This window comes from Nonomuraea sp. CA-143628 (assembly GCF_050942315.1).
Taxonomy (GTDB): Bacteria; Actinomycetota; Actinomycetes; order Streptosporangiales; family Streptosporangiaceae; genus Nonomuraea.
Map to the genome: position 1 here is coordinate 3,670,046 of NZ_CP192072.1, position 114,293 is coordinate 3,784,338.

At 70.3% G+C, this 114,293-nt stretch carries 101 protein-coding genes (2 of these 101 running past the window's edge); 47 read left to right on the plus strand and 54 right to left on the minus strand.

The genetic code is table 11. The features are described from left to right. The 3 genes from ACQP2T_RS17115 to ACQP2T_RS17125 all read left to right on the plus strand — a co-directional run. Positions 1–1,501: the 3' portion of an FAD-dependent oxidoreductase gene (locus tag ACQP2T_RS17115; RefSeq protein ID WP_433517113.1), read on the plus strand. It extends 101 nt beyond the left edge of the window; only the last 1,501 of its 1,602 coding nucleotides appear in the window; the start codon falls outside the window, past its left edge; it ends in the stop codon at positions 1,499–1,501. A 122-nt stretch (positions 1,502–1,623) separates the two neighbouring features. Next, positions 1,624–2,217, plus strand: coding sequence for a restriction endonuclease (locus tag ACQP2T_RS17120; protein WP_433517114.1), 594 nt, complete (start codon positions 1,624–1,626; stop codon positions 2,215–2,217). Positions 2,218–2,390: 173 nt separating this feature from the next. Then, positions 2,391–3,407, plus strand: coding sequence for a M23 family metallopeptidase (locus ACQP2T_RS17125; protein WP_433517115.1), 1,017 nt, complete (start codon positions 2,391–2,393; stop codon positions 3,405–3,407). A gap of 60 nt (positions 3,408–3,467) precedes the next feature. Here ACQP2T_RS17125 and ACQP2T_RS17130 read toward each other — a convergent pair whose 3' ends face one another. The 8 genes from ACQP2T_RS17130 to ACQP2T_RS17165 form a co-directional block, all read right to left on the minus strand. Next, positions 3,468–4,142 (minus strand): LysR family substrate-binding domain-containing protein, encoded by a 675-nt coding sequence (locus ACQP2T_RS17130; RefSeq protein ID WP_433517116.1) that lies wholly within the window; start codon positions 4,140–4,142, stop codon positions 3,468–3,470. Between the two features lie 177 nt (positions 4,143–4,319). Continuing rightward, positions 4,320–4,652 carry a hypothetical protein gene (locus ACQP2T_RS17135; RefSeq protein WP_433517117.1) on the minus strand — a complete coding sequence of 111 codons (333 nt, stop codon included), beginning with the start codon at positions 4,650–4,652 and terminating at the stop codon, positions 4,320–4,322. Further along, on the minus strand, positions 4,649–5,176 hold the full coding sequence (locus ACQP2T_RS17140) for a hypothetical protein (RefSeq protein WP_433517118.1): 528 nt from the start codon (positions 5,174–5,176) through the stop codon (positions 4,649–4,651). Before ACQP2T_RS17140 ends, ACQP2T_RS17135 begins: the two co-directional genes overlap by 4 nt. Then, positions 5,176–5,691 (minus strand): DUF5666 domain-containing protein, encoded by a 516-nt coding sequence (locus ACQP2T_RS17145; RefSeq protein WP_433517119.1) that lies wholly within the window; start codon positions 5,689–5,691, stop codon positions 5,176–5,178. Before ACQP2T_RS17145 ends, ACQP2T_RS17140 begins: the two co-directional genes overlap by 1 nt. 39 nt (positions 5,692–5,730) lie before the next feature. Beyond that, positions 5,731–6,273 carry a hypothetical protein gene (locus ACQP2T_RS17150; RefSeq protein WP_433517120.1) on the minus strand — a complete coding sequence of 181 codons (543 nt, stop codon included), beginning with the start codon at positions 6,271–6,273 and terminating at the stop codon, positions 5,731–5,733. 18 nt (positions 6,274–6,291) lie between these two features. Further along, a complete protein-coding gene (locus tag ACQP2T_RS17155; RefSeq protein ID WP_433517121.1) occupies positions 6,292–6,453 on the minus strand; it encodes a hypothetical protein in 162 nt (53 codons plus the stop codon). A 7-nt stretch (positions 6,454–6,460) separates the two neighbouring features. After that, entirely contained in the window at positions 6,461–6,940 is a 480-nt protein-coding gene (locus tag ACQP2T_RS17160; protein WP_433517122.1) for a hypothetical protein, read from the minus strand. Positions 6,941–6,989: 49 nt separating this feature from the next. Then, positions 6,990–7,499 carry a MauE/DoxX family redox-associated membrane protein gene (locus tag ACQP2T_RS17165; protein ID WP_433517123.1) on the minus strand — a complete coding sequence of 170 codons (510 nt, stop codon included), beginning with the start codon at positions 7,497–7,499 and terminating at the stop codon, positions 6,990–6,992. Between the two features lie 173 nt (positions 7,500–7,672). Between ACQP2T_RS17165 and ACQP2T_RS17170 the strand changes: the two genes are divergently transcribed. Continuing rightward, entirely contained in the window at positions 7,673–8,059 is a 387-nt protein-coding gene (locus ACQP2T_RS17170) for a hypothetical protein (RefSeq protein WP_433517124.1), read from the plus strand. 136 nt (positions 8,060–8,195) lie between these two features. After that, positions 8,196–8,699 carry a sigma factor-like helix-turn-helix DNA-binding protein gene (locus tag ACQP2T_RS17175; RefSeq protein WP_433517125.1) on the plus strand — a complete coding sequence of 168 codons (504 nt, stop codon included), beginning with the start codon at positions 8,196–8,198 and terminating at the stop codon, positions 8,697–8,699. Positions 8,700–8,869: 170 nt separating this feature from the next. Here ACQP2T_RS17175 and ACQP2T_RS17180 read toward each other — a convergent pair whose 3' ends face one another. Further along, complete coding sequence (locus tag ACQP2T_RS17180) at positions 8,870–12,661, minus strand: S8 family serine peptidase (RefSeq protein WP_433517126.1); 3,792 nt, start codon at positions 12,659–12,661, stop codon at positions 8,870–8,872. Positions 12,662–12,858: 197 nt separating this feature from the next. Next, on the minus strand, positions 12,859–15,153 hold the full coding sequence (locus ACQP2T_RS17185) for a glycosyl hydrolase family 28 protein (protein ID WP_433517127.1): 2,295 nt from the start codon (positions 15,151–15,153) through the stop codon (positions 12,859–12,861). Between the two features lie 203 nt (positions 15,154–15,356). Here ACQP2T_RS17185 and ACQP2T_RS17190 point away from each other — a divergent pair, with 203 nt between their 5' ends. Then, on the plus strand, positions 15,357–15,842 hold the full coding sequence (locus ACQP2T_RS17190) for an N-acetyltransferase family protein (RefSeq protein WP_433517128.1): 486 nt from the start codon (positions 15,357–15,359) through the stop codon (positions 15,840–15,842). A gap of 234 nt (positions 15,843–16,076) precedes the next feature. Here the strand turns inward: ACQP2T_RS17190 and ACQP2T_RS17195 are convergent, their stop codons facing one another. Next, positions 16,077–16,388: a hypothetical protein gene (locus ACQP2T_RS17195; RefSeq protein ID WP_433517129.1), complete on the minus strand. Its 312-nt coding sequence runs from the start codon at positions 16,386–16,388 to the stop codon at positions 16,077–16,079. A gap of 138 nt (positions 16,389–16,526) precedes the next feature. On the opposite strand from ACQP2T_RS17195, the gene ACQP2T_RS17200 reads away from it, so the two are divergent. Further along, positions 16,527–16,736: a hypothetical protein gene (locus tag ACQP2T_RS17200; protein WP_357642111.1), complete on the plus strand. Its 210-nt coding sequence runs from the start codon at positions 16,527–16,529 to the stop codon at positions 16,734–16,736. A gap of 492 nt (positions 16,737–17,228) precedes the next feature. On the opposite strand, the gene ACQP2T_RS17205 is transcribed toward ACQP2T_RS17200, so the two are convergent. From ACQP2T_RS17205 to ACQP2T_RS17215, 3 genes are all read right to left on the minus strand, one after another. Further along, positions 17,229–18,512, minus strand: a complete 1,284-nt coding sequence (locus ACQP2T_RS17205; RefSeq protein ID WP_433517130.1) for an RNA polymerase sigma factor — start codon at positions 18,510–18,512, stop codon at positions 17,229–17,231. Between the two features lie 176 nt (positions 18,513–18,688). Further along, the gene (locus ACQP2T_RS17210) at positions 18,689–19,027 is read right to left on the minus strand and encodes a YciI family protein (RefSeq protein WP_433517131.1); all 339 of its coding nucleotides are present in this window, start codon (positions 19,025–19,027) and stop codon (positions 18,689–18,691) included. Then, complete coding sequence (locus ACQP2T_RS17215; protein ID WP_433517132.1) at positions 19,024–19,611, minus strand: dihydrofolate reductase family protein; 588 nt, start codon at positions 19,609–19,611, stop codon at positions 19,024–19,026. The genes ACQP2T_RS17210 and ACQP2T_RS17215 overlap by 4 nt, the downstream gene beginning before the upstream one ends. A 167-nt stretch (positions 19,612–19,778) precedes the next feature. Here ACQP2T_RS17215 and ACQP2T_RS17220 point away from each other — a divergent pair, with 167 nt between their 5' ends. The 18 genes from ACQP2T_RS17220 to ACQP2T_RS17305 all read left to right on the plus strand — a co-directional run bounded on the left by ACQP2T_RS17220 (position 19,779) and on the right by ACQP2T_RS17305 (position 41,515). Then, entirely contained in the window at positions 19,779–20,339 is a 561-nt protein-coding gene (locus tag ACQP2T_RS17220; RefSeq protein WP_433517133.1) for a winged helix-turn-helix domain-containing protein, read from the plus strand. Then, positions 20,336–21,631, plus strand: coding sequence for an MFS transporter (locus ACQP2T_RS17225; protein ID WP_433517134.1), 1,296 nt, complete (start codon positions 20,336–20,338; stop codon positions 21,629–21,631). The genes ACQP2T_RS17220 and ACQP2T_RS17225 overlap by 4 nt, the downstream gene beginning before the upstream one ends. 330 nt (positions 21,632–21,961) lie before the next feature. Further along, the gene (gene ligA, locus ACQP2T_RS17230; protein WP_433517135.1) at positions 21,962–24,046 is read left to right on the plus strand and encodes an NAD-dependent DNA ligase LigA; all 2,085 of its coding nucleotides are present in this window, start codon (positions 21,962–21,964) and stop codon (positions 24,044–24,046) included. Between the two features lie 181 nt (positions 24,047–24,227). Continuing rightward, positions 24,228–25,538, plus strand: coding sequence for an MFS transporter (locus ACQP2T_RS17235; protein ID WP_433517136.1), 1,311 nt, complete (start codon positions 24,228–24,230; stop codon positions 25,536–25,538). Between the two features lie 49 nt (positions 25,539–25,587). Continuing rightward, a complete protein-coding gene (locus tag ACQP2T_RS17240) occupies positions 25,588–27,567 on the plus strand; it encodes a molybdopterin oxidoreductase family protein (RefSeq protein ID WP_433517137.1) in 1,980 nt (659 codons plus the stop codon). Beyond that, positions 27,564–28,958, plus strand: a complete 1,395-nt coding sequence (locus ACQP2T_RS17245; RefSeq protein ID WP_433517138.1) for an FAD-dependent oxidoreductase — start codon at positions 27,564–27,566, stop codon at positions 28,956–28,958. Before ACQP2T_RS17240 ends, ACQP2T_RS17245 begins: the two co-directional genes overlap by 4 nt. Next, the gene (gene nirB, locus ACQP2T_RS17250) at positions 28,955–31,387 is read left to right on the plus strand and encodes a nitrite reductase large subunit NirB (RefSeq protein ID WP_433517139.1); all 2,433 of its coding nucleotides are present in this window, start codon (positions 28,955–28,957) and stop codon (positions 31,385–31,387) included. Before ACQP2T_RS17245 ends, nirB begins: the two co-directional genes overlap by 4 nt. After that, positions 31,384–31,713 carry a nitrite reductase small subunit NirD gene (nirD, locus tag ACQP2T_RS17255; protein ID WP_225289070.1) on the plus strand — a complete coding sequence of 110 codons (330 nt, stop codon included), beginning with the start codon at positions 31,384–31,386 and terminating at the stop codon, positions 31,711–31,713. The genes nirB and nirD overlap by 4 nt, the downstream gene beginning before the upstream one ends. A 395-nt stretch (positions 31,714–32,108) precedes the next feature. Further along, positions 32,109–32,687, plus strand: a complete 579-nt coding sequence (locus ACQP2T_RS17260; protein WP_433517140.1) for a DUF4440 domain-containing protein — start codon at positions 32,109–32,111, stop codon at positions 32,685–32,687. Positions 32,688–32,806: 119 nt separating this feature from the next. Further along, a complete protein-coding gene (locus ACQP2T_RS17265) occupies positions 32,807–33,445 on the plus strand; it encodes a class I SAM-dependent methyltransferase (RefSeq protein ID WP_433517141.1) in 639 nt (212 codons plus the stop codon). A 71-nt stretch (positions 33,446–33,516) separates the two neighbouring features. Next, positions 33,517–33,864 (plus strand): NADH-quinone oxidoreductase subunit A, encoded by a 348-nt coding sequence (locus tag ACQP2T_RS17270; protein WP_433517142.1) that lies wholly within the window; start codon positions 33,517–33,519, stop codon positions 33,862–33,864. A 35-nt stretch (positions 33,865–33,899) separates the two neighbouring features. Then, positions 33,900–35,168, plus strand: coding sequence for a hypothetical protein (locus ACQP2T_RS17275; protein ID WP_433517143.1), 1,269 nt, complete (start codon positions 33,900–33,902; stop codon positions 35,166–35,168). Beyond that, positions 35,158–36,066 (plus strand): NADH-quinone oxidoreductase subunit H, encoded by a 909-nt coding sequence (locus ACQP2T_RS17280; RefSeq protein ID WP_433517144.1) that lies wholly within the window; start codon positions 35,158–35,160, stop codon positions 36,064–36,066. The genes ACQP2T_RS17275 and ACQP2T_RS17280 overlap by 11 nt, the downstream gene beginning before the upstream one ends. Next, complete coding sequence (locus ACQP2T_RS17285; RefSeq protein WP_433517145.1) at positions 36,063–36,560, plus strand: NADH-quinone oxidoreductase subunit J; 498 nt, start codon at positions 36,063–36,065, stop codon at positions 36,558–36,560. The genes ACQP2T_RS17280 and ACQP2T_RS17285 overlap by 4 nt, the downstream gene beginning before the upstream one ends. Next, positions 36,557–36,862, plus strand: a complete 306-nt coding sequence (nuoK, locus tag ACQP2T_RS17290) for an NADH-quinone oxidoreductase subunit NuoK (RefSeq protein ID WP_433517146.1) — start codon at positions 36,557–36,559, stop codon at positions 36,860–36,862. The genes ACQP2T_RS17285 and nuoK overlap by 4 nt, the downstream gene beginning before the upstream one ends. Then, a complete protein-coding gene (locus ACQP2T_RS17295) occupies positions 36,859–38,742 on the plus strand; it encodes an NADH-quinone oxidoreductase subunit 5 family protein (protein WP_433517147.1) in 1,884 nt (627 codons plus the stop codon). Before nuoK ends, ACQP2T_RS17295 begins: the two co-directional genes overlap by 4 nt. Further along, complete coding sequence (locus ACQP2T_RS17300) at positions 38,739–40,187, plus strand: complex I subunit 4 family protein (RefSeq protein ID WP_433517148.1); 1,449 nt, start codon at positions 38,739–38,741, stop codon at positions 40,185–40,187. Before ACQP2T_RS17295 ends, ACQP2T_RS17300 begins: the two co-directional genes overlap by 4 nt. Then, complete coding sequence (locus ACQP2T_RS17305; protein WP_433517149.1) at positions 40,184–41,515, plus strand: NADH-quinone oxidoreductase subunit N; 1,332 nt, start codon at positions 40,184–40,186, stop codon at positions 41,513–41,515. Before ACQP2T_RS17300 ends, ACQP2T_RS17305 begins: the two co-directional genes overlap by 4 nt. 64 nt (positions 41,516–41,579) lie before the next feature. Here the strand turns inward: ACQP2T_RS17305 and ACQP2T_RS17310 are convergent, their stop codons facing one another. Further along, entirely contained in the window at positions 41,580–42,239 is a 660-nt protein-coding gene (locus ACQP2T_RS17310) for a FadR/GntR family transcriptional regulator (RefSeq protein ID WP_433517150.1), read from the minus strand. A gap of 81 nt (positions 42,240–42,320) precedes the next feature. Next, a complete protein-coding gene (locus tag ACQP2T_RS17315) occupies positions 42,321–42,962 on the minus strand; it encodes a thermonuclease family protein (RefSeq protein WP_433517151.1) in 642 nt (213 codons plus the stop codon). A gap of 186 nt (positions 42,963–43,148) precedes the next feature. On the opposite strand from ACQP2T_RS17315, the gene ACQP2T_RS17320 reads away from it, so the two are divergent. Further along, positions 43,149–45,065, plus strand: coding sequence for a Xaa-Pro dipeptidyl-peptidase (locus ACQP2T_RS17320; protein WP_433517152.1), 1,917 nt, complete (start codon positions 43,149–43,151; stop codon positions 45,063–45,065). A 43-nt stretch (positions 45,066–45,108) separates the two neighbouring features. Here ACQP2T_RS17320 and ACQP2T_RS17325 read toward each other — a convergent pair whose 3' ends face one another. From ACQP2T_RS17325 to ACQP2T_RS17370, 10 genes are read right to left on the minus strand one after another with little or no spacing between them, the layout of a single operon-like run. Continuing rightward, positions 45,109–48,099: a hypothetical protein gene (locus ACQP2T_RS17325; protein ID WP_433517153.1), complete on the minus strand. Its 2,991-nt coding sequence runs from the start codon at positions 48,097–48,099 to the stop codon at positions 45,109–45,111. Positions 48,100–48,141: 42 nt separating this feature from the next. Next, positions 48,142–49,119, minus strand: coding sequence for a porphobilinogen synthase (gene hemB, locus ACQP2T_RS17330; protein ID WP_433517154.1), 978 nt, complete (start codon positions 49,117–49,119; stop codon positions 48,142–48,144). Between the two features lie 5 nt (positions 49,120–49,124). After that, the gene (locus ACQP2T_RS17335; protein ID WP_433517155.1) at positions 49,125–49,934 is read right to left on the minus strand and encodes an aspartate/glutamate racemase family protein; all 810 of its coding nucleotides are present in this window, start codon (positions 49,932–49,934) and stop codon (positions 49,125–49,127) included. After that, positions 49,927–51,123, minus strand: a complete 1,197-nt coding sequence (locus ACQP2T_RS17340; protein WP_433517156.1) for an FAD-dependent oxidoreductase — start codon at positions 51,121–51,123, stop codon at positions 49,927–49,929. Before ACQP2T_RS17340 ends, ACQP2T_RS17335 begins: the two co-directional genes overlap by 8 nt. Further along, complete coding sequence (locus ACQP2T_RS17345) at positions 51,120–51,848, minus strand: maleate cis-trans isomerase family protein (RefSeq protein WP_364003933.1); 729 nt, start codon at positions 51,846–51,848, stop codon at positions 51,120–51,122. The genes ACQP2T_RS17340 and ACQP2T_RS17345 overlap by 4 nt, the downstream gene beginning before the upstream one ends. Next, positions 51,845–52,234, minus strand: a complete 390-nt coding sequence (locus ACQP2T_RS17350) for a hypothetical protein (RefSeq protein ID WP_433517157.1) — start codon at positions 52,232–52,234, stop codon at positions 51,845–51,847. The genes ACQP2T_RS17345 and ACQP2T_RS17350 overlap by 4 nt, the downstream gene beginning before the upstream one ends. Then, on the minus strand, positions 52,234–52,431 hold the full coding sequence (locus ACQP2T_RS17355; protein WP_357940570.1) for a hypothetical protein: 198 nt from the start codon (positions 52,429–52,431) through the stop codon (positions 52,234–52,236). Before ACQP2T_RS17355 ends, ACQP2T_RS17350 begins: the two co-directional genes overlap by 1 nt. Positions 52,432–52,461: 30 nt before the next feature. Then, the gene (locus tag ACQP2T_RS17360; RefSeq protein ID WP_433517158.1) at positions 52,462–52,776 is read right to left on the minus strand and encodes a hypothetical protein; all 315 of its coding nucleotides are present in this window, start codon (positions 52,774–52,776) and stop codon (positions 52,462–52,464) included. 11 nt (positions 52,777–52,787) lie between these two features. After that, a complete protein-coding gene (locus ACQP2T_RS17365; RefSeq protein WP_433517159.1) occupies positions 52,788–54,383 on the minus strand; it encodes an MFS transporter in 1,596 nt (531 codons plus the stop codon). After that, a complete protein-coding gene (locus ACQP2T_RS17370) occupies positions 54,380–55,039 on the minus strand; it encodes a hypothetical protein (RefSeq protein ID WP_433517160.1) in 660 nt (219 codons plus the stop codon). Before ACQP2T_RS17370 ends, ACQP2T_RS17365 begins: the two co-directional genes overlap by 4 nt. A gap of 368 nt (positions 55,040–55,407) precedes the next feature. Here ACQP2T_RS17370 and ACQP2T_RS17375 point away from each other — a divergent pair, with 368 nt between their 5' ends. Next, positions 55,408–56,622, plus strand: a complete 1,215-nt coding sequence (locus tag ACQP2T_RS17375; protein ID WP_433517161.1) for a Scr1 family TA system antitoxin-like transcriptional regulator — start codon at positions 55,408–55,410, stop codon at positions 56,620–56,622. Between the two features lie 174 nt (positions 56,623–56,796). After that, positions 56,797–57,627: an SAM-dependent methyltransferase gene (locus ACQP2T_RS17380; protein WP_433517162.1), complete on the plus strand. Its 831-nt coding sequence runs from the start codon at positions 56,797–56,799 to the stop codon at positions 57,625–57,627. A gap of 441 nt (positions 57,628–58,068) precedes the next feature. On the opposite strand, the gene ACQP2T_RS17385 is transcribed toward ACQP2T_RS17380, so the two are convergent. Beyond that, entirely contained in the window at positions 58,069–58,887 is an 819-nt protein-coding gene (locus tag ACQP2T_RS17385; RefSeq protein ID WP_433517163.1) for a DUF4253 domain-containing protein, read from the minus strand. A gap of 130 nt (positions 58,888–59,017) precedes the next feature. Between ACQP2T_RS17385 and ACQP2T_RS17390 the strand changes: the two genes are divergently transcribed. The 3 genes from ACQP2T_RS17390 to ACQP2T_RS17400 are packed head-to-tail and all read left to right on the plus strand — an operon-like array spanning position 59,018 to position 61,754. Next, positions 59,018–60,541 carry a carboxylesterase/lipase family protein gene (locus ACQP2T_RS17390; protein ID WP_433517164.1) on the plus strand — a complete coding sequence of 508 codons (1,524 nt, stop codon included), beginning with the start codon at positions 59,018–59,020 and terminating at the stop codon, positions 60,539–60,541. 20 nt (positions 60,542–60,561) lie between these two features. Next, positions 60,562–61,167, plus strand: coding sequence for a response regulator (locus tag ACQP2T_RS17395; protein WP_433517165.1), 606 nt, complete (start codon positions 60,562–60,564; stop codon positions 61,165–61,167). Further along, positions 61,164–61,754 carry an HAD family hydrolase gene (locus ACQP2T_RS17400; RefSeq protein ID WP_433517166.1) on the plus strand — a complete coding sequence of 197 codons (591 nt, stop codon included), beginning with the start codon at positions 61,164–61,166 and terminating at the stop codon, positions 61,752–61,754. Before ACQP2T_RS17395 ends, ACQP2T_RS17400 begins: the two co-directional genes overlap by 4 nt. A gap of 549 nt (positions 61,755–62,303) precedes the next feature. On the opposite strand, the gene ACQP2T_RS17405 is transcribed toward ACQP2T_RS17400, so the two are convergent. Next, positions 62,304–63,431, minus strand: coding sequence for a TIGR03118 family protein (locus ACQP2T_RS17405; protein WP_433517167.1), 1,128 nt, complete (start codon positions 63,429–63,431; stop codon positions 62,304–62,306). A gap of 121 nt (positions 63,432–63,552) precedes the next feature. Between ACQP2T_RS17405 and ppgK the strand changes: the two genes are divergently transcribed. Then, positions 63,553–64,266, plus strand: a complete 714-nt coding sequence (gene ppgK, locus ACQP2T_RS17410; protein WP_433517168.1) for a polyphosphate--glucose phosphotransferase — start codon at positions 63,553–63,555, stop codon at positions 64,264–64,266. A gap of 389 nt (positions 64,267–64,655) precedes the next feature. Further along, positions 64,656–68,525, plus strand: a complete 3,870-nt coding sequence (gene hrpA, locus ACQP2T_RS17415) for an ATP-dependent RNA helicase HrpA (RefSeq protein WP_433517169.1) — start codon at positions 64,656–64,658, stop codon at positions 68,523–68,525. 3 nt (positions 68,526–68,528) lie between these two features. Here the strand turns inward: hrpA and ACQP2T_RS17420 are convergent, their stop codons facing one another. The 3 genes from ACQP2T_RS17420 to ACQP2T_RS17430 form a co-directional block, all read right to left on the minus strand. Continuing rightward, positions 68,529–69,077, minus strand: a complete 549-nt coding sequence (locus tag ACQP2T_RS17420; protein ID WP_433517170.1) for a Uma2 family endonuclease — start codon at positions 69,075–69,077, stop codon at positions 68,529–68,531. A gap of 84 nt (positions 69,078–69,161) precedes the next feature. Next, positions 69,162–69,788, minus strand: a complete 627-nt coding sequence (locus ACQP2T_RS17425) for a Uma2 family endonuclease (RefSeq protein WP_433517171.1) — start codon at positions 69,786–69,788, stop codon at positions 69,162–69,164. Between the two features lie 39 nt (positions 69,789–69,827). Beyond that, entirely contained in the window at positions 69,828–70,460 is a 633-nt protein-coding gene (locus tag ACQP2T_RS17430; protein ID WP_433517172.1) for a Uma2 family endonuclease, read from the minus strand. 264 nt (positions 70,461–70,724) lie between these two features. Here ACQP2T_RS17430 and ACQP2T_RS17435 point away from each other — a divergent pair, with 264 nt between their 5' ends. Next, positions 70,725–71,378, plus strand: a complete 654-nt coding sequence (locus ACQP2T_RS17435; protein ID WP_433517173.1) for an HAD family hydrolase — start codon at positions 70,725–70,727, stop codon at positions 71,376–71,378. Between the two features lie 70 nt (positions 71,379–71,448). On the opposite strand, the gene ACQP2T_RS17440 is transcribed toward ACQP2T_RS17435, so the two are convergent. The 3 genes from ACQP2T_RS17440 to ACQP2T_RS17450 are packed head-to-tail and all read right to left on the minus strand — an operon-like array spanning position 71,449 to position 75,197. Further along, positions 71,449–71,772: a DUF5709 domain-containing protein gene (locus ACQP2T_RS17440; RefSeq protein WP_433517174.1), complete on the minus strand. Its 324-nt coding sequence runs from the start codon at positions 71,770–71,772 to the stop codon at positions 71,449–71,451. A gap of 52 nt (positions 71,773–71,824) precedes the next feature. After that, on the minus strand, positions 71,825–73,405 hold the full coding sequence (locus tag ACQP2T_RS17445; protein WP_433517175.1) for a gamma-glutamyltransferase family protein: 1,581 nt from the start codon (positions 73,403–73,405) through the stop codon (positions 71,825–71,827). Between the two features lie 58 nt (positions 73,406–73,463). Beyond that, positions 73,464–75,197 carry an ABC transporter ATP-binding protein gene (locus ACQP2T_RS17450; RefSeq protein ID WP_433517176.1) on the minus strand — a complete coding sequence of 578 codons (1,734 nt, stop codon included), beginning with the start codon at positions 75,195–75,197 and terminating at the stop codon, positions 73,464–73,466. Positions 75,198–75,267: 70 nt separating this feature from the next. On the opposite strand from ACQP2T_RS17450, the gene ACQP2T_RS17455 reads away from it, so the two are divergent. Beyond that, on the plus strand, positions 75,268–75,687 hold the full coding sequence (locus ACQP2T_RS17455; RefSeq protein ID WP_433517177.1) for a MarR family winged helix-turn-helix transcriptional regulator: 420 nt from the start codon (positions 75,268–75,270) through the stop codon (positions 75,685–75,687). 7 nt (positions 75,688–75,694) lie between these two features. On the opposite strand, the gene ACQP2T_RS17460 is transcribed toward ACQP2T_RS17455, so the two are convergent. Together ACQP2T_RS17460 and ACQP2T_RS17465 are read right to left on the minus strand one after the other, a co-directional pair. Then, the gene (locus ACQP2T_RS17460; protein ID WP_433517178.1) at positions 75,695–76,756 is read right to left on the minus strand and encodes an amidohydrolase family protein; all 1,062 of its coding nucleotides are present in this window, start codon (positions 76,754–76,756) and stop codon (positions 75,695–75,697) included. Positions 76,757–76,870: 114 nt separating this feature from the next. Then, positions 76,871–78,052, minus strand: a complete 1,182-nt coding sequence (locus ACQP2T_RS17465) for a PucR family transcriptional regulator (RefSeq protein ID WP_433517179.1) — start codon at positions 78,050–78,052, stop codon at positions 76,871–76,873. A gap of 76 nt (positions 78,053–78,128) precedes the next feature. Here ACQP2T_RS17465 and ACQP2T_RS17470 point away from each other — a divergent pair, with 76 nt between their 5' ends. Further along, positions 78,129–80,237, plus strand: coding sequence for a M6 family metalloprotease domain-containing protein (locus ACQP2T_RS17470; protein WP_433517180.1), 2,109 nt, complete (start codon positions 78,129–78,131; stop codon positions 80,235–80,237). Between the two features lie 68 nt (positions 80,238–80,305). Next, on the plus strand, positions 80,306–82,834 hold the full coding sequence (locus ACQP2T_RS17475) for an ATP-binding protein (protein ID WP_433517181.1): 2,529 nt from the start codon (positions 80,306–80,308) through the stop codon (positions 82,832–82,834). On the opposite strand, the gene ACQP2T_RS17480 is transcribed toward ACQP2T_RS17475, so the two are convergent. Further along, positions 82,815–83,687, minus strand: coding sequence for a hypothetical protein (locus tag ACQP2T_RS17480; protein WP_433517182.1), 873 nt, complete (start codon positions 83,685–83,687; stop codon positions 82,815–82,817). The two genes, ACQP2T_RS17475 and ACQP2T_RS17480, sit on opposite strands and share 20 nt — an antisense overlap. Positions 83,688–83,752: 65 nt before the next feature. Here ACQP2T_RS17480 and ACQP2T_RS17485 point away from each other — a divergent pair, with 65 nt between their 5' ends. Next, positions 83,753–84,544 (plus strand): tyrosine-protein phosphatase, encoded by a 792-nt coding sequence (locus ACQP2T_RS17485; protein WP_433517183.1) that lies wholly within the window; start codon positions 83,753–83,755, stop codon positions 84,542–84,544. A 279-nt stretch (positions 84,545–84,823) separates the two neighbouring features. Here ACQP2T_RS17485 and ACQP2T_RS17490 read toward each other — a convergent pair whose 3' ends face one another. Further along, positions 84,824–85,885, minus strand: coding sequence for a Gfo/Idh/MocA family oxidoreductase (locus ACQP2T_RS17490; protein WP_433517184.1), 1,062 nt, complete (start codon positions 85,883–85,885; stop codon positions 84,824–84,826). Positions 85,886–85,936: 51 nt separating this feature from the next. After that, positions 85,937–86,836, minus strand: a complete 900-nt coding sequence (locus tag ACQP2T_RS17495; RefSeq protein WP_357940625.1) for a proteasome assembly chaperone family protein — start codon at positions 86,834–86,836, stop codon at positions 85,937–85,939. A gap of 85 nt (positions 86,837–86,921) precedes the next feature. Here ACQP2T_RS17495 and ACQP2T_RS17500 point away from each other — a divergent pair, with 85 nt between their 5' ends. Both ACQP2T_RS17500 and ACQP2T_RS17505 read left to right on the plus strand, forming a co-directional pair. Next, positions 86,922–87,323, plus strand: a complete 402-nt coding sequence (locus ACQP2T_RS17500) for an ankyrin repeat domain-containing protein (protein WP_433517185.1) — start codon at positions 86,922–86,924, stop codon at positions 87,321–87,323. Between the two features lie 154 nt (positions 87,324–87,477). Beyond that, positions 87,478–88,398 carry a terpene synthase family protein gene (locus ACQP2T_RS17505; protein ID WP_433517186.1) on the plus strand — a complete coding sequence of 307 codons (921 nt, stop codon included), beginning with the start codon at positions 87,478–87,480 and terminating at the stop codon, positions 88,396–88,398. On the opposite strand, the gene ACQP2T_RS17510 is transcribed toward ACQP2T_RS17505, so the two are convergent. Then, positions 88,395–90,506, minus strand: a complete 2,112-nt coding sequence (locus ACQP2T_RS17510) for an ATP-binding protein (protein WP_433517187.1) — start codon at positions 90,504–90,506, stop codon at positions 88,395–88,397. The two genes, ACQP2T_RS17505 and ACQP2T_RS17510, sit on opposite strands and share 4 nt — an antisense overlap. Positions 90,507–90,627: 121 nt before the next feature. Here ACQP2T_RS17510 and ACQP2T_RS17515 point away from each other — a divergent pair, with 121 nt between their 5' ends. Then, complete coding sequence (locus ACQP2T_RS17515; RefSeq protein WP_358437978.1) at positions 90,628–90,753, plus strand: hypothetical protein; 126 nt, start codon at positions 90,628–90,630, stop codon at positions 90,751–90,753. Positions 90,754–91,201: 448 nt separating this feature from the next. On the opposite strand, the gene ACQP2T_RS17520 is transcribed toward ACQP2T_RS17515, so the two are convergent. From ACQP2T_RS17520 to ACQP2T_RS17530, 3 genes are all read right to left on the minus strand, one after another. After that, a complete protein-coding gene (locus tag ACQP2T_RS17520) occupies positions 91,202–92,008 on the minus strand; it encodes an ABC transporter permease (RefSeq protein ID WP_433517188.1) in 807 nt (268 codons plus the stop codon). Positions 92,009–92,235: 227 nt separating this feature from the next. Then, the gene (locus ACQP2T_RS17525) at positions 92,236–95,040 is read right to left on the minus strand and encodes a CocE/NonD family hydrolase (protein WP_433517189.1); all 2,805 of its coding nucleotides are present in this window, start codon (positions 95,038–95,040) and stop codon (positions 92,236–92,238) included. Positions 95,041–95,087: 47 nt separating this feature from the next. Then, the gene (locus ACQP2T_RS17530; RefSeq protein ID WP_433517190.1) at positions 95,088–95,495 is read right to left on the minus strand and encodes a PaaI family thioesterase; all 408 of its coding nucleotides are present in this window, start codon (positions 95,493–95,495) and stop codon (positions 95,088–95,090) included. A 25-nt stretch (positions 95,496–95,520) separates the two neighbouring features. Here ACQP2T_RS17530 and ACQP2T_RS17535 point away from each other — a divergent pair, with 25 nt between their 5' ends. Both ACQP2T_RS17535 and ACQP2T_RS17540 read left to right on the plus strand, forming a co-directional pair. Continuing rightward, positions 95,521–96,816: a cytochrome P450 gene (locus ACQP2T_RS17535; RefSeq protein WP_433517191.1), complete on the plus strand. Its 1,296-nt coding sequence runs from the start codon at positions 95,521–95,523 to the stop codon at positions 96,814–96,816. A 150-nt stretch (positions 96,817–96,966) separates the two neighbouring features. Then, positions 96,967–98,154 carry a hypothetical protein gene (locus tag ACQP2T_RS17540; protein WP_433517192.1) on the plus strand — a complete coding sequence of 396 codons (1,188 nt, stop codon included), beginning with the start codon at positions 96,967–96,969 and terminating at the stop codon, positions 98,152–98,154. On the opposite strand, the gene ACQP2T_RS17545 is transcribed toward ACQP2T_RS17540, so the two are convergent. Both ACQP2T_RS17545 and ACQP2T_RS17550 read right to left on the minus strand, forming a co-directional pair. Then, entirely contained in the window at positions 98,112–99,137 is a 1,026-nt protein-coding gene (locus ACQP2T_RS17545) for a copper resistance D family protein (protein WP_433517193.1), read from the minus strand. The genes ACQP2T_RS17540 and ACQP2T_RS17545 overlap by 43 nt on opposite strands. After that, positions 99,134–99,739, minus strand: a complete 606-nt coding sequence (locus ACQP2T_RS17550; RefSeq protein WP_433517194.1) for a copper resistance CopC family protein — start codon at positions 99,737–99,739, stop codon at positions 99,134–99,136. The genes ACQP2T_RS17545 and ACQP2T_RS17550 overlap by 4 nt, the downstream gene beginning before the upstream one ends. Before the next feature lie 118 nt (positions 99,740–99,857). Here ACQP2T_RS17550 and ACQP2T_RS17555 point away from each other — a divergent pair, with 118 nt between their 5' ends. Next, positions 99,858–100,616 carry a class I SAM-dependent methyltransferase gene (locus tag ACQP2T_RS17555; RefSeq protein ID WP_433517195.1) on the plus strand — a complete coding sequence of 253 codons (759 nt, stop codon included), beginning with the start codon at positions 99,858–99,860 and terminating at the stop codon, positions 100,614–100,616. A gap of 24 nt (positions 100,617–100,640) precedes the next feature. On the opposite strand, the gene ACQP2T_RS17560 is transcribed toward ACQP2T_RS17555, so the two are convergent. The 4 genes from ACQP2T_RS17560 to ACQP2T_RS17575 form a co-directional block, all read right to left on the minus strand. Then, positions 100,641–101,606, minus strand: coding sequence for an AurF N-oxygenase family protein (locus tag ACQP2T_RS17560; protein ID WP_433517196.1), 966 nt, complete (start codon positions 101,604–101,606; stop codon positions 100,641–100,643). A 66-nt stretch (positions 101,607–101,672) separates the two neighbouring features. Continuing rightward, positions 101,673–102,272: a TetR/AcrR family transcriptional regulator gene (locus tag ACQP2T_RS17565; RefSeq protein WP_433517197.1), complete on the minus strand. Its 600-nt coding sequence runs from the start codon at positions 102,270–102,272 to the stop codon at positions 101,673–101,675. Positions 102,273–102,283: 11 nt separating this feature from the next. Next, entirely contained in the window at positions 102,284–103,633 is a 1,350-nt protein-coding gene (locus ACQP2T_RS17570; RefSeq protein ID WP_433517198.1) for a sensor histidine kinase, read from the minus strand. Between the two features lie 3 nt (positions 103,634–103,636). Continuing rightward, a complete protein-coding gene (locus tag ACQP2T_RS17575; RefSeq protein WP_433517199.1) occupies positions 103,637–104,869 on the minus strand; it encodes a sensor histidine kinase in 1,233 nt (410 codons plus the stop codon). A gap of 158 nt (positions 104,870–105,027) precedes the next feature. On the opposite strand from ACQP2T_RS17575, the gene ACQP2T_RS17580 reads away from it, so the two are divergent. The 3 genes from ACQP2T_RS17580 to ACQP2T_RS17590 are packed head-to-tail and all read left to right on the plus strand — an operon-like array spanning position 105,028 to position 108,649. After that, the gene (locus ACQP2T_RS17580; RefSeq protein WP_433517200.1) at positions 105,028–106,194 is read left to right on the plus strand and encodes an acyl-CoA dehydrogenase family protein; all 1,167 of its coding nucleotides are present in this window, start codon (positions 105,028–105,030) and stop codon (positions 106,192–106,194) included. After that, complete coding sequence (locus ACQP2T_RS17585) at positions 106,191–107,165, plus strand: acyl-CoA dehydrogenase family protein (RefSeq protein WP_433517201.1); 975 nt, start codon at positions 106,191–106,193, stop codon at positions 107,163–107,165. Before ACQP2T_RS17580 ends, ACQP2T_RS17585 begins: the two co-directional genes overlap by 4 nt. Then, the gene (locus tag ACQP2T_RS17590) at positions 107,165–108,649 is read left to right on the plus strand and encodes an AMP-binding protein (protein WP_433517202.1); all 1,485 of its coding nucleotides are present in this window, start codon (positions 107,165–107,167) and stop codon (positions 108,647–108,649) included. The genes ACQP2T_RS17585 and ACQP2T_RS17590 overlap by 1 nt, the downstream gene beginning before the upstream one ends. Here ACQP2T_RS17590 and ACQP2T_RS17595 read toward each other — a convergent pair. The 5 genes from ACQP2T_RS17595 to ACQP2T_RS17615 form a co-directional block, all read right to left on the minus strand. After that, on the minus strand, positions 108,621–109,745 hold the full coding sequence (locus ACQP2T_RS17595) for a C45 family autoproteolytic acyltransferase/hydolase (RefSeq protein WP_433517203.1): 1,125 nt from the start codon (positions 109,743–109,745) through the stop codon (positions 108,621–108,623). The two genes, ACQP2T_RS17590 and ACQP2T_RS17595, sit on opposite strands and share 29 nt — an antisense overlap. 58 nt (positions 109,746–109,803) lie before the next feature. Continuing rightward, positions 109,804–110,760, minus strand: coding sequence for a helix-turn-helix transcriptional regulator (locus tag ACQP2T_RS17600; RefSeq protein ID WP_433519784.1), 957 nt, complete (start codon positions 110,758–110,760; stop codon positions 109,804–109,806). A gap of 51 nt (positions 110,761–110,811) precedes the next feature. Next, complete coding sequence (locus tag ACQP2T_RS17605) at positions 110,812–112,242, minus strand: Nramp family divalent metal transporter (RefSeq protein ID WP_433517204.1); 1,431 nt, start codon at positions 112,240–112,242, stop codon at positions 110,812–110,814. 69 nt (positions 112,243–112,311) lie between these two features. Then, entirely contained in the window at positions 112,312–113,094 is a 783-nt protein-coding gene (locus ACQP2T_RS17610) for a GNAT family N-acetyltransferase (RefSeq protein ID WP_433517205.1), read from the minus strand. A gap of 80 nt (positions 113,095–113,174) precedes the next feature. After that, a protein-coding gene (locus ACQP2T_RS17615; protein ID WP_433517206.1) for a flavin-containing monooxygenase crosses the window boundary here: on the minus strand, positions 113,175–114,293 show its 3' portion. 339 nt of this gene lie beyond the right edge of the window; 1,119 of the gene's 1,458 nt are visible here — the last part of the coding sequence; the start codon falls outside the window, past its right edge; the stop codon is at positions 113,175–113,177.

Below are 114,293 nucleotides of genomic sequence, written 5' to 3' on the forward strand. Positions count from 1 at the left end.
CTGGATCGGCGGCCAGCTCACCGCGCAGGCCGTACCCCCTGACGAGCACCCGTGGATCGAGAGCTACGGAGCCACCGCCACCTATCGTGAGGTGCGCGGCTCCATCCGCGACTACTACCGGCGCTGGTACCCCATGACCGGCGGCGCGCAGCGCTGGCGCGAGCTGAACCCCGGCGCCGGATATGTCAGCAAGTTGTGCCACGAACCACGCGTCTCTCTGGCGGTTCTGCAGGCCATGCTGGCTCCCCATGAGGCCGCCGGGCGCCTGCGCGTCCTCCTCGAACACCGCCCCGTCGACGTCGAGGTGGACCGTGACCGCGTCAGCGCCGTCACGCTGCTGGACCTCCGCTCCGGCGACTCGCGCACCATCGCCGCCGCCTACATCCTCGACGCGACGGAGACCGGCGAGCTGCTGCCGCTGGCCAAGACGGAGTACGTCACGGGCGCGGAGGCCCGCGGCGAGCACGACGAGCCGCACGCGCCGGACGAACACCAGCCGCTGAACATGCAGGGCATCACCTACTGCTTCGCCGTCTCCCACCACGACGGCGAGAACCACGTCATCGACCGGCCCGCGGACTACGGATTCTGGCGCGATTACCGGCCCGCCTTCTGGCCCGGCCCGCTGCTCGGCTTCAGCGCGCCGGACCCGCGCACCCTGGAGCCCGAGGCCCGCTGGTTCGACCCCAACCCGGCCGGTGACCCCCGCGCGGTGCTGGCCGACCAGAGCGCCCAATCAGGGGACAAGGACCTGTGGATGTTCCGCAGGATCCTCGCCCGCGACCTGTTCGAGCCTGGTTTCGCCGCTTCCGACATCACGTTGGTCAACTGGCCGCTCAACGACTACTGGCTGCGCCCGATCATCGAGGTGGACGCCGACACGGCGGCGCTGGCGCACAAGGAGGCCAAGCAACTGTCGTTGTCGGTGCTGTACTGGCTCCAGACCGAAGCGCCCCGCCCTGACGGCGGTACCGGTTTTCCCGGGCTCCGGCTCCGCCACGACGTGGTCGGCACCGCCGACGGCCTGGCGAAATCCGCATATGTCAGGGAATCGAGGCGCATCCGCGCGGTCACCACCGTCACCGAGCACCACGTCTCCAGGGCCGTCCTCGGCGACCGGGGCACGCTGCGGCACCATGACTCCGTCGGAGTCGGCGCGTACCGCATCGACCTGCACCCGTCGACCGGCGGGGACAACTACATCGACATCGCCAGCGTGCCCTTCGAGATCCCGCTCGGCGCGTTGCTGCCGGTCAGGATGCGCAACCTGCTGCCGGCAGGGAAGAACATCGGCACCACGCACATCTCCAACGGGTGTTTCCGCCTGCATCCGGTGGAGTGGAACGTGGGCGAGGCCGCGGGGCAACTGGCCGCGTACTGCCTGCGCCGTGGGGTGGAGCCGCAGGAGGTCAGGGAGAAGGAGACCTTGCTGGAGGAGTTCACCGGGGAGCTGGACAGGATCGGCGTCGAGCGCCGCTGGCCGGCACCTGCGGGCTACTGATCCTTCTGTTTTTGTCGGACCGGTGACTCACACTCGCCATGGACACCACCCAGCGAGGAGGGGGAGCCATGGCGAGGGGAAAGTCACGGAGAAGAAGACAGGACATATGGGTCCTGGGAGCTGTGGGTGTGGCCATCGCCGGGATGGTCGTGGTCTCGTTCGCCCGCGACCATCCGGTCTGGGCGGCGGCGATCGTCTGCCTGGTCCTGGCGGTGCTCGGCGGCGGGCTGCTCCTGCGCTACCAGGCCATCGAGGCACGCAGACGGCAGTTCCTGGCGGCCAACGTCGAGTTGGCGAAGATCGACCGGATGTCCGGACCGCAGTTCGAGCACCTGGTCGCCCAGCGGATGATCGCCGACGGCTTCCGGCAGGTCCGGGAACGCGGCGGTAGCGGCGACCGTGGGGTGGACATCACCGCCGTCGCTCCCGGCCACGGGAAGTACGCCATCCAGTGCAAGCGCTACAGCAAGACCGTCGGCGCGCCCGACGTCCGCAACTTCCTGGGAGCGCTCGCCAACACCTTCGCCGGGCACATCGGCGTCCTGGTCACCTCGGGGCAGCTGACCCGTCAGGCCCGGCTGGAGGCGCTCGGCGCCCGGGAGCCGCTGATCCTGGTCGAACGCGATCGGCTGGCGGACTGGCTGCTGGGCACGGTCTCGCTCCTGCCCGTACGACCGAAGGGGGTCCTGATCGAAGGGGAGGAGCCTGCAGGCTGAAACTGCAGGTCAAACTGTGCTTCCCGGCCGGCGTGTGCTCGGCGCGGATGGCTGTCTATGCGGCTTCTGGATGTTCTCTGTATGGCTCATCCGCACTCTTGATCTCCAGCAAGAGCGCTTGGAACGACCCCATAGACCCATGCGCGGCTCCGGCACGCGTTGAAAGGATTGGTATGCGACCCAGAGGTGTGCTTACGGCGGGGTTCGCCCTGTTCATCTGTCTCGCATCGGGCCAGGGCGCGTTAGCGAGCACGACGGGGGCCGAGGCCACTCCGACGCCGTCCGCTACGCCGACCGCCACCCCCACCCCCACCCCCACGCCGACCTCGGGTACGGACAACAACGACCCCCCGAACCAGGTGGAGGGGCCGCAGGTGTCGACCCTGGCCGCCCCGCGCTTCCAGCTCCCCTTCCCCTGCGGCCAGAAGTGGACCGGCAACTCCAGCGGCAGCAGCGCTCACAAGTCCTATGAGATCGACTTCAACCGGGGCAGCACGGCGAACGCCGACCTCGGCGACACCGTGGTCGCCGCCGCGGCGGGCACCGTGGTCATCTCGGCCCACCAGGGCTCGACCAACGGCTACGGGAACCTGGTCAAGATCGACCACGGCGGCGGCTACACGACCTTCTACGCGCACCTGAACTCGCGCGCCGTCGCCGCGGGCGCCAAGGTCACCCAGGGCCAGAAGATCGGCGCGGTCGGCAACACCAGCAAGCCGGGCAACGGCATATCGCCGCACCTGCACTTCGAGGTGCGCAAGGGCAGCAGCTACCCGTCGAACATCCAGAAGGCCGTCTTCAACGGGGCCACGTTCGGCTACCCGAACCAGACCCTCACCTCCAAGAACTGCGGAGGCGGCGGCGGCAACCCGAACACCCCCGAGACGGTGTGCGGCAGCGGCTACAAGGTGATCGACTCGGCTGCCCTGGGCTCCGCGGGCAAGGTCTACCTGCTGTTCAACTCGGCCAACGGCAAGAACTGCGTGGCCACGATCAAGGCGACCTCCCTCGGCAAGGCCACCGCCACCAGTGCCTTCCTGCAGGTCAAGGACAAGACGAAGGTCACCGACACCGGCAAGTTCACCTACTACGCGGGTCCGGTAACCGCCAGCGCGGCGGACAAGTGCGTCAAGTGGGGCGGCACGGCCGGTACGGCCACCTACACCAGCCCCTTCGAACACTGCGGCTGACGTGTGAACCATGAGCGCCGCCACCCACTGCGGGTGGCGGCGCTCTTCTGGGGCTGCGGGTCACCGAGGTCGGTTGCCCTTCCTTTTGCGGCTGGCTGGTACGGCCCGGCGGGCGGAGCCGTTCTTGGCGGTTTTTTGTGCTTGTCGCTGTGCTGGTTTCTCTGCGGGGGAGGCGGGGGTACGGCCTCGTGAGCTGTTCGCTGTGCGGCCGCGGACGATGCCGATGAAATCTTCCACCAGGTCGGTGGTCGCGTCCTTTGGCCAGGCCAGCGCTACTTGAGACTGCGGGGCGTCCGTCACTGGCCGGTAGGTGACGTCTCTGCGGTGGTGGAGGCGTGCCAGTGACTGGGGGACCAGGAGCAGCCCGGTGCCGGCCGCTACGAGCTCGACCGCGTTCGCCGTTGTGGGTGGGCGCGTGAAGGCGGGTTGCCCGGGCCGGGCCGTCCACTCGATGGTGTCGTCCAGAGGGTGCAACACCTCGTCGTCGGTCAGGTCGGCGAGGGATACCTCGTCGGCGGCGGTCACCGCGTGGTCCTTGGGCACCACGACCACGGTGGTCTCCACATAGAGGGGAATCACGCTGAGCCCGTCGCGGTCGATCGGCAGCCTGACGAATCCGGCGTCGGCGCCGCCGTCCCGCAGGAGTCCTACCACCACGTCGCCGGAGCCGACGCCGTAAGCCGATACGAGCTTGGGCTGCTCATCGCTCGCCGCGATGCCCTCGACACGCGCCACTTGCCGTCACGCTGGCGGGCGGACACCAGGCTGCCCGGCCCCATAGACGTGCGCTTGGACTGCGCCATGACCCAGCGGCGGCTTCGGACCGAGTTGCGCGGCGCGCGGCAATTCCTGGGTGACGGTCAGCGGTGATCATGATGCGGTGGGCCGGGCCCACCGCATCATGATCATTACTCAGGTGCAGGGTCGGTTGTTCACCCTGCAGATGCACCCGTTGCCGCCCTTGGAGTAATCGCAGCACTCGAACCGGTACAGTGTGCTCCCCAAGTAGGCGCATGTCGTCCAGCAGTGCTTGCCACCGCAGGCGTTGATGCTGGTGCAGCCGCTCGCGCAGCAGGTTGTGGCTGAGCAGCAGCTACAACCTGGCAAGCCGTAGCAGCCGTCCGGCGCCGCCTCGGCTCGTCCGGGGAACCACGCGTTGGTGGCCACCCCGACGATTGTCGCCCCGGCGACGGCGAGGAACTTGTTCCTCGTCAGCCGAGTCTTCTTCACGTGCTCGACGATCATGCTCTCATCCCCTCTGGTACGTCCACTCTCTGTTCCCACAGCACCTCGAGGTCCGCGGCGCTGTCGGCGTCGCTGCCCGTCGCGACAGCGACCATGAAGCCGTCCCGCTGCAGGACGACGGTGGGCCACAGCGCCATGGGCAGGTCGGCGTCGACCGCCTTGGACTGCTCGCCGTCGAAGGCATTGACGTGCGGTGGGAGCATTGCGAGCAACTCGGCGGTGGAGTCGCCGGCGATGATCGCCACCGTCTGACGGTCCGCGAACTTGTCCAGATCGGCCGCGAGGCCGTGACAAGTGCCGCAGGTGCTGGACATGAAGAGCAGCAACGCGTCCTGCGTCGCGTCGGGGATCAGCGAGACCAGGCTGTCCGGAAGTTTCCTGCCGATGATCAGCTGGGCGCTGGGATCCACGCCGCGCCCGGTGAGGCGCAGGCGCAGCTCCGCGATTCCCCGAAGACAGGCCAGGAAGGCCACCGTGAGGACGACGCACGCCGCCACCAGCACGACGGCGAGAACGCGTTCCATCAGGCAGCCTGCCTGATCCGCCGCATGAAGTGGACGGTCAGAGTGCCGTCCACGCGGTTGTCGAAGCACTCCAAGGCGACGGTGTCCCCGGGCTTCAGTGGCTGGGCCAGCGGTTTGGCGGCCGGTTCGCCCGACGTGCCCTCATAGTGCACCGTCCGCGGGTCGAGCAGGCAGACCTGGCCGTTCACTGAGATGCGATCGGCGGTGACCTCCGTCACGCTCCCGCTGACGTTGCGGTGCAGAGTGACCGCGACGCGCTGACCCGCGGTGGACTCGTCGAGCACGACGAGGTCGCCGGGCCTGAGCGTCCAGCCGTAGGGCAGTTCCTCAGCCTTGGCCGTGACGGGTTCGGCGGCCGTGAGGCCGGCCGAGCCGTAGCGGCGCACTGTCACGTTCTGGCCCGAACCGCTGACCAGGACGCCTGCAGAGGCGTCGGACGGGGGTAGTGGCGAGTTGCCGGCCGTGTCCCTGAAGACTCCGGCGAACAGCCCGCGTCTGGTCGTTTCCTCCTTCATTACTTCTTCCTCTCTGTTGGTGAAACAACGGTCTGTTGGTCACAGCAACGGCGTGAGAATGGGGTAGAGGGCGCCGAGCGCGGCGAGGGCCAACGGGTCGGCGATCATGCGGGCTCGAATGATCCCGTCGGAGATGTAGATATCCGCTGAGGTGAGCAGCGCGGACAGGCCCACCCGTGTCAGCGCGAAGACGGTGAAGCCGAGCGCTCCGAGGACCGGGTCGGCCGTGACGAAGGCGGTCAGCGGGACCAGGTACCAGAGCCAGAAACCGATGCGCGTGGTGAAGCCGACGCCGAGCGCCAAGCCGTTGTACGCGGCGGTGCGCCAGTCGTTGTACGTGAGCCAGCGGGTGTTGGTCTCACGGTCCAGTTGCCAGGGAACGGGCCTGAGCGCCGCTCCGACGATGACTGCCGACACTGCGGTCACAGCGAGCAGAGCCCGCATCGGGGGCTCCACAGCCGCGCCGAGGAGACCGGCGAATGCCCCGGTGAGCGCCGCTCCGGCCATTGCCGACAGTATGAGGACGGCACCAGCCACCACCGAGGAACCGAAGCACCCGGACACGCGGGCGCGCGTGATCATGATGATCACGTTGGGGCCTCAAGGGAGGGTCTGCTGCGCGATCGCCACTATCAGCGCGGCCATGACGAGCAGCGTCCAGGGCTGGAGGCCCAGGAGATGTCCGGCGAGCACACCGAGCGCGGCCAGTGGTATCGCCAGGGCCGGCCTGATCCGGGGGCTGGTCAGGATGCCACCCATCATGTCTCCTTCACCTGCCGACCGAGGCCGCGCCGTAGGCGGCATTATGGAGATGCTCCAGGTCGTTGGCATACCGCAGGATGCCCTTGGCCACCACCAGGCCATTGGACACCGCCACGCCGAAGGGGCCGGAGTGCACCTTGTACCGGTCTCTCACAGCACCGGCCTCATCGCCCGTGAGCACACGCGCGTCCTCGGGCAGGATCCGTCCGAAACCGGCCGATGACCCGGCCATGGTGCCGTCGCTGACCACACAGGCGAACCCGCCCGGATCGGCGGAGCGTGCCACCTCCGTCGCCACCTCGTGGCAGGGCTCGCAGTCGCCGAAGAAGAACAGGACCACGTCGTCAGACCGCATGCCGGGGAACTGCGGGGCAAGCGCGCCCACGGCGAGGCCGTCGGCGGGCGCGGCTCCGCTCACTGCCACACGGTCCTGAAGGATCGACAGTTCGCGGCGTACGACCAGCAGCCCGAGAGCGAGCAAAAGCAACCAGACGGTAGCCACGACAAATAGTGAGGTATAGCCCATGACGCCTCATTCACCCGTCGAGTCGGACGCTGAAAGGCTTGACCACGGCCAGCGTGGAAATTAGTAGATATCCGCAGGTGATTGCCGTACCAATGAGCAGTCCTGAAATGCGCTGGTCCAGGGTGGGCACCGCCGGTGCCGCGGCGACGAACGCCGCGACGCCGATCAGGACGAGGTTGCGCACCACGGTCGCCCACGAGGTCGTCTCGCCCGTGCCGAAGCAGGCGCACTCCACGCTCTGCCCCGCCATGACCGACCGTACGACCACCGCGGTGAAGGCGACCAGAAGCACAAGAGCGCAGGTCGCGGCCGGAAGCAGGGCCGGGCTCACCGCTACGGCGAGACCGACCGCGACCTCCAGGGCACCAAGAATCCGGCCCAAGCCGGGCCGTACCCGTTTGACGACACCGAAGCGGACCAGCGCGAGCGCGAGCGCGAAAGGTCGTCTGATTTTGGGAATGCCGCTGGCGACGAAGAGGGCGGCGAGAAGACCGCAGCCCACTCCCACTAATTCGGCCATGTCCATGGACGTGATCATAAATGCCCGCAATACTTTGATCAATGAGGAGATCAAAAATCTTGTCGTGCTCGGCGGCACTAATTCTGTTAAGCAGCCAAACGGCCTGTTCAGCTGGCACGGCGGAGATGAAACAGACATCGAGCACGCCGAGCACACTGGGCTGGACAACCCCCGTGTCATCGCCCGCGACCCCGCCTGGCGGCGTGCCGTGCATCGACGCCGACAAGGCCGGAGAGAAGGGTGCCTCCGTGGGCGGTGTGCGGGCAGGCCCATTCGGCGCGTACCTGCGCCAGCAACGTGGCGGCGTGGCCAAACTATGGGTCGCGCAGGATCCCGGCAAGGGCCCGGCGGACGCGCTGATCCGGGTCGAGCACGTCGAATCGGGCACCATCGCCTACTTCGTCCGCGACGCCGCGGCGACCGCCACCACGGTCAACGACGACGGCAAACCCTCCGGGGACACGATCTACCCCGGCGCGATCCTGCTGCCACGTGACGGGCACGTCCGCATCACCATCAGCATCGGCCGCGCCTCCGGCTGCTTCGCCTACACCCTGTAGGCCGCCACGACAGGTAGCGCGGTGGCGGGGCGTACCGTTCGCGAGCGGTCACGTTCTTGAGCCTGCTTCCAACCTCAGGCTCGAGCTGCCGGGAGCAGAGTTTCCGGAGGCCGGCCAGTCGCACGACGAGGCGACCGTGCGGCGGCTCGCCTTGCTTCACGCGCTCGCCCAGCTCACCCCGAAGCAGCGAACGGAGATCGTGCCGCGCTACTACGAAGATCGCACCGAACACGAGACCGCCAAGCTCATGGGCACGTCGCTAGGCACGGTCACGAGCCAGACGCATTACGCGCTGTCGAAGCCGCGCGCTCGCCCCCCAGGAGGTGGATCGACGAAGACGCTTCGCGAGGATCTGCACGAGCTGGCTGCCCACGCGCCCGCCGTCGACCTGGCCCACCTGGCGATCAGGGGAGCGCGTCGCAACCGTGCAGGCCGCCTGACGCTGGGCGCCGCCGCCGGTCGTTCTCACATCGCCGGAGGTCAGGGCGCTGCCGCTGCCAGAGAAGGGGGTCGCGCCGGTGGAGCAGGTCTATCGGCCGTTCTGCCGGGGCGGGTGCCGGGAGACCGGGTGGCGCATCCTGACCCGAAGCGGCAGTTCGCCGGCTTCGAACGGCTTATGCAAGCCCGACCCGTGTCTTGAAGAGTCAAACCGACACGAGGGCTCCGGGCTGCTCGGAGGATCGCAGCAGAGATGTGGACCGAGGAGTAGGTGCGTGCCGCACCCCGCAGATCCCCCGAAGCGGGTCCCAACGCCGGGATAACTGCGCTGTGGCGGCCACGGGGCGCGAGCGTTCCGTGGCCGCCATGGGCCTACTTCAGGCCGTACGCGCGGTCGACGGTCTGGGTGACCGTGCCGCCCTTCTTGTCCTCAGCGTTCACCCGCAGCGACACGAAGCCGCTGGTGGCGGCCAGTGCCGGGTGAAAGACACCGACCTTGAAGCGGCCGTCGCCGAGCTTGCGCACGTAGTCGGCCTGGCGCCAGGTGGCGCCGTCGTCGACCGAGTACTCCACGCGGGCTGAGCGCACCTGCGCAGCCGAGAGCGCCGCCGGGCGCGCGGTCAGATCGAAGGTGAACGGCTGCCGGGAAGGAGCTCGGTTGAGCAGGTCCAGCGGCAGGTCGTACCTGAGCACCAGGGCGGGCTGGAGTGAGCAGGCGGGACCGAAGCTGCACGTATGGCCGCGCGGCTTGCCGGACGGCTCTCCCGGCGAGGTGAACCGCCAGCCGGAGGTCACCTTGGGGGACAGCGGCCGGTAGGTGGTGTCCACTGTGTCCAGCCGGTAGGCGGAGGAGCCCGCGGGCACGGTGAATGAGCGGGGGCCCCAGCCCTGTACTGGGATCTCGGTGTTGCCCGCCACGAGACGGGGTGCGGAGGAGACCACGCTCAGGTCGCTGTAGTGGCGCGGGTCCGAGTCCAGCCACTGCTCGGCGGGCACGAAACGGTCTCCGTCCCGGCACAGCGCGCACGGCACCGGCACCCCCGACGGCTGCTCGGCGGCCGCGCCGGGTACCAGCGGAGCCTTGAACCAGTCCTCGTCCGTGCGGCCCGCCCGCCCGAACGTGTCCTGCGACCTGAGCTCCAGGCCCTGGTTGCCGATCGCGCGGGTCCACCGCACGTCGTCACGAACCGGGCCGTAGTACTCGGTACGTCCGAACGGCATCGTCACCCACTGGCCGAACGACAGCTCGGCGGCACCGGCGGACGTCGTCACCAGCAGGTGTCCCTGGGCGTTCGGCTGGTCGGCGTGGTAGCGGGTCTCGACGCGGGCCAGGCGGTCCCGGTCCAGCTTCTCCGGCTTGCGGGGGATCTTCCCCTTCGAGTCGTACCGCAGCCGGTAGAAAGAGGGCTCTCCGGAGTACGGCGTGAGCCGCAGCGAGGTCGCCCCACGCTGGACGACGGCCCGCAGCGCGCGACCCTGCGCCGCGTCCAGTCCGAACCGCAGGAACCTGGTGTCGGCGAAGCCCGGCAGCCGTGTCCCGGCCCCGTCGGCGTCGTAGAAGCCGATGAAACCGGCGGCGCCGCCCTGTTTGGCCAGCGCGGACGCCTCGTCCATCCTCGGGGTCGCGTCGCTGTACGGCGTCGGGCCGGCGCCCAGCGGCACCCCCACCAGGACCAGCTTGCCGGTGAGGTCCAGGCCCTCGAAGTCCGCCGGCCTGCCCTGACCGGCGTAGACCAGGGGATAGGCGGTGGGCTTGGTGATCAGCGAGCGGACCGTGTCGACCTCGTAGGACGGGTCGAGGGTGAGGCGGCCCGCGGTGGCGGTGGCCAGTACGCCGGGCTCCATCTGCCACATGTGCGACAGGCTCATCGTGCCCGCCTTGACCGACGACACCGGCGTGGCGTACAGGTCCACGTGCCTGCCGTTCTCCGTGCTCGCCGTGATCGTGACGGGGGAGGGGCGGTCGGTGAAGGTCCGGACGTACTGCACCTTGCCCTCGGCGTCCATGGCGGTGCGCGAGGTCGGCTTGAGCGGGACGGTGTCGCGGGCGTCCAGCTCGAGTGTCTGGTCGTCCTTCAGGGTCACGTCGCGGATGACCAGGGAGGTGCGGGTCCTCATGTAGGTCTCGTTCGCGACGGCGATCACCTCGTAGTCGCCGTCCGGGAGGTACTGCTCGCCGTTCCCGGTCAGGTCGAGGCGGCCGTAGTAGTACGCGTACGGATGGAAGGGGTCATCCGGGCTGTTGCTCCGCCGCAGCGGGACGATGTAGACCAGCGGCCCGAGACGCCCGCCCTGGCCGGGACGGGAGGAGAACTCCTTGGCGCCGTACGAGTTGGTCAGGGAGATCTTCAGCAGGTGCGTGTCCGGGCCGGTGTAGTAGCTGAAGGGCGTGTCCAGACGGGCGTCGCCCGCCGTCGCGGTGACCCAGCCGCCGTAGGCGCCCTCGGGGCCGAGAGCCGGGTTCACGGTGAGGTCGACGGCGGCGGTGCCGTTCGCCGGGACGGTGACGGTCTCCGCGCCCAGGCGGATCGCGCCCGCCGGGGTGGGGCCGCCGCTCCAGGCGCGGGTGTCGGCCTTCAGCGCGAGGGTGACGGGCGCGGCGCCGGTGTTGCGGTACGTGACCTTCTTGGTGACGCGGCCTTTGTCCCGTTCGAGGCGGAGGAAGTCGACGACCGGGTCGGCGAAGACGCTCTGGGTGACCGCGCGTCCGAGGTCCAGCCGTCCGCCGCCCTCCTCGAACCAGTTGTGCTCCGCGTTGCGCGCGGAGGTGGAGACGAGGGCGGCGCGCAGCTCGTCGGCGTCCCAGTCGGGATGCTGCTGGGCCAGCACCGCCGCGGCGCCCGCGACGTGCGGCGTGGCCATCGAGGTGCCGCTGAAGGAGGTGTAGCGGTCGTTGCCCGGAATGGACGGCTGGCCGGAGGTGCCGGACCGGGCGGCGACGATGTTGACGCCGGGGGCCACGATGTTCGGCTTGACCGCGGCGTCGTCCAGCCTCGGGCCGATGCTGGAGAAGGGGGCCAGGGTCGTGCCGGTGACCTTGTCCACCGCGCCGACCGCGAGCGCCTTGTCGGCGGCGGCGGGGACGCTCACCGTCTGGGGCTCGCCCTCGTTGCCCGCGGCGGCGACGAACAGCGTCCCGTACTTCTTCGTCAGCTCGTTGACCGCCTGGCTCGTCGGGTCCGTGCCGTCGCCGCAGCACACGCCGAGGCTCATGTTCACCACGTCGGCGCCCTGGGCCGAGGCCCATTCCATGCCCGCGATCAGCCAGGACAGCTCGCCGTAGCCGTCGTCGTCGAGCACCTTGCCGACGAGCAGCGACGCGGCGGGCGCGACTCCCCGGTACTTGCCGTCGGAGGCCGCGCCGGAGCCGGCGATGGTGGAGGCGACGTGGGTGCCGTGGCCGACCACGTCGGTGGTGTCCGGGGTGGTGGAGAAGTTCTCGGTGGCGAGGATGCGGCCGGCGAAGTCGGGGTGTCCGGCGTCGATGCCGGTGTCGAGGACCGCCACCTTGGTGCCGGCGCCGTCGAAGCCCTTCTGCCACGCGGTGGGGGCGCCGATGAGCGGGACGCTCTGGTCGAGGGACGCCTTGACGCGGCGGTCGAGCCAGACCTTGGAGATGCCGCTCTTGAGTGATGTACCTGGTTGGAGTGCCGACCACAGCTTGCCGGACTCGGTGGTCCGCACCGTCACGGCCGCGCCGTGGATGATGTCGAGGGTCCGGGTGCGCTCGGTGCCGGGCAGGGCTTCGGCGGTCTTCGCGCCGGGGTCGCCGCTGTAGGTGATGATCAGCGGGATCGACTTGGCGCGGTTCTCCCGTACGAGGGTCTCGACGTCGAACAGCTCCTCGTCGAGGGTGCCCGCGGCCACCAGGTCGGCGGCGTCGGACGGCATGACCAGGGTGCCTCCGTCGCGGTGGGGCAGCGTGGCGAACGTCACCGTCGAGCCGTCGGGCCTGGGCGCGGCCCGGGTGGCTAATTTCGGTGGCTCGCCGTTCTCGCCCGGCGTGAAGTCGACGACGTCGCCGGTGATCAGGGTGACGGTGCTGGGCTTGGTTGGTTTTTCCGGGTTGGTCGTGGTGGGCGGGGTCGCCGAGCTGGGTGTGGCGGTGGTGCAGAGCACGAGTGCCATACCGGTGAACACCGCGGCGATGCGGTTGTGGAACAAGGAAGAGGTCCTCTTGGTCTTTTGGGAGCGCTCCCAAGCGGCGCGCCCTGCTTGGTGATCTTTATATCGCGCGCGGCTTCCGCCGGGCTTCCGGGCTTCCGGGCTTCCGGGCTTCCGCACGAAGCCGCCGCCCCGCCGGTGGAGGCGGGGCGGCGGTTCGTTCCGCCCGCAGGAAGGCGGATGGGGGGAAGGTTCGCTCAGGCGACCGAGATCTTGTCCAGGTTGGGGCCGCCACCTGCCGTGGTCGAGGTCGCCCGGATCACGTTGGCACCCGCGTTGAGCGGGACGGTCACCGTGGCGGTGGTCCAGGTCGTCCAGGCGCCGGTGGCGGGGAAGGCCAGCTCGTCGGAGGTCAGGACGCCGTTGACCGTGATGTCCATCGGCCGGTTGGACGTGGTGCCGTTCGCGAAGCGCAGCACCACGGTGGCGTTGCCCGCCTGGGCGGCCGTCACCGGGAACTCGACGTAGCTGCCGACCAGGTTGTCATAGTTCACGAACCCGGTGCCGGTGAAGCCCGCGTGGTTGGACTCGACCACGCCCTGGGAGATCGTCGCGTTCTCCGCCTGGTACTCCGTGGGCGCCGGCCCGGCCACCTCGGTGTCGAGGTAGTCGAGGTTCGGTCCGCCGCCGGCCGTGGTGGAGGTGGCGCGTACGGCGTTCGCCCCCGCGTTGAACGGCGCGGTCACCGTCACGGACTGCCAGGTGGTCCAGGCCCCGGTCGGCGGGAACGGGAACTCGTCGGCGACCAGCACACCGTTGACCGTGATGTCCATCGGCCGGTTGGTCGTGGTGCCGTTGGCATAGCGGAAGGTCAGCGTGGTGTTGCCCGCCTGCGTCGCCGGCGCGCTCCACTCCACGTAGCTGCCGACCAGGTTGTCGCCGTTGACGAAGCCGGTGCCGCTGAAGCCCGCGTGGTTGGACTCCACGACGCCCTGGGAGATCGTGGCGTCCTCCGCCTCCAGGAACTCGGTGCCGGGGTTGCCCGGCGTGCAGGTGTCGGAAGAGCCGGTGGCGCTGACGCGCAGGGCCCCGCCGGAGGTGTTCTGGCTGTTCTGGACGCAATAACCGGTGATCGTCTGGAAGACCATGTCGTTCGGGCTGTTGCTGCCCCGCTCGGCCGTGAACCGGTCGAACGACACCGTGCTGCCCGTGTTCGCGATCACCGCGGGCCGGCAGTCGTTGGAGTTGAACTGGACCGAGCTGTCGACGAACTTGATGTCGTGCGCGTTGTGGATGTACCACCCGTACGCCGGCCTGGTGCCGATGCTGTTCGGGTTGTAGTTCGTCGCGTCGTTGCTCGGCACGCCGGTGCCCATGCAGCCGTTGCCGCCGGGGACGGTCAGGTCGACGTTGGTGAACGTGACGTTGCGGATCCGGTTGCTGGTGTTCGACTCGCCCCACAGGGTGGCGGTGAAGTTGTTGCCGCTCTGGCCGGAGGAGGTGACGTTCTCGTAGGTGATGTTCTCGATGCGGCCGACGCCGGGGCTGTTGCCGCATCGTCTGCGGGTGCCGATCTTCTCGGTGATCGCCGCCCGTACGTTGGTCATCGTGATGTCCTTGTAGTGGACGTCGGAGATGACCGTGCCGTCCATCGACACCATGCCGAGCCCTGACTTGTTCGAGCCGTTGATGGAGATGCGCTCGAAGTGGTAGCCGGTGAAGTTGCCGCAGGTCTCCGAGCCGAACATCAGCGCGTTGCAGCACACGGCCGAGAGCTGGGCGTCGGTGACGGTGACGTTCCCGTTCGCGTAGGTCTGTCCGAGTGCCCAGTCGCTCTTGAAGACGAGGGCGTCGTCGTTGGCCGCGATGTTCGGGCGGCGGATCGTGACGTTCTGGGCGCTGATGACGTTCCAGCCGTCACGGTCGCTGGCGGTGTCGATCCGCAGGTCGTCCGAGGTGATGTTGTTGCAGGCGTTGGTGAGCATCGCGAAGTGGCCGCCGCGCCGCAGACGGATGCCGCTGACCGTCAGCCCGTCGCACCGGGTGAGCGAAATGATCTTGTCTGCCTCGCCGGAGTCGGGGTTGCCGGTGATGAGGTTGCCGCCGCCGTCGATGGTGCCCGTCCCGACGAACCCGATGTTGGTGAGGCGGTCACCATAGATCATCGCGTTGTGGAAGTGGCTGTGCCCGTAGTCCTGGTAGTCGTCGTTCGGGTTCGACTCCGGCGCGTCGTAGTCGTCGTTGGAGGCGCCCATGATGGTGGAGCCGGCGTCGAGCTGGAGGGTGACGTTGCTCTTCATGTGGATGGTGTTGGCGGACTTGTAGGTGCCCGACGGGAACTGCACGGTCCCGCCGCCGGCGCTGTTGGCCGCCGTGATGGCCGAGTTGATGGCGGAGGTGTCGTTCGTGGAGCCGTTGCCGGTGGCTCCGTAGTCCTTGACGTTGAACACCGCCAGCGCCCCCGCGGGCTGAGCGGGGATGACGATCGAGAACATCGCCAGAACGACGGCGGCAACCCATGCGGCTGCTCTTGGTAAGGCGGATTCGCTCATGGGGGTGTGTGCTCCTGCCTGACAGTCGGTTGCAGACCTGACGCTCAAGCTAGGCTCAAAGGTCGGATGTGACAAGGGATAAGATTTGGAAACATCCAGATCGAGGGGTTATCGGACATAAAACATCGGGTCTATAAGCGCCGAAATCACTGCAACCGGTTCCGGTGTTCTGGCGTTTGCCTCCCCCTACTACTCTGAGGCCCATGATTCGCCGCGCCACTGTTGACGATGTCCCCGCGATGCTCCAGCTCGTGCATGAGCTGGCCACGTACGAGAAGGCCGCACATGAGGTGCGGGCGACAGAGGCGCAGTTGCGCGACGTGCTCTTCGGCGCTGAGCCCGCCGTGTTCGCGCATGTCGTCGAACACGAGGGTGAGGTGGCCGGGTTCGCGGTGTGGTTCCTCAGCTTCTCGACCTGGCGGGGGACGCACGGGATCTATCTGGAGGATCTGTACGTCCGGCCCGGGATGCGCGGGTACGGCTACGGCAAGGCGCTGCTGGCCGAGCTGGCCTGGATCTGCGCCGAACGCGGCTACCACCGGCTCGAATGGTCAGTGCTCGACTGGAACGAACCGGCCATCGGGTTCTACCGCAAGCTGGGCGCCGAACCGCTTGACGAGTGGACGATGTTCAGACTGACCGACGAACCACTCAAGCTCCTGGCCGCGCACACGGCCGAAGCGCGCTAGATCTTCTCGGACGCTGGGCTTCTCGCGGCTCGGGGCCGGCTGTCTCATGTGCCCTGAGCTTCTCACGGCGGCCGCCTTTCTCGCGTGCACTGGGCCTCTCACGTGCACGGGCTTTCCCTCGACAGCAGGCCGCAGGCCACTCCGTGAGAGGCGGCCTGCGGTCGGTTCGCTGTGTAATGGCTGTGTAATCAGCGCGCGGGTCGCTATGTGCCCGCGTGTGTCCGAGGCGCGCTGCTACGTGCCCGCGTGCGTCCGGGGGCGCACACCGCCGGACGCCCGGTCGAACATCTCCACCTTCGCCTCCTCGCCGACAGCCCCCTCGTCGACCTCCATGTGCGTCTCCTCGATGCGCAGCGCGACACCAAGGGCGAGGAACGTGGGCGCCCATTGGCCGACGAAGATCCCCCAGCGGTCCGCCCGGTCGAGGCCGGCCTTCTCCATGTTCCTCGACATCAGCCAGGACGCGATGGACGCACCGATCGACGCGACACCGGCCGCGTACATGTGGCTGGACCGGATGCCCATTTTGTGGAGCATTTTGATCATGATTCCCCCTTTGCTCTGGTCCTGTTACCCAAGGTCAGGAGGGGTAATCGCGCTCCTTCGGCGTCGGCCAGGCGTCACTCAGGTCTCGGTGAGACCAAGTCGCCGCGATCTGTCGGTGGCGGCTGCGATAGTGGGGTCGTGCTTCACTCCTCTCTCCTCCTGCCCTGCCATGTCCGCGAGCTACCCGGCGACGCCATCGAGCTGATGCCCATCGTGCTGCCCATGACCTTGACCAGCTCTCAGCGCCGTCAACTCGCCGCAATCCTGCTCGACGGGCTCGACGAGCCCGACGCGTGTCCCGCCGTCCTCCCCACCCGCCGCGGCCACTTCGTCCACGTGGCCACGTGATCTCCTCCCAGATGCTTTCGTCTCTTCTCTTACGGCGCCACCCGCCGCGGCCGCGTGATCTCCGTTCCAGACGCCTTTGACTTTCTTGTACGGCACAGCCGGGCTGGCGCCACCCGTCGTACAGGGTCGGTGGCCTCCAGGGAGACGCCCTCTGACCCGCACGGGGCCTGGCGCCGTTACGGCGCATCGCTGGCCGTGGCCTCCCTGAAAACACCCGCTGTGACGGATCGGACAGCGGCTGCCCGAGACTGACCGCACACGTCAGCCCGAGGCCGGATCCACCGGTAGAGCGGCATCAGTGGGGGAAGGCGCGTTCGACTCGGCCCGAGTCTGGATCCGCTACCAGGGCGGTAGCGGTGGGGAAGGCGCGCTCGGCTCAAGCCGGAAGTCGGATCCGCCGCCAGAGCCGCACGGTGCGGGGGAACCCGCTCAGCTCGGCCCGAGACTGGGTCCGTCACCAGAGCGGCATCGGTTCGGGAGAGCGCGCTCGGCTCAGTCCGATCGGTCCGAGGCTGGATCCGCCGCCAGAGCCGCAGCCGCACGGCGCAGGAATGCGCGTTCGGTTGCGTTCCCGCTGCGGGCGATGGCCGCCTCATATGCCTGTACCGCCTCCGCATCACGGCCCAGGCGGCGGAGCAGATCAGCGCGGATCGCGTGATAGAGGTAGAAGCCATCCAGATCGAGGCCGTCCACCAGGGCGAGTGCCGACGACGGCCCGTTGACCTCGGCCACCGCCACCGCCCGGTTCAACGCGACCACCGGGCTCGGGGCCACGGCGGCGAGATGGTCGTACAACTGGAGGATCTGCCCCCAATCCGTGGCCTCAGCCGACGGCGCGTCACTGTGCACCGCGTTGATCGCGGCCTGGATCTGGTACGGCCCGGGCCGGCCGCGTCGCAGGCAGGCTCGGACGATGGCCTGGCCTTCCGCGATCAGGGAGTGTTCCCAGCGGGCCCGGTCCTGGTCGGCCAGGAGCACCAGGTCGCCGTCCGGGGTGGTTCGGGTGGCCCGCCGCGACTCGATCAGCAGCATCAACGCGAGCAATCCGAGGACCTCGGGCTCGTCGGGCATCAGCTCGGCCAGCAGGCGGCCGAGCCGGATCGCCTCGGCGGCGAGGTCCTCGCGGGTCAGCCGCTCGCCGGAGCTCGCGGTGTAGCCCTCGTTGAAGATCAGATACACCACGGCCAGCACGGATCGCAGCCGGGCCGGGAGGTCGGCGTCGGCGGGCACGCGGTAGGGGATGCGGGCGTCGCGGATCTTGCCTTTGGCCCGGACCAGGCGCTGGGCCATGGTCGGCTCGGGGACCAGGAAGGCACGGGCGATCTCCGCGGTGGACAGGCCGCCCAGCAGCCGCAGGGTGAGGGCGACCTGGGCGGCGGTGGCCAGCGCGGGGTGGCAGCAGGTGAAGATCAGACGCAGCCGGTCGTCACGCACGGGACCCTCCTCGGCCGGTTCATCGGGGCTGTGCAGCCGGGCGGCCTCGGCGTGCCGCCGGTCACGGCTCGCCTCGCGGCGCACCCGGTCGATGGCCCGGTTCCGGGCGGTGGTGATGATCCAGCCGGCGGGGCTGGGCGGCAGGCCGGTTGACGGCCACCGCTTGACCGCCTCGGTGAAGGCCTCCTGGACCGCCTCCTCAGCGAGATCGATGTCGCCGAAGACACGCACCAGGACCGCCACGGCCCGCCCGTACTCCTCCCGGAACACACTCTCGATATCCGGCGTCATCGGGTCCGGCGCCATCGGGTCCCGCCTGGTCGGGTCTGGCGGCGTCCGCATCGGACACGGCGTCTCCGGATCGGGCGGTGTCGGGTCGGGCGGCGTCGAGTTGAGAGGCGTCGGACCCGGTGTCATCGGACCGGGCGGGGTTGGATCGGGCGTGATCGGATCGGGCGCCATCCGGTTGGGCGTCTTTGGGCCGGGCGGTCTGGGATCGGGTGGTGTCGGGGCCGGTGTCATCGGATTGGGCGGACTTCAATGGGAAGGGTGGTGGCCTGGGCCATTTTGCCGGCCCAGATGAGGGCCGCGTCCAGGTCCGGGGCCTCGATCACGGTGAAGCCGCCGACGTGTTCTTTGCCCTCGGTGAAAGGGCCGTCGGTCATCAGTACGTCGCCGTCCTGAGCCCGGAGCACCGTGGCCGTGGTCGGTGGGTACAGGCCCACGCTGAAGACCCACGCACCGGCGGCCCGCAACTCCTGGTTCAGCGCCTCGAGGTCGTCCATGATCTTGCTGAGGATCGGCGGAGCCGGTGGTGGCCCGTCCGGCTGGTACACACTGAGCAGGTACTCGGTCATCGGGTCTCCCTCTGGTAGGTGGCGATCACTACGCCGGTGGTGGTCGTTACGCTGTCCGTCAGCCGCAGCGGGCGGGAGGCGTCGTCCTCGGCGAACAGCCGGCTGCCGGTGCCCAGCACCAGCGGATGAGTCAGCAGGACGTACTCGTCGATCAGATCACGGCGCGCCAGCTGCCTGACCAGGTCCAGGCTGCCGATGACGCCCAGGGTCGGGCCTGGCTGCGCCCGCAGCCCGGCCACGGCCTCGACCGCGTCGCCGTCCAGCAGGGTCGAGTTGACCCACGGCAGCGGCTGGGACGGCGTCCGCGATGCCACGTACTTGTGTGTCCGGTTGAGCACCTCGGTGAACGGGTTGCCGTCGTTCTGTTCGGGCCAGTAGCCGAACAAGTCCTCGTACGTGCGGCGGCCCAGCAGCAGGCTGCCCTCCTCGGTCATCCGCCGCCCCATGACCGCGCCCATGATGTGGTCGCTGTAAGGCAGAGCCCAGCCGCCGTGGCTGAAGCCGCCGCGCGGGTCCTCATCCGGGCGGCCTGGCGCCTGCGCCACCCCGTCGAGCGTCACGCTGCTGGTCACGACAATCTTCATGGCGAGCTTCTCCTACCGGATTCGGGCCGGTCTCGTGCCGGCGTCTCACCCTTCACACGAACAGGGATGGCCCGAATCGACAGGCGAGCGCGGAAACCTCTGAGCGCCACTGCGTGAGAAGCACAAGAAGCGTTGCACAATGATTCTTGTGCATCTAGGGTGGCGGCATGTCCCAGATCACCGACTCCAGGGTGCTCGCGGCCATGGCGCACCCGGTGCGCCGGCGCCTGCTCGACCTGTTGAAGATCCACGGCCCCGGCACCGCGAGCGTGCTGGCCCAGCGCACGGGCGAGGCCGTCGGCAACGTCAGCCACCACCTGCGCGCCCTGGCCGGCGCCGGGCTGATCGAGGAGGCGCCCGAGCTGGCCCGCGACCGGCGCGAGCGCTGGTGGCGGCGTACCTCGGAGAAGCTGTGCTGGTCCTCCACGGACTTCGCCGAGGACGCGGCGGGCGAGGCCATCGCCCGCGCCCTCGAGTCGCTCAACCTGGAACGACAGGTCGGTCACGTACGGCGCTGGGCCGACCAGCCCCAGTCCGAGCAGGAACGCTGGCCGCGTGGCCCGTTCTCCACCGAGACCTGGATCCAGGCGACCGACGACGAGCTGGCGCAGTTCGCCGCCGAGATCATCGCCGTCATGGACAAATGGGCCGAGCGTGACATCCCCGACGATGGCCAGGAACGCGCCACCGTCTTCACCTTCGCCCGTGGCGTCCCGGGGCAGCCATGACGGCCGAGACGCTTGCCAAGCCCAGGTTCGGCCTGCTCCGGCAGCGTGACTTCCGGTTGCTGTGGATCGGCGAGAGCGTCAGCAGCCTGGGCAGCGCCGTCACCGGCGTCGCGCTGCCCCTGGTCGCGGTGACCGTGCTGCACGCCTCCCCGTTCGCCGTCAGCGTGCTCGCGGCGGCTGTCTGGCTCCCGTGGCTGCTGGTCGGCCTGCCCGCGGGCGCCTGGGTCGACCGCCTCTCCCGGCGCAGGGTGATGCTCGCCGCCGACTGGGTGTCGATGGCGGCCTTCCTCAGCGTTCCGGCCGCGGCCCTGCTCGGCGTCCTGACCACCGGCCAGCTGGTCGCGGTCGCGCTGGTCGCGGGGACGGCGAAGGTGTTCTTCGCGACCGCCTACCGGGCGTACCTGCCGTCGCTGGTCGAGGGCGGCGACCTGCTGGAGGCCAACGCGAAGTTGCAGGGCAGCGAGCAGGTGGCCAACCTGGCCGGGCCCGGCGTCGCCGGGTTCCTGGCCCAGCTCGTCTCCGCGCTCGGCGGCCTGGTCGTGGACGCGGTGAGCTTCGCCGTCTCGGCGCTCTGCCTGATGCGCGTCAGGCACGTCGAGACGGTCGAGCCGCGGCCCCGGCGGCGGTTACGCAGCGAGATCAGCGACGGGCTGCGCACGGTGGCGGGCGACCCACTGCTGCGCGGCAACATGCTCTACGGCTGCATGGCCAATCTGGCGCTGACCGGCTACCAATCGCTGCTCGTGGTCTTCCTGGTCGGTGACATCGGCCTGTCCGCGGGCGCGACCGGCGCGCTGCTCGCGGCCACCAGCGCGGGCGGCGTCGCCGGCGCCCTCGCCGCCCGGCCGCTGGCCGCCCGGCTGGGCAGCGCGCGGGCCGTCCTGCTCGGCAAGGCCGGCCTGGCGCCGCTGGGTCTGCTGATCGCGTGCGCGGATCGCGGCGTCGGGCTGGCGCTGTTCGTCGCGGCCAGCGTCACGATCATCGCGGGGATCGTCGCCGGGAACGTGATCTTCAGCGGGTTCATGCAGTCGTACGTGCCCGGCGAGCTGATGGGCAGGGTGAGCACCAGCATCCAGGTGGTCAACTTCGGCGCCATCCCGCTCGGCGCCCTGCTGGCGGGCACGCTGGCCGAGGCGTTCTCCGTGCGCGCGGCCCTGTGGGTGATGCTGGGTGTCTTCGCGCTGAGTGGGCTCATCCTGCTGGCGAGCCCGCTGCGCCGCCTGCGCGACCTCCCCGCCGGCCGGTTGGACGGGCAGGCCGGCTCGGCGGTCGACTCGGCTGTCCCGGGCTGATCGGCGTCGCGGCGTCGCGGCGTCGCGGCTTCCGCGAGAGCCACGGGCCCGGCCGGGCGCGGCACGGCGCGGGTGAGGCGGATGCGGGGATGGTGCGGCCCGGGTGGAGGCGGCTGTGGAGTGGTACGGCGCGGGTGGGGGGATTCGGGGTGGTTGGCGCGGGTCCGGCCGGCGCGGGTGAGGCGGGTGCGGGGGTGGCATGGCGCGGGTGAGGCGGACGCGGGGACGGTACGGCGCCGATGAGGCGGATGCGGGCGGGCCGGTTCGATCGCAGCTCAAGCCCCAGATCTCCGGCGCGGAACTGTCGGTGCCGGCAGGCATGATGGCCCTATGACCGATGAGCCCCCGATCACCGTCCTGGCCGACGGCACGGCCTACGCCGAAGCCGTGCAGCTGGCTGTCGACTCCGCCGCCGCCTACTACGCCGACGGCACCTCCACGCTTGACGACGACGCCTACGACCGGCTGGTCCGCGGCATCCAGGCCTACGAGGAGGATCATCCGGAGGAGGTGCTGCCGTCCTCGCCCACCGGCAAGGTCGCCGGCGGCGCCGTGGTCGGCGACGTGCCGCACACGGTGCCCATGCTGAGCCTGGACAACGTCTTCGGCGCCGAGCAACTGGCCGACTGGGCCACCTCGCTGGAGCGCAGGCTCGGCCGTCCGGTCACGGCGTGGAGTGTGGAGCCCAAGCTCGACGGCCTGGCGATCTCGGCGCGCTACCGGCACGGTCGCCTGGCGCAGCTCGTGACGCGCGGCGACGGCGTCGCCGGTGAGGATGTCTCCCACGCCATCGGCACCATCGTCGGCCTGCCCGACCGGCTGGCCGAGGCGGTCACGGTGGAGCTGCGTGGCGAGGTGATGATGACCGCGTCGCAGTTCGAGGATGCCTGTGCCAAGCGGCAGGCGCATGACGGCACCACGTTCGCCAATCCGCGCAGCGCGGCGGCGGGCACGTTGCGGGCACAGGACCGGCCGTATGTGTGCGAGTTGACGTTCTTCGGCTATGGCGCGCTGCCCCTCCCCGACGACGGCTCCGAGCTGGCCGTGCGCCTGCGCGAGCTGCCGCACAGCGAGATCATGGAGTGGGTGGCCGGGCAGGGGGTGCAGACCACGGCGGTCACGCCGGTCGCGGGCATCGTGACGGAGTCGCTGGAGCGGGTGCGGGAGCGCGTCGGGGAGATCGCCGCGGCCCGGCCGGAGCTGCCGTTCGGCATCGACGGCATCGTGATCAAGTGTGATCTGGCGGCCGACCAGGCCGAGGCCGGGTTCAGCTCCCGCGCGCCCCGCTGGGCCATCGCCTACAAGCTGCCCGCCACCGAGAAGATCACCAAGCTGCTCGCCGTGGAGTGGAACACCGGCCGCACCGGCGTCATCGCCCCGCGCGCCGTGCTGGAGCCGGTCGAGCTGGACGGCAGCATCGTCACCTACGCCACCCTGCACAACGTCGCCGACATCACCCGGCGCGGGCTGATGCTGGGCGACAGCGTGACCGTCTACAAGGCGGGCGACGTGATCCCCAGGGTCGAGGCGCCGGTGGTGCACCTGCGGACCGGCGACGAGTCCCCCATCGAGATCCCGCAGGTCTGCCCGGTGTGCGGGGACGCCATCGACAAGTCGCAGGAGCGGTGGCGATGCGTGCGCGGGCGCGATTGCCAGGCCATCGCCTCCATCGCCTACGCCGTCGGCCGCGACACGCTCGACATCGAGGGCCTCGCGGAGAACCGGATCCAGCAGATGCTCGACGCCGAGCTGATCGTCGACTTCGCAGACCTGTTCTTCCTGACCCGCGAGCAGCTGCTCGGCCTGGAGCGGATGGGTGAGACCAGCACCGACAACCTGCTGGCCGCCATCGAGCGGGCCAAGGGGCAGCCGCTGAGCAGGGTGTTCTGCGCGCTGGGCGTGCGCGGCACCGGCCGTTCCATGAGCCGCCGCATCGCCCGCCACTTCGCCACCATGGACCACATCCGCGCGGCCGACGCGGAGGCGATCCAGCAGGTGGAGGGCATGGGGCCGGAGAAGGCGCCGGTCGTGGTGGCCGAGCTGATCGAGCTCGCGCCGCTCATCGACAAGCTCGGCAAGGCCGGGGTGACCATGACCGAGCCCGGCGCCACGCCGCCTGAGGAGGGCGAGGCATCGGCCGAGGTGGCCGACCTCCCGCTGGCCTCGATGTCCGTCGTGGTCACCGGCACGATGACCGGACCACTGGCGGCGTTGTCGCGCAACGAGGTCAACGAGCTGGTCGAGCGGGCCGGCGGCAAGTCGTCGTCGAGCGTCTCGGCCCGCACGTCACTCCTGGTGGCCGGGGAGAAGGCAGGGTCCAAGCGGGCCAAGGCCGAGCAGCTCGGGGTGCGGATCGTCACCCCCGAGGAGTTCGCCGAGCTGGTCGCCGCCTACACCGGCGAAAGCCCGGATTAGTCGCCGCCTACACCAGAGAAAGCCCGGATTAACAGCAGGTTTCCGCTGTGACACATGTTGATTGCCCGTTACGCCGGTGAGTTACATGTAACGAACGCACAGCCACGGATAGTCAAAGTGCGTAACGCGTGATTCCTACATTCGACTTCTCGACGCCGAGTGGCCGAGTGTAGGAGGAACGATGGCGCGCTGGATCGCCGAGTGGCACCCCGACGACAAGGCTTTCTGGGAGAGCACCGGCAAGCGGATCGCCCGGCGCAATCTCGTCTTCTCGATCCTGGCCGAGCACCTCGGGTTCACGGTGTGGACGCTGTGGAGCATCGTGGCCGCCAAGATGGGCGCCTACGACTTCTCCACCGACCAGCTCTTCTGGCTGGTGGCGCTGCCCAACCTCATCGGCTCCGTGCTGCGCGTTCCCTACACCTTCGGGCCGGCCAGGTTCGGCGGGGCCACGTTCACCACGGTCAGCGCGTTGCTGCTGGTCATCCCCGCGGTGCTGCTCGGGCTGGCGGTCAGCGATCCGGGCACGCCGTACTGGATGTTCCTGGTGATCGCGGCGCTGGCCGGGGTCGGCGGCGGCAACTTCGCTTCCAGTATGGCGAACATCACCTACTTCTACCCGCGCTCGCGGCAAGGCGTGGCCCTCGGGCTGAACGCGGCCGGCGGCAACATCGGGGTCAGCTCCGTGCAGCTGGTCATGCCGCTGGTGATCGGCGGGTTCGGGCTGGCCGCCGCCGGGTGGTTCTGGGTGCCGCTGGCCGTCGTGGCCGCCGCCTGCGCGTGGTTCTTCATGGACAACCTGTCGAGCGCCAGGGCCAAGCCGCGTGAGCAGCTGGCGGTGGCCGGTCGGGCGCAGACGTGGATCATGTCGTTCCTGTACATCGGTACGTTCGGCTCGTTCATCGGCTACTCGACGGCCTTCCCGCTGCTGGCCAAGAGCCTGTTCCCCAGCTCGCCGTGGGCGGCGGTGGCGTTCGTCGGCCCGCTGCTCGGCTCGCTGATCAGGCCGGTGGGCGGCTGGCTGGCCGACAAGAAGGGCGGCGCGCCGGTGACCCTGTGGAACTTCGCCGCCATGGGCGTCGGTGTGGTCCTGGTCTGGCTCGGCAGCACCTCGGGCGACTTCTGGCTGTTCTTCCTGGCCTTCCAGATGCTCTTCCTCACGGCCGGCATCGGCAACGGCTCCACCTACCGGATGATCCCCGCGATCTTCCAGGCCAAGGCGGTGGCCGAGCGCGGCACCGGCGAGGAGGCCCTGATGCACGGCAAGCGGCAGGCATCAGCCGCCATCGGGATCATCTCCGCGGTCGGGGCGCTCGGCGGCTTCCTCATCAACCGCGCGTTCGGGATGTCGTTCGCCGAGACGGGCAGCCCGGCCACCGCGTTCGTCGGGTTCGGCGCCTTCTACGTGGCCTGCTTCGCGCTCACCTGGTGGTGCTACACGCGCAAGGTCGGCGTCTCGCTGGTCGGCAGTCTGGCCCACGCTCGTGTCTGAGGTCCTCACGACAGAGACTCACTGCCCGTACTGCGCCCTCCAGTGCGGCATGACGATCACCGCCACGGGGACCGACATCACGATCACCCCGCGCACCGACGTACCGGCCAACTCCGGCGGCGCCCTGTGCCAGAAGGGCTGGACGGCGGCCGACCTGCTGACCAACGGCGAGCGCCTGACCACGCCGCTGCTCCACGGCCGGCCCGTGGCCTGGGACACCGCCCTCGACTATGTCGCCGACCGGCTGACCGCCATACGCGCCGTGCACGGCCCCGACGGAGTGGCCGTGTTCGGCGGCGGCGGGCTGACCAACGAGAAGGCCTACCAGCTCGGCAAGTTCGCCAGGGTCGCGCTCGGCACCAGCCAGATCGACTACAACGGCCGCTTCTGCATGTCGTCGGCCGCGGCCGCCTCGCTCAGGGCGTTCGGGCTGGACCGCGGCCTGCCGTTCCCCATCACCGACCTGGCCGAGACCGACGTCGTCCTGCTGGCCGGCGGGAACGTCGCCGAGACCATGCCGCCCTTCGTCCGCCACCTGACCGGGCCGCGCCTCATCGTCATCGACCCCCGCCGCACCGCGACGGCCAAGCTGGCCTGGCTTCACCTGCAGCCCACGCCGGGCACCGACCTGGCGCTCGCCCTCGGGCTGCTGCACCTGGTCATCGCCGAAGGGCTCGTCGACGAGGACTACGTCGCCGCCAGGACCTCGGGCTTCGAGCAGGTCCGTACGTCGCTCGCGTCCTGGTGGCCCGAGCGGGTCGAACGCGTCACCGGCGTGCCGGTGGCCAGGATGCGCGAGGCCGTACGCGCGCTCGCCTCGGCCGGACGGGCCGCCGTGCTCACCGGGCGGGGAGCCGAGCAGCACGCCAAGGGCACCGACACCGTCACCGCGTTCATCAACCTGGCCCTGGCGCTGGGGCTGCCCGGCCGCCCCGGATCCGGGTACGGCTGCCTGACCGGCCAGGGCAACGGCCAGGGCGGCAGGGAGCACGGTCAGAAGGCCGACCAGCTGCCCGGCTACCGCAAGATCGACGACCCGGCGGCCCGCGAGCACGTCGCCGCGGTCTGGGGCGTACGACCCGAGGAGCTGCCCGGCCCGGGACGCTCGGCCTACGAGCTGCTCGACGCGCTCGGGACGCCCCAGGGGCCGCGCGCCCTGCTGGTCTTCGGCTCCAACCCGGTCGTTTCCGCGCCGCGCTCCGCGCACGTGACCGAGCGGCTCGACGCGCTCGACCTGCTCGTGGTCTGCGACATCGTGCTGTCGGAGACGGCCGCGCGGGCCGACGTGGTCTTCCCCGTGACGCAGTGGGCCGAGGAGACCGGCACGATGACGAACCTCGAGGGCCGGGTCCTGCTGCGCCGCCAGGCCGTACCCGCTCCCGAAGGGGTCAGGAGCGACCTGGAGATCGTCCGGGAGCTGGCCGGCCGCCTCGGCCACCGGTTCTCGGCCGAGCCGCGGGAGGTGTTCGAGGAGCTGGGCCGCGCCAGCGCGGGCGGGGTGGCCGACTACGCGGGCATCACCTACGAGCGGATCGCCGAGGAGACCGGCGTGTTCTGGCCCTGCCCGTCTCCGGACGATCCCGGACGGCCGCGCCCGTTCCTCGACTCCTTCGCCACTCCCGACGGGCGCGCCAGGTTCGTGCCCGTCGAGCACCGGCCCGCGGCCGAGGAGCCCGACGACGACTACCCGGTCTACCTGACCACGGGCCGCGTACTCGCCCAGTACCAGAGCGGCGCGCAGACCCGCAGGATCGCCGCCCTGACCAAGGCCGCGCCGGAGCCGTTCGTCGAGCTCCATCCCGACCTCGCCGAGCAGTTGGCCATCACCGCCGGAGACGTCGTACGGGTGCTCAGCCGGCGGGGCGAGAGCACGGGGATCGCCAGGGTCAGCGACGCGATCCGGCGCGACACCGTCTTCATGCCGTTCCACTGGGAGGGAGCCAACCGTCTGACCAATCCCGCGCTCGATCCGTCATCGCGGATGCCGGAGTTCAAGGTCTGCGCCGTCAGGGTGGAGAAGGTCGCATGAGGCTCGTCGTCATTGGGAATGGAATGGCCGGATCGCGGCTGGTCGGCGAGGTGCGGGCACGTGACCCGCACATGCCGGTCACCGTGTTCGGCGCCGAGAGCTGGCAGCCCTACAACCGGGTGCTGCTGTCCAACGTCCTGGCCGGGAGCTCGGGTCCCGACCAGGTGCGGCTGCTCGACCCGAGCTGGTACGCCACGCACGGCGTCGAGGCCGTCTTCGGCACCGAGGTGGTGCGCGTCGACAGGAGCGCCCAGACGGTGATCACCGCCGACGGGCGGAGCACGCCGTACGACGTGCTGGTCCTGGCCACCGGCAGCGAGGCGGTCGTCCCGCCGGTGCCGGGAGCCGAGCTGGCGATCCCGTTCCGCACGCTCGACGACTGCCACCGCATCCTGGCGGCGGCCGAGCACGGACGCAGGGCGGTGGTGGTCGGCGGCGGCCTGCTCGGTATCGAGGCCGCGCGCGGGCTCGCCGGGCGCGGCCTGCCCGTGACGCTGCTGCACCTGGCCGGCCATCTGATGGAGCGGCAGCTGGACGCCGAGGCCGGGCTGGTGCTCGGCGAGACGCTCACCGGCCTGGGCGTGGACATCCGCACCGGCGTGACGGCCGAGGCCATCCTGGAGGAGGGCGTGCGGCTGGCCGACGGCGAGCTGGTCGAGGGCGACCTCGTCGTGCTGGCCTGCGGCGTGCGGCCCATGACGGCCCTGGCCAAGGAGTCGGGCCTGAATGTACGGCGAGGCATTGTCGTGGACGACGAGATGCGTACCGAGGACCCGGCGGTGTTCGCCATCGGCGAGTGCGCCGAGCACGACGGTACCGTCTACGGCCTCGTCGCCCCCGCCTGGGAGCAGGCGTCCGTCGCCGCGGAGGTCATCACCGGCGGCAAGGCGCTCTACCGGGGCTCGCGGCTGGTGACCAGGCTCAAGGCCAGGAGCGTGGAGCTGGCCGCGATGGGCGAGACCCACCTCACCGAGGAGCACGCCGAGGTGGTGCGCTTCACCCACCGGGCCCGCGGTACGTACCGCAAACTCGTCATCCGCGACGGCCGGCTGGTCGGCGCGATCCTGCTGGGCGACACCGACGCCGTCGGCACGCTCACCCAGCTGTTCGACCGTGGCGGGCCGCTGCCGGGCGATCGGGCCGGGCTGCTGTTTCCCGGCCTGGGGGCGGTCACCGTGGCCGACAGCCCGGTGCTGATGCCCGACGCGGCGAAGGTCTGCCAGTGCAACAACGTGACCAAGGGCCAGATCAGGGCGTGCTGGGAGGCCGGCGCGCGGGACGTGGCCGGAGTGGCGGCCGCGACCAGGGCCACGACCGGGTGCGGGACGTGCCGGGATGCCGTGGAGGGCATCGTCGGCTGGCTGTGTGAGCAGGAAGGGATCTCGGCATGAACAAGATCGTTGTCGTCGGTTACGGACCCACCGCCCACCGGCTCGTCGAAACGCTGCACGAGCGGGGCTTCGGCGGCCAGGTCACGGTGATCGGCGAGGAGCCCCGCCCCGCCTACGACCGGGTCGCGCTGACCTCCTACCTGTCGGGGACCAGCGTCGAGGACCTCACCTACCCGGTGCCGCCGGGCACGGTGACCAGGCTCGGCGGGCGCGTCACCGGGATCGACCGCGCGGCCCGCACGGTCACGCTGGCCGACGGGTCGGCCGAGCCGTACGACGTGCTGGTGCTGGCGACCGGGTCGGCACCATTCGTGCCGCCGGTGCCGGGCGCGGAGCACGCCTACGTCTACCGGACGATCGACGACCTCGACGCGATCAGGATGGCCGCCAAAGACGCGACCGAGGGCGTGGTGGTCGGCGGCGGGCTGCTCGGCCTGGAGGCCGCCGACGCGCTGCGCGGGCTCGGGCTCAAGACGCACATCGTGGAGATGAGCCCCTGGCTGATGCCCCGGCAGGTCGACGAGGGCGGCGGCTCGGTGCTCAAGAGCCACATCGAGGGACTCGGGCTCAGCGTGCACGCGGGCGCGGGCGTCAAGGAGATCGTCGCGGGCGAGCGCGGCGTCACCGGGCTGCGCAAGCCCGACGGCACGCTGCTCGACGCCCAGATCGTCGTCTTCTCCGCCGGGATCAGGCCGCGCGACGAGCTCGCCCGCGCCAGTGGGCTGGAGGTCGGCGAGCGCGGCGGCATCGCGGTGGACGCCGGAATGCGCACCTCGGACCCGGCGATCTACGCGATCGGCGAGTGCGCGCTGACGGGCGGCATGGTGTACGGGCTGGTCGGTCCGTGCTTCACCATGGCGGAGGTGGCCGCGGACCGCATCCTGGGCGGGGCCGCCACCTTCGACGGGGCCGACATGTCCACCAAGCTGAAGCTGCTCGGTGTCGAGGTGGCGCAGTTCGGCGCGATGGACGGGGCGCTCGACGTCACCTACATGGACCCGGTGGCCGGCGTCTACAAGAGGCTGTTCATCAGCGACGACGCCAAGACGCTGCTCGGCGGCATCTGCGTCGGCGACGCCTCGCCGTACGGGTCGCTGCGGCCCTTCGTCGGCAAGCCGCTGCCCGCGGCGCCGTCCGACCTGCTGTTCACCGGGTCGGGGGCGGAGCTGGAGCTGCCCGACGACGCGCAGGTGTGCTCGTGCAACAACGTCAGCGCGGGGACGGTCCGCACCGCCATCGCCGACAAGGCGCTCACCGACGTGCCCGGGGTCAAGGCGTGCACGCGGGCGGGCACCACCTGCGGGAGCTGCGTGCCGATGCTCAAGCAGCTCCTGGAGAAGTCCGGGGTCGAGCTGAGCAAGGCGCTGTGCGAGCACTTCGCCTACTCCAGGGCAGAGCTGTACGACATCGTCAGGGTACGCGGCATCACCACCTTCTCGGAGCTGGTCTCCGCGCACGGGCAGGGCAGGGGCTGCGACATCTGCAAGCCGGCCGTGGCCTCGATCCTGGCCTCGCTGCACAACGGGCACGTTCTCGACGGCGAGCGGGCGGCGCTGCAGGACACCAACGACGCCTTCCTGGCCAACATCCAGAAGAACGGCACCTACTCGGTCGTCCCGCGCATCCCCGGCGGCGAGATCACCCCCGACAAGCTCATCGTGATCGGCGAGGTGGCCCGCGACTTCGGCCTCTACACCAAGATCACCGGAGGGCAGCGGATCGACCTGTTCGGGGCCCGCGTCGAGCAGTTGCCGCAGATCTGGCGGCGGCTGGTGGACGCCGGGTTCGAGTCGGGCCACGCGTACGGCAAGGCGCTGCGGACGGTGAAGTCGTGCGTCGGCTCGGCCTGGTGCCGTTACGGCGTCCAGGATTCCGTCGGCCTGGCCATCGATCTGGAGCTGCGTTACCGCGGCCTGCGCGCGCCGCACAAGCTCAAGTCGGCCGTGTCCGGCTGCGCCCGTGAGTGCGCGGAGGCCCGCTCGAAGGACTTCGGGGTCATCGCCACCGAGCAGGGCTGGAACCTATACGTCGGCGGCAACGGCGGCTTCAAGCCGCGCCACGCCGACCTGCTGGCGGCTGATCTGACCACCGAGGAGCTGATCAGGACGATCGACCGGTTCGTCATGTTCTACATACGGACGGCCGACCGGCTGCAGCGCACCGCCGCCTGGCTGGAGTCGCTCGACGGCGGGCTCGACTACCTGCGACAGGTGATCATCGACGACTCCCTGGGGATCTGCGCCGAGCTGGATGCCCAGATGGAGCACCACGTCGCCACGTACGTGGACGAATGGCAGACGACCATCGATGACCCGGACAAGCTCGGCAGGTTCGTGAGCTTCGTCAACGCGCCCGGGGTCCCTGACCCGTCCATCGTCTTCGAGACCGAACGCGACCAGATCAAGCCCGTGGAGGTGGCTGCGCGATGAGTGGTTGGATCCCAGTCTGTGGCTATCAGGGACTGCTGCCGGAGCGCGGGGTGTGCGCTCTAGTGGACGGACGGCAGGTGGCCGTCTTCCGTACCTTCGACGGCACCGTCCACGCGATCGGCAACCTGGACCCGTTCAGCGGGGCGCAGGTGCTGTCGCGGGGGATCGTCGGCACCCGGCAGGGGGAGCCTACTGTGGCGTCGCCCCTGCACAAGCAGGTGTTCTCGCTGGTGAGCGGGGTGTGTCTGGATGAGCCGGAGTTCTCTGTCCCGGTTTATCCGATACGGGTGGAGGCCGGGCTGGTACAGGTGGGTACGGGCGCCTAGCGAACGCCCGGGTCGCCTCTATGGTTCGGCCAATACGTCCGCCGGTGGGTACACGTGGGCGGCCTGATGTCCCACCGGCAGGACACAGCGCCGGTCGGAGTCGACGCTGGCGCAGCGCTCCGCGTCGTCGCGTTGAGGCAGGGGCGCGGATTCGGATTCGGGTTCGGGGGTAGTGCTCAGGATCGTCTCCAGGTCAGGCACTCGTTGGACGCTATCGGCGAGGCGGCGGCCGTTTGGTCGCGGCCCGGCAACGATCGGACCTCTGAACGATCTCATCAACTCCTGTGAAGGTTACTGTGAGCAATCCCAGGGGCTGAGGCGGCAGCTGGTAAAGGGGTCGTCCGAAGTGGACAAATGGCGCATTCGTGACGGCTTTTGCGGGGAATTACCCCGCTATGAGCACAAAATCCCAGGCCAGAGCACTCCTGCTGGCGGCAGTCGTCCCGGCGTTGCTCGTCACGGGCTGTGCCGCGGGCGGTAACGATATGCGACTCATGGGCGCGGCCGCATCGCCGATGCCCTCCGAATCAGGCCCGACACCGGCCGAATCGGAGTCGGGCAACATGAGCCCGATGCCGTCCGAGTCGGGCAACATGAGCCCCGAACCATCCGAGAGCGCGTCGATGGCGCCGATGACCACGCCGCGCGCGGCCGTAGAGGCGTTCTTCGACGCCGCCAAGGCCGGAGAGCCGGACAAGGCAGTCGAGGCGTTCGCCACCGACGGCATGGCGGCCGTGGAAGGCAAGCCGACCGCACAGGGCACCGACGCGCTGACCACGCTGTTCAAGGAGCTGTTCAAGGCGAAGATGATCGCCACGCACACCTTCGACGAGACACGCATGATGGGCGACGTGGCCTTGGTCCGGACCACCAGTACCGAGGGCAGCGAGAAGTACCGCGAGTTCTTCGTCCTCAAGAAGTCCGGCAATGAGTGGAAGATCGAGCGTTACATCAACAACACCGTGTCGGAGTGAGCGGGCCGGATCAGCGCTCGTAAGCCCCCGACGGAACCAGCCCCCACCGAGACCATGGCCGCCACAGTGGCGGCCATGGCCATGCGCGGTGAGTTGGGGGGCGACCTAACCTGGGGGACATGCAGGACCTTTCGGCGTTTCAGCATCCGCGCTTCGCCCGCATGTACGAGCGGCTCAGCGCCGAGGCCGAGCGGCACGGCATGACCGGGCTGCGGCGCCGGCTGCTGTCCGGGCTCAGCGGCCGAGTGGTGGAGGTGGGCGCCGGAAACGGGCTGAACTTTCCGCACTATCCCCCGCAGGTGTCCGAGGTCGTCGCCATCGAGCCGGAGGACCGGCTGCGCGCGCTGGGGGAGCGGGCCGCGGCCCTGGCGCCGGTGCCCGTCACGGTGGTGCGGGGGCACGGCGGTTCGTTGCCGTACGAGGCCGGGTCGTTCGACGCGGCCGTGGTGTCGCTGGTGCTGTGCTCCGTCCCCGACTCGGGCGTGCTGCTGGCCGAGCTGCGCAGGGTGCTCAAGCCGGGCGGTGAGCTGCGCTTCTTCGAGCACGTACGCTCGGCGAACCCGGTCCGGGGCGTGCTGCAGGATCTCATCACCCCGCTGTGGCGGCTGGTGGCCGGAGACTGCCGCCCCAACCGGGACACCGGGGCGGCGATCCGGGAGGCGGGGTTCGTGATCGAGGACTCCGACCGGTTCACCCACAAGGCGACGCCGAAGGCACCTGCCTTGACTCACATCCTGGGGCGCGCCCGCAGGCCATAGCGCGCTGGGCGGCAGTTGATACCGTGAGGCTTATCACTACCGCTCTTAGTAGATGGCCTGGGGTGTGATCGATGCAGGCGTTGCTGGCGATGCTCGGTCTGGTCGCCCTGCTCGCCGCGGGTGTGGCCGGGGTGTACGCCGGATCGCTGGTCCTCGCGCCCCGGGGGACCTCGCGGGTGAGCCCGTACCTGTCGGGCGGGCGGCCGCCGGAGCACGCGCTGTCCCGGTTCCACGTCCGCTGGTATGCCGTGACGCTCGTTTTCCTCGCCTTCGACATGGAGATGATCTTCATGTTCCCGTGGGCGCTCGTGGTGGCCGAGGTGGGGAGTGCGGCGGTGGTGGAGATGTTCGCCTTCCTCGGGTTGCTGATGGTCGGGGTCGTCTACGCGTGGCGGGAGGGGGCGTTCCGTTGGGTGTGAGGCCGGCTGTGAGGTCGGGTGTGCGCGGGTGGCTGATGCGACGGGCGTCCGTGCGGCCGCTGGTCGTCACCGGGGTGTACGGGACGCGTACGCGGCTGCTGGCCGAGGCGGAGGCGACGCGCCGGGGCTGGACCGTCGCCCTGTCACCGGGGGAGGCGAACCTGGTGGTGGTGTGCGGCGTGCCGGGGGAGGAGCTGGCCGAGGCGATACGGGTCGTCTGGGCGGAGGTCGCGAACCCCCGTGCGCTCGTGGAGCCGCCATCGGACGCCACGCCCGACGCGGTCGCGGCGGCGCTGGACGGTGCCGTGGCGAGGCTGGCGGACGAGCCCGGACAACGTCGCGCGGCGGCGGAACGAGAGCCGCCGTCCTGGCCGCCGGAGCCCATGGAGCACGACGGGACGCACGGCGGCATGGAGCACGACGGCATGCACGGCGGCATGGAGCACGACGGCATGCACGGCGGCATGGAGCACGGGCATCACATGGGGAGTCCCGGCGGGGTGGCGATGGCCGATCGTGGGCCGGATCGCGACGGGCTCAAGCTCGACCGGCTCCACGTCCCGCTGGGACCGGTGCTCGCGGACTGGCCCAGCGGGCTGGTCGTGGAGACGATGCTCCAAGGCGACGTGATCCAGGAGGCGACCGTACGAGTCGTCGGCGCGGCCGTGGGCGGGACGAGTTTCTGGGACGAGCCCTGGACGGCCGCGTCTGAGGGGCGGCCGGTGACGCGCGGGGAGGCGGAGCGGCGCCGGGCCGCGGCGCATCTCGACAGCCTCGGGCGGTTGCTGGCCGTGGCCGGGTGGCCTTCGGCGGCGCGGGAGGCCAGATGGCTGCGGGACCGCCTGCTGGCGGGCGAGTCCCGAGCGGGCCTGAGCCGCGACTACGCCGGATTCGCGCGGCGGGTGCGGCGGTCCAGGATCCTCGCCTGGATGCTCCGCGACGTCGGCGCTCCGGCCGCGCACGAGAGCGACGTGGGCGCCATGACCGCAGGTGAGGGCGACATGGGCGCCGCCGCACGTGAGGGTGGCGTGGGGGCCGCCGTCGCACGTGAGGGCGACGTGCTGGGCCGGTTGCGCCGGTGGCTGGAGCGTACCGGAGCCGCCATCGACGCGCTGGCCGACCCGGCACCGCTCGCGGGGGACGACGGGCCGAGGGGTCCCGTGGGGGAGCGGACGTCGGCGGCGGCGCTGGCCGCGCTGCCCCGGCTGCTGGAGGGAGCCGAGCTGGCCGCAGCCCGGCTGATCGTGGCCGCTCTCGACCCCGACCTCGACCAGCTCGCCCAGGAGGCGTTCCATGCTCGGTGAGGTCCTCGGGCTGGCCGCCGCGCTGGCGGTGCTCGTATGGGGCGCGGCGGCACTCGACGCCTGCCTGGGCGCGCCCCGGTCGACGCGGTCGGTGGCCGAGAGCGCGGCCCGGCCGTGGCGGGAGGCGGCTCGGCTGCTGACGCAGCAGCGGCGCCTGACGCTTCTGCCCGACGTCCTGCTGGCCCGCGTCGGCATCCTGACCCTGCTCCTGGCCTCCGTCCTGGCCGCCGCCGTGCTGCCGCTCGGCCGGGCGCCGGTGGCGGAGCTGGATGTCGGGATCGTGTGGTTCAACGCCATGGAGGTGTGCGTCTGGCCGGCGCTCTGGCTGACCGGCTGGGGCGCCAACTCTGTGTTCCCGCTGGTCGGCGGCTACCGGTTCGTCGCTCAGGGGCTGGCCTACGAGCTGCCGCACATGTTCGCCCTGATCACCGTCGCGCTGGGCGCGGGGTCGCTGCGGATGACCGACGTCGTCCAGGCGCAGTACGGCCTCTGGTACGCCGTCTGGATGCCCGCCGCCTTCCTCGTCTACCTGATCTCGGCGCTGGCCATGGCGTTCTGGGGGCCGATGGGGCAGCCGCTCGGCCGCGACCTCGCCGGGGGAGTGCCCGCCGAGCTGTCCGGCGCCGATCGGCTGCTGTTTCAGACCGGACGGTACGCGGTGCTCGTGGTGGCCGCCGCCGCGGCTGTGCCCCTGTTCCTCGGGGGCGGCGCGGGGCCGTGGCTGCCCGCCTGGGCGTGGACCCTGATCAAGACCGTCGCCGTGCTGGCCCTGCTGGTCGTGGCCGGCCACCGGCTGCCGGCCGTACGGATGGATCGGTTCATGGGGTTCTCCTGGCTGGTGCTGATCCCGCTCACACTGGCGCAGCTGCTCGTGGTCGCGATCGTGGTGCTGCCATGAGCGTCGCCTTCTGGGTTCTCGCCGTGGTGGCGGTGGCGGCCGGCGTCATGGTGTTCGTGGTGGACTCGATGGCGCGGGCGACCTTCGCGCTACTGGCCTCGCTGCTGGCCGTCGGCGGCACGTTCCTGCTCATCGACCTGCGCTATCTCGGTGTGCTGATCGTCCTGATGATGGTCATGGAGATGATGATCATGGCTGTCTTCATGATCATGTACATGATGAACCCGGCGGGGCTGATGCCGATGAAGATGGTGCACAACAATCGGGCCGCCGCGCTCATCGCCGGGACCGTGTTCGTGCTGCTGGCGGCGGGGGCGCTGCTCACCCCCTGGCCGGCCGCGAAACAGCGCCCGGACGGCGACCCCACCCACACGCTCGGGCTGGCGATCATGGGGCCGAAGATGCTCGTGATGATGGTCATCGGGGTGGCCATCCTGGCCACGATGATCTCCACCGTGGTGCTCGCCACGCACCGGGGGCGCTACGACCGATGACTCTTCAGGGCTTCCTGCTGCTCGCCGCCGCGCTCTTCGCGGTCGGTCTGTACGGCGTGCTGTCCCAGCAGTCGATCGTCATGCTCATGATGGGCCTCGAACTCATGATCAACGGCCTGATCGTGGCCGGCGGCGCCTTCTGGTACTACGTCGCCCCCGAGAACGCCGACGGCCAGGTGCTCGTGCTCGTCGCCGTGACCGTGATGGCGCTGGAGATGGCGATGGGATTCGCCGTCGTGACCGCGATCTTCCGGGCCCGCGACGTGGACGTGACGGACGAAGCCGGGGATCTCAAGGAATGACCGCCTTCCTCTGGCTGCTGCCCGGCCTCCCCATCGCCGTGGGCGCCGTCCTCCTGCTGGTCCGGCGGGCGGCCAGGCCGGTGGCCATCACTGCGGCCGTCGCCACTCTGGGACTGGCCGTCCATGCCGCGCTGGCCCGGCCCCAGGTCGGCGCGAGGCTGTTCTTCGACTCCGGGCTGGCCGTGGACGGGCTGTCGGCGGCGATGGTGGTGACCGTGGCGGCGGTGGCGCTGGCCGTGCTGGTCTTCGCCGCCGGGGAGTTGCGCGAGGCGCGGTTCTTCGGGCTTATGCTGATCTTCGTCGGCGCGATGCTGCTGACCGTGACCGCCCCCGACCTGGTGCTGCTGCTCATGGGGTGGGAGGTCATGGGCGCGATGTCGTACGCGCTCATCGGCTACTGGTGGCACGACGGCGAGCGGGTGCGCTCGGCGACGATCGCTTTCGTCACCACCCGGGCGGGCGACCTCGGCCTGTACTTCGCCGCCGGTGCCGCCTTCGCGGGCGCGCTGGCCGCCACCGGAACCGCGGATGGGGCGTTCAGGCTGGCCCACCTGTCCGAGAACCCGTGGCGGGACCTGATCGCGGCCGGGATCGTGCTGGCGGCGCTCGGGAAGTCGGCGCAGGTGCCGTTCTCCTTCTGGCTGTCGCGGGCGATGGCCGGGCCCAGCCCGGTGTCCGCGCTGCTGCACTCGGCGACCATGGTGGCCGCCGGGGCGTACCTGCTGCTGCGGGTCCAGCCGCTGCTCGCCGCGACCGGATGGGCGGCGGCGGTGGTGGCGTGGGCCGGGGCGGTGACCGCGCTGCTGCTCGGGGCCGTCGCTGTCGCGCAGCGGGATCTCAAGCAACTGCTCGCCGCCTCCACCTGCGCCCAGATCGGGTTCATGGTGCTGGGCGCGGGCGTGGGGGAGGTGCCGGGCGGCGCGGCGCAACTCGTGGCGCACGCGGCGGTCAAGAGCCTGCTCTTCCTCGGGGCCGGGGCGTGGCTGGCGGCGCTCGGCACCAAGGACCTGACCGGGCTGCACGGGGCCGCGCGGCGATATCCGCTGGTCGGGGTCACGTTCGGGATCGGGGCGCTGGCTCTGGCCGGGGTACCGCCGCTGTCGTTGTGGCTGACGAAGGACGCGGTGCTCGGGGCGGTGCGGGAACCGGCGCTGTACGGGGTGGCGTTCGCGGGCGCGCTGCTGGGCGCCGCCTATGCCGCCAAGGCGCTGGTGGCCGTCTGGCGGCCCGTGGACGCGGGCACCCGTGACGACACCGAGCAGCAGGGCACGCGGCGGGTGGGGGCGCTGGAACGGTTGCCGCTGCCGGTGCTCGCCCTGGGGGCCATCGTTCTGGGCCTGCCCGTCCTGGCCGGCGGCTGGTGGCACGTGACCGGGCTCTCGGCCGGTGAGCTGGCCCTTTCGGGGACGCTGGCCTCGGCCGTGGCGCTCGCCGTGGGCTTCGCGACCTGGAACCGTGCGGACGCTGCGCCGAGGGCGGCCGTGCCGGACGTTGTGCCGGGCGAGGCCGGGTCAGGGGATCGGGCGGTCGTGACGGGGGACCCGCGAGGACTGTTCGCCGGCTGGCTGTGGCTGGAGCGGGCCGCCGTCGCCCTGGTGTGGCGGCCGTTGACGGCCGTGGCCAGGGCCGCCGCGTGGTTCGACGATCGGGTGGTCGACGGCGCCGTCAACGCCGTACCCCGCCTGGGGATGGCCGCCGCGCGCCTGGCGCGCAGGCCGTTCGAGTCGGGTATCGACGGCGTCGTCCGGACGATGGCCGGTGCGGCCGGACGGCTCGGCACACTGGCCCGGCGCCCGCAGACCGGCCAGGTGCACACGTATTTCGCCCAGGCGGCCGTCGCGCTGATCGTGCTGGCCGTCGTGTTCACGCTGGCGAGGTGAGCGTGCTCGATATCGTGATCTTCCTCCCCCTGGTGGCGGCGGCCGTGACGGCGGTGCTCCCGCCCGGCAAGGCCGCCGGATGGCTGTGGGCCGGTGTCTCCGCGCTGGACCTGGCCCTGGTGATCGCCATGTGGGCGGGCTACCAGGGCGGCATCGGCTATGAGACGAGGCTGCGCTGGATGCCCTCCGTGGGCGCGGGCTACCACGTCGGCGTCGACGGGCTGTCGCTGCCACTGATCGCGATGACCGCGCTGTTGTTCCTGGTCTGCGCCGTCTACTCGCTCGGGCGGGCCAGTAGGGCGTACGCGGCGTTGTTCCTGTTCCTGCAGACGGTCTCCATCGGCCTGTTCGCGGCGCTCGACCTGCTGCTGTTCTTCGTCTTCTTCGACCTGTCGATCGTCGGCATGTACTTCGTGATCGTCGGCTGGGGCCACGGCGACAGGGTCCGCTCGGCGCTGAAGTTCTTCCTGTACACCTTCCTCGGCTCCCTGGCCCTGCTCCTCGGCTTCATCGGCCTCTATCTCGGCGCCGCGCCGCACACCTTCGACATGGTCGAACTCACCACGAACCCCGCCAAGGCCGGACCCCTGGTCCTGCTCGCGATCGGCGTGGGGCTGGCGATCAAGACGCCGACCGTCCCCGTGCACACCTGGCTGCCGCCCGCCCACACCGACGCGCCCGCCGCCGGCTCGGCCGTCCTCGCCGGGGTGCTGCTCAAGATGGGCACGTACGGTTTCGCCCGCATCGCGATGCCGATGCTGCCGCAGGCGTGGCGGGAGTACGCCTGGGTGATCATCGTGATCGGCGTCGCCGGAGTCCTGTACGGCGCGCTGGTCGCCCTGGCCCAGGAGAACCTGAAGCGGCTGATCGCGTACACCTCCGTCAACCACATGGGCTACATCGTCCTGGCACTCGGCGCGGCGGGCCTCAGCGCCGGGTCGCAGGCCAGGGAGGTGGCGGTCAGCGGCGCGATCACCCAGATGGTCAGCCACGGCCTGCTCACCGGGGCGCTGTTCCTGATCACCGGCATCCTGTGGGAGCGGGGCCACAGCTACGAGATCAGCAAATATGGCGGTATGCCGCCGGTGCTGACCGGGCTGATGGCGGTGGCCGCGTTCGGCTCGCTCGGCATCCCCGGCCTTTCCGGATTTATCGCTGAATTTCAGATTTTCACGGGTGTCATCGGTGCGGGTGCGGTGATCTCCGGCGCGCTGGGCATCGTGGGCATCCTCATCACGGCCGCGCTGTTCCTGCGCGTCCTGCACCGCGGCTTCCTGGGCCGCCCGGGCGAGCTCAGCCCCCAGGTCACCGACGTACGCCCGCGCGAACTGGCCGCCATCGCCCCGCTGCTGATCCTTTCGCTGGTCATCGGCATCGCCCCCCGCTGGCTCCTCGACCTGATCGAACCCGCCTCCGCGGCCATCGTGAACCTGGTCGGCCGGTGAACGAGAACCCCCTGGACCTGCTCCCCGAACTGCTGATCCTGCTGGGCGCGGTGGCGGGCCTGCTCACCGGGCTCTTCCTGCCGAGGCATCGGCAGCGGGTCGTCGCCTGGATCTGCGGCCTGGCCCTGGCCGGCGCCACGGCAGCCACCGCCCTGGCCCTGAAAAATCCTGACATGATGGCGTTCGCCGCCTACGCCGTGGACCCGCTCACGAACGTCACCAGGGCCACGGTCGCGATCGCCACCCTGCTCGTGATCGTCCTGGCCACCGGCTGGGCCCGCGGGCACAGCCGCGAGAGCGAGGTCCACGCGCTCCTCCTGCTGGCCGCGCTCGGCACCGTCCTGATGGCGGGCGCCGACGACCTGCTGGTGCTGGTCGCCGCGTACCTGCTGGCCAGCATCCCCGCGTACGCCCTGGCGGGATTCGGCAAGGACGCGCCCGGCACCGAGGCCGCGCTCAAGTACTACCTGATGGGCGCCTTCCTCGGCGTGCTCATGCTGGCCGGCGTCACGATCGTCTACGGCACGGCGGGCACGACCGCCTACCAGGACCTCGACGCCCCGGTCGTGGGCGTGATCCTGCTGCTGGCGGGGCTGCTGTTCAAGGCCGGGGGCGTGCCCGCGCACTTCTGGGTGCCCGACGTCACCGAGGGCGCCTCCAGGCCGGTCGCCGCGTTCGTCACCACGGTGCCGAAGGTCGGCGCGCTCGTGGCGTTGTACCGGCTGGCCGGTGCGGTGTTCGACGAGCCCGCGCTGATCGCGGTGCTCGCCGCGGCCACGATGACCCTGGGCAACCTGGCCGCCTTCCACCAGGACAACGTGCGCCGCCTGCTCGCCTACTCCACGATCAGCCAGGCCGGGTACCTGCTGGTGCCCGTCGCCGTGGCGGGCCGTACCGGTCTGGCCTCACTGGCGCTGCTGTACTACGTGGCCGCGTACGCGATCACCAATCTGGGCGCGTTCGCCGTGGTCGTGGCCTTGGGCTCCGACCGGCTCGGGGACTACACGGGGCTGGCCAGGCGGTCGCCGTGGGCGGCGTTCGCGCTGGTGGTGTGCCTGCTGGGGCTGATCGGCACGCCGCCCACCGGGGTGTTCGTGGGGAAGCTACTCGTGTTCGCGGCGGCCTGGGACGGCGATTACGCCTGGCTGGCCGTGGTGGTGGCGGTCAATACGGTGGCCAGCGTCTTCTACTACCTGAGGTGGATCCGTCCGCTCTTCGCCAGGGAGGGCGGCGTGGGCTCGGCTCGGGGATGGCTCGCGCCGGTCATCGCGGTGGTGTCCGTGGTGTTCGGGCTGGCGGGCGGGATCGTCCTGCTGGTCCTGCCGTAACGGCCGGCGGGACGCCGGCCCCGCCGTAGCGGGCCGCTCGTCGCACCGGTGGCCGCGCTGCCGGTCAGAGGTCGCGTTCCTGCTGGTCGAGGATGGCGACGGAGATCGCCACGGCGGCACCGGGATCGCCGTCCTCGATCGCCCGCAGCAGTTCCTCGTGCGACCCGTCGAGCACCAGTGCCGCCTGCTCCATGTGGCGGACGCTGTCGCGCAACGCCTCGCTCATGCTCCGGTAGAGGTCGCCGAGCAGCGGGTTGTGCGCCGCGTCCGCCACCCGCAGGTGGAAGTCGACGTCCGCGTCGGCGAAGGCGTCCACGTTGCCCGCCCGCCCGGCCGCGTCCCGCCGGACGAGCGCCTCCCGCAGGCCGGTGAGGTCCTCTTCGGTCCGCTTCCCGGCGGCCAGCCGGGCGGCCACCATGTCGAGGCCGCGCCGCACGTCGATGATGTCCATCGCGGCCGCCTTGGCCAGCCTCCTGCCCAGCGCGACCTGCGACTCGTCGACCGCCGTGACGTAGGTGCCGTCACCCTGGCGGGTGGTCAGCAGCCCGGAGTGGGCCAGCACGCGCACGGCCTCCCGCACCGAGAGCCGGCTCATGCCGAGGGTCTCCGCGAGCCGGAGCTCGGACGGGATCTTCGTCCCCACCGGCCACGCGCCGCTGGTGATCTCCTCCCGGAGCTCCTCGATCGCGGCGTCCACGAGGGAGGTCCGCGCCACGTTTCGCATGAGCCGTTCGCCGCTTCTCAGTGATTGCCTAAAGGAAACCGTATCCTAAGCGGCCGCCAGGTGATCGGTCATCGACCGGGGTCAGCGCTCGCAGACGACGCCGTCGCCGTCGCGGTCCTGGTACCAGGCGTACTCGGGGTCCACGCCCTTCCGGTACGGGCCGTACCCGGCGGCGTTCGCCTCGCCGCAGGTACGGAAGCGCTGGTCATTGCCGGTCGGGGTCGGGGTCGTAGTGCCGGTGTCGCACTTGCCGGACCAGACGCGCAGTTTCTGCCGCTTGGCCACGGCCTCCTCGCTCCGCATGACCTTGATGTAGCGGTCATTCGGTTTGACCAGGACCGCCTTCGCGTAGCCGTACCGGACGAGGTTGCGGTTGACGTGCACGCCCTTGGCGTTCCACACGTAGAACAGCCGGCGGCCGAAGCCGTCCACGGGCTTCTTGTCGGCGACGACGTACGCGAGCCGGCCGACCGGCAGCAGCGCCGCCGTGCGCTGGGTCGCGGCCTTGCCCCAGCACTGGCCGCGCTCGGGAGCGTCCGACTCCAGGAACATGACGCGCGTCTTCTTGCCGTCGCCGGTCGTGACGTCGATCGTGTCGCCGTTCACGATCTTGGCCACGCGTACGCTCATCGCGCCTTTCGGCACTCCGGCGGGAGGTCCGGCGGCGTACGCGGGAGCGGGAGCGGCGAGCAGGACGACGGCGGTGAGGCTGATGATGCGCATGGGCCCTCCTTGGGATCGGGGTGGGTTGGACGCCTCATCGTTCACGGAGGTGCACTCACGTCATTGGCCGGATGCGGTCATATCCGCCCGACACGCCCCTGCACGTAGGTGCACCGGATCTTGTCAGGCCCCCTGCCGGGTGAGAGATTGCGGGTACTTTGGCGCCCATCGTCTCGGAGGACACGCGTGCCTCAATTACGCCCGGCCCTCATCGCCGTCGCCCTGACCATGGCGATCGCGAGTCCCGCGCAAGCGGCCGCCGGACCAAGGATCACCGTTGAGAACGGCCGTACACAGCCGGTCTTCTCCTACGCGGACGCCGTCCGCGAATACGTCTACGTCGAGTCGAGCGTCGACAGCGATTCCGACGGCCGGCTGGACAGGGTCCGCGTCGACATCATCAGACCCAAGGAGTCCGGTCCTCGGCTCAAGGTGCCGGTGATCATCGATGAGAGTCCGTACTACGACAATTCCGGACGCGGCAACGAGGCCGAGCGGAAGGTCTACGACGCCGCCGGAAATGTCGCGAAATTTCCGCTCTTCTATGACAACTACTTCGTGCCACGCGGCTACGCCGTACTGAACGTCGACATGCTCGGCACCACCAAGTCCGAAGGCTGCCCGGACATCGGCGGCAAGGCGGACGTCCTGGGCGGCAAGGCCGTCGTGGACTGGCTGAACGGCCGGGCCAAGGCCTACCGCGCGGACGGCACCCAGGCCGTGGCCGACTGGACCACCGGCAAGGCCGGGATGATCGGCAAGTCCTACGACGGCACCCTGGCCAACGCCGTCGCCGCCACCGGGGTGCGCGGCCTGGAGACGATCGTGCCGATCTCGGCGATCAGCTCCTGGTACAGGTACCAGCGCTCGAACGGCGTGGTCTACAACTACGACTACGCCTCCTGGCTGGCCAACTACGTCGACACCGATCCCGAGGCCAAGTGCCAGGCCGTACGGGATCGCATGGACGCCGAGGACGGCGACGCCACAGGCGACTACAACGCCTTCTGGGCCGAGCGCGACTACGTCAACGGCCTGCTCGGCGACGCCTCCAAGGTCAGGGCCAGCGTCTTCGTGGTGCACACCGCCAACGACCTGAACGTCAAGCCGGACAACTTCTCCACCTGGTGGCAGGCCCTGGCCAAGCGGAACGTACCGCGCAAGATCTGGGTGGGCCAGTACCAGCACGTGGACCCGTTCGACTTCGAGGGCCGCAGGGACGTGTGGGTGGACACGCTGCACGGCTGGTTCGACTACTGGCTGCAGGGCGTACGCAATGGGATCATGAACGCCCCGCGCGCCGACGTGCAGACCGGACCGACGCAGTGGATCACCCAGCGCGACTGGCCGGCGCCGTTCGCGACGAACGTCCCGCTCCGGCCGGCCGCCGACGGCTCGCTCGGTCTCGTCGCCGCCAGGCGTGACGCCAACGCGTCCTTCACGGACGTGCCGCTCGACGAGGAGGAGATGATCGCCGACGTCGGTACGGCCAAGCCGGGCCGGGTGGCGTTCACCAGCGGCGCGCTCCCGCTCGACCTGCGCCTGTCCGGCACGCCCACGGCCGACCTGCGGGTCAAGCTGGACAAGCCGGCCGCCAACCTGACCGCCCTGCTCGTCGACTTCGGCGAGGCGAACCGCGTCGACTGGGGGCGCGGCCAGGGCATCACCACGCTCGCCGAGGAGGACTGCCACGGCGACAGCACCGCCGCCGACGACGCCTGCTACCGCAAGGTGACCACGAACACCGTGACGCGGCCCGCCGAGATCGTCGCCCGCGGCTGGATCGACGTGCAGAACCGCGACTCGCTCAGCGCGTCGTCGCCATTGCCGGTCGGTACGTGGGGCAGGGTCAAGTGGCAGACGCTGCCGCACGACTACACCTTCCGGAAGGGACACCGGATCGCCCTGGTGCTCGCGGGCACCGACGCGACGTACACCTCTGAGGCCGGTACGGGCGCGAACGTCACGCTCGATTTGGCCAGGAGCAGTGTGATCGTGCCGTTCACGCAAGGGGCGCCGCTGGTGGACGTGCCGAAGGACACGACCCAGTTCCGCGGACCGGCGCGGATCGACCTGCCGGAGCCGGAGAACTCCTTCTTCTAGGTCCTCTTCGTGGTGGCGGGCCCGCCCGCCACCACATGGAGGTTCATCCGGAGCCGGGCGGCGGCTGGTGCTGGGCTCCCTCGCCGCCGGTGGCGGGCCCGCCGCAGTTCGTCCAGTAGCCGCCGCCCTTGCCGTCGGACACGTACGATCCCTTGGCGTTGGCAACGGTCCAGCTCACGCGCAGGGTGAGTGTCCCGCTGCCGCGCACGAGGCCCGTGGTGCTCTGGCCGTCGCCGCTGGACGTGCCGGTCCACCGTACGGTGACCTTGCCGAACTCGGTGGCGGGCGGCCCCGGGCAGCCGGGCCGCGACGCGGGCGCCTGGACGCGGAACGCGTGCGCGGAGACCGCGATCCCCTTCGTCCCGGACACCGTGGTGATCTTGCAGCTTCCCGGACAGACCAGCCCGAATGATCCGGTACGGCGGGTGCCCAGGTTGAGCGACGACGGCGACAGCCTCGCGACCGGCGGCCTGGGGCCGGGCAGACTCACCTTCTGCGGCCGGACCTCGCCGGTGACGGTGTCACTCATCTTGGAGTCCGGATTGGCCGTCGGGGCCGCCGGCACGTCCGTGGGCGGTGGGACCACCGTGGGGTTGAGCATGAGGTTGGGGGTGCTCCCGCTCCCCGGCGGTACGGCCGGGGCGCTGCCGGGGCCGGACAGCTTGGTCTGCGGCTCGGGCACCTCGGGCTGGTGGCGGCTCTGGATGCCGGACCAGGCGAGGCTCGCCACCAGCATCCCGGCGCCGACGAGCAGCCCCACCGTGGCTATGGACCGGATGGAGAACCGGCCGTCGGACTCGTACTCGCCCGGGCGGTTGCGCCAGAACTCGGTCTGCTGGTCGTCCTGACCGTTACGCCAGAACTCCGACCCCGGACCGTCCTCCGCGTCGCTGTCGGTGCTCTGGGTCGCGACCAGCAGGTCTCGGTGCTCGCCGGTCGCCATGATCAGGGCGTCTCGGAGCGTGGCCGCGGTCGTGAACAGGGCCTCCGCGCGGGCGTCGGCCTGGGTGCCCGCGTGGGTGTCCGCGTAGGCGTCCGTCGCGGGGAATGGCGCGTCGTGGCGGGTGCCGGGCGCGGTGACCAGGGCGTCCCGTTGGGTGCCTGCGATCAGGGTGTCCGTAGTTGGGGTCGCGCTCTGGGCGCCGGGCCGGGTGCCCGTCGTGGCGAACTGTCCGTTCCGGCCGGTGCCCGTCGTGGCGAGCTGTCCGTTTCGGCCGGTGTCTGCAGTGGTGAGCTGTCCGTTTCGGTGAGCTTCGCCGGTGGCGGTCTGGGCGTCCCGGTGAGTGTCGGGGGCACCCCGGCGGTTGCCGGGGACGGTCGCGTCCCGGTGCGGGCTCGTGGTCGTGGCGTCCCGGCGGCTGCCCGGGGCTGACGGGGCCGGGCGGCTCCTGGTGGCGGGGGTGTCCCGGCGGGTGCCGCTGGCCGCGACGAAGACGCCCTGCCGGTCGCGGGCCGTGGCCACCAGGACGTCCCGCTGGCGATCCCCGAAGGGGTGACGACCACGCGGTCCGGCACCGGCCGGGCCACGATCGGACGCGTCGGGCCGCACATGGCCGTTCGAGGTGTCGGGTGATGCCTGCCCGTTCGACCTGTCCAACGGTGCCTGGCCGTTCGACGCGTCGCGCATGGGTGGGTCGCCGACGGGGGCGCTCGGCACGGGCGGGCCACCGATGACCAGCCCGGGCAGCCGCAGGACCGGCTCCGGCGGAGACGAGACCGGCTCAGCCGGCGACGAGACTCGGCCGGGCGGAGACGAGACCGGCTCAGCCGGCGGCGCGACCCGGCCGGGCGGTGGTGAGACCCGCTCAGACAGCGCGGACCCACCCAGGCGAGCATCCCCGACTGGCGGACGGCTGGCCGGGACATCGCGCGGGGGAGCGGCAGGCGCCTCGCAGACGGGGGCGGCCAGGAGGCCGTGAGCGGATGGGCCGGTGGCCGGAGCGCGTCGCGGGAGCGGCCCGGCAGCGGGCTTCCGGGCGAGCGGAATGGTGGTCTCGTGCTCGAGAGCCGCCGAAAGCGCATCCGGATCGGACCGCTGGTGCGGGATGGCGGTCGAGGCGTCGCTGCGGGGCGGGTCAGCCGCGGGGGTGCTGTACGCCGAGGCGCCGGAGTGGAGTGGGGCGGATGCCGGGGTGCTGGAGCGGGGCGGGGTGGTGGTCGGGGCGCGGTGGCTCCGGTGGGGTTTGCGTTCCTGGCCGGCGGCAGCCGCGCCCGCCGCCGGCCAGGCGCTACCCCTGATCGCCGCCGTGGGGTCGGCGATCGGGGAGATCAACATCGGGGCGGCCTCGACCAGCCCCCGAACCTGCACGGGGAACCCGTCCACCCGCCACAGCTCGCCCGCGTCCGGAAGCGGCTGAGCCCACGTCAGGCGGTCGCGCAGCGTGGGGGGAGCGGTGGCGATGGGCAGCTCGCGCAGCAGTGTGGCCGCCACCACGGCCCGGGGCGCCGCCCGGCACGTGGGGCAGGTGGGGATGTGGCGGCTGATGCGGGCCCGGTTGCGCCGCGTGGGCGTGGTCGCCCAGGCCGACACCTTGGCCGCGAGCTGACCGCACCCGTTGGCGGATCGGGCGGCGATGACGGCGGAGAACCAGCGCTCGACCCCGCGGGCCGCCTCGCTCACGATGACATCCACGTCCGGAGGCGTCACATCGAAGATCACGGCGATCTCCTGATGCGCGAGGCCGTGCCGTACGGACAGGTCCAGCAGCTCCCGCTGCGGGCCGTCCAGCGCGCGCAGGGCCTCGGGCAGCAGGTCCGGCATCCGGCCGGAACGCGACCACGAGCCGATGCTCGCCGGGCCGGCCACGGCCGCGCGATGCGCCCGGGCCAGCCCATAGAGCCACGGCCGCACCAGGGAGGAGTCGACGACCCGGTGCGTGTGGCCGTACGCCGACAGCAGCGCCCCGGCGACCGCCAGCTCGGCCTCGCTCTGGGCGAGTTCGGTGCGGCAATAGTCATAGAGGTGGGAGCCGTACTCGTCGCACAGCTCGCGGATTTCCTCGCGTACGTCGTCGGTCAGCGTCCGCCACATCACCCGTGCCACCTCCTTAGTCGAAAAGCAGAGCCTCCGGAAGCCTCAGCCGGGTAACTGCTCCGCGATCTCCGTAGCCCAGTAGGTGATCACGCTCCCGGCGCCGGCTCGGCGGATCGCCATGAGGCTTTCCCGGATGGCCCGGTCGCGCATGAGCCACCCTTGAGCGGCGGCGGCCTCGATCGCCGAGTACTCGCCGGATGTCTGGTAGGCGGCGACCGGCACACGGACCGTGTCGGCCACCATGCGTACGATGTCCAGGTAGTGGCCCGCCGGTTTGACCATCACCATGTCGGCCCCCTCCTCGATGTCCAGGAGCACCTCGCGCAGCGCCTCGCGGCTGTTGGCGGGGTCCTGCTGGGCGGTCGAGCGGGTGCCGGTCAGTCGCGATTCGACGGCGTCGCGGAAGGGGCCGTAGAAGGCGGAGTCATACTTGGCGGCGTAGGCCAGGATCGCCACCCGGTGGTGACCGGCCTGGTCGAGCGCCTGGCGGACGGCGGCGACCTGGCCGTCCATCATGCCGCTCGGGGCCACCACCTGGGCGCCGGCGTTGGCCTGGGCGATGGCGACCTGGGCGTAGGCGCGCAGGGTGGCGTCGTTGTCGACGTCGCCGGTCGCGTCGAGGATGCCGACCTGGCCGTGTTCGGTGTATTCGTCCAGGTTGATGTCGCTGATCACCACGGTGGCGTCGCCGACCTCGGCGGCGACGTCGGCGATGGCCAGTTGCGCGATGCCGTACGGGTCCCAGGCGCCGTACCCCTCGGGGTCCTTGGCGGCCGGGATGCCGAAGATCAGCAGGCCGCCGACGCCGGCGGTGGCCGCGGCCGAGGCGGCCTTGCGCAGGCTGTCGCGGCTGTGCTGGACCTGGCCCGGCATGCTGGGGATCTCTCGGGGTTCCTCCAGTCCTTCGCGGACGAACAAGGGCTGGATCAGGTCGGCCGGGTGCAGCCGCGTTTCGGCGACCAGGCCACGCAGGGCGGACGTGCGCCGCAGGCGGCGGGGACGGTCTGCGGGGAAGCTCATGGGTTCTAGCCTCCGATTACCTTGCCGAGAAAAACACGTTCCGCGTGCCTGACGGCGTCCGCGGGCGGGAGCCGGAACCAGTAGCCGGAGGTGCTGCGCGCGGTGATGTTGAGCCGGCGCAGGTGGCACAGGTGTTCGGCCGTCTTGACCGCCAGCCCGTCCGGGTCGATCACCGGCAGGCCGTGCAGTTCGTGCACCCCTAGGTGGACGAGGATCTCGTTCGGGATGCCTTCGGCGGGGACCAGCCACTGCGCCCCCGCGTCCGCCGCCCGTTTCGCGGCCTTCGTGTAGGCCGCCAGCAGCGGCCCGAAGTCCTCGGCCAGGGCTCGCTGGACGAGGGTGGTGCCGTCCTCTACCACCTGATATGAGGCCAGGTCGGCGCCCGCCGCCCGGATGTTCTCGGTGATGGGCTCGGCCAGATGCGGGATGAAGCCGATCAGGCCCAGCCGGTGGCGTTCCATGCGTGCCGCCTGCCAGACGGCGTCGCCGTAGCCGACCACGGGGATCGATACGCGCGAGCGGGCGGCGGCCAGCCCGGGGTCCTGCCCCGCGCCGCTGATCCAGGCCACGCACCCGTCGCGTTCGGCCGCGACGGCCGTCTGCGCGAAGTAGTTGCCGAACAGCAGTCCCAGCTGCCCGTATCCGACCAGGTGCTCGGGCAGGTCGGTGCCGTATGTGTCGGCCGGCAGCGTGTGGATCTCCACCTTGGTGCCGGGTTCGGTGATCTTGGACAGGTGCTCGGCGTAAAGCTTGTCCAGCAGCGCGGAACGACCCTCGACGGTGTGTTTCTGGAACCAGATGCGCATATCAGCCATGCCTCACGTGAGATTGATGGGGCCTTAAGCGATCGGGCATTGTGTCGAGCATCGAGGCTTGCGCCAGGTAGGCGCGGGTGGACTCCGGATCGCCGGCGATGGCGCGCAGTCCCGCCATTGCCGCCGCCAGCTTGGTGTTGTCCCGGTCCTGTACGCCGGCCACCCGCGCCTCACTGCGCGGGATCACCCGGTTGACCAGTACGGTGCGCCGCCGCCAGGCCCACGCGTCCAGTGCGGCGGGTGCGGTGAATCCGCCGAGCACGGCCGCGAGCACCTGGCCGATCTCGACGGCGTCGTGGATGCCGGCGTTCATGTTCAGGCCGCCGGCGGTGGAGGTCAGGTGGGCGGCGTCCCCGGCGAACAGCACCCGCCCGCACCGGTAGTCGCCCAGCACGCCGCGGGCCAGGCTGTAGCGGTCGGCCCCGATCACCCGGATCGGCGCCTGCTCGGTGGGCAGGGCACGGAACAGCAGCTTGGCCACGTTCTGGGGATTGAGCGGGTCGCGGGTGTCGTGCGGGATCCTGATGATGATCCGCCAGTGATCGGGCAGCGCCAGCAGGCTGCACGACTGCCGGGAGTCGCGTATGTAGGTCAGTGGCGCCAGGCCGGGCAGCAGCGCGTCGAGCGGTGAGTCGGTGAAGATCCGCAGCGCCTGCGTCGGATACTCCGAGCGGGGGAACGGCAGGCCGAGCGAGCTGCGCACGGTGCTGTGCGCGCCGTCCGCCGCGACCACGTAGCGGGCCCGCGCCCACGTACGGCCGATGCGCAGCCGGACGCCCGTGCCGCCCTCGGCCACTCCGTCGATGGGGGTGCCGAAGCGCACGTCCGCCTCCGGGTAGGCCGACAGCGCCTCCAGCAGCAGCGCGGTGAGCGTGGACTGCTCGGCGTGCAGCCGGAACGGGTGCTGGGTCAGGCCGTCGAGGCTGCCCATCAGCATCTCGGCCAGCACCCGGCCCGCCCGGTCCCGCCATTGCACCCGCTCCACCACCCGGCCGCGGGCGATCAGCGGGGTGGCGATCCCGAGCTCCTCCAGCAGGTCGAGCGTGGCCGGGTGGAAGGTCGAGGCGCGCGACTGGCGGTTGAGGCCCGGCTCCCGTTCCAGCACCATCACCGGCACTCCGGCGCGGGCCAGGGTGAGCGCCGCGGTCAGCCCGACCGGGCCCGCGCCGACCACGGTGACGCCGTTCATGACGGCCGGCCCTGTGCCACCGGGCGGTGCGGCACCCGGCTGAGCGTGACCGGCTGCCCGGTCGCGTGCGCCAGCGCCCACCAGGCGCTGCACAGGTTCGAGGTGAGCAGGATCCGGTCGTTTCCGGCGCCCAGGGGGCCCAACGCGGGCAGTGTGGACATCCCGGTGCCGCTGAACAGCACCACCGCGTCGGACGGCAGTCCTGCCTGCTCCACCTGCTCGACCAGCTCGTTCGGCGTGACGTCGTACGGTGAGAAGCCGCCCTGCGCCCTGACCGGTATCACGCGGGAGACGTGCAGACCGGCCGCGGCCCAGAAGCGTTCGGCGAGTTCGGTGAGCCAGGGCTGATACGGCGAGACGAGCACGAACTCCTGCGCCCCGATGTGCTCCAGCGCCTCCCGCGTCGCCAGGGTCGCCGAGGCGAACGGGATGCCCGCCTCACCGCTCAGCTTGTCGCACCTCGCGCGATCTTCCTCGGGTGCGAACAGATATCGCGAGCCGCTGCAGGCCATGACCAGCGCGTCGAGCGGCAGGTTGCCGAACGAGCAGATCATCGCGGGCAGGACCTCGTTGTAGCTCTCCAGCCGCTCCGCCAGGGTGAGGCCGGGGCGTACCGGGAAGCGGCTGACGTACATGTCGGCCCGGGACCCGAACAGGCGCGCCAGTTCGGGCTCCACCGATGGGTTCGCCGGCGGTACGAACACGCCGACCCGGCCCCGGCTCATCCCGCGCTCCCGGCCGGACCGAAGGCGGGCAGTTCCAAGGAGAACAGCTCACGTAAGGCGTCCGCGTAGCTCTCTCCCAGGGGGGAGTCGGCGTAGCTGGTCACCCGGTTGATCGGCTCGTACAGGAAGGCGTCGACCACTCGCTGGACGGCGTCCCTGATCTCGGCGCGGGCGGCGGCGTCCAGGCTGGGGGCACGGGAGGCCAGCCGGCCGAGTTCGGCGTCCGCTACGGCGTTCGCCTTGCGCTTCAGTGCTTGTACGACGGGGACGGTAGGCGGCACCGGCACCGTGGTGGCCCTTCTGGAACCGTAAGGGCAGCGGAACGACGCCCCCAGAACGTTTCCGCCCTCGCCGGCGGTCGTCGGGCGGGTAAGGATGGCCGTCATCAGCAACCCGACCAAGCCGCGGCCCAGAAAGCCGCCTCTCGACGTGCCCGTGCCTCGTCCCAGTCGGTGAGGACGAGCTGTATCTCGCCGCGCTCCACGCCTAGGAGATCCACCGCTGCCCCGATCACGGTATCGGCGAACTCCCGTTGTCTGTCGACTGCCAGTCCTGCTGGGGATTCGACCTGGATGGTGAGCATGAGTTCCTCCTGCGAAGGAGCCTGGGGGGTTCAGGGCACGTGGTGAAGAACCTGGTCGATCACGCTGATCGCCTGGTCCGACACCTGCCGTATGTGGCGAAGACGGTGGACGGTGCGGGCCGTCAGCTCGGGCGGGGTCTGCGGCGGCACAGGGGCCGCCTGGGGGGGAATGCTCTGGATCGGGATGCTCTGCGTAGGTATGGCCTGTCGAGGGATGCTCTGGCGTGGGATCCTCGCGGGCTGTGTGTCGTCTGTATCGGGCGCCGCACTGGACGGCAGTACCTGCCTGGGCGAACGCACTTCATAGGGGTGCGGGTACGGCCTGCGGGTCTCGTTCGCGAGCATGATCACTCCTGTCAGCGCTGGTCAAGGGCCCGGAACTCGGACGGATCGCGGACACCGAAGCGGGCCAGCTCGTGCTCGGCCTCGCTGCGGACCTGGACGAAGCTGTCGCGGAGCTCGGCGAGCAGGCCGCGCAGCACGACCAGCTCCGCCTCCGCTTCGCGCAGCGAGGGACGGCGTGGCCGGCTGCTGGTGGCCGCGAGGGCTACGCGGATCAGCGCCGCGACGCCGAGCAGCACCGCCACCGCCAGGCAGGCCACCAGCACCGTGGAGAAGCCCGGCATCGGTCCGGCCAGCATGGGATGGTCGACCAGCACCGAGGCGCCGGCCACGCCGATGGCTCCGCCGAGCATGCGCGCGGTGTTGATCGCGCCGACCGCCGAGGCGTACTGGGTGGGGTCGGCGGCCATCGAGCCGACCATGAACGTTCCGGTGGACAGGAAGCCGAACCCGGCGCCCAGCATGACGGCGCCCAGCAGGCACCACAGGTTCGGGGACGGCTGGGCCAGCATCAGCGCGCAGCCCGTGCCGAGGATGAGGGCACCGCCGTAGATGACCGCGTTGACGCCGATGCGCCGGCTGATCGGCGCGGCCATCGGGCTCGACACGATCATGGCGATGGAGATCGGGGTGAGCCAGAGGCCGATGGTGCTGGCGTCGAACTCGGCGTTGCGCAGGTAGAGCGGCCCCATGGCCAGCACGACGAAGGACGCGGCTCCGTACATGCAGGAGGTGGCACCGGCCCACAGGAAGCCGGGACGCCGCCACAGGCTCATGTCGATCGCTCCGGCGCGATGCCGCCACGAGATCGCGATGGCCAGGGCCAGCAGCAGCCCGCCGCCTCCCGCGCACGCCAGCGTGCGTACGGAGGTCCAGCCCCACAGGCTGCCCTGGGAGATGGCCAGCACCGCTCCGGCGACCGCGCCGATCAGCAGGACCGCGCCGAACAGGTCGGGTACGCCCTGCCTGGTGCCGCGGTTGCGGGGCAGCGCCGGGGTGAGCATCAGCAGTGCCGCCGCGAGTCCCGCGCCGGGCAGGTACAGGCCCCGCCATCCGTACTCGGTCAGCAGCCAGCCACCGCCCGCCTGCAGGGCCAGGGCCCCGATGCCGGACGACGCGCTCCACAGCGCGATGGCTCCGGCACGGCGGTTGGCGGGCAGCTCGCCGAGCAGCAGCGCCAGCGAGGCGGGGAACATCAGTGCCGCGCCCACTCCCTGCGCCACCCGTCCGGCCAGGAGCAGGGTCCAGGAGGGGGCGGCGATGACCGTCGTCGCGCCCAGCCCGTACAGGGCCAGGCCGAGCGCGAGCACGCTGCGCCTGCCCAGCAGGTCGGCGAAGCGTCCGGCGGTGGCGAGCAGTGCGGCGACGGCGGCGAAGTTGACCGTGCTCACCCAGGTGACCTCGGACAGCGGCATGGCGGCCGCCAGCGGGTCGCGGCTGAGCACGGGGATCGCCAGCGTCGTCGCGGTGCTGTCCGCCATGATCGCGACCACCACCCCGGAGGCGACCAGCCGCAGTACGGCGAATCGCCCCCGGAGCCGGCGAGCCGTCGGCATCGCGGGCACCATCGTGGGACCGGCGACGCCCTCGCGGATGGGCGTCAGGGTCATCGCGCCGACTCCGCGTAGCTGAGTTCGGGCTCGACGGGGGCCGGGGCGGGTTCGGCGGGAACCGGTGCCGGGCTGTTGTTCGGCACGCTCGCGGCGACGACGCGCTCGGACAGGCCGACATCGCGGTCGTCCACGCGGATCCTGGTCGGTACCTCGCCGCCGGCCAGCGTGAGGGCGACCTGCGTGGCCAGGCTCAGGTGCTCGGCACAGCGGCGGGCCACCTTGGCCTCCAGGCCGGCGATCTGCGCCAGCCGGATCCGCAGTGACTCCACGGTCGCGGTGCGTTGGAGGCCGTCGAGATCGGCGAGCCGGTCGGGCCAGCGCAGCGACCGGCTGATCTGCTCCTCCACCTCGAGGACGATCTCGTCGATGGACAGGTCCCGGTCCTTCAGCGGGTTGGCGATCATGACCGCCATGACCGCGGTCTGGTCGAAGTCGGCCAGCCGGCCCCGCAGCGCCGAGGCGAGCATGCGGGCGCGGTGGTGCAGGCAGTCGGCGCCCCAACCGAGCACCAGCAGGCGATCGGCGCTCGCCTCCGTGTGCCATCCGGCGAGCCGCAGCTCGCGGGCCATCCGGTGTTGCACGCTCCAGCGGTCAGGGGTGTCCTCCACCCAGACCTGTACGCCGCCCAGTGGCAGCTCTGCTACATGGATCACGTTCCTTTCAGGGGCCGCCCGAGCGCAGACGCGTCTGATCACGCCGGCCTGCGCTGGGAGAGCCGGATTCTTCGAGAACCAGGAACGGACCTTGGAATCGACGGAATCGACGGTCACGTCCGGCCACCTCCTCGCCGGAGACTCTCCAGAACCCTCCGGCTGTCAAGTCTCACTTACCACGATCAGTACGATAGTGGGTGTACCCGGCTCGTTGTGTCAACTGACAGTTTTCGTATATGTTGACCTCCCCTTGCGGAGTTTCGCGCCCCGCAGGGCAGGGGACGGCGAGCCAGGCTTCCTTTACGCTGGAGGCTTCTGGCGGCTGGGAGGTACGAGTGGCGAACTTTGCCGAACGACTCGGTCTCGCTATGAGCAAGCGCGGGTTCACGGGGGCGCAACTCGCCGCGGCCCTCACCGAAGCCGGCATCCCGATCACCCGCGCCTACGTCAGCCAGTTGCGCACGGGCAAGCAGACCAACCCGACCCTCCAGGTGCTGCGCGCCCTGGCCGCCTGCCTCCAGGTGAGCGTGGGCTGGCTGCTGGGCGAGGACGCCACGGACTCGGGCGCGGTCGAGGAGCTCCAGTTGCGGGCCGCCGCCATCGGCGCGTCGGTCTCCGGGCTGTCCGACGGGTCGCTGACCGTACTGCGCGGCGTGATCGAGCTCGCGCGCGCGGCCGAAGGGCTGCCCGACCAGCCCTCCGCCACCACGGAGATCCCCGAGGCGGCGGCGCCGCTGACCGAGCCGCAACGTGAGGCGCTCGGCGACCGCCTGCGCAACCTGCGGCTGATCGCGCGCATGTCGCCGGAGGAGGTCGAGACCTCCTTGGGCAGAGGGGCCGCCGCCATCGGCGCGATAGAGGAGGGCCGCGTCGCGCCCGCGCCCGTCACGGTCGAGCGCCTGCTCACCCTCTATGGCGTGACGGCCCTGCCCACCCGCGAATACGTCCTGTCGCTGGCCCGCGGCGAACGCCCGCCCTCCTGGTACGACGCCGGCTCGGTGCCCGTCTGGATGGCCGCCACCTACGCCCTGGAGCAGCGGGCGTCGCTGATCCGCACGTACCAGACCCAGATCGTCCCCCCGCTGCTGCAGACCGAGGCCTACGCGCGCGCCGCCATCGAGGTGTCGGGCAGCGCCGGGCTCGGCCAGGCGTCGGCCGACGCGGCGGTGCGCCTGATGCGCTCCCGCCAGGCCCTGCTGAACCACGGCGACGGACCCGTGCTGTGGGCGGTGATCGACGAGAGCGTCCTGCTGCGCTCGATCGCCGACCCCGAGACGCAGGCCGCTCAGCTCGACCGGCTGATCGAGTACGCGAAGCGGCCCAACATCTCCTTGCACGTGGTGCCGATCGACGATCCGATCTTCCTGCCCCGTTGCGGTCCGTTCACCATGTGGCGCTTCCCGGAGGCCTTCGAGCCGGATGTGGCCTGCGCCCACGCCATCGAATCGGACGAAGTGATCACCGACGCGGCCGCGGTGGAGGCCTACCACCAGGCGTTCACCAAGTTGTCGGTCTCCACCACCATGGGCGACGAGACGCACGAGCTGCTGTATGCGCACCGTGACCGTCTGAGCCACCGGTGATCTGACACCCCTTAGCACGAAAAACGGGAAATGGATATTTCCCAACAAATATTGGTCTTTGTATTGTCAGATCCCGTGGTTGATGGATCATTGGTATTGTTGGGCCAAATTGAGTGGGGTCAGTGGGACCGACTTTCCCGTGGGATACGGCGAGGGGAAAGGGGCAACACTCAAATGCGTCAGCGTGCCATCCGAAATCTGACCAACCTTGACACCACCCGCGCGAGTGTCACCCGAATACTCGACGCCGCCGCGGGAGGGAAGAACCACTTCGAGGTTGACAGTGATGCGGTGCGCCGTTACGACGAGGCGGTTCCGGTCACCGGCTCCGCCGCGCGAGCAGTTCTGCGTTACCTGGCGCGGGTGGTCGCCCACCTGGCCAGTGCCGGCATCGACCAGTTCCTGATCATCGGCAGTGGCGTGCCCAGCGCGCTGCCGCCCGGACGTCAGTTACACGACGTCGCCCGTGGCGCGTCCGCCGCGTCCGATGTGCGCGTCGTCTATGTCGAGAACGACCCTTTGATACTGGCCAGTGCGCGCGTCACCATCGAGCCCCTCAACGACCTCGTACGGGTGGTGGAGGGCGACATACGACAGATCGACGAGATGCTCGCCGACGAGGTCGTGGCCCGGTTCATCGACTGGGAGCGGCCCGTGGGGGTGCTGCTCCTGTCGACCCACAGCCTCACCGACGACGAACTCGCCTCCTTCGTGATCAAACGCCTGTGCCACGCCGTTGTGGACGGCAGCTACCTCGCGATCCTGCAGACCACCTTCGACGGAATCCCCGCCGAACTGCTGCCCGCCATCAACGACCTGCTCGCGATGACGCTGCCGGGACACGTGATCCGCTCACGTGCGGAGGTGGCGACCTTCCTGGACGGGCTCGAACTGCTGGAACCGGGCCTGGTGTGGGTCCCGCTCTGGCGGCCCGACGGCGACTCCGTGTGCGCGGACCAGCCGAGCTCGTCGGGCAATTACGGCGCCGTGGCCCGCCTTCCCTGACCCGCCGGCCAGCCACGGCGCCCGCGCGGCCGTCACACGGACGCCCGCACCCAAGGGTCCGGCCCGCCAAATCGGCCGGACCCTCGGACCGTCTCCTTCCTTGGGACCCCAGCACCTTCCGCGCCCCCGGAGGGGGTACCCCTCCCCAGGTCCCCAGCCACCATGGGCCGGTTCCTTCCGCACCCTCGGAGGGGGTGTCCCTCCTTGGCGGCCCAGGCACGACGGACCCGCTCCTTCTTTCCTTCGGAGGGGGCGTCGTCGCTAGGGACCCTAGGCACGACGGGCCGTCTATTTCCGCTCTCCCGCAGGGGGCATCTCTCTGAGGACCCCAGCCACCGCAGGCCGTTTCCTCCCGCTCCCCCGGAGGGGGTATCCCAAGGACCCCAGCCACCGCGGACCGTCACCTGGGACCGAGACGGTCGTGTCACGAACCCCCAATGCCTAATCCCACCAGAACGACCAGTAATGCCGCCCGATGATCTGCTCCGCGTAACTCTGGAGATCGCCCGGCCCCTGGACGACGTTGTCCGGACAGAACGTCCAGTGCTCAGCCGCAACATGCAGCGCGTGCTCAGGCTCGACCGGCGGCGCGGCGACGCTCAGCTCCAGCGTGTTGAAGCCGACCCCCACCACCCGAATCCCGAACCGGTCCTCCCAACTGCGCACCACCGCCGCCATCGGCACCATCCACTCGTTGTGGTGCAAAGCCCCCTGCCAGCCCATCACGGCCAGCGCGTCGGCACCCCGATGCGCGGCGACCAGGCCGAGCGGCAGGCCCCTGGATGACAGCTCACGGGCGTACCAGTCGGCGACGGCCCCCGGGTCGGCTCTCAGCACCCCCGGCGGGGCAGGACCCGGACAGAGCGCGCCGAACGGCTCCAGCTCCGCCAGGGCGTCCGGCGGCATCTGGGAGACCCACTCCTGCCACACCTCGGCCATGAACCCCTCGGCCGTGAAGTGATCTATCATCAGCGCCTCGTCCGGCACGATCTGCCCGATCGACCAGGGCTGCGCGGACTCGTCCAGCAGAACGGGCCACAGACCGCTGCGCGCGTGGGCGGCCCGGAACCGGGCCCAGTCGTCGCCCGCCACGGCCTCGTCGCTCATCCAGAACGCGGGCCTGGACGCCTCGCCCTGGTGTGTGTAGCCGGGGTCGGGCCACACGACGTCGCCCTCGGGCAGACCGACCGGCAGGAGTCGCCCTCTGCCGCCGTCGGCGAACAGCTGGCACACCTCACGTGGCAGCTGGTGATCGTTCATGCCCACCGTTTCAGTACCGAATCCTGTCTCGGAGATGGTAATGCCGACCGTTGCGTCAGGACTTTTGTCCTGGGCGATCCCGTACAGGCGAATCTTCTGTCGGCGCCCCCGCCTCGGAGACCGTGGAGGCATGAAGATTCTGCTAGCGCTGGCCGTACTCCTCACGGGGTGCGCCCAACCGTCCGCCGGCGAACCGGGGCCTGTCGTGGATCCGGCGGTTGTCGAGACCGCGTCGGGAGCCGTGCGCGGCACGGTGACCGCCACGAACCGCCTGTTCCAGGGCATCAAGTACGCCACGGCGGCGCGCTGGGAGGCGCCGAAGCCCGCGCCCGCGTGGCAGGGCGTGCGGGAGGCCACCAAGCCCGGCGCCATGTGCCCGCAGGTCGGCAGCGTCTACGCGCCGACCAGCAGCGACAACGAGGACTGCCTGTTCCTGAACGTCACCACACCCGCCGTCCCCGGGAAGGGCCGGCCGGTCATGGTGTGGATCCACGGCGACGGCGCGGTGGGCGCGGGCCACTTCTCCGACGCCCGGAAGCTGGCCGCCAAGGGCGTGGTGGTGGTGACGATCAACTACCGGCTCGGCGTGTTCAGCGGGTTCGGCTATCCGGGGCTGCGCGACTCGGGCACGTACGGCCTGCAGGACCAGCAGGAGGCGCTGCGCTGGGTCAAGCGGAACGCGGCGGCCTTCGGCGGCGACTCGGGCAACGTGACAGCCTTCGGTGTCTCCTACGGCGCGCTGTCGATCGGTGGCCAGCTCGCCTCGCCGGGCGCCAAGGGCCTGTTCCAGCGGGCGATCATGCAGAGCGGCGAGACCCTGATGGACATGCCCGCCAACAGCATGGTGCCGGGCGTGCCCGCCCTGCCGTCCTTCGCGTGGCGGCCCGCCGCACAGGTGAGCGCTATAGGAGAGGTGTACGCCAAGCAGCTCGGCTGCTCGGACCTGGCGTGCCTGCGCGCGCTGCCGGTCAAGAAGATCCTCGAGGTCCCGCAGATCATGAACGCCTTCCAGTCGTACGCGTACGGCAACGACGTCCTGCCCGAGTCGCCGGCCGACGCGATGCGGAAGGGGCACACCAGCCCGATGCCGGTCCTGGCCGGGACGACGAAGGACGAGCACCGGATCTTTGTCGGGATGAATTACGACGTCCAGGGCACCTCTCCGGATTACCGGAAATTGCTGAAAGATGCGTTCGGAGCGAAGGCTGAGAGAATTGCCCGGAAATATCCGGTAAATCGCTATAAGTCGCCGAGTATTGCTTGGGCTACCGTCTTGACCGATCGTATGTGGGCCCGGTCCACCCATGAGCAGAACGCCCTGCTGGCCAAGAAGGCGCCGGTCTACGGCTACGAGTTCGCCGACCGGAAGGCGCCGATGTTCCTGCCGCTGGAGGCGGACTTCGACTGGGGCGCCTACCACGCCGGCGACCTGCCGTACATCTTCCCGGAGGCCAAGGCCAAGCTGTCGCCCGCCCAGGAGAAGCTGTCCGGGCAGATGATGAGCTACTGGACGAACTTCGCCCGCACCGGCGACCCGAACGGCCGCGGGCTGCCCGCCTGGCCGCGGGTCTCGTCCGGCACCCTGTCCCTGGCTCCGGGGGCCGTCCGGCCGATCGACTACGCTGCCGAGCACCAGCTGGCCTTCTGGAAGTAGATGTTGCGCGAGGGGGCGTCGTGATCAGGGTCATGATCGCCGAGGACCAGGGGATGATGCGCGACGCCCTGGCGCTGCTGCTCGGGCTGGAGGACGACCTGGAGATCGTCGCCCAGGTGTCCTCCGGCGACGCGATCGTGCCGGCCGCCACGGAGCACCGGCCCGACGTGGCGCTGCTCGACATCGAGCTGCCCGGCCGCAGCGGGCTCGACGTGCTGCCCGTACTGCGGGCCGCGCTGCCGGAGTGCGTGGTGCTGATCCTGACGACGTTCGCCAGGCCGGGCTACCTGCGGCGGGCGATGGAGGCGGGGGCGGCGGGGTTCCTGGTCAAGGACGGGTCGGTGGAGGAGCTGGCCGCGGCGATCCGGCGGGCGGTGGCGGGGGAGCGGATCCTCGATCCGGCCCTGGCCGCCGCCGCGCTGAACGCCGGGCCCAGCCCGCTCACGGACCGCGAGCGCGACGTGCTGGCCGCGGCGCTCGACGGCTCCACGATCGCGGACGTGGCGGCGCGGCTGCGCCTCTCGGAGAGCACGGTACGCAACCACCTGTCGTCCGCCATCGGCAAGACGAACACCCGGAACAGGATCGAGGCCGCTCAGCTGGCACGGCACAATGGGTGGCTGTGACCACCTTTGACGCGGTTCTCTGTGATCTCGATGGAGTGCTCCGCCATTTCGACCACGCGGTTCAGGCCGACATCGAGGCCCGTTACGGCCTGCCCCTGAGGAAGACCGCCTTCGACCCGGACCTGATCGGCCCCGCCACGCTCGGTCACATCACCGAGGCCCAGTGGGTCGAGTCCATCGCCGTGGCGCTGGGCGGCGACGAGCGTGCCCGCCAGGCCGCCGCCGAGTTCGCGGCGGTGCCGTTCTGGGTGGATGAGGAGGTCAGGGCGCTGTTGTCGCGGGCGCAGGGGCGGGTCCCCGTGGTGCTGGTCACCAACGCCATGGACACGCTGGAGGAGCACCTGGAGTGGCTCGGGCTGGCCTACTTCGCCGATGCGGTGGTCAGCAGTGCCCGGGTGGGCGTGGCCAAGCCCGATCGGCGGATCTACGAGCTCGCGGCCGAGTTGGCGGGCGTCGCGCCGGAGCGCTGCCTGTTCGTCGACGACCGGTTGGAGAATGTGGCGGGCGCCACGGCCCTGGGGATGACCGGTGTGCACTACCGGAGCATCGCCGACCTGACTCCCGCGCTCACCGGGCTCTTCGACTAGCGACCGAGGTTCCCCGGGGTTCGTCACGCGACCCTCTCGACCCCCTGTGCCGACCGGTAGTGGCTGGGGTCCTTCGGGAGGGATACCCCTCCGGGGGAGCGGAGGGAACGGCCTGCGGTTGGCTGGGGTCCTTCGGGGGAGAGAAAGAAGACGGTCCGTCGTGGCTAGGGTCCCCAAGGAGGGATACCCCCTCCGGGGGAGCGGAGGGAAACGGCCCGTGGCGGCTGGGGTCGCTAGCGAGTGACACCTCTCCGAGGGGGAAAGAAGGAGCCGGTCCGTCATGGCTGGGATCCCCAAGAAGCGATACCCCCTCCGGGGAGCAGAAGGAAACGCCCCGTCGTGGCTGAGGTCTCTTGGAGAGAAACCCCCTTCGGGCGAGCGGAAGGAGACGGTCCGTTTGGAAGAACGATCACAAATGCATATGGACTTGCACGGGATGCGTGTTATCCCATCCAAGTCGCATTATGACGTACATAACTCGTACAAAAACAAGAGCTTGTTTCCGGCACGGCTCGCGCCTGCCGTGCCGGAAACGTTCAGCGGGTCCGGTCAGTAACTCCCGTACGGAGACTGACTGGACTTCGTCGTCGGCTTGTGCGACGACTGGTTCGACGGCGTGGGACTCGACGAAGGCGTGCTCACCTGCGATCCCGTGCCGGCGGGCCGGAGGACGCCCACCAGGCCGTGCTGGGCCTTGTCGATGCCCGCGGAGAACCACAGGGCGTTCTCGCCGCCCGTGGCGGCGGTGCCCGGCTCGAGGTCCCACAGGCCCGGCAGCGAGACCGTCCTGCCGTTGCCATCGCGCAGCGCGCCCAGGTGGCGGTTGCCGCGGTAGGCGTGGATCGTCCCGTCGCCGAAGTTGCCGACCAGGACCGATCCGGAGAACGCACCGAACTGCTTCGGCGCGGCGGTCACGGCCCAGGGGGCGTTGAGCCCGGTACGCGCGATGCGCCCGACCAGGCGCCCGTTCACGTTGTAGCGGCTGACGAAACCCTTGCCGGCGCCCGCGATGGACTTCCCGGTCTGCTCGTCACGCAGGGCATAGGCGACCCATACGCTGCCGCCGCTGAACGTCACGTTGTACGGGCGGTAATTGGAGGGAACCGACGGGTCCCTGAACGCCCTGCGGGACAGGTTGATCTTCTCGAACTCCGAGTTCCACGCGGCGAGGCGCCCGTTGGCGAAGTCGGCGGCCAGGAGGAAGTCGCCGTCGTCGGTGTTCACCATCGCGAGGCCCTTGTAGTCGGCACCCCGGGTGAAGGCCGCGATGATCGCGTTCTTCGGGTCCACCTCGGCGTTCCAGCCGGTGATCGCGCCGCTCGGGCTGGCGAAGATGAACGTGGCGGGCTTGCCCTTGACGGTGAAGCCCTCGCCCGAGTTGAACACCTGGCCGGTCGGAGCGCCACCGGGAATGGCCACCTCGGTCGCCTCCTTCTTGCCCGCTCCGGAGTAGACGGTCGCGGTGCCGGTGCCCGTGTCGGAGACCCACAGGGTCTTGCCCATGGCCAGTCCCCATGGGTTGACCAGTTTAGGATCGTGGACTGCTGCCTTCCCCTGGATGTCGGAAATGAGATTCACGACGTCAAACTTGGTATTCGTCGCTGCCTGTGCGGGGGCGGTGAGGGTCGTGCTCAAGACGACCGCACCAGCGCAGAGTGTGATGATGCGGAGCCGCATCCGTGCCTCCTTGTTAGCGCTTGTGGCCGGAGATACGCGGGGGACGCAAGTGCGGTTCAGTAACGGTCAGAAATATTGGCGTCGGACGTCAATCGGGCGTTTTCCTGGGGAGTTGAGGTACATGGAAGTTTTGGGCATTGACATCGGCGGATCCGGGATCAAGGGCGCCCCCGTGGACACCGCGTCGGGGCGGCTGACGGAGGAGCGCCTGCGCATCCCCACGCCGCAGCCGGCCAAGCCGCGCGGAGTGTCCGAGGTCGTGGTGGAGATCGTCAAGCACTTCGACTGGACGGGACCGGTCGGCGTCACGTTCCCCGGCGTGGTCGTGGACGGCGTGATCATGACGGCCGCGAACGTCGACCACTCCTGGATCGGCGTCGACGCGAGGAAGCTCTTCGACGGCGCGACCGTCCTCAACGACGCCGACGCGGCCGGCGTCGCGGAGATGAGGTTCGGTGAGGGCCGGGACCGGATGGGGACCGTCATCATGCTGACGTTCGGGACGGGCATCGGCAGCGCGGTGTTCGTCGACGGCGTCCTGGTACCCAACACCGAGCTGGGGCACCTCGAGCTCCACGGCAAGGACGCCGAGCGCCGCGCCTCCGATCACGCCCGCGAGGAGCACGACCTCGGGTGGGAGAAGTGGGCCGGGCGGGTGGAGGAGTACCTGCGGCACGTGGAGATGCTCTTCTCGCCGTCGCTGTTCGTCATCGGCGGCGGGGTGAGCAAGAAGGCGGACAAGTTCCTTCCGTACGTCCACGTGGACACCGCCGTCGTACCCGCTCGCCTGCGCAACGACGCGGGCATCATAGGAGCGGCTCTCGCCGTCAAATAGCCATTTTTTACGGCACGGCACGGTGAGCCCCACCCGCCGCCCGTGGCCGGCGTCTGTCCAGGGGGACGCTCCTCCGGTGGGGCGGGCCGGGCGCCGCTACGAGACGGTGAGACCGTCTTCTTCGCAACGCTCCGACCTGGGTGATCAAGAAAGGTTGGTCCGGAGCGCAACCTGATGGGCTTCTCGGGAGTCTCATTAGTGACCGTGGTCGTCCAAGGCGACAACTCTGGGGAGAGTGGGCCCGTCTTGGGCGATCACGGTCAACCAGAGAGCGCGGGCCCTACCTGGGCGATCACCGTCGACGGATATTCGGATGCGGACACCGGCGCCGTCGGGCAGCATGGTGGGTTGGCTCCGGGGACGCGGAGCTCAAATATCCTGATAGCAGTATGGGAACCTCTGCGTTGTCCTCTCCACTCACCGAGCTCCAGTCCCGCCTGCCCGAGTTGATGCCGCGCGACCAGCGGCGACTGCGGCGCAGGCTCGACGGCGTGCGCCGGGTACGCTCCCGCGAGGCCCGGGACAAGATCACCGCGGAGATCCTCGCCGACGTGGAACGTGCCGAGCGACGCCTCGCCCGGCGCCGCGAAGCCGTACCAGAAATCAGCTATCCGGAAAATCTCCCCGTATCCCAGCGCAAGGACGACATCCTCGCGGCCATCCGCGACCACCAGGTCGTGATCATCGCCGGGGAGACCGGATCCGGCAAGACCACCCAGATCCCGAAGATCTGCCTGGAGCTGGGCCGCGGTGTCAGGGGCCTGGTCGGCCACACCCAGCCGCGCCGCATCGCCGCCCGTACGGTGGCCGAGCGCATCGCCGAAGAGCTGGGCACCGAGCTGGGCCAGGCGGTCGGCTACAAGGTGCGCTTCACCGACCAGGCGAGCGACCGCACCCTGGTCAAGCTGATGACCGACGGCATCCTGCTGGCCGAGCTGCAGAACGACCGGCTGCTGGAGCAGTACGACACGCTGATCATCGACGAGGCGCACGAGCGCAGCCTCAACATCGACTTCATTCTCGGCTACCTCAAGCAGCTGCTGCCCAAGCGCCCCGACCTCAAGCTGATCATCACCAGCGCCACGATCGACCCGGAGCGGTTCTCCCGCCACTTCGACGACGCCCCGATCGTCGAGGTCTCGGGCCGCACCTACCCCGTCGAGGTGCGCTACCGGCCGCTCGACGAGGACGACGACCAGACGCAGGGCATCGTCGACGCCTGCCGCGAGCTGGTCACCGAGGGCCCCGGCGACATCCTGGTGTTCCTGTCGGGGGAGCGGGAGATCCGCGACGCCGCCGACGCGCTCGACAAGGCCGACTTCCGCAACACCGAGGTGCTGCCGCTGTACGCCCGGCTCAGCGCCGCCGAGCAGCACCGCGTGTTCCAGCGCCACACCGGCCGCCGCATCGTGCTGGCCACCAACGTGGCCGAGACGTCGCTGACCGTCCCGGGCATCAAATACGTCGTCGACCCGGGCTACGCGCGCATCTCCCGCTACAGCCACCGCACCAAGGTGCAGCGCCTGCCGATCGAGGCCATCTCGCAGGCGAGCGCCAACCAGCGTAAGGGCCGCTCGGGCCGTACCTCCGACGGCGTCTGCATCCGGCTTTATGAGGAGGAGGACTTCCTCAAGCGGCCGGAGTTCACCGACCCCGAGATCCTGCGCACCAACCTCGCCTCGGTCATCCTGCAGATGACCTCGATCGGGCTGGGCGACATCGAGGCGTTCCCGTTCGTCGAGCCGCCGGACCGCCGCCAGGTACGCGACGGCGTGAGCCTGCTGCACGAGCTGGGCGCCTTCGACGGCCAGGGCGGCATCACGGGCATCGGGCGCAAGCTGGCCGGGCTGCCCGTCGACCCGCGTCTGGGCCGGATGGTCCTGGAGGCCGAGAAGAACGGCTGCCTGCGCGAGGTCATGGTCATCGCCGCCGCGCTGTCGATCCAGGACCCGCGCGAGCGGCCCGTCGACAAGCAGCAGCAGGCCGACGAGAAGCACCGCCGCTTCGCCGACCCGGAGTCCGACTTCCTGTCCTACCTCAACCTCTGGAACCATCTGCGGGACAAACAGCGGGAGCTGTCCTCCAGCGCCTTCCGCCGCCTGTGCAAGTCGGAGTTCCTCAACTACCTGCGCGTACGCGAGTGGCAGGACATCTACAGCCAGATCCGCCAATCCCTCGGCGCCCAGCCCGGGAGTCAGCAGGCCGACCCGCAGCAGGTGCACGCCGCGCTGCTCGTGGGTCTCCTGTCGCACATCGGCGTCAAGGACGTCATGGAGAAGCGGGCCGCCGACGGGCGCCGCCCGATCCAGGAATACCTCGGCGCCCGCAACGCCCGCTTCGCCATCTTCCCCGGCTCCGCGCTGGCCAAGAAGCAGCCCCAGTGGGTGATGTCGGCCGAGCTCGTGGAGACCTCCCGGCTGTGGGCCAGGGTCAACGCCAAGATCGAGCCCGACTGGGTCGAGCCGCTCGCCCAGCACCTGGTCAAACGCACCTACTCCGAGCCGCACTGGGAGAAGAACCAGGGCGCGGTGATCGCACTGGAGAAGGTCACCCTCTACGGGGTGCCGCTGGTGACCGGGCGGAAGGTCAACTACGGCCGCGTCGACCCCGACCTGTCACGCGAGCTGTTCATCAGGCACGCGCTCGTCGAAGGCGACTGGGACAGCCACCACCGCTTCCTCCAGGACAACCGGAAGCTGCTCGAAGAGGTCGAGGAGCTGGAGAACCGGGCCCGCCGGCGCGACATCATGGTCGACGACGAGGCCCTGTTCGACTTCTACGACCAGCGCGTCCCCGCCGACGTGGTGTCCGCGCGGCACTTCGACTCCTGGTGGAAGAAGGTCAGGACCACCGAGCCCGACCTGCTGACCTATTCGCCCGAGATGCTGGTCAACGAGGGCGCCGACGTCAGCGCCCACGACTACCCCGACAACTGGCGGCAGCTCGGCCAGCGGATGAAGCTGACCTACCAGTTCGAGCCCGGCGCCGACGCCGACGGCGTCACGGTGCACGTGCCGCTGCAGGTGCTCAACCAGGTCAGCTCCGACGGGTTCGACTGGCAGATCCCCGGCCTGCGCGACGAGCTGATCACCGCCCTGATCAGGTCGCTGCCCAAGCACCTGCGCCGCAACTTCGTCCCCGCTCCCAACTACGCCAAGCAGGTGCTCGAAGGCGTACGCCAGGGCGGCGAACCCCTGCTGGAGGCCGTGGAGCGGGAGCTGCTGCGGCTGACCGGCGTACGCGTGCCGCACGACGCCTGGCAGCTCGACCAGGTCCCCGACCACCTGCGCATCACCTACCGGGTGATCGACGAGCGCAAGCGCACGATCGCCGAGGACAAGGACCTCGACGCCCTCAAACGGCGCCTGGCGCCGCGCCTGCGCAAGACGCTCTCGGCCGCCGCCGACGACCTGGAGCAGTCGGGCCTGCACACCTGGAGCTTCGGCACCCTGCCCAAGGTCTTCGAGCAGGGCCGCATGAAGGGCTACCCGGCGCTGGTGGACGACGGCGACTCCGTGTCCATCAAGATCTTCGAGACGGAGGCCGAACAGCGCCGCTCCCATTGGCCGGGCACCCGCCGCCTGCTCCTGCTCAACGTCACCAACCCGGCCAAGTCGCTGCTGGGCGGCCTGTCCAACCAGGCCAAACTGGCCCTCTCGCGCAGCCCGCACGGGGGCGCGGTGGCGCTCTTCGACGACGTGGTCAACGCGGCGATCGACAAGCTCATGCTCGACCTGGGCGGCCCCGCCTGGGACCCGGTCTCGTTCGACCGGCTCTATCAGCACGTACGGGCGCACGTGTACGAGACCTCGGCCGAGGTGCTGGGGCGCACGGAGCAGATCTTGACCGTGTGGCACGCGATCGGCACCCGCCTTGACGCCCTGCGGCAGAGCGCCTCCACCTCGGACGTCCGCGACCAACTGGGCAAGCTCGTCTTCGCGGGCTTCATCACCGCGACGGGCTATCGCCGCCTCCCCGACATACTCCGCTATATCCGAGCCATCGAACGCCGCCTGACCAAGCTCCCCGAGGAGCCGTGGCGGGACGAGGAGTGGATGGACCGGGTGCACAAGGTGGAGGACGCCTACGAGGACCTGCTGGCCCGGCTCCACCCGGCGCGACGCTCGGATCCGGACGTGCTGGAGATCCGCTGGATGATCGAGGAGCTCAGGGTCAGCTTCTTCGCCCAGACGCTGGGCACGCCCACGCCGGTGTCGGAGAAGCGCATCGCCAAGGCGATGGAGAAGCTCACGCCTTGAGGCTCACGCCTTGAAGATGGAGGTGTCGAGCTCGACGTCGATCGGGGCGGGCAGCCGGAGCAGGGTCCCGACGGGCACGGTGGCCGTCGTCCGGTAGACACCGTCGTCGATGCCGCTGTAAACGGTGACGGACGGCGGCTCGGCGATCGCGTCGATCAGCAGGTAGATCGGCACGCCGCCGGTCGCGTAGAGCGGGGGCTTGTCTTCCCGGTCTCTTCGGGCGCTGCTGGTGGAGACGACTTCGGCGACCATGATCAGGCCGGAGGACAGCAGCTCCCGATCGTCCCAGCGGGGGCAATCGATGGGAGCCAGGACGAAGTCGGGCTCGACGGGATCTTGTGGCCCCTCGACGCACACATCGACGTTGCCGGTAGATCCTTCCCAACCATGCTCGTCCAGGACAGGTATGAGCGCCCGGAAGAGCGCTATCGCGCAGTCGGCATGCTCGGGAGTCCCAATGCGAGTCAAGATCAGGTTCCCGTCGATGACCTCGCCCCGGAAGCCGGGGAGTTCGGGGAGGGCATCGAACAGCTCCCGCGCGGTCACGGGCATGCGCTGATTACCGGTCCAGGGACATTTCGCGTGTGGTGTGCGAGAGGCGGTCAATGTTGAGTTCGTCCCTGCGTCTGGAGCGGCTCAGGCCGTGAAGATGGTGGTCTCGAGCTTGACGTCGATGGGGTGGGGGAGCAGGAGCGGCGTGCCGACCTCGACAGTGGCGGACGTGCGGTAGGCGCCGTCCCTGATGTCGCTGTAGACGGTGATGGCGGGAGGTGTGGCGACCATGTCGATCAACAGGTAGATCGGCACGCCGCCGCTCGCGTAGAGGGGAGGCTTCTCTACACGGTCTCTGAGGGTGCTTCCGGCTGAGACGACCTCGGCGACCATGATCAGGCCCGAGGAAAGCAGCTCACGGTCGCCCCAGCGCGGACAGTCGGCCGGAGCCAGGACAAAGTCAGGCTGGACCGGGTCTCGTGGCCCCTCGATGCACACATCCACGCTGCCGGGCCGCCCCCGCCAGCCGTGTTCGTTGATGACGGGCAGGAGCGCCAAGAGGAGGGCCACGGCGTGATCGGCGTGCTCGGGGGTGCCGACTGGGCTCACGATCAGGTTTCCTTCGATGACTTCGGCTCGGAAGCCAGGGAGTTCGGGGAGAGCGTTGAACAAGTCTCGAGCGGTGCGTGGTAGCTCCTTCCCGCACATCTGCTCCTGCTCCTGTTCCTGCTGGGCCTCCTGCTCGGTAGTCTCCTCGTGACGTATCGTCATGGCGACCATGCGAATCTGTCCCTTCGTATGCGAACGGGCTCACGCCTTGAAGATGGAGGTGTCGAGCTCGAAGTCGATCGGTTTGGGCAGGTAGAGAGGGGTTCCCATAACCACTCTGGTCGTCGTGCTGTAGGAGCCGTCCTTGATGTCGCTGAACACGGTGGCCGCCGGCTGTTCGGCGATCGGATCGATCAACAAGTAGACCGGCACCCCGCCCTGTGCGTAGATCTCCCGCTTTTCGTGGTGATCGCGCTGGACGCTGCTCGATGAGACCACTTCGGCCACCAGGAATAGGTGGGAGGACAGCAGCTCGTATTCGCCCCAGCGGCGGCAATCCGGTGGCGACAGCACATAGTCAGGTGTCACTGAGTCACGTGAGCCCTCGATGCAGATGCTCACGGTGCTCACAGCGGCCCGCCAGCCGCGCTCCTTCCTGAGCGGCAGGAGGGCATCAAACAGGTCCATGGCCATCCAGCCATGCTCAGGGCTGCCCATAGGGCTCACGATCAAGTTGCCTTCGATGACCTCTTGCCGAAGACCGGGCAGAGGGGGGAGTGCATCGAACAACTCGCGAGCGGTCCCGGGCAGACGGCTCTCGCTGGGGGCGGCGGCGTCGCACACGCTCGTCTGCTCCAACTCGGTGCTCTCGGGGCGAATTGTCATGGCGACCATGTGAATCTGTCCCTTCGTGTTCGAACGGGCACGCTAAGTATTCCACGTGCCGGAGTCGAACACACTCGAAAACCAGGAAGCTCAAGCCGCCAGTCCCGAGACGCTCTCGTCGACTCGGTCGGTGGTCATCGGCAGGGCGTCGTTCGGCGCGCGGTGCTCTTGAAGCTGCCGGTTCTTGGCGTCACCCGCCTCGCGGATGACATGTCCCCTTGCTGGAGATCGATGAGGAATCCGTACAGTTGGGGGGACTAACCAGGAGGTTTGATGATCAAGGCAGTGGTGTTCGACGTCGGTGAGACGCTCATCGACGAGACCCGCATCTGGTCCCGCTGGGCCGACCGGCTCGGCGTGAGCAGTTTCGTGCTGATGGGCGCGCTCGGCGGAATGGCCGCGCTCGACCGCTCCCACAGCGAGGCGTTCCAGCTCGTACGGCCCGGCTTCGACGTCGAGGCCGAGATAGCGGCCTGGGAGCGGGACGAACCCCACAGCCTGCGCAACCACTTCGACGCCGACGACCTCTACCCCGATGTCCGCGAGGCCCTCAAGGCCCTGCGTGCGGTGGGGTACCAGGTGATCGTCGCGGGCAACCAGCCGGCCAGGGCCTATGACGCGCTGGTCGCCATGGACCTACCCGTCGACTCGGTGCACACCTCTGAGGGCTGGGGGGTGTCCAAGCCCGCCCCCGAGTTCTTCGCCAAGGTGGCGGCCATCGCCGGGCGGGAGCCCGCCGAGATTCTCTATGTGGGTGACCGGCTGGACAACGACGTGCTCCCCGCGTCTCGGGCGGGCATGCGGACGGCGCTGCTGCGCCGGGGTCCCTGGGGATATCTGCACGCCGAGCGGCCGCAGGCGCGGGCCGCCGACATGATCGTCGACGAACTGCCCGCCCTGCTGCCCGCGCTGAGGCGGCTCGCCTGAGTTCCTCATCTCGCGCTGAGGCGGCTCGCCCAGGTTCGTCACGACGGTCTGCCGACCGCGCTGGAGCGGCTCACCTCAGTTCGTCGTCGGGGTCGACGCGGACCGCGCGTTCCTCGGCGGACAGGTCGCCGTCGTCCTGCCCCCAATCCTCGCCCCACTCCTCGCTCTCCGTGTCGGGCACCAGCCCTTCGTCGGGCTGGGTGAGCCGGTGCGAGGGGCGGGAGGCGCGCTCCCGGTCGGGTGCCTCGCGCCGCAGCCGCTCGTCGAGCGTGTCCTCGTGCGCGGGGTCGTCCTCTTCTATGTCGTGGTTGAGGCCGAGGTCGTCGGTCCACTCGTCGACCTCGATCTTCTGCTCGTCGCTCAAGCCGTATCGGTCCGGAGGTTGTTCGGTCATACGCGTTCTCCTACCCAGCGCCACGCCCCGAACCCTGCCTCCGGTATTACCGCTACCGCCCGAGCGCGGCGCCGATGAGTGCGCGTGGATCGGCCGCTCCGGCCAGCATCCCGTCCGGGCGTACGTCGATGACGTGCGCGTGCCCGAACAGGCTCCCGTACGGCCGGGCGGACACCTCATGTCCGAGGGCCGACAGGCCGTCCGCCCAGGTGGCGCCCTCCTCCAGGTCGATGACCGGGTCGGCCGGGGCGGCCCAGGTGTCGAAGCCGGTGTCGCCGGGGCTCAGGCGCCATCTGGGCGCGGAGACGGCCTGACCGGGCGTCTCCCCGTACTTGAGCAGCCGGGTGATCACCTGGAGCAGGATCTGCGGCTGCGCGTCGCCGCCCATCGTCCCGACGACCGAGCGGAGCGAGCCGTCCGGGCGGGTGATCAGCGCGGGCGCGAGGGTGTGGGGCGGGCGGCGGCCGGGAGCGTACTCGGCGGGGTGGCCGGGCGTGAGCGAGAAGCCGATGCCCCGGTTGTGGAGGTTAATCCCGGTACGCGGCTCGAACAGCAGGCTGCCGAACCCGGCCGCGTTCGACTGGATCAAGGACACGCCCATGCCGTCGCCGTCCACCGCGCACAGATAGGTCGTGTCGCCGTCAGCGCTCGGGGTTCGCACGCTCAGCGGCGCCGCCGGGTCGATCAGTGAGCGCCGGCGGGCGATCTCGCCGGAGGTGAGCAGGTCCTTCGCGCTCTCATGGAGTACGTCGAGACGGTCGTGCCCGGCGATGCGCGCGGCCTCGGCCAGCAGATGGGCCCAGGCGGCGTGGCCCGGCGAGACCGGCAGGCTGAGCCCTTCGACGATGCCGAGCGACATCAGGAGGAGGTAGCCCTGGGAGTTCGGCGGCATCGACCAGACGTCATGGCCGAAGGCGCGCACCTTCAGCGGCTCGACCCAGTCGGCGAGCGGGCCGGCCAGATCGGACTCCGCGTACTCGCCGCCGCCGACTTCGAGCAGGCCCGCGCCGAACTCGCCGCCGTAGAAGCCCTCGCGTCCCGACGCGGCGATGGCCTCCAGCGTACGGGCGACACCGGGGCGCGACACGCGGTCGCCCGCCCTGCGTACGGTCGCGAAGTCGCCACTGCCGGGGCTCTGGGACGCCACGCGCGCGCCCGCGAGCATCAGCGGGGAGGCGGGGAAGCCGTCGCGGGCCAGGCGGATCGCCGGTTCGAGCAGGTCGGCGAGCGGGAGACGGCCGTGCCTGGCGTGCAGCGCGAGCCAGCCGTCCACGCAGCCGGGCACCGGCACGGAGCGGATGTCGTGCTGGTGCGGCATGCGCCGGTGTCCCTCGGCCCGCAGCCGGTCCGGGTCGGCGCCCGAGCCGGCCCTCCCGGACGCGTTCAGCGCGCTCACCGCACTCCCCGAGCCTGCCTGCCCAGGGTTGACCGATCCCGAGCCATCGTGGATCAGGGCGAACAGGTCGCCGCCGAGCCCGCACATGTGCGGCGCCGTGACGGCCAGGACGGCGTTGGTGGCGATGGCCGCGTCGGCGGCCGACCCGCCGCGCTCGAGCGCCGCCACTCCGGCGGAGGAGGCGAGGTGGTCGACGCTGGACACCATGCCGTTGGGGGCGTACCTGGTGGTGTGCACCTGTCCGAGACTACGGTGTGCCGTCCGGCGATCTCCAGGGCGGCGGCTCGCGGGCCGGTCAGACCGGTTCGAGTGGGCGGTCCCGGTCCACCAGGGCCGCGTAGTGGCCCTCCACCGACATCAGCGTGTCGTGCGTGCCGCGCTCGACGACCCGGCCGCCGTCCAGGACGACGATCTGGTCCGCGTCACGGACCGTGGAGAGGCGATGCGCGATCATGATCGTGGTACGGCCTTCGGCGAGGGTGTCCAGCGCTTCCTGTACGGCCCGCTCCGTCTGCGTGTCGAGGGCGCTGGTCGCCTCGTCGAGCACGAGCACCGGCGGGTTGCGCAGCAGGGTGCGGGCGATGGCCAGCCGCTGCTTCTCTCCCCCGGAGAACCGGTAGCCGCGCTCGCCCACCAGCGTCTCGTAGCCGTCGGGCAGCGAGGCGATGTGGTCGTGGATGCGCGCCGCCCTGGCCGCCTCCGCCAGCTCCTCGTCCGTGGCCGACGGCCGGGCGAAGCGCAGGTTCTCGGCGATCGAGGCGTGGAACAGGTACGTCTCCTGGGAGACCACGCCGACCGTCTCGGCCAGCGTCTCGAAGGTGAGGTCGCGGACGTCCACCCCGTCGATCGTCACCCGGCCGCCGGTCACGTCGTAGAGCCGGGGCAGCAGGTAGCTGAGCGTCGTCTTGCCGGAGCCGGTCTCGCCGACGACGGCAAGGCTGGTGCCCGGCGGCACGGTGATGTCCACGTCGCTGAGCGTGGGCTCCTCGTCGTAGGAGAAGTCGACCCGCTCGTAGCGGACCTCGCCGCGGACGCCGCTCAGCGTACGCGTGCCCGGGTGGATGTCGATGGACAGGTCCAGGTACTCGAAGATGCGGCCGAACAGCGCGAGCGAGCTCTGCACCTCGACTCCGAGCCGCAGCAGCGACACCGCCGGCCTGAACAGGCTGACCTGCAACGTCGTGAACGCCACCAGCGTGCCGACGGAGATCACGCCGGTGTAGCCGACCGCCCAGTAGACCAGCGCGGGCATCGCGGCCATGACGATCTGGATCGACGACTGCCGCCAGCGCCCCGCCATGCTGGACTGGACGCCCAGCTCGGCCAGCTCGTCGGAGGCGTCGGCGAAGCGCTCGGTGAGCGCGGGCGAGCGGCCCATCGTACGGCCGAGCAGAATGCCGCTGATCGACAGTGACTCCTGCACCATCGACGAGATCACGGCCAGCTTCCGCTGCCGCTCAGTGGTGATGCGGCGGCGCTCCGCGCCGACCTTGCGGCTGATCCCCACGAACACCGGCAGCAGCAGGAGCGAGATCACGGTCAGCCGCCAGTCGAGCGCCAGCATGGCCACGACCGTGGCGATCACGGTGGTCAGGTTCGAGATGAGCGAGGTGGCGGTGGAGGTGACCACCGACTGCATGCCGCCGATGTCGTTGGCGATGCGCGACTGGACCTCACCGGTCTTGGTACGGGTGAAGAAGGCCAGCGACATGCGCTGCAGGTGGCCGTAGACGGAGGTGCGCAGGTCGTGCATGACCCGCTGGCCGACCGTGGTGGACACCAGCGTCTGCAGGACGTCGAACACACTCGTGATCACCGCGGCCAGGATCATGCCCAGGGCCAGCAGCGCGAGCAGCATGGCGTCGCGGGAGGGGATCGCCACGTCCAGCACCTCGCGCAGCAGGAACGGCGAGGCCAGCGAGACCAGTGACGACAGCAGGATGAGGGCGCCGACCACGGCCAGCCGCCCTCGGTAGGCGCGGAAGAGTTTGATGATGCGCCGCAAGGGCGCGCGTGGTTCCTCGGCCAAGTAGGCCTCCTAATCAGATGCTCCCTCAAACAGAGGTTAACTCATACTTATTCCGGCTAAGCTATCCGGCATGGAGGACGTGGAGCTGTCGGAGCTCCTGCACCGGGTCAGCCGCCGCCTGCGGCACGGTTACGCGCATCGCCTCGCGCCCCTCGGCGTGAACCCCGGGCAGGCGCGGGCGCTGCGCGCGCTCGCCGACGCCGACCGGCCACTCAGGATGGTGCAGCTCGCCGACGAGCTCAGGATCGTGCCGCGCTCGGTCACGCCGGTCATCGACACCCTGGAGCAGGCGGGCCTGGTGCGCAGGGAGGTCGATCCGGCCAACCGGCGCTCCACGCTGGTCGTGATCACGCCGGCCGGCCGCGCGATGCACGAGCGGTCGCGGGAGGCGCGCAGGCAGGCGGGTCAGGACCTGTTCGCGGTCCTGTCCGATGACCAGCGGCACCAGCTCAAGGAGCTGCTCGGGGTGATCGACGGCCAGCCACGCTAGGCACCACTCAGCTCTCGACGACCGCGCCGCCTTCGACCGTGTCACCGATGACCGCGCCGCCGACGACCGTGGCGAGGCAAGGCGCTCCGCTCAGCAGGGCGGCGTACGGGTAACGGCCGCGGGCGTCGAACACCGCGAAGTCGGCCCGGCTGCCCGGCCCCAGCGCCCCGATCCGGCCCGCCCCGCTCGACATGCCGAGCGCCCGCGCCCCGCCCAGCGTGGCGGCCTCGACCAGCCTGCGGTCGAGTCCCGGTGACCGCTGCCCGCGCCCCTTGGCGTACTGCCTGATGGACCTGGCCAGGGTGAGCAGATCGGCCACCGGGCCGGCCGAGGCGGGGGCGCGGGTGCCGAAGGCGACGCGGTTGCCCTCGTCCAGGAGCGCCGGCAGGTCGTCGGGCGGCGACGGGCAGAGGGCGACCACGCTCTTGCGCAGCCGCAGCAGCTTGCGCTCGCCGGGATCGAGCGGCCGGTCGCAGGCCACATGGCAGTGCGGCCCCAGGATGCCCGCCTCGTCGAGCGCCGCGGGAGAATGGCGGTCCAGGTCGGCCAGCAGCCGCAGGCCGAAGGTCCTGGCCAGCACCGCTACGTCCTCAAGGACCTGCGGGTCGGGCGTGTACGCGGCGATGCCCACCGTACGCGGCCGGTCGACCTCGCGGATGGCGGTGATGACCGCGTCGCGGCCGGTCTCCTCCCAGACCTGCTCGGACTCGTACGACACCTCGACATAGGAGACGCCGGGCAGCCGGGCCGGCTCGGCCGGGTCGGCGGCGACGCCGGCCCGCGCGGTCACCCCGGGCGGCGGCACGGCCGCCGTGGCGCAGGCGTCCACCAGCCCCGCCACGATCATCCCCGGCCAGCGTTGCTCCCGGGTGACGGGGAAGTAGGCGAGCAGCTCCTCCCGGAGCCCCACCTGGAGGACGCGTTCGCCCCGGACCGCGACCGCGGCGCCGCGCAGCGGGTCGGCACCGATCGGCAGCACCAGCGGGGCGGAGTGGAGGACGATGGGCGCGGGCGTGCGCCTGCCGAGTGTCGGTGCTCGGCCAGATGCGGCACGCTTCGCGGACGGCAAGAGGACCTCCCGTCGGATGACCTGCTGGATCTACCCGCTGGGCTGAGACCTTGTGGTCTTTACCCGCTGAGCTTTCCTTCTGGGCATTAAACGTGAGCTTGGCCAGGCATGCAATCATGTGCCGGGCCGCGCTTCCCTGGGCCGGTAGCTGCCGGAGAGCCGGGCGAGCTTGAGGCTGAGATGCAGGGCCAGCCGCTCGCCGCCGTCCTTCAGGTCGGTGCGGGCCAGCTCCTCCAGCCGCTGCAGCCGGTAGTACAGGGACGTGCGGTGCAGGCGCAGCGCCCGCGACGTGGCCACCGCGCTGCCCGCCAGATCCAGGTACGTCTCCAACGTCTCCAGCAGCGGCAGATACTGCTCGTCGGTGAGCAGCTCCGCCAGCCCCGGATGCAGCTCGTGGTGCGGAAGATGGGTGAGCATCCGGTAGACGCCGAGCCGGGCCCACTCCACCGACCGGCCGAGATCGGGCACCCGGGCGGCCACCTCGGCCGCGTGCCGCGCCTCCGTGTACGACTCGGCGGCCTCGGCGAGTGCCGGCCTGGCCCGCCCGATCCCGACCACCACCGGGATCGACATCGCCGCGTGCAGCTCGTCGGCCGCCATCGCGCCGCCCGCGGTCAGCAGCACGGCGTGGTCGTAGCGGACCAGGTGCAGCGGGTGGTGCCCGCTCAGCCGTCGCCGCAGGGCGAGCAGGCCCTGCTCCAGCGCGAGCCGCAGCGCCTCGTCCGGCTCGTCCGACAGCGGCCTGGCCACCAGTACGGTCACCGGCTGAGCCTGCGGGAAGGCGCCGGCCTCGATCAGCTGCCGGGCCGAGTCCCGCTCGCCGAGCAGCAGGCCGGTGACCGCCTCCAGCTCCCGGTGCGAGGCCAGCCCCGTGGCCAGGCTCTCGTGGTAGAGGGTCAGGGCCAGGGCGGGCGCCGCCGCGGCGGCCTCGGCGATCCGCGCGTCGGACATGGCCGGGCCGGAGTCGATGAACCAGAGGAAGCCCAGCAGCCCGGCCTCGTGCCGTACCGGAACGCAGACCCGGGGGAGCAGGCCCAGGTGCGGCGCGCCCGGGATGCGTAACGGCCCGGCGGCTTCGTGGATCCCGGCCGACCGCACCCACTGGCGTACTTCGGGGGTGGAGTGCCGGCGCAGGATCGAGTCGCGGCGGACGTCGTCCATGGCGCCGTTCTGCTCGCTGTAGACGACGACGCGTTGCACGCGGTCCTCCAGCAACAGCGGTCTGTCAAGGCGAGCGGCCAGCTCGTCCACGGTCCGCTGGAGATCCGCCACCACGTCACCTGGATATTTCGTCATTTGTCGGAGGACACGCCACAAGTCTTCCCTACAACTGATCGGTGATCTCCGTCAACTTCGTCTATAACGTCGATCCGTGATTGCCCCCAAGAAGCTGCTGAAAGGTCTGCTGGCGGCCCTCGTGCTGATTCCGATGAGCCTTGTGGCGACCCCGGCTTCCGCAGCACCCCCCACAGACGATCCCGAGTACCCCTGGCGGCAGAACCACTGGCCGCAGACCCAGCCCTGGCAACAGGACGCGCCTTCGGACGCCCAGGCTCTGCGCAGCCGCTCGGTGGGCGGCATCGAGCCGATCGACCCGCAGATCTGGGAGAACCCCGACCACATGACGTGGGCGGACTACAAGAAGGTGCCGGGCACCCGCTGGAACGACCCGGCCGTCAAGGGCTCCAAGCGCACCTTCAAGGGCGCGCTGGTGCTCCTGGACTACCCGAACCAGCAGTTCGTGGTCACCCAGCCCAAGAACTCGACGATCTACCGCAACCCGAGCGCCGAGGCTCACGACATCCCGCGTGACCAGGTGGCGAAGTTCTACCAGGACTTCCTCAACACCCCGAACGACCTCAACAAGGGGCACACCATCCACGAGTACTGGATGGAGGACTCCGGTGGGCGTTACGGGGTCGAGCTGACCGGCTTCGGGCCGTACACCATGCCGGGCAAGGACCACGAGTACGCCATGGAGTTCCAGGGTGGCACCGCCTGCCCGGCGGGCGACTCGTGCGACAAGAACCTGCGTACCGACGGTCACGCCGCGTTCGTCGGCGCGATCGGCGAAGAGGCGGCCAAGCAGTTCGACTTCATCTTCTACGTGAGCGCCGGCCAGGACGAGTCGTCCACCTGGCAGGAGTTCGGGATGATGAAATTTCCTACCGAGGAGGACGTGACCGACGAGTGGGGTCCGCCCGACCCCGCCCTGCCGAACTGGGCCCAGACCCGCTACGTCGACTGGACCTCCTGGCAGGCCGGCTCCAACTTCTGGCCCAACGCCAACATCGGCGTCGACTCCGTCCAGGCCGAGAGCTCCGGCATGGCCGTGTACGCCCACGAGTTCAGCCACATCCTCGGCGTACTGGACAACTACAACAACCCGTACGGCGTCCCGGCCCGCCGCGCCTACACCGGCATCTGGGAGATGCTCAGCCGGGGCAGCTTCAACGGCCCCGGCGGCCCGCACTCCCGCTGGCTGATCCCGCCGACCTCCGGCGCCTCCATGGGCGCCCAGCACATGCTGCGCAACAAGATCAAGCTGGGGATGGTCGACGAGCAGAACGTGCTGCGTCTGTCACGTGAGGCCCTGGACGAGTCGGGCCTGGTCAAGGCCAAGGTCATCGCCCGCGAGGTGCAGCCGGGCCAGAACGAGCTGTCAGGCGTCAACATCTCCTTCGACACCGGCGACAAGAGCCCGGCCTGCAGCACGCAGACCAACCCGCTCTGCGACGGCGGCGGCTACGAGAACTACACGGTCGAGGTCGTCGACCGGGTCGGCACCGACTCCTTCACCCCCGACTCCGGCGTGCTCGTGGCCAAGACCAAGAACCAGGACCGCTCGCCGTTCGAGTGGGTGATCGACGCCAACCCGCAGGACATCGGGATGACCGACTACGTCATGCCCGACGGGACCAAGGTGCCGATCACGATCGGCGACTACCGCCAGCTGTCCGACGCCCTCTTCCACGCGGGCACCGGCTCCGGCAGCCAGTACGAGTACGTCGACCAGGCCAACCGCCTGCACTTCTACGTGACCGACCTGAAGCGCGACCGCAAGGGCACGCTGTCGTACACGGTCGCGATCCGCTCGCTCGACGGCGCGGGCCCGCAGAAGCGCGGCGTCAAGCTGCTGCCCGCGGCCGGGATCCCGGCCGGCAAGGGCGTGACGACCTGCAAGTTCCCGCTGTTCAACACGGGTAAGGCGGCCCCGGCGCAGGGGCAGCACCCCGAGGACGTCAGCTCCTACCTCAACTCCGACGTCTACCGGCTCAAGGCCGAGGTGCAGGGCAAGGGCTGGACCGCCCAGCTGCCCAACGCCCTGGCCGCCGTCGACTTCGGCAAGCAGGAGGCGGTCACGGTCAACGCCGTGCGCGCCTCGGGTGGTGACCGGCTCGGCAAGGTCAAGCTCACCGCGACGTCGGAGAGTGATCCGGCCAAGACGGTGACGGCCACCTGTCCGGTGATCGGCCTTTAGCTGAATGATGGGGTACGGCTGGCGCAGGCCGTACCCCATCCGCTTGAATCACCCCCGGAGGGGGTTCTTTGACAGGGCAGCTGCCGGAGAAGCCGCGTTCGCGGCGCAGGAAGGTGCCATGGGCCGCGCCGGTCTCGGCCGGCGTCGCGGCCGCGGCGGCCAGCATTCTCGCCGCTTCCGTCGACTGGGACATCCCGCCCATCGCGAAGGTGGGTGTGACGATGATCGCGGCGCTCCTCGTCGGCCTGACCACCTGGGCCACGACCGAGGGGCGGCCCAAGCGCGAGATCACGGCCGAGCCGTCCTCGCGTCCGCCGGACCAGTGGCCGCCCGTGCCCGAGCACTTCACCGGCCGCGTCGAGTCGCTCGCCGAGCTGCGGACGGTCTTCGGAGAGCGGCGCAGGTCCAAGGCCGGAGATGTCTCACCGCCGCTGGTCGTCTCCGTGTACGGACGGGGCGGCGTCGGCAAGTCGGCGCTGACGGCCAGGTTCGGGCAGGAGGTCGCCGGTGCGTTCCCCGACGGGCGCCTCTACGCCGACCTGCGGGGCGGCGTCGACGCCCCGGTGCGCCCGGAGGAGGTGCTGATCGGGTTCCTGCGCGCGCTGGGCGTGCGGCTGACCACCGATCCCGGCGGCCTCGACGAGCTGCGTAAGCTCTGGCTGACGTGGACCAAGGACCGCAGGATCCTCATCGGCCTCGACAACGCGCACGGCGCCGGCCAGGTCAAGTCCCTGATCCCGGCCGAGCCGGGGTGCGCCGTGCTGGTCACCTCGCGCCAGCCGCTGTTCCTCAACGGCACCTACGACACCCAGCTGGGCGTCTTCAGCGAGGCCCACGGCGTGGAACTGCTGGCCAGGTTGGCCGGCGGCGATCGGGTGGTCGACGACCTCGCCTCGGCCAAGGAGATCGTCCGGATCTGCGACTACCTGCCGCTGGCGATCAACATCTGCGGCGGCCGGCTGGCCACCCGCGAGCACTGGACGCTGCGCCAGATGGCCGACCGGCTGGCCGACGAGCGCCGCCGCCTCGACCAGCTCGAACTCGCGCAGACCGTCGACAAGAGCGTGCGCGCCTCCGTGCAGCTCAGCTACGACGACTGCACCGGCATGCAGCGCCGCCTGCTGCGCCTGCTGTCCGCGCTCACCTCGCCCGACGTGCCCGGCTGGGTGGCGGGCGAGCTGCTCGACATCTCCGGGCTCGACGGCGCCGACCAGCTGGAGGCGCTGATCGACGCGCAGCTCGCCGAGAGCTCGGGCGTCGACCAGACCGGCGCCATGCGTTACCGCCTGCACGACCTGGTCCGGCTGTTCGCCACCGAGCTGGCCGAGGAGGACGACCAGGGCCGGCGCCGGGCCGCGATCGAGCGGGTGCTGTATGGCTACCGCCGCCGCGCGGAGGAGGCGGCCCAGGAACGCTGGCCGCAGGACTGGAGCCGCGGCGGGCGCAGCTCCGGCATCGAGGGTCAGACGCACGCGGGCGACTGGCTCAACGCCGAGCGGCTCTCGCTGCTCGCCATGATCAACCTGGCCAGGAGCCTGGAGCTGTGGGAGCTGACCTCGGGGCTGGCCAGGGCGTTCTGCTCGCTGTGCCACTCGCTGCGCGCCTACTGGACCGACTGGCACGCCGTGGCCGAGGCGGGCTGCGAGGCCGCGCGGCGCACCGGCGACCGGCGCGCCCTGGGCATCGCGCTGCTCGACCGCGCGGCCGTGCAGGGCGGTCTCGGCGGGCACGAGCAGGGCCGGGCGGGCGCCGAGCAGGCGCTGGAGATCTTCACCGACCTGGGCGAGACGTGGTGGGCGGCGCGGGCGATGCGGGCGATCGGCATGGCCCTGTTCAACGACGGCCACCTCGACCGCGCGCAGTCCTACCTGATCGGTGCCATCACCTCCTTCAAGGGCGAAGAGGACTTCTGGTGGATGGCCCGCACCCAGCGCAACCTCGCCGAGATGCGGCTGGCCGAGCGGCGGCCCGAGGAGGCCAGGGAACTGCTCGAAGACGCCCTTGAGGTGTTCAAGCACGCGGGCAACCGCTACTCCGAGGCCCAGACGTTGCGTGCCTACGGCGAGGTGCTCGCCGCGCAGGCCCGCGGCCGGCACCGCGAAGGCGAGCACCGGGCCGCTCTGGAGGGCTTCACCAAGGCCGGGTTCAGCCTCGACCGCGCCGCCGAGATGTTCCGGCAGCGGGGCGAGCTGTGGGAGGAGGCCCGCTGCCTGCGCGCCGCCGGTGAGGTCGGCGACCCGTCCAACGGGCTGCGCGAGCTCGACTTCGTCCGGCGGGCGGAGGAGATCCTGGTGGCGCTCGGCGACTCCTGGGGAGTGGCGCGCACCGCGCTGTCGGCCGGGCGGGCGCTGGCCAGGCTGGGCCGGATCGAGGAGTCGGAGCATGAGCTGCGCCGGGCCGTACACGCCTTCGAGGAGCTCGACGACCGGTGGTGGATGGCGCTCAGCCTGCGCTACCTCGGCGAGGCGCACCTCGACTCGGGCGGGCCGCGCGCGGCCGTCGAGCCACTGACGCAGGCCAGGGACATCTACCGCAGCCTCGGCAACGAGGCCGGCATGCGCAGGACGCTGGAGCTGCTCAGGAAGGTGGAGTCCTGATGAGCTCACCGGCGGCCTGCCGGGCCTGGAAGATGCTCTCCTCGAACAGCTTGCGCACGTGCGCGGCCTGGTCGGACAGCTCCTTGATGTGCGTACGGGCCTGCTCGTCGTGGACGGTCTCGGCGATCAGCTGCTGGTAGTCCGGCGTCCGCGCGGCCAGCGCCTCCAGCCGCCGGTGCGCGTGGAAGACCCTGTCCGCCTTGACCACCTGCTTGGCGTACTTCTCCAGGTGGCGCACCCGCCGCGACAGCGACGTCCAGGCCGCGTCCAGCGCCGTGGTGTACGGCTTGAACGCGTCCTCCATGCCGGTGGGCAGGTCGCGCGGGATGAGCCGGCCGTGCTCGGCGTGCATGGACGACAGCTTGGCCAGCCGCTGGGCGATCTGCCACACCTCCTCCGGCAACGTCACCCGATTGTCGATGGTGTCGATCAGCCCTGCCCTGTTCACCTGGGAGTTCAGGATCGCGTCCACGGCGTCCTGGGCGCGGCGAAGCAGCATCTGGCAGGGATAGTCGAGATCTTCGGGTAGGACGTAGGCGGCGGCGTAATCGGTGGCGAGCCGGAGACGCTTCTTGGCCGCCCGGTTCGTCGAGTCCACAGCCATCCACCGCAGCAGCGCGATCAGGCTCATCCCGAGCGCGGCCACGATCGCGCCGCTAGTGTCGGTCACGGCCCAGATCATCATCAGGAGCGCCGGAAGGACGAGGAGCAGGACGGGATTGAAGGAGGAGCCCATCTGCCGGCCCGTTCTGGCCATGCGGAGGATGTGCGGGCTGGATCGCAGCTGGATGGAGATGTCCGGAGGCAGGGATGGGTCGATCACCAGCCTCGGGGGCAGAGCACGCGGATCCATACCGTTCATGCTGCGTTATGAACCTCGAATCCGCTCATTTTTAAGCGACATATAGGGTCTAATCAATGAACGAGATGACGCGATGGATCGATCTGGAAGGCGCCGTCAACGTGCGTGACCTGGGTGGACTAACCACCCATGACGGCGGCGTCACCCGCTACGGACGGATTTTTCGGGCGGACAATCTCCAAGGGCTCACCGACAAGGACGTGTCCCGGCTGGTCGGCGAGCTCAAACTGCGCCACGTCGTGGACCTCCGCTCCAACGCCGAGGTCGCGCTGGAGGGCCCCGGGCCGCTGACCCTGATGCCCGAGGTGACGCACCACCATCTGACGCTGTTCGCCGAGGGAGGCAGGCACACCGACGTCGAGGCCGACACCATCGACGGCGACCGGGTGCTGCCCTGGCAGGAGCGTGAGCTGGACGACGACCTGCGGATGACCGGTTTCTACTACGGATACCTGCGGGACCGGCCCGACGCGGTGGTGGCCGCGCTGCGGGCGATGGCGATGAACGACGGCGCGGCCGTGGTGCACTGCGCGGCCGGCAAAGACCGCACCGGGGTGCTGTCGGCGCTCGCCCTGGAGGTGACGGGCGTCACCCGGGAGGGGATCATCGCCGACTACGTGGCCACCGGGGAGCGGCTGGAGCAGGTGCTGCGGCGGCTGCGGGGCAGCGCCACGTACCGCGACGACCTCGACTCACGGCCCGCGGACGACCACATGCCGCGGGCGCGGTACATGGAGCAGTTCCTGTCGGTGCTGGACGAACGGTTCGGCGGGCCGGCGGCGTGGCTGGAGTCACACGGGTGGACGGAGGCCGACACGGAGACGATGCGGGCCCGCCTACGCGAGTAGGCCGTCCGGCCGTCTGCTCCTGCTCCCCCGGAGGGGGCATCCCTCCAAGGACCCCAGCCACCACGGACCGTTGTCGTCCGCCCCTCCGGAGGGAGTTCCCTTCCTGGGCCTTTGCCACGACGGGCCGTGTTTGTCTGCTCCTCCGGATGGAGTTCCCTTCCTGGGGCCTTTGCCACGACGGGCCGGTTTCTTTCGCTCCCCCGGAGGGGGTATCCCTCCTAAGGGACCTCAGCTACTACGGACCGTCACCGGGGACCGAGACGGTGGTGTGACGACGCCTCAGGTTCCTTCAGCCGCACCCTGCCGCAGCCGCACGACAACGCGCTCGGCCGCCGACCGGCGGGCCGCCTCGATGACGGTCAGCGCGTCGATCACGCTGTCAGGGCTCACCGGCGGCGGTGTGCCCGCACGCAGGCAGGACTCGACGCCACGGTAGAAGTCGAGATAGACCCCAGCCTCAGTGCGGACCACAGTTTTGTCGTCTTCCGTCCCGACAAGCCCCCACATCGCCTCACTCTCCTCGCCGAACCCTGGCGAGTCGGGCGAGATCCCGGCGCGCAGCCGTTCCTCCTGCACGTCCATCCCGTACTTGACGTACGCCCCCCGCGACCCGAGCACCCGGAACCGCGGCCCGCCCTGAGCGGCCAGCGCACCGGCCCACAGGTGTGACCGGGCGCCACTGACGTGGGACAGCGCGATGAACGTGTCGTCGTCGGCCGCCACCCCCTCGCGCCGGATGTCACTCTCCGCGTAGACGTCGCGCACCGGCCCGAGCAGCTGCAGCGCCTGGTCGACCAGGTGGCTGCCCAGGTCGTAGAGCAGGCCGCCGACCTCCTCGGGGCCGCCGGCCTCACGCCAGCCGCCCTTGGGCACCGGCCGCCAGCGCTCGAACCGGGACTCCAGGCGCAGCACGTCGCCGAAGCGGCCCTCTCCGGTGAGCCGGCTCAGGGTGCGGAAGTCGCCGTCCCAGCGCCGGTTCTGGAAGACGGTCAGCATCAGGTCGCGCTCGGCCGCCAGCCGTACGAGCCCGCGGGCCTCCTCGGCGGTACGGGCCAGGGGCTTGTCGACCACGACCGGCTTGCCGCGGGTGAGCGCTTCGGTGGCCACCGACACGTGGGTCTTGTTGGGTGAGGCGACGACCACGAGGTCGCAGCGATTCCACAACCCGGCCAATTCGGGCACAGGAATCGCGCCGTAACGGGCGGCCACCTCGTCGGCTCGCGCCGGGTTTCCGGTGACGACGGCGGACAGCCGCAGGCCGGGTGTGGCGTGGATCAGGGGCGCGTGGAAGTACGCGCCCGCCGTGCCGTACCCGACCAGGCCGACCTCGATCTCACTCATCGGCCCAGCGTAACGCGAGGCCCCACCACCATCGCCCGGCGCGGGTCGCGGCTACTCGTCGTCGCGTTCGGCCAGGAAGCGTTCGAACTGGGCGGCGAGTTCGTCGCCCGTGGGCATCGGGGTGGCCTCGGCGATCAGGTTCTCGCGGTCGGTGCCGCCCGCGAACGCGTCGTACTGCTGCTCAAGACCGCTGATCGCCGTTGACAGCTCGGTCGAGGCCTGGATCTGCTCCTCGATCTCGGTCGTGGTGCGCTGGGCCGCCTCGCGCAGGGCGTCCAGCGGGAAGAGCAGGCCGGTGCCCCGCGTGACCGCCTCCAGGGCGGCGACCGCGGCGTGCGGGTATTCGGCCTGCGACAGGTAGTGCGGCACGTGGACCGCGTACCCCAGCGCGTCGTGCCCCTGGGAGCCGAGCCGGAACTCGATCAGGGCGGCCACGCTGGCCGGCACCTGTACCCGGCCGAAGGAGCTGGTCTGAGCATTGATCAGCTCGGGACGGCTGGCGTGCATGGTGATGCCGAGCGGCCGGGTGTGCGGGACCGCCATCGGGATGCCGTGCAACGTGACAATTTTGCTGATCTTCAGCTGGTCGATGAGGGCGCCGACCGCCCGGGTGAACAGCTCCCACTCACGGTCCGGCTCGGGGCCGCTCATCACCAGGAAGGGGGTGCCGGTGGCGTCCTTCGCGGCGTAGACGGCCAGCTCGGGGCTCTCGCACTCGACCCATCTGTCGGTGTCGAAGGTCATGATGGGCCGCCGCGAGCGATAGTCGAGGAGGCGGTCCACGTCGAACGTCGCCACGGTCCGGTGCTCCAGCTCAGCCAGCAGGTGGCCCAGCGCGAGGCGCCCGGCACCACCGGCGTCGACGAAGCCGTCGAAGTGGTACAAGAGCACGGGATCGGCCAGCTCGGGCGCATCTTCTGCGAGCTTGTAGAGATCCGTCGGGTCGAACACGGTTGGACAGCCTTTCCCTAGGTACTCTCTCCAGAACCTACGACGAGCCGCAACGATTCCGTGCAAGGCACCCTATCGAGGGAGAATGGTGGACATGGACGAGGATCCGGAGCTCGAAGAGTTCGCGACACGGATGTTCGACCTGGCCAGGGCGGGCGACACGGAGACGTTGCGCGCCTACGTGGACGCCGGGGTTCCGGCAAATCTCACCAATAGCAAAGGTGACACTTTGCTGATGCTTGCGGCTTATCACGGTCACGCCGCGACCGTCCGGATGCTCGCCGAGCTGGGCGCCGACCCAGGAAGAGCGAACGACCGTGGCCAGACACCTCTGGCGGGTGCCGTGTTCAAGAAGGAGTCTGCCGTGGTCAGAGCGTTGCTCGACGCGGGCGCGGATCCGGCGGCCGGAGCCCCCTCGGCGGTGGACACGGCGCGGATGTTCGCGAACGACCAGTTCCTTGAATGGTTCCGGCAAATCGGCACATAGCGTGAAATATGGCGAAATGTCCGGGAAGTTATCGAGTGTGGCCTTTCGAACAGCCCATCGTCATGCTGGGAAGGTGGTTACTTCTGCGCACTCCTTCAGTAGGCGACCGCTTCGCATCCCTCCATTGCCATGCCCGTTCCCGAACGAGATCAACGTGCACGCCACAGAGATCGACTCGGAAAGCCACGCATGGCTGGCCGCCTCGCACATGCTCGCCGGAGCCGACACGATCGAGCACTTCCGGCGCTCAAAGATCGGCCTGCTCGCCGCACGTACCAACCCCACCGTGCCGCGCGACAGTCTCAGGCTGATCAACGACTGGTACAACTGGCTCTTCGCGTTCGACGACGCGTTCTGCGAGGGCGAGCTGATGGGACACCGGGCCTCTGCGCTGGCCCGCGCCCTTCCGCCGCTCCTCGAGATCCTCGACGGCCGCAAGGAGGCGGATGCCACCGACCCGTTCGGGCTCGCCCTGAGCGAGCTGCTTCACCGAATCTCGGACACCGCCACGCCCGCTCAAGTGGACAGATGGCGCATCACGGTAAAGGAGTACCTCTTCGCCCAGATCTGGGAGGCCGCCAACCGCGAGGTCGACCTGATCCCCACGCCCGAGGACTACGTGCTCATGCGCCGCATCACCGGGGCCACGTACACCTGCCTCGCGCTCATCGACGCGTGCGGCGGCTACCGGCTGGAAGCGGAGGAATGGCACCATCCGGACGTGCGCGCGCTCTCCGACCTCGCCTGCGACCTTATCGGCTGGGACAATGACCTGCTGTCGTACGCCAAGGAGCGCGACAACGACAAGGCCCGGCACAACCTCGTCACGGTGCTGGCCACGCACAAGACCCTCACCCTGCAAGAGGCGCTGCAAGAAGTGGCGAACATGCACAACGAAGCCGTCGCCGCCTTCCTCGACCGGCGCGCGGCGCTCGACCACTGGGCCTCGTTACCGGTGCGCAAGTATGTGCGCGGCCTCGAACACTGGGTGCGCGGGCACATCGAGTTCTCGCTCGGCAGCGCCCGCTACGTCCAGGCCTGGCCGACCGGCACGTGCTGGCCGCAGGCCGTCTAGTCGAGATCTCCTGGGGCGTCCAGCTCGCCGAGCGCGAGCGCGGACGCCTCATCGAGATCGAGCCGCGTGCCCTCCTCGAAGGCGCTCTTGTAGGAGTCTTCGCCCATCACCTTCTGGCACTCCTTGACGCACTGCTCGTGGTCGCTGGTGAGGAACGGGGCGCCGAGCATGGGCAGACCGGCCGTCTTCCAGTTCTGATGAAGCGCGCCGAGCAGCCGCGCGGCGAGCGGCGCCTGGTCGCTGACGGCGAAGATCCGGGCCGTGGTCTCCAGCACCAGCAGCGTGCCGAGCGTGTCGTGGAAGTGGCGCTTGATCCGCAGCCCCTCACGCGCACTCTGCAGCGCGTCCTCGGCCCGGCCCGTCGCCAGCCGGGTGATGGACAGCGACCACTGCGCGTAGGAGCTCAGCCACAGCTCGCCGCGTTCCCGGCACACCTGCAAGCAGTCCTGCAGCAGGGACTCGGCCTCATACAGCTCACCCTGCGCGGACAGCACCAGCGACAGCTCGACGATGGCCGGCAGCAGGCCCGGGTTGAGCTCCTTGTTGTCGGTGTTGAACTCGATCGCCACACCCAGCAGCGCGCTGGCCTTCTGCAGGTCGCCCTGCAGCAGGGCCGCCGTCCCCTGCATCTTGGAGGCGAGGATGACCGCCTTGGAGTCGCCGACCCTGACCGCCTCGGTGCTGCACTGCTCGGCCGCCGCCAGCGCGCCGGCGCTGTCGCCCTGGCCGCTGCGTACGTAGGACAGCACCCAGAGAGCCTTGCAGCGCTGCTTGCTCACTCCCGGGTTGGCCTGCAGAGCGCGTTCGAGGTAGAGCCGGCCTTCGCGTACGAATCCGCAGCAGACCCACATGAACCACAGCGACGACAGCAGGGTCAGCGCCAGGATGGACTCCCCGGGCGACCGCAGCGCGTGCTCAAGGGCCACCCGCACGTTGTCGTGCTCCTGGCGCATGCGGACGAACCAGTAGATCTGTCTCGGCCCCGACCAGGCGTCCTCGCTGCGCTGCGCCAGGCTCAGGTAGTACTCCAGATGCCGGTGCCGCATCTGCTCGGTCTGGCCGAGCTTGTCCAGCCACTCCTCGCCGTACTCCGCCAGCGTGTCGATGAGCTTGTAGCGGACTCCGGCGTGATTGCTCCTGATCAGCAGGATCGACTTCTCCACCAGCCCGGTGACCAGGTCGGTGATGTCCTCGGACGGCAGCCGGTCGTCGGCGCACACGAACCTGGCCGCGTCGAGCTCGAAATCGCCCGCGAACACCGACAGCCGCGCCCACAGCAGTCTCTCCGCCGGTTCGCACAACTCGTGGCTCCATCCGATCGCCGCGCGCAACGTCTGATGGCGCGGTAGTGCCGTACGGCTGGCTCCCGCCAGCAGGCTGAACCGGTCGGCCAGCAACCCCAGGATCTGATCGACCGACAGCGCCCGCAGGCGTACGGCCGCCAGCTCGATCGCCAGCGGAATGCCGTCGAGCCGGCGGCACAGCTCGGCCACCGCCCCGATGCTCTGCTCGTCGAGCACGAAATCGGGCATCACCGCGCCGGCCCGAGCCCCGAACAGCTGCACCGACTCATTGGTGAACAGGCTCTCGGTCGGGTCGTCGCCCGGCACCTGCAGCGGCGGCACGGGCACCACGTGCTCGTAGGGCAGATGCAGCGACTGGCGGCTGGTGGCCAGCACCTTCAGGTTGGGAGCGCGCTCCAGCAGTTCCTCGACCAGCTCGGCGCAGCCTTGTACCAAATGCTCGCAGGTGTCGATGATGAGCAGCATGTCGCGCTCGCCGACCCACTCCGACAACGACTCGGACTCGGTCCGCGACGACTGGTCGGCGATGCCCAGCGCCGACGCGATGGTGTGCTTGACCATCCCGGCGTCCTGCAACCGGGCCAGGTCGGCGAACCAGACGCCGTCCTCGTACTGGGAGCGGATCTGGTGCGCCAGCCGAAGCACCGTGCGGGACTTGCCGACACCGCCGATGCCCGTGACCGTCACCAGCCGCGACTCGGCGAGATGTCGCTTGAGGTTGGCGAGCAAGCGGGTCCGCCCCACGAAGCTGGTCAGCTCCGACGGCAGATTGCCTTCTCGCCGCCAGCCGGTCGGGGTGGCCATGGGCGACCTCACGGGGGATAGGCGACACCTGCTTTGGCATCGTACCCTTGGGGCCCTTCGCCGCACGGGATAAGCGGCGCGGGCCGGGAATGGGTTTGTCCCTCTGAGTAGCATGTATACCGTGAGTGAATTCCTCCCGGAGCAGACGGACGACGATACGGACCTCGGCTGGGGCGACTGGCGCGATTCCCAGGACACCGACCCGGACTCCTTCTACTTGGACGACAAGCCACCTCACTGGGGGTGACCGTCCGTTAGGCGCGCCTTGGGCGTTATTGAGCACCATTGGGCATTGTTGGGCGCCGTCAGGCGGGCACGCCAGACACGGAGACCGTTCTGAGGTAGGCCGCCTTCCTCATACGCCAGAAATCCGTCACCGGCCAGAAACCGGCCGACGCAGATGCCCGTCACTGACGAGGCTTGCGCCACCGAAGGCGTCCACCACCGAAGGCGTCCACCACCGAAGGGGGCTGCCCGATCGGAGGTGTTCGCCGCTGAAGGAGTTTGCGCGATCGGGGACGTCCGCCACTGAAAGCGCCTGTGCCACTGAGGAGCCTGTGCCACCGAAAGCGCCGACGCCACTGAGGAGCCTGTGCTGCTGAAGGCGCCGACGCCACTCAGAAGCCTGTGCTGCTGAAGGCGGGCGACTCCAGTGGCGGCGGCTGTGGCAGGGCCTGCCCGCAGTGGCGGGCGTGTTAGCTGACCACGTCCTTGCGGCGGAAGCGGCGGAAGGCCACCGCGATCAGGATGGCCGCGTACGTCACCGACACCGACGCGCCCTTGGCCATGCCGCTCCAGTCGAGCTCCGGTGCGATGGCGTCCAGCCAGGCAGTGTTCCAGAAGGTCGGCAGGAACTCCCGCAGCGACCCCAGCGCCTCTACGGCCTGCAGGATGGTGCTGACGATCCACAGACCCACCGCCCCGCCGACCGCGCCGAGCGGTGAGTCGGTCATCGTGGAGATGAGGAACGCCAGCGCCGCCACCACCAACTGGCTCACCAGGGCGTAGCCGATCACGATGCCGAAGCGCGGCAGCACGTCGAGCGCCGGGATCGTCTCACCCGTGCCGGGCACCTGGATGTCGTGCCAGCCGAACGCCAGTGTGCCGGCGAGCAGCGCCATCAGGGGCAGGCAGATCACCGCCGCCGCCGAGTAGCCGAGCGCCACGATGATCTTCTGCCGTAGCAGCCGGTCACGCGGCACCGGCGCGGCCAGCAGATAACGCAGTGACGACCAGCTGGCCTCGCTCGCCACGGTGTCGCCACAGAACAGGGCGACGGCCACGACCAGCAGGAAGTTGGCCGACACCGACAGGGCGAACGCCGCGAAGTTGAGACCGCTGGCCGTCGCCAGGTCGGAGATGCGCAGCGCCGACTGCTGCTGCCCGCTGGACTGCGGGCCGAACTGGAAGGCGATCACCAGGATCCACGGCAGCGCGAGCAGCAGCCCGAACATGACGAGCGTGCGCCGCCGCTTGAACTGCCTGACGATCTCGACCCGCAACGGCAATGTCCGGCGGGGCGCATAGCCGGTCGCCGACCGAGCCGTGGACCTTGTTGCGGACCCGGTCACGGGGCCTGACGCGGGCCCCGACCCGGTCAAGATCGCGGTTCCGGTCGCTCGCTTGGTCCCGGTCCCGGTCCCGGTCTCGCTCCCGGTCCTTGGCCCGGTCGTGGGTCCGTTGGTGGAGCCTGTCGCGGTCCCGTTGGAGCCGTTCGTGGAGCCGTGGGTCACGACTTCTCTCCGATGAGGTCGAGGAACACGTCTTCGAGGCGCGGCCCATGTCCGTTGGTGGAGGTGGCGGCACTGAGCAGCACTGACACCGGACCCGCCGACACCAGACGGCCTCTGTGCATGACCACCACATGGCTGCACGTCTGCTCGACCTCCGCCAGAAGGTGGCTGGAGACGATCACCGTACGGCCGTCGCGGGCATAGCGCTTGAGCACCTCGCGCATCTCCCTGATCTGGGGCGGGTCGAGGCCGTTGGTGGGTTCGTCGAGGACGAGCAGGTCGGGCAGACCGAGCATGGCCTGGGCGATCGCCAGCCGTTGCCGCATGCCCTGCGAGTAGGTGCGTACGGCCCGCTCCAGCGCCTTGCCCAGATCCGCGATCTCCAGCGCGTCGTCGAACCGGGCGTCGGCGGCGGGGCGGCCGGTGGCGGCCCAATAGAGCTCGATGTTGTCGCGGCCGGACAGGTGCGGCAGGAACCCGGGCCCCTCGACGAACGACCCGAGCCTGGACAGCACGGGCGCGCCGGGTGTCACCCGGTCGCCGAAGATGCGGACCTCACCGGCGTCGGGCTGGATGAGGCCCATCATCATGCGCATCGTGGTCGTCTTGCCCGCGCCGTTGGGGCCGAGCAGGCCCAGCACCTGACCGCGCTCGACCCGGAACGACAGGTCGTCCACGGCCAGCTCACCATTGCGGTACGCCTTGGTGAGCCCCTTGATCTCCAGCGGCACCTCTTCGCCGGGCACGAGTCCCGCACCGGACGGATCGCCGTCCTTCACGAAGGCACCGGATCGGGCGTTGCTCTGCACGGTGGCGGCATGGCCGTTGTCCCGCTGGACAGTGGTGGCGTGGTCGTCGTTCTCGGCATGGACGCCGGACCGGCTGTCGTCCCGTTGGACGGTGACGGCGCGGTCATCGTGGTCCTCCCCGAGCACGTCGTACGGGCTGCCGTCCTTCTGGGCGGTGGTGGTCCGGCGGCGGTCTCCTACGGTGGGGATCCGGCGGCGGGACGGGGTCCGGCCGGTGGCCATGATGAGCGCGGCCAGTGCGATGGCGGCGAGCGGCATCGCCCACACCCACCACGCCACCCCGGTCGTGGGTGCGGCCAGGGCGGACACCGTCGGTACGGCCAGCGCGGGTGCGGCCAGGCCGACCCGGTAGGAGGCCGGTTCGGCGGGTGTCGCATAGCCCATGTCGGTCGTCGTCACCGCCAGTCGCAGCCGGTGCCCCACCGCGAAGCGGTAGTCGACGGCGGGCAGCGTGACCGTGGTCTCCACGCTGCCGGCGCCCTCCGGAACCGTCACGCGCAGCGGCGAGACCAGCCCGGCGGGCAGGTTGGGCGGCTGCGCGGTGTCGGCCACGTCATAGACCTTGGCGAACAGCGTCACCTGGCCCTTGCCATAGACCTTCAGCTTGACCGTTGGGCTGCCGGTGAGCTGGAGCGGGGCGCTGAGCGGCGCCGACTCGAAGAGGGCCACCTGGCCGGGCATGTCGAGCCCGACGCTGAGGTTGGTCGCGCCGCCGCTCCCGCCGAGCAGGCCGCCGGTGCCGGGCACCGTGGAGATGGAGGCGGGTGCGCCGCCGGGCGGGTTGGCGATGTTCTGCTCGGGGCCCTGGAGCGTGATTGTGGTGGTGGCGGTGCCGCCGAGGCCGGGGTAGGCGGCGGACTCGGGGTGGAGCCTGATGCGCTGGCGGGTACCGGGGTCGCGGCCGCCGTCACGGGTCACGGTGAACCGCTCCGGGGCCGGTGAGCCGTCGCCCTTGAGGTAGTGGCCGAACCAGCCGGCCGTCTGGTCGTAGAGCCAGTCGGCCTCGCCGTTGCCGCCGTCGTGGCCGCCGTCGAACCAGGCCAGGCTCACCGGCGTGCCCGCGGCGGCGATCGCCTTGGCGTTGGCGTCGGCCTGGCCGAGCGGGAACAGCGAGTCGCGCTGCCCCTGGATGAGCAGCGTCGGCGCCTTGATGCGGCCGGCCACCGTCACCGGGCTCGACTTGCGCAGCAGCTCGATGGCCTCCGGCGTGGCCCGCCCGGTCTTGGCGACCTGCTGGTACATCTCGCAGACCGCGGGCAGGAACCTGCCGCACCTGGCCTGCTCGGCTGTCAGCGGCACGCTCTGCTGACTGAGCGCGCCCAGGCCCTGAGCCGCGCCGAGCCCCTGAGCCGCGCCGCCGCCCTGGACCGGGGCGCCGCGGCCGAAGAAGTAGCCCGCCCACATGCGCTTGAACACGCCGTTGGCCGGGCCCTGGCCACCGCCGTCGGGGAACAGCGAGTCTGCCAGGTCAGCCCAGGTGATCTGCGGCACGATCGCGTCCACGCGGCTGTCGTAGGCGGCCGTCATCAGCGCGATGGCCCCGCCGTATGAACCGCCCGCGATGCCCACACGCGGGTCGCCGGGCGCGTCGAGCCGGACCTCGGGCCGCTTGGCCAACCAGTCGATGAGCTGCTTGACGTCCTTGACCTCGTAGTCGGCGGAGTTGAGCGCGATCTCGCCGGTCGAACGGCCGAAACCGCGAGCCGACCAGCTCAGCACCGCGTAGCCGTCCTGCGCCAGCCGCTGCGCCTGCTCACGCACGCTCTGCTTGCTGCCGCCGAACCCGTGCGCGAGCAGCACGACCGGAGCCTTCCCGCCACCCGCCGCTGGGAAGAACGTCGCGTCAAGCTCGACCCGCTGGTCGTCAGCCGGCCCGTCGACGACGGCGATGCGCTGGTCGAGGCCCTTCGCCTCGGGGGCGGACGGCCACACCAGCCACGTCACCACCCCCGCGAGGGCGAGCACCGCGACCAGCGCGGCCACACGTTTCATGTGGTTGACCCTACTTTCCGCACCTGAGAAACCCCTGAGACCGGGGATCAGCCCAAGATCGCGTAGACCGTGGACGCCCGCGCGGCCGGCTCGGCCGCCCCGTCGGCCGTCAGCGTCACCTCGGAGAAGGCCAGTGTCCGGCCGAGTTTGGAGATGCGTACGTCGATGAGCACGTCCTTGCCCGTCACCGGCCGCTGGAACGTCGTCGACTGCTGCACCGTCGTCATCGGCACGAAGCCGCCCCTGGCCGAGGAGATCGCGATGACCGTGGCCGTGTCGGCGGCGGCCATCATGGCCTGGCCACACAGGCCGCCGCCCTCTCTGGCCAGCGCGTCGGACCAGGGCAGGCACACCACCGCGTGGCGCTCACCCAGCTCCCGCACGCGCAGCCCGAGCTGCTGGATCCAAGGCGCGAAGTAGTCGCGCAGAATGGCCTCACCGTCTTCTGGAGTCACCCGCCCATCATGCAGGCTGGCAGGCATGAGCGAGGAGACGAGGCGAGAGCCTGTGGACAACGTCTTTCTGCCGTCCACGTACGCGCACGCCGTCCCGTACGACCTCTACGACCGGCTGCGGCGGGAGGCCCCCGTCTGCCGGATTCCGGAACCGGCGGTCGGCCCGTGGCGCGAGGGGCCCGGATACTGGGGCGTGTTCCGGCACGCCGACGTCAAGCACGTGCTGCGCGCGGCCGACGACTTCTCCTCGCACCTGGGCGCCACGCAGATCCGTGACCCCGACACCCCCGCCGACCTGGCCTTCGTGCAGGCGATGATGCTGAACACGGACCCGCCGGACCACTCCCGGCTGCGCAGGATCGTGGCGGCCGCGTTCACGCCGCGTGCGGTGCGGGCGCTGGAGCGGACGATCGCCGAGCGGGCCGCGTCGCTGTTCGCCGCGGGCGCGTGCGACTTCGTGGAGGTGGCCGCCGATCTGCCCGTCTGGACGCTCGCGCACGTCATGGGCGTGCCGGACGAGGACAGGCGGCTGCTGTACGACTGGGCGTCCCGGGTGATCGGCTACCAGGACGCCGACTACGCGGGGCTGTCCACGGCCGACGCCGAGTCGCTCAGCCCGATCGGCCGCCTCGCCACCGCCTCCCGCCCGCGGCTCGGGCCGGGGGTGAACCCCCGCTCCCGGGCGGCATTGGCGGACATGTTCGCGTACGCCCACGCGCTGGCCAAGACCAGCCACGGCGAGTCGGTCATGTCGGCCATGAGGGACGGCGGCCTGACCGAGGCGGAGTTCGAGAACATGTTCTTCCTGTTCGCCGTCGCCGGCAACGAGACGCTGCGCAACGGCATCCCCGGCGGCCTGCTCACCCTCCTCGAACACCCCGCCCAGCTGGCCCGGCTGCGCGCTGACCCCGCTCTGCTCGGCTCGGCGGTGGAGGAGATGCTGCGGTTCTGGCCGCCGGTCATGGACTTCCGCCGTACGGCCACCCGCGACCTCACACTCGGCGGCCGGAGCATCCGCGCGGGCGAGAAGGTCGTCGTCTACCACGCCTCCGCCAATCGCGACCCGTCCGTCTTCGCCGACCCCGACCGGTTCGACATCGCCCGCACCCCGAACGACCACGTCAGCTTCGGCTTCGGCCCGCACTTCTGCCTCGGCGCCCACCTGGCGCGCGTGCAGTTCCGGGCGGTCTTCACCGAACTGCTCGCCTGGGACGTCGAGCTCGCGGGGGCGCCCGTCCGCCTCACGTCCAACTTCCAGAACGGGCTCAAACACCTGCCGGTACGGCTGAGCCACCGAGCGAAGCCGTCGGCCTCCGCCTGACGATCCGCACCGGTCCTGATGCCCTCGGCGGCGAAAAGGTGGCAGGTAGGCGGCAGATAGGCAGCAGAACGGTGACAGAAGAGATGGCAAGCCAGATGACGAGGGACATGCGCGCATTGCACCGGAAGAAGGCATCGTAAGATTTCCGCCGTGAAGGCTCCCGCAATCATCAAGACCGCCGCCGAGTGGGCCCTGCCGCACTGGACCCGCGGGCAGGCGGGGCGCGAGACGCCGCCCGACCTGTTCAGGGTTCTCTACTACGGCTGGCTGGTGGCGTTCACGTTCAAGGTGCTCGGCGCGACCTGGGACGTCTCCTGGCACTTCAAGTGGCTGCGCGACGACCTGGCGCCGCCGCACCTGCTCAACTCCGTCGGCACGGCCCTGGCCCTCGCGCTGACCGTGATCCACGGCTACACCGGTTTCGGCGTGGACAAGGCGGCGCTCCGGCTGATCCAGTGGGGCACCGGCATATTTCTCGTCGCGGTGCCGCTGGACCTGATCAACCACCGGGTCAACGGCCTGGACATCACCTCGTGGAGCCCGTCCCACCTCATGCTGTACGGGGGCTCGTTCTTCATGATCGCCGGGGTGATCCGCGGCTGGTTCATGGGCGCGCCGCCCGGTCGGGAGCGCACGGTCATGCTGGGCGCGTTCTTCGCGTTCTTCCTGGAGAACGTGCACTTCCCCGAGCAGCACCAGGAGTACGGCATCCTGTCGATCGGCGCCTGGGACAACGGCGTCCGCTACGCCGAGCCCATCCTGATGCGGTTCGCCGCCGACCAGATGGGCCGTCCGGTCGACCGGGTAATGATGACCAACTTCACCCTTCCCGTGCCGGACTTCCTCTATCCGGTGTACGCGGTGGTCGTCGGCGTGACCGTGCTGGTCGTGGCCCGGATGATGATCGGCAGGTTCGGGGCGGCGACGCTGGTGGCCGGCTCCTACCTGCTGTTCAGGACGGTGGTCTGGCCGTTGCTGACGTTCACCGGCTTCCCGCCGTCCGCGCTGCCGTACTTCCTGGTGATCGCCGGCATCTGCGTGGATCTCGCGTTCGCCGTACGCCTGCCCATGCGGGGTCTGGCGCCGGTGCGCGCGGTGCTCGGGGCGGCCGTGGCGACGGCCGCCGTCTACGGCGCGCTGATCGCGCAGAGCTCGATCATGGGAGCGGTGTACGGCGCGCTGAAGGAGCAGAGCGGCCTGGTCGGCGCGCCGCCCCTGGTCCCGTCGTCGGCCGTCTGGGCCGGGGCGGGGCTGATGATCGCCTGGCTGGTGTGCGAGTGGCTCGCGACGCGGCGTCAGCCGATCGAGGCCCGGGTGATCGCGACCGCCACGCCGTAGGCCATCCCCATCAGGGCGACCTCGGCGGCCACCCAGCCGACCACGGCCGTGGGCTCGGCGCGGCGGATCAGCGGCAGCAGCCGGAACCTGATGTGCGCGGCCAGCGGCACCAGCAGCGCGGTGAGCGTCAGCTTCACCACCACGAGCACCCCGTAGTGACTGGTCACGATGGCGCCCGGCAGCTCCACGCCGGGCGTCAGCGCCATCGTGCCGAGCCCGGTGATCAGCCCGGACAGGCCGACCAGCAGCAGGCAGACGGTCGCCATCCTGGAGAAGCGCGGCAGCGCGGCGGCCAGCAGTGACGGGTGCGGCGCGACGAACACCGCCGTCGCCACCAGCCCGCCCGCCCACGCCGCCGCGCCCATCACGTGCGTCTCCATCGCGATCATGATGGGGTCGTGCCAGACGGAGTTGACCGCGTGACCGGTCACCGGAATCGGCAGCAGGCCGAACAGCGCCACGATGATCCGCAGTTCGGCGGGCACCTTCTCGCCGAACCGCACGGCCATCAGCCCGATGCCCGCCGCCACCAGCGCGCACGCGGCGCTGAACAGCAGGCCCTGCCCGGTGCCGACGCCGTCGACGTAGGCGGCGATCATGCCGACCGTGGGCAGGCCGCCCGGGTTCAGCTCCGCCGTCTGGAGCACGATCGTCAGCAGCGCGCAGACCGCCCACGCCCACGCGGCGGTGACGGTGAGCGGCCGCGTCCTGCGCAGGACCGGCTCGGTCAGGTCCGGCGCGTCGAAGCCGAGCAGCTTGGGCACCAGGCTCAGCCCCACCACGGCCACGGCCGCCAGATCGAGCAGCACCCGTACGATCGGCAGCCCGTACGCCACGACCGGCCCCGGCATCGGGATGCCCGGCACCGCCTCCTGGGCGGTGAACGTGCTGGCCGCCACGGCGGCGACGATCGCGGACACCGCGAACGCCCCGACCACCCACCGCCCGCCGATCCGCTGCCCAGGGGGTGAGGTGATCGTCACGCGCCCGCCCCTTCGCTGTCGCGCCTCTCGCTGTCGGCCGGGGCCGGGGTGCGGGCGCGGCGCAGGGACACGGCCGTGCCAGCGGCCAGCACCAGCAGCGCCCCCACGATCCAGACCACGGCCATGCCCGCCCCGCCGTTGGCCGCCGCCTCGGCGGCCTCGGCCCCGGCGTCCCCGGTGCCGCCCTTGACGGCGTCCTGCGTCCCGACGCCGTCCTGTACGGCCGTGGCGCCGGCCGCCAGCGTGAAGCTGATCTTGCCGGTGACCGGATGCCCGTCGGCCGACAGGATCCGGTAGCCCACCACATAGGCCCCGGCCGTCCGCAGCGGCTTGACCTTGATCGACACCTTCGTGGCGGCGACCTCGGCCGTCCCGTCGGCCCACGCCGTGCCGTCGGCCCCGGTCACGCCCACCTGCGCGTATCCCTGGCGTACCGCCTGGTCGAACACGAGCGTGATCCGCGCGGGCGCGGCGCTCAGCGTCGCGCCGTCCTTGGGGTCGCTGCCGACCAGCACGTTGTGCGCTCGCGCCGGGAGAGCGACGCCCACCCCGGCGAAGGCGAGCAGCAGGATCACGACCAGCCGCCTCACCGAACTCGTCAAGTCTCTACTCGCAAAGTCTTGTCGCCGGGTGAGCCGGTGAACCGTGCCCCTCAACGCGACCTCCTCATCACTCCGGAATAAGAGTGGACGCCAACAGAAACCCGAATATCGTCTCACCATGACGAACCTGTTCGGCGGGGCCGCCCCCTTCTACGCCAAGTACCGGCCCGGATACGGGGAGGAAGCGATCGGCTGTCTGGCGCGGGCGTTCGGCCCCGGCGGCCGGGTGCTCGATCTCGGCTGCGGCCCCGGCACTGTGGCGATCCCGCTGGCGGGGGCCGTGCGCGAGGTGATCGCCGTGGACCCGGACGCGGGCATGCTGGCCGAGGGCAGACGTGTCGCCGACGGTGCGCCGAACATCCGCTGGCTGTCCGGTGACTCCACGACATTGGCCGCCTTGCCGCCGTTCGACGGCGTCGTCATGGGCAGGTCGTTCCACTGGATGGACCGCAGAGCCGTGCTGGCCGAGCTGGACCAGCTGCTGCCGCCGGACGGGGCGGTGGCCCTGATCGGACCCTCCCGCGACCCCGGCGAGCACGAGTGGGAGCCGGTCGTGCGGGAGGTGCGCGCCGAGTTCGCGATGAACGAGTTCATGGCGGCCAACTCCTTCCAGGCCAGCGGGGAGCACCATGACGACGTGCTCGCGGACTCGCCGTTCGACCGGCTGGAGTCGAGCCTGTTCGAGAAGCGGCTGACCTGGGACCTCGACGCCGTGATCGGGCTGCAGCTGTCGTACTCCTACACCACTCCCGACAAGCTCGGCGACAGGGTGACGGAGTTCACCGACGCGGTCCGGCGGGTGCTCCTGGCCGCCAACCCATCCGGCGTGTGGGAAGAGCGGGCGATCACCGAAGTGCTGGTCGCCCGCCGTTCGTAAAGCCTCGCCGCTCCTAAGAACCCCTCAGGCCCAGATGCCCATGACCTGCCAGATCGGCCGGGTGGCAGCGTTCACCAGGCCGATCTCGGTGCACAGCTCGCGGGTCTTGCCCACCGAGTCGCGGATCTCCCGCTTGGCCGCCGGGTTGCGCAGGTACACCTCGGTCACCACGTCACGCGGGATGGCGAACCGCCTGATCATCGGCCCCGGTGGCGCCAGCATGATCCTGGCCATGATCCCCAGGATGATCGGCGAGGCGACACCCAGCATGAGGCGCCGGTAGCGCGGCATCCTCGGCACCCGGTTGCGCAGGTAGTGCCGGGCGAAGGAGATGTGCCTGGCCTCCTCGGCGATGTGGATGCGCATGATCGTCTCTTCGAGCGGGTGGTGGACCCGGTCGTCCTTGAGCACCTTGCGCTGGACGTGGTCGATCGGGTCCTCGCCGCCGAGCACGAACACGAAGAACAGCTCGGTCGAGATCAGCGGGATCCAGGGGGCGACCTGGGCGAGCAGGCTGAGCGGCCCCGGCATGCCGCGCACCGGGAGCTTCGTGCGGTTGACGAACTCCTGGAACATCATCCCGTGATGTCCCTCTTCGATGGTCTCGTGGTAGACGTAGCGGAATTCGGGTGACCCGTTCGGCAGCCGGTAGGCGTAGTTGAGCAGGCCGCGCTTGAGCAGGTTCTCGAACTGCAGCCCGATCTTCATCGCCGTGGCCAGCCGCCACAGCCCGATCCTGGCCCGCGTCTCGGGGGAGCGGCTTTGATACCACGGGTGGGCGCCGAGCTTGTCCACCTGCGGGAGTTCCCAGCGAGGGTCGGTCTGGTCGACGAGGAACTCCGGATCCTCCCAGGGGATGTCCTTGTACGGCTCCCAGTGCTTGTCGACCGACGCCTTCGACAGGCGCTGGATGACCGCCTCGTAGGCGCTCCGGTCGGCAACCCGCTCGTCGGTCTCCCTGGCGGTGGTAGAGCTCGGTGCGCGTGTCATCGCCTGCTCCTCTCCTCGCCCGGTAATTGTACGAAGCATCCAATAAGAGAGGAAGAGTGACGCCCGTCACAGGTCGTCCGGGTTCAGGCCGACCTCGGCGGCGGCCGTCGTACGGAGCAGCCGGGTGGCCCAGCGGCGTGACACGACCTTGGGGTGCACGTGGATCTGGATGGCCAGCCCGTCGAGCAGCGCGAAGATCCGCCAGGTGGACTCCTCGGGATCGGGGCAGACGAAGTCGCCCGACGCCACACCGGCCTCGATGATCCCGCGCAGCAGCGTCCTGCCTCGCAGGTCGAGCCGTCGCGCGGTCTGCTCGAGCTCCTTGTTGCGCATGGACTCCGACCAGGCGTCGATCCACAGCCGCCAGCCATCGGAGGAGCCCGCGGGGGAGGAGCGGCGCAACAGCGCGCGCAGCCGCTCGGGCGGCGTGCCCGGCGAGTGCTCGATGGCGTCCAGAGTGTCGAGATGCATCCGGGCGGCATAGGCGAACGCCTGCGCGAACAGCTCGTCCTTGGTCTCGAAGTGGTAGAACAGCAGCGCCTGGCTCACGCCGGCGGCTCTGGCTATGTCAATCGTCCTGGTATGCCCGAACCCCTGCTCGGCGATCACTTCGCAGGCCGTCTTCAGTAAATCTTCGCGCCGTAATCGGCTGAAACCCCGTGTCACAGCGGGCCACTTTAACTACTAGTCCGGGGGATTTGTAGGACAAACCGGGCGCCAGTGTCGGAATCTTCGACGGTGAGGGTACCACCGTGCGCCGTGGCGATCTCGCGGGCGATGGGCAGCCCGAGCCCCGTGCCCCCCGCGTCGCGGTTGCGCGCGGCGTCGAGCCGGGTGAACCGGCGGAAGACGTTCTCGCGCTGGTCCACCGCGATCCCCGCGCCGTCGTCCAGGACCTCAAGTACGCCCCAGTCGTTCCGCTCGCCGACGGTCACGGTGATCGTGGACTCGGCGTGCCGCTCGGCGTTGTCGAGCAGGTTCGCGAGCAGGCGGGTCAGGCGCAGCGGGTCACCGGTCACCACGACCCCAGGGCGCAGGTCCAGCTCCACGTGCTTGCCGAGTGGCCGGCGCGCCAGCTCCTCCTCGACCAGCTCGGCCAGGTCCACCTCGGCGCCGAGGCCGGGCGCGCCCGCGTCGAGCTTGGCCAGCGTCAGCAGGTCGGTGACGATGGCCTGCAGCCGGTCGAGGCTCGACAGCAGGGCCACGGCGATCCGCGGCCAGTCGGCCTCGTCCGGATGGAGCATGGCCTCCTCGATCTGGGCGCGCATCGCGGTGAGCGGGGAGCGCAGGTCGTGCGAGGCGTCGGAGGCGAATCTGCGCTCCTGCTGGACCGCGTGCTCCAGCCGGTCCAGGGTCTGGTTCACGGTCCGGGCAAGTCCGTCGAGCTCGTCCCGGTGCGGCAAGGGCGGCACCCGGCGGCCCAGGTCCGTGGCGGTGATCTCGGCCAGCTCGGTCTTGATGGCCGTGACAGGCCGCAGCGCCCGCACCACCGTCGTCCTGGCCACGTACGCCGTGATCGCGGAGAGCAGCAGCACGGCGAGCAGCACGCCCACCACATAGAGCGGGCTGATGTACCAGGGGATGGCCGGGACGTAGGCGTAGACCGTCCAGAACACCGACCCGACCGGCACCCGGTACCCCACGACGATCAGGCACTTCACGCCCGGCACCCGGTCGGTGCAGACGGTGGTCTCCAGGCGGTTGTCCTCGCCCGTGGCGGTGTCCCTGACGAGCGGCGGATAGCCCAGCAGCCTCGGGCTGGCCTGCCGCACCGTGCCGTGCTCGTCGACCACCTGGATGAGGTCGACGTCCTCGGTGCTCGTCACCGGCCTCATCCGCTCCGGCGCGGACCGCTGGACGCCGGCCGCGACCCGGCGCGCCGCACTGGCCGCGTGCTCGGTCTCGAACCCGGTGAGCACGCTGTGCGCGAGCGGCGTGATGAGCACCGCGGTGACGAAGTAGCCGACCAGCGTCGACAGCAGGGCGGCCATCGTCATCCGGCGCCGCACCGACCACCTGGCGAACACCTCTCAGCCTTCCGCGACGGGGGGCCGAGGGAGCCGCACCACGAAACGGGCGCCGCGCCCGGAATCCTCCAGGGTCAGGGTGCCGCCGTGAGCCAGCGCGATCTCGCGGGCGATGGCCAGCCCCAGCCCGGTGCCGCAGGCGTCACGCTCGCGCGCGGCGCTCAGCCGGGTGAAGCGCTGGAACACCACCTCCCGCTGGTCCGGCGCGATGCCCGCGCCGTCGTCCACGACCTCGATCACGGCCGCGCCATCGTCGTGCCGTACGGTCACCGCGACCTGGGACTCGGCATGGCGCTCCGCGTTGTCCAGCAGGTTGGTGAGCAGGCGGGCCAGCCGGACCGGGTCGCCCATGACGGTCACGCCCGGCTCCAGCGTGGTGATCACCGGCTTGGACCGCCGCCCGGCCGTCTCGGCGCCGACCAGTCCGGCCAGGTCGACGGGCTCGCGGACGGCGGGGGCGCCCGCGTCGAGCTGGGCCAGCGTCAACAGATCCGCGACGATGGCCTGGAGGCGGTCCAGGCTGCCCAGCAGCGCCGCCCCGGTCCGCTGCCAGTCGGTCTCACCGGGATACAGCATGGCCTCCTCGACCTCCGCGCGCATGGCGGTGATCGGGCTGCGCAGGTCGTGCGAGACGTCGGCGACGAACCTGCGCTGCCGCTCGGCCGCGCACTCCAGCCGGTCGACCGGCCGGAGCGTCCTGGCCACCACCCGGGACACGCCGAACCAGGTCAGCGCCACCAGCGCGAGCGAGTCGCCGCCCAGGAACCCCAGCACGGCCGGGTGGACGTACCGCGGCACCATGGCCGCGGCCGCGTAGACCAGCCAGTCGCCGCCCCGCTCATAGACGCGCAGGACTGTCAGGATCTCGCACCGGCCGGGGAAGCCGGGCAGGTCGCACACGACCCGGGTGCGGTTGGCGTTGTCGGCGTCGGGTGTCCACTCGCTCATGCGCGGGCGGCCGCTCAGGTTCGCCGTCGTGGACACCACGCGTCCGGCCGAGTCGACGACCTGGATCCCGTCCACCTCGCCGCTGATGATCGGAGGCAGCTCATGCCGCTTGACCAGGTGCACCACGCGCAGGGCGGCGGTGAGTACCTCGTTGGTGCGGCGCCCGACCGCCGTGGTGTGCACCGCGTGCAGCGCGAACGCGCTGACCACGACGCACAGCAGCGCCATGGCGACGCTCGCGAACAGCGTCAACCGCGCACGCACGGACCGCCCGAACCGTGTGACCACGCCTTCCCCCCGGCGATCAGCCGATCACACCTGGTAGCCACCATCCTAATTAACGGAGATTCGGCGACAAATCCGGATAAAACGCCAACCGAACGGCGCTCTATGCGTGCCGCATTCGGCTGGTTAGAGTAAGTGAGCACTGATGTCAGGGAGACGATGTGAACCTTGATGAGTATCGGCATGCCGCCAGGGCCTGGCTCCTCGAAAACGCTCCGGCCGGTGACTCCCCGGAGACCGACCCGGTCGCCAGGGCCAAGGACTTCATGGCCCGGCTCTACGACGCCGGATACTCCGGCATCACCTGGCCGGCCCGCTGGGGCGGTCAGGGGCTGACGCAGGCGGAGGAGCGCGCGTTCGCCGCCGCGGCCCGCGACTTCACCCTGCCCACCTACGTCTTCTCGATCGGCCTGGGCATGACGGGCCCGACGCTGGTCGACCGGGGCACCGACGAGCAGCGCGAACGCTTCGTCCGGCCGCTGCTGCGCGGCGAGGAGATCTGGTGCCAGCTCTTCTCGGAGCCCGGCGCGGGCAGCGACGTGGCCAGCCTGCAGACCAGGGCCGTACGCGACGGCGACGACTGGATCGTCAACGGCCAGAAGGTCTGGACCTCGGTCGCCCACCACGCCGACTGGGGACTGCTGCTGGCCCGGACCGACGTCGAGGTGCCCAAGCACAAGGGCCTGACCATGTTCGTGGTCGACATGCGCCATCCGGGCGTCACGATCAGGCCGCTCAAGGACATGACCGGCCGGGCCAACTTCAACGAGATCTTCTTCGACGACGTCCCCATTCCCGACGCGCACCGCGTCGGCGAGGTCAACGACGGCTGGAGCGTCGCGGTCACGACGCTCCTGCACGAGCGGCTGTCGATCTCAGCGGGCGTCGGCATGGGCCAGGGCAAGGACGACCCCACCTCGCTGGCGGCGCTGCGCCAGGTGGTCGACACCACCGACCCGCTGGTCAGGGACGAGCTGGTCGAGCTGCACATCCGCTCGCGGGCGCTCGCCCTGTTCAACCAGCGCCTCGCCCAGGAGACCAAGGCGGGGATCTTCCCCGGTGCCCGCGGCAGCGCCGCCAAGCTGCTGCTGGCCGAGCTGTACCTGTACCAGGCCGACCTCGCGACCCGGCTCGTCGGGCCCGAGGCGGTCGTCGGCGGCCACCCGCTGGGGCAGGCGATCTCCATGGCGCCCGGCATGTCGCTGGGCGGCGGCACCAACGAGATCATGCGCAACATCATCGGCGACCGCGTGCTGAACCTGCCGCCCGAGCCCCGGGTGGACAAGACCGTGCCGTTCAAGGACCTGAAGGTGGGGACGCAGGGGTGAAGCTCGTACTCAGCCAGGAGCAGCAGGAGCTCCGCGCCGCCGTCCGCTCGTTCCTGGCCGCGGCCTCGCCGCTGCCCAAGGTCCGCGACGGCTACGACCGGGAGGTGTACGCGCGGCTCAACGGCGAGCTCGGACTGTCCGGGCTGGTCATCCCGGAGGAGTACGGCGGGGCGGGCGCGGGCTTCGCGGAGCTGGCCGTGGCGCTGGAGGAGACGGGCGCGGCGCTGCTGCCCGGACCCTTCCTGGCCACGGCGTTCGCCACGATCGCGCTGACCCGGGTGCCGGACAAGGAGCTGCTGACCGCCATCGCCGAAGGCCGGATCACCGCCACGCTCGCCATCGGCCCGCTCAACCGGGTGCTCAACGGGATGGAGGCCGACGTCCTCCTGCTGCGCGAGGGCGGGGTCCTGACGGCCGTCGACCTCACCGCGCCCGGCGTCACCAGGACCGCCCTGGAGACGCTCGACCTGACCCGCGGCCAGGCCCGCGTGGAGCTGGACGATGTGCCCCGCCGTGAGCTCGGCCCGCTGCCGGACGGCGTCGACGACCTGCTCGCCGTGGCGCTGGCGGCCGAGCAGCTCGGCGTGCTGCGCGCCGCGCTGGCCGCCATCGTCGCCTACGCCAAGATCAGAGTCGCCTTCGGCCGCTATATCGGCTCCTACCAGGGGGTCAAGCACAAGCTCGCCGACATGCACTGCAAGCTGGAGCAGGCCGAGTCGATCGTCCGGTTCGCCGCCTGGGCCGCCGACGAGTCGCCGGACGAGCTGCCCGCCGCCGCCGCGCTCGCCCAGGCGTACGTGGGGCGGGCCTGCTTCGAGGTGGCCCGCGACCACCTGCTGCTGTACGGCGGCATCGGCTACACCTGGGAGCACGACGCGCACCTGTTCTACAAGCGGGCCAAAGCCGACGAAGTGCTGCTCGGCCCGCCGCGAATCCACCGAGCCCGCCTCGCCGAGTTGCTGGAGCTGTGATGGACATCAGCGGACTGCCCGGCTTCTACGCGATCGCCGCCGCCGACCCGGACCGGCTCGCGGTCATCGACGTGGACGGGTCCCGGACCACGTACGGCGAGCTGCTCACCCGGGTCAACCAGGTGTCGCACGGCCTGCGCGCCCGTGGGCTGACCGACCGGGACGTGGTGGCCGGTGTGCTGCCGAACGGCCTCGACGCGGTGATCATGATCATGGCGACCGGGCAGATCGGCCTCTACTACGTGCCGATCAACTGGCATCTCACCGAGGCAGAGGTGGCTTACATCCTGGAGGACTGCGACGCGAAGATCGTGGTCACCGCGGACGGCCACGTACCCGGGAGCGAGATCGGCACGGCCGGACTGGCCGAGGGGCAGCCCGGAGACGCGCCCGGCGGGCGGGCCGGCGGGGCCGTCATGTGGTACACCTCCGGCACCACCGGCTTCCCCAAGGGCGTGCAGCGGCCGCTGTCCGGAGCCGAGCCCGAGGCGGTCGTCCCGCTCTATGTCTGGTTCTTCGGCGAGATCGTGGACCTGGTGCCCGGCGAGGCGGTGCACCTGGTCACCTCGCCGATGTACCACTCGGCACCGTGCGCTCACACGCAGTTCGCGCTGCACCTCGGCCACACCGTGGTGATCACGCCGCGCTTCGAGCCGGAGAACATCCTGGAGCTGGTCGAGCGCCACCAGGTGACGAACGCGATGATGGTCCCGACCATGTTCCACCGGATGCTGCGGCTGCCGGAGGAGGTCAAAGCGCGCTACGACGTGTCGAGCCTGCGGCAGGTCATCCACACCGGCGCGGCCTGCCCGGTCGCGGTCAAGCAGGGGATCATGGACTGGTGGGGGCCGGTGCTCTACGAGTACTACGGCTCGACCGAGTCGACGATCGCCTTCTCGGTCAAGCCGCACGACTGGCTGGCCCGGCCCGGCACCGTGGGCAGGCCGGCGCCCACGTTCGAGGTCCGGATCCTCGACGAGGCCGGCGAGGAGCTGCCGGCCGGCGAGCCCGGCATGATCTACGTCAAGTCCAGCCTGGGCAAGTTCGAATACCGCAAGGACCCGGCGAAGACGGCCGCCAGCATGCGCGGCGAGTGGTACACCCCCGGCGACATCGGCTACCTCGACAAGGACGGCTTCCTGTTCCTGTGCGACCGGCGCACCGACCTGATCGTCTCCGGCGGGGTCAACATCTACCCGGCCGAGATCGAGGCCGCGCTGCTGGAGCACCCCCTCGTGGCGGACGTGGCCGTCATCGGGGTGCCCGACGAGGAGTGGGGGCACAGCGTGGTCGCCCTCGTCCAGCCGGTGGCGGGCGTCACGGGCGACTCCGAGCTCAGCGCCGAGCTGCTGCGGCACTGCGAGCCGCGCATCGCCCGGTTCAAGCACCCGAAGGTGATCCAATACCGGGACGCGCTGCCCCGCACGCCGACGGGGAAGCTGTCGCGGTCCAAGGTCAGGCAGGAGTACCTCGACTCGCGGTGAAGACCAGCTCGTCGGTGTACCCCTTCTCGTCGCCCAGATAGAACCGGGTCGACAGGGTGCGGCCGGCCGGGTCGAAGACCGTGCTCCAGACCGTGCGGAACGGCAGCGCCGAGTCCGGCCGCACCGCCAGCAGGCTCGCGCGCAGGTCCTCGGGCGACATCAGCGCGCCCTTGCTCCGCTCGTACAGCGAACGCAGCCGCCCGTACGTCTGGAAGCTGGACGCGGTGTCCTCGGGCAGGTTCATCGGGTCGGGGTTGCGGTGCAGGAGGTGGTTGGTGACGCAGAGCGGCGCGTCGCCGAACTCGATGATGTGCTCCGCGCCGTCCGCGCCGCGCTCCCACACGAACGCCCGGCCGTGCGCGTCGGCGACGAGGTAGTGCAGCCGAAGGCCGTGGTCGTACTGCTTGGCGCCGAGGAGCGCCTGCTTGGCCTGCTCCACGTTCTCGCAGGTGTCGACGAGGAACCGGGGCAACTGCGTGCTGCCCACCCCGACCTGCGGCGAGACGTTCTCCGGCGGCTCGGCGCTGGAGAAGTCGGCGATGAGCAGCATGACGACCAGACCGGCCTCGTTGACGCCGTCCATGCAGCCGTCGAGCTCGGACATCGTGATGACCGTGGAGGCCAGGCCGATGTCGGGCACCGTGGTGATCACGTACGGCCTGGACGACATCGGCAGCTCGCCCGGCCGGGCGGCCTGGCCCATGATCTCGCTGGTCGTCGTGGTGAAGAAGTCGTAGTTGCGGCCCACCCTGCCGTGGCCGTCGGTGGCGGCGGACGGCGGACACCACAACGCCGAGCAGCCCGAGCCCGCGGGCACGTAGCCCAGCCCGTCGAGGGCCAGCTCGTCCTGGTCGGGGTCGAGGCCGAGCGCCGCGGCGGCGCCGTCCAGGCGGGCGTGGTGCTGGGGCCAGTGCCGCTCGAACCAGGTCCGGCGGGCCCGGTTGACGGCGGGGTCGGCGGGTGTCGGGGCCCAGCCGAGCCTGAGTGCCTCTTCGGTGAGTGCCCGGCCGATCTCGACCTGGCTGCCGTGGAGGGTCAGGTGGCGGACGAGCTGGAAGTCGTTCCTGCCGCCGGCGATCTGCGTCATGTTCTTCATGACCGCCAGGCTGCCGCCGGGCGCTGACCGTTCTCCTACCGTCGACTGACCGTCTCCATCAGCGGCGTACGGCGCGTCGGTAGCGATCCGCCAGCAGCAGTACGTGCTCGGCCAGCTCGGGCGGGTCGAGCACCTCGAAGTCCACGCCGATGAACCCGATCCACACGGCCATCCCCGGCAGGTCGTCGCCGCTCAGCCTGACCAGGCAGGTGGCCGCGTCGATCGGCTCGATGTCCAGCTTCAGCGGCGAGCGGCGCATCTCCTCGGCCGGGCGGTGCAGCAGCACCGTCGCGTGGTAGCGCCACATCGCGGTGGTCACGCCCTTCTCCACCCACGCGGCCACGTCACCGTCGCCGGGCAGCTCGCGGGGCGTGAACCGGGGTCCCGTGGCCGGTGTCCGCAGCAGGAGACGGTCCACCCGGAACGTCCGCCAGTCCCGCCGCTCGATGTCGTAGCCGACCAGGTACCACCGGCCGCGCCGGTGCACGAGCCGGTGCGGCTCGGCGTCGCGCGTGGCCGAGGAGCCGTCGTGGCCGGTGTAGTCGAAGCGGAGCCGTTCGTGGTCGCGGGCGGCGTTGGCGATCGTGGTCAGCACCTCGGGCGCCACCGACGGGGCGTCGCCGGGGACCTGCACCGTGTAGGTGTTCAGGGCGTTGACCCGGCGCCGCAGCCGCGACGGCAGCACCTGCTCCAGTTTGGCCAGGGCGCGTACCGAGGTCTCCTCGATGCCCTGGACGCCGCCGCCCGCCGCGCGGCCGAGACCGACGGCCACCGCGACGGCCTCCTCGTCGTCGAGCAGCAGCGGCGGCAGCGCGGCCCCGGCGCCGAGCCGGTAGCCGCCCGCGACACCCGGCGTGGCGTGCACGGGGTAGCCGAGGCTGCGCAGCCGCTCGACGTCGTTGCGGATCGTCCTGGTGGAGACCCCGAGCCGCGTGGACAGCTCGGGGCCCGACCAGTCTTTGTGCGCCTGGAGCAGGGACAGCAGCTTGAGCAGGCGGGCGGAGGTGTCGAGCATGCCTGCCAGTCTGCCCGTCATCGCGGAAAGCCTGGTTCCGCGATGGGGGATTCAGCCGAACAGTTTGTTCGCCTGCTGGATCACCGTCAGCACGGTGAGCGTGCCGAAGAAGGCGATCGACCAGACGAGCGCGCCCAGCCGGTACGACCTGACCTTGAGGGCGTCCGGCAGCGACCGGCGGTTCAGCACGATCAGCAGGATCGAGTAGACGAACATCATCACCGCCGCGAAACTGGCCGAGAACACCAGCAGGATCAGCGGCTGGTCGAAGCCGAGCAGCAGGACCACGATGCCGATCAGCGCCATCGCCCACACGATGATGAAGTACACGCGGTTCTCGGAAATGGCCTTGTCCCGCAGGTAGATGGTCTTCAGCGCGTCGGAGGCCAGCCGGGAGGTGTAGTCGACGATGCCCATGGCCGAGGCGAACAGCGACAGTGCCCCGATCACCCAGAACAGCACGCCGAACCACGGCCCGACCGACGCCTTCAGCGCCTCGCCCTCGACCTGGAGGAACCCGATGCCGTTGGCCAGCCCCGGCTCACCGAACACCGTGGAGTAGGCGAGCATCGACATCAGCGCGATCGTCAGGAACGACACCAGCGCGAACGTGGCCGCCTGCTCGATGTTCGCGAAGCGCCACCACTGCTGCCATCGGGCCAGGTTCTCCCTGGTCGGCGCGAACTGGAAGCCCGTCGAGGCGGCCGCCTCCTCCTCGCCGGTGACCGGGCTGACCAGGCGCGGCACGTACAAGCCCATGCCGAAGCCCTTGTCGCGGATCCAGTTGCTCTGGCACAGGTTCTGGCCGCCGCCCGCGCCCGCGTAGGCGATCGCGCCCATCAGCACCGCGAACTCCAGCGGCGGCACCGGGAATTGCGCCCCGACGCTCAGGCCCTTGCCCAGCTCGATCCAGCTGTGGGCGTTGATGGCGAACAGGATCGCGACCACCGCGAGTATCAGCACCAGGGCGATCTTCACGAAGATCACCCGTTCCAGCAGGATGTAGATGACGGGTGCCATCGTCAGCCCGATCGCGATCACCAGCAGCATGCCGATCGCGATCCAGCGCACACTGCCGGCGCCCGTGCCGGTCAGGTAGGTCATCATCGTGGCCGACGTGGTCACCCAGCCGGGCCACAGGTTCGAGCAGAGCGTCATCACGACGAAGACGAGGCTCCAGTGCTTCCACATCCGGCTGAAACCGGTCAGCGCGGTCTCGCCGGTGGCCAGCGTGTAGCGCTCGATCTCCATGTTGAGGAACCACTGGGTGATGATGCCGATCGCGGCGCCCCAGACGAAGACCAGGCCGACCTGGGAGGCGATGTACGGCCAGAGGATGAACTCGCCGGACGCCAGCCCGACCCCCGCGCCGACCAGGCCGGGACCGATGATGCGCCAACTCGATCGGGGAGGGTCCGGCAGGTCTCGGACGGCGACGGGGGGCAGGACTCGCGCAGGAACAGTTGGGGTGAATTCCGCCATGCGGATCTCCTTGTTCGACGTGCGTAAGCGTCACATTACAGAGATCCGAAAGCCGAGTGGAATAGGCAGTCAACCCATTTCCACCACATATTCCCCGTCGTCGGTGAACCCGGTGACGCGCTCGCCCGACCCCATCAACCCGCCGAGCACCTCCCGCACCGCCAGCCGCCACGCGCGGGCCGCCTCCGGGTCCTCGCGGCGCAGCGTCTCGATGTCGTACGGCGTCGCCACCAGCACCACCGGCCCGTCGGCCAGGCCGATCAGCGGCCGATTCCCGGCCACTTCCACCCCACGCGTGTACGGCCCGGCGGACGGCTCCGGCGGGGACTCCGTCAGCCGCCAGACCGCGAGCAGCCGGTCGGAGGCGTCCCCCTCGTTGATCGCGTCGGCCATGACGCCGTAGAAGTCCTCCAAATACCGCTCCGGCCGGGCGCCCAGCTTGGTCAGGTTGAAGCGGGCATTCCTGCGTACGAGCGGGTCGAAGGTCCAGGTGACCTTCTCCAGCCCGCGCTCCAGGCACCAGGCCCGCTGGTGCAGCTTGAGCGCGTAGCCGATGCCGCGCCCGATCACCGCCCCGGTCACGTGCGAGTGCAGCGTCCGGTCCGCCGCGAGGAAACCCACCGAGGCCCCGACCAGCCGGTCGCCCTCGTACGCTCCGGCCACGTAGCCGCCCGTGTGGGCGAAGCCGATCATCAGCTCCACCGGCACGGGCGCGTTGCGCGGGTCGGGGTGCCAGATGTCGTCGTACAGCCGGTAGACCTCCTGGAAGTCGTGGATCTCGCGCAGCTCGCGGATGGTCACACCGGTCTTCTCGGCCGCCTCACGGGCGGCGGCCGCTTCCGTACTCGTCATTGCGGTTACCTACCCGCCGCTGGTCAGACCAGCCATTCCGGGGGTGGTCGGCCGGTAGGCGGTGCGCGGCGGCTGGGCCGTCAAGCGGCGGTAGCCGGGCGGTAGGCGGTGCGCGGCGAGCGCGCCGCCAAGCGGCGGTAGAGCGTCGTGGGGCCGGGCCAGTTGTTGGTGACGCGGCCTTCGGCCGTCTTGTACCAGCTCTGGCAGCCGTTGCCCCACACCATCCGCGCCATCGCCGCGTCGAGCTGCCTGCTCCACGCCGCCATCGCCTCGGGCCGCACTTCGATCGGCCCCTGCGCCGAGAGGTACGGCAGGCAGGACATGATGTGGTTCACCTGGCATTCGATCATGAAGATGATCGAGTTGTGGCCCAGGTTCGTGTTCGGCCCGTACAGCAGGAACAGGTTCGGGAAGTCCGGCACCGAGATGCCCAGGTACGCCTCCGCCCCGTCCTTCCACCGCTCCCGCAGCGACTGGCCGCCCCGCCCCGAGACCTCCATCGGCGCGAGGAACTCGGTGCTCCTGAATCCGGTGGCGTACACGATCGTGTCCACCTCGTACGGCCGATCGGTGGTCTCGATGCCCTTCGGTGTGATCCGTACGATCCGCTCCGTCGCCACGTCCACGTTCGGCCTGGTCAGGGCGGGATAGAAGGAGCTGTCAATGACGACCCGCTTGCAGCCCGGCGGGTATTCGGGGGTGAGCTTGGCGCGCAGCGCCGGGTCGGGGACCTGGTCACGGAGGTGGTCGAGAGCCCGCTTCTTGAGCAGGCCGACGCTCCAGCCCTGTGCCAGGGCGGGGTAGAGGGTGTTCTCGGCGTACCGGTAGATCCACTCGCGGTAGGCGCGCTGGAGACCGGGGACGAAGCGGAACGCCAGCCTGGTCAGGGGGCCGAAGGTGGCGTCCGGTTTGGGGATCACCCAGTTCGGGGTGCGCTGGAACACCGTCAGGTGCTCGGCCTCGGCGGCGACGCGCGGGATGAGCTGGGCGGCCGAGGAGCCGTTGCCGATCACCGCGACCCGCCTGCCGGTGAGATCGTGGGCGTGGTTCCAGCGGGCGGAGTGGAAGGACGTGCCCGCGAAGTCTGACATTCCGGTTATGTCGGGGAGCTGGGGGCGGTTGAGCTGGCCGACGCTCATGACGACGACATCGAAGGTCTCGGTGGTGCCGGCTGTGCTGGTGGTGCTGGCCGTGCTGAC

Bases quoted from the DNA above. Each gene is read 5' to 3' on its own strand.
- ACQP2T_RS17480 (WP_433517182.1), bottom strand. From the start codon at position 83,687: ATGGATCCGCGTGCTCTGCCCCCGAGGCTGGTGATCGACCCATCCCTG.
- ACQP2T_RS17385 (WP_433517163.1), bottom strand. From the start codon at position 58,887: ATGAACGATCACCAGCTGCCACGTGAGGTGTGCCAGCTGTTCGCCGAC.
- ACQP2T_RS17165 (WP_433517123.1), bottom strand. From the start codon at position 7,499: ATGGCCGAATTAGTGGGAGTGGGCTGCGGTCTTCTCGCCGCCCTCTTC.
- ACQP2T_RS17240 (WP_433517137.1), top strand. From the start codon at position 25,588: ATGACGATCACCGCCACGGGGACCGACATCACGATCACCCCGCGCACC.
- ACQP2T_RS17510 (WP_433517187.1), bottom strand. From the start codon at position 90,506: ATGGCCACCCCGACCGGCTGGCGGCGAGAAGGCAATCTGCCGTCGGAG.
- ACQP2T_RS17455 (WP_433517177.1), top strand. From the start codon at position 75,268: ATGGAGGACGTGGAGCTGTCGGAGCTCCTGCACCGGGTCAGCCGCCGC.
- ACQP2T_RS17365 (WP_433517159.1), bottom strand. From the start codon at position 54,383: ATGACCCTGACGCCCATCCGCGAGGGCGTCGCCGGTCCCACGATGGTG.
- ACQP2T_RS17190 (WP_433517128.1), top strand. From the start codon at position 15,357: ATGATTCGCCGCGCCACTGTTGACGATGTCCCCGCGATGCTCCAGCTC.
- ACQP2T_RS17245 (WP_433517138.1), top strand. From the start codon at position 27,564: ATGAGGCTCGTCGTCATTGGGAATGGAATGGCCGGATCGCGGCTGGTC.
- ACQP2T_RS17315 (WP_433517151.1), bottom strand. From the start codon at position 42,962: ATGCGCATCATCAGCCTCACCGCCGTCGTCCTGCTCGCCGCTCCCGCT.
- hemB (WP_433517154.1), bottom strand. From the start codon at position 49,119: ATGAGCTTCCCCGCAGACCGTCCCCGCCGCCTGCGGCGCACGTCCGCC.
- ACQP2T_RS17265 (WP_433517141.1), top strand. From the start codon at position 32,807: ATGCAGGACCTTTCGGCGTTTCAGCATCCGCGCTTCGCCCGCATGTAC.
- ACQP2T_RS17595 (WP_433517203.1), bottom strand. From the start codon at position 109,745: ATGAAGAACATGACGCAGATCGCCGGCGGCAGGAACGACTTCCAGCTC.
- ACQP2T_RS17375 (WP_433517161.1), top strand. From the start codon at position 55,408: ATGAGCAAGCGCGGGTTCACGGGGGCGCAACTCGCCGCGGCCCTCACC.
- ACQP2T_RS17335 (WP_433517155.1), bottom strand. From the start codon at position 49,934: ATGGCTGATATGCGCATCTGGTTCCAGAAACACACCGTCGAGGGTCGT.
- ligA (WP_433517135.1), top strand. From the start codon at position 21,962: ATGACCGATGAGCCCCCGATCACCGTCCTGGCCGACGGCACGGCCTAC.
- ACQP2T_RS17340 (WP_433517156.1), bottom strand. From the start codon at position 51,123: ATGAACGGCGTCACCGTGGTCGGCGCGGGCCCGGTCGGGCTGACCGCG.
- ACQP2T_RS17440 (WP_433517174.1), bottom strand. From the start codon at position 71,772: ATGACCGAACAACCTCCGGACCGATACGGCTTGAGCGACGAGCAGAAG.
- ACQP2T_RS17430 (WP_433517172.1), bottom strand. From the start codon at position 70,460: ATGGTCGCCATGACAATTCGCCCCGAGAGCACCGAGTTGGAGCAGACG.
- ACQP2T_RS17390 (WP_433517164.1), top strand. From the start codon at position 59,018: ATGAAGATTCTGCTAGCGCTGGCCGTACTCCTCACGGGGTGCGCCCAA.
- ACQP2T_RS17155 (WP_433517121.1), bottom strand. From the start codon at position 6,453: ATGATGGGTGGCATCCTGACCAGCCCCCGGATCAGGCCGGCCCTGGCG.
- nuoK (WP_433517146.1), top strand. From the start codon at position 36,557: ATGACTCTTCAGGGCTTCCTGCTGCTCGCCGCCGCGCTCTTCGCGGTC.
- ACQP2T_RS17590 (WP_433517202.1), top strand. From the start codon at position 107,165: ATGGACATCAGCGGACTGCCCGGCTTCTACGCGATCGCCGCCGCCGAC.
- ACQP2T_RS17295 (WP_433517147.1), top strand. From the start codon at position 36,859: ATGACCGCCTTCCTCTGGCTGCTGCCCGGCCTCCCCATCGCCGTGGGC.
- ACQP2T_RS17425 (WP_433517171.1), bottom strand. From the start codon at position 69,788: ATGACGATACGTCACGAGGAGACTACCGAGCAGGAGGCCCAGCAGGAA.
- ACQP2T_RS17215 (WP_433517132.1), bottom strand. From the start codon at position 19,611: ATGAAGATTGTCGTGACCAGCAGCGTGACGCTCGACGGGGTGGCGCAG.
- ACQP2T_RS17235 (WP_433517136.1), top strand. From the start codon at position 24,228: ATGGCGCGCTGGATCGCCGAGTGGCACCCCGACGACAAGGCTTTCTGG.
- nirB (WP_433517139.1), top strand. From the start codon at position 28,955: ATGAACAAGATCGTTGTCGTCGGTTACGGACCCACCGCCCACCGGCTC.
- ppgK (WP_433517168.1), top strand. From the start codon at position 63,553: ATGGAAGTTTTGGGCATTGACATCGGCGGATCCGGGATCAAGGGCGCC.
- ACQP2T_RS17125 (WP_433517115.1), top strand. From the start codon at position 2,391: ATGCGACCCAGAGGTGTGCTTACGGCGGGGTTCGCCCTGTTCATCTGT.
- ACQP2T_RS17350 (WP_433517157.1), bottom strand. From the start codon at position 52,234: ATGACGGCCATCCTTACCCGCCCGACGACCGCCGGCGAGGGCGGAAAC.
- ACQP2T_RS17355 (WP_357940570.1), bottom strand. From the start codon at position 52,431: ATGCTCACCATCCAGGTCGAATCCCCAGCAGGACTGGCAGTCGACAGA.
- ACQP2T_RS17275 (WP_433517143.1), top strand. From the start codon at position 33,900: ATGCGACGGGCGTCCGTGCGGCCGCTGGTCGTCACCGGGGTGTACGGG.
- ACQP2T_RS17270 (WP_433517142.1), top strand. From the start codon at position 33,517: ATGCAGGCGTTGCTGGCGATGCTCGGTCTGGTCGCCCTGCTCGCCGCG.
- ACQP2T_RS17555 (WP_433517195.1), top strand. From the start codon at position 99,858: ATGACGAACCTGTTCGGCGGGGCCGCCCCCTTCTACGCCAAGTACCGG.
- ACQP2T_RS17135 (WP_433517117.1), bottom strand. From the start codon at position 4,652: ATGATCGTCGAGCACGTGAAGAAGACTCGGCTGACGAGGAACAAGTTC.
- ACQP2T_RS17285 (WP_433517145.1), top strand. From the start codon at position 36,063: ATGAGCGTCGCCTTCTGGGTTCTCGCCGTGGTGGCGGTGGCGGCCGGC.
- hrpA (WP_433517169.1), top strand. From the start codon at position 64,656: ATGGGAACCTCTGCGTTGTCCTCTCCACTCACCGAGCTCCAGTCCCGC.
- ACQP2T_RS17490 (WP_433517184.1), bottom strand. From the start codon at position 85,885: ATGAGTGAGATCGAGGTCGGCCTGGTCGGGTACGGCACGGCGGGCGCG.
- ACQP2T_RS17380 (WP_433517162.1), top strand. From the start codon at position 56,797: ATGCGTCAGCGTGCCATCCGAAATCTGACCAACCTTGACACCACCCGC.
- ACQP2T_RS17435 (WP_433517173.1), top strand. From the start codon at position 70,725: ATGATCAAGGCAGTGGTGTTCGACGTCGGTGAGACGCTCATCGACGAG.
- ACQP2T_RS17220 (WP_433517133.1), top strand. From the start codon at position 19,779: ATGTCCCAGATCACCGACTCCAGGGTGCTCGCGGCCATGGCGCACCCG.
- ACQP2T_RS17610 (WP_433517205.1), bottom strand. From the start codon at position 113,094: ATGACGAGTACGGAAGCGGCCGCCGCCCGTGAGGCGGCCGAGAAGACC.
- ACQP2T_RS17260 (WP_433517140.1), top strand. From the start codon at position 32,109: ATGAGCACAAAATCCCAGGCCAGAGCACTCCTGCTGGCGGCAGTCGTC.
- ACQP2T_RS17600 (WP_433519784.1), bottom strand. From the start codon at position 110,760: ATGCTCGACACCTCCGCCCGCCTGCTCAAGCTGCTGTCCCTGCTCCAG.
- nirD (WP_225289070.1), top strand. From the start codon at position 31,384: ATGAGTGGTTGGATCCCAGTCTGTGGCTATCAGGGACTGCTGCCGGAG.
- ACQP2T_RS17140 (WP_433517118.1), bottom strand. From the start codon at position 5,176: ATGGAACGCGTTCTCGCCGTCGTGCTGGTGGCGGCGTGCGTCGTCCTC.
- ACQP2T_RS17405 (WP_433517167.1), bottom strand. From the start codon at position 63,431: ATGCGGCTCCGCATCATCACACTCTGCGCTGGTGCGGTCGTCTTGAGC.
- ACQP2T_RS17280 (WP_433517144.1), top strand. From the start codon at position 35,158: ATGCTCGGTGAGGTCCTCGGGCTGGCCGCCGCGCTGGCGGTGCTCGTA.
- ACQP2T_RS17485 (WP_433517183.1), top strand. From the start codon at position 83,753: ATGAACGAGATGACGCGATGGATCGATCTGGAAGGCGCCGTCAACGTG.
- ACQP2T_RS17465 (WP_433517179.1), bottom strand. From the start codon at position 78,052: ATGACGAAATATCCAGGTGACGTGGTGGCGGATCTCCAGCGGACCGTG.
- ACQP2T_RS17225 (WP_433517134.1), top strand. From the start codon at position 20,336: ATGACGGCCGAGACGCTTGCCAAGCCCAGGTTCGGCCTGCTCCGGCAG.
- ACQP2T_RS17310 (WP_433517150.1), bottom strand. From the start codon at position 42,239: ATGCGAAACGTGGCGCGGACCTCCCTCGTGGACGCCGCGATCGAGGAG.
- ACQP2T_RS17605 (WP_433517204.1), bottom strand. From the start codon at position 112,242: ATGGCGGAATTCACCCCAACTGTTCCTGCGCGAGTCCTGCCCCCCGTC.
- ACQP2T_RS17420 (WP_433517170.1), bottom strand. From the start codon at position 69,077: ATGCCCGTGACCGCGCGGGAGCTGTTCGATGCCCTCCCCGAACTCCCC.
- ACQP2T_RS17360 (WP_433517158.1), bottom strand. From the start codon at position 52,776: ATGCTCGCGAACGAGACCCGCAGGCCGTACCCGCACCCCTATGAAGTG.
- ACQP2T_RS17195 (WP_433517129.1), bottom strand. From the start codon at position 16,388: ATGATCAAAATGCTCCACAAAATGGGCATCCGGTCCAGCCACATGTAC.
- ACQP2T_RS17500 (WP_433517185.1), top strand. From the start codon at position 86,922: ATGGTGGACATGGACGAGGATCCGGAGCTCGAAGAGTTCGCGACACGG.
- ACQP2T_RS17210 (WP_433517131.1), bottom strand. From the start codon at position 19,027: ATGACCGAGTACCTGCTCAGTGTGTACCAGCCGGACGGGCCACCACCG.
- ACQP2T_RS17205 (WP_433517130.1), bottom strand. From the start codon at position 18,512: ATGCGGACGCCGCCAGACCCGACCAGGCGGGACCCGATGGCGCCGGAC.
- ACQP2T_RS17560 (WP_433517196.1), bottom strand. From the start codon at position 101,606: ATGACACGCGCACCGAGCTCTACCACCGCCAGGGAGACCGACGAGCGG.
- ACQP2T_RS17145 (WP_433517119.1), bottom strand. From the start codon at position 5,691: ATGAAGGAGGAAACGACCAGACGCGGGCTGTTCGCCGGAGTCTTCAGG.
- ACQP2T_RS17185 (WP_433517127.1), bottom strand. From the start codon at position 15,153: ATGAGCGAATCCGCCTTACCAAGAGCAGCCGCATGGGTTGCCGCCGTC.
- ACQP2T_RS17345 (WP_364003933.1), bottom strand. From the start codon at position 51,848: ATGAGCCGGGGCCGGGTCGGCGTGTTCGTACCGCCGGCGAACCCATCG.
- ACQP2T_RS17525 (WP_433517189.1), bottom strand. From the start codon at position 95,040: ATGAAACGTGTGGCCGCGCTGGTCGCGGTGCTCGCCCTCGCGGGGGTG.
- ACQP2T_RS17150 (WP_433517120.1), bottom strand. From the start codon at position 6,273: ATGATCACGCGCGCCCGCGTGTCCGGGTGCTTCGGTTCCTCGGTGGTG.
- ACQP2T_RS17535 (WP_433517191.1), top strand. From the start codon at position 95,521: ATGAGCGAGGAGACGAGGCGAGAGCCTGTGGACAACGTCTTTCTGCCG.